119 protein-coding genes and 3 pseudogenes (1 of these 122 running past the window's edge) are annotated in these 112,692 nt (G+C 48.0%); 43 read left to right on the top strand and 79 right to left on the bottom strand.

Translation table 11 applies throughout. From position 1 onward, the window contains the following. The first annotated feature begins 144 nt into the window (after positions 1 to 144). Positions 145 to 426: a hypothetical protein gene (locus C5I45_RS01760; protein WP_003151060.1), complete on the top strand. Its 282-nt coding sequence runs from the start codon at positions 145 to 147 to the stop codon at positions 424 to 426. Between the two features lie 43 nt (positions 427 to 469). Beyond that, positions 470 to 982, top strand: coding sequence for a stage II sporulation protein M (locus tag C5I45_RS01755; RefSeq protein WP_003151059.1), 513 nt, complete (start codon positions 470 to 472; stop codon positions 980 to 982). Positions 983 to 1,572: 590 nt separating this feature from the next. On the opposite strand, the gene C5I45_RS01745 is transcribed toward C5I45_RS01755, so the two are convergent. From C5I45_RS01745 to speE, 3 genes are all read right to left on the bottom strand, one after another. Further along, positions 1,573 to 1,791 (bottom strand): helix-turn-helix transcriptional regulator, encoded by a 219-nt coding sequence (locus C5I45_RS01745; protein ID WP_003151056.1) that lies wholly within the window; start codon positions 1,789 to 1,791, stop codon positions 1,573 to 1,575. A gap of 169 nt (positions 1,792 to 1,960) precedes the next feature. Beyond that, the gene (gene speB, locus C5I45_RS01740) at positions 1,961 to 2,833 is read right to left on the bottom strand and encodes an agmatinase (RefSeq protein ID WP_003151054.1); all 873 of its coding nucleotides are present in this window, start codon (positions 2,831 to 2,833) and stop codon (positions 1,961 to 1,963) included. 59 nt (positions 2,834 to 2,892) lie between these two features. Beyond that, entirely contained in the window at positions 2,893 to 3,723 is an 831-nt protein-coding gene (gene speE, locus C5I45_RS01735; protein ID WP_003151052.1) for a spermidine synthase, read from the bottom strand. A gap of 199 nt (positions 3,724 to 3,922) precedes the next feature. Here speE and C5I45_RS01730 point away from each other — a divergent pair, with 199 nt between their 5' ends. After that, a complete protein-coding gene (locus C5I45_RS01730; protein ID WP_107994196.1) occupies positions 3,923 to 5,995 on the top strand; it encodes a transglycosylase domain-containing protein in 2,073 nt (690 codons plus the stop codon). 23 nt (positions 5,996 to 6,018) lie between these two features. Here the strand turns inward: C5I45_RS01730 and C5I45_RS01725 are convergent, their stop codons facing one another. From C5I45_RS01725 to C5I45_RS01715, 3 genes are all read right to left on the bottom strand, one after another. Further along, a complete protein-coding gene (locus C5I45_RS01725; RefSeq protein WP_107994195.1) occupies positions 6,019 to 6,450 on the bottom strand; it encodes a hypothetical protein in 432 nt (143 codons plus the stop codon). 143 nt (positions 6,451 to 6,593) lie between these two features. Continuing rightward, positions 6,594 to 7,112, bottom strand: coding sequence for a YwhD family protein (locus C5I45_RS01720; protein ID WP_015387555.1), 519 nt, complete (start codon positions 7,110 to 7,112; stop codon positions 6,594 to 6,596). A 12-nt stretch (positions 7,113 to 7,124) separates the two neighbouring features. Then, positions 7,125 to 7,784, bottom strand: a complete 660-nt coding sequence (locus C5I45_RS01715; RefSeq protein ID WP_003151043.1) for a site-2 protease family protein — start codon at positions 7,782 to 7,784, stop codon at positions 7,125 to 7,127. 105 nt (positions 7,785 to 7,889) lie between these two features. Here C5I45_RS01715 and C5I45_RS01710 point away from each other — a divergent pair, with 105 nt between their 5' ends. Beyond that, a complete protein-coding gene (locus C5I45_RS01710; protein ID WP_003151042.1) occupies positions 7,890 to 8,078 on the top strand; it encodes a 2-hydroxymuconate tautomerase in 189 nt (62 codons plus the stop codon). Positions 8,079 to 8,115: 37 nt separating this feature from the next. Here the strand turns inward: C5I45_RS01710 and C5I45_RS01705 are convergent, their stop codons facing one another. Continuing rightward, a complete protein-coding gene (locus C5I45_RS01705; protein WP_107994194.1) occupies positions 8,116 to 8,535 on the bottom strand; it encodes a MarR family transcriptional regulator in 420 nt (139 codons plus the stop codon). 390 nt (positions 8,536 to 8,925) lie between these two features. Here C5I45_RS01705 and C5I45_RS01695 point away from each other — a divergent pair, with 390 nt between their 5' ends. Further along, positions 8,926 to 10,305, top strand: coding sequence for an amino acid permease (locus C5I45_RS01695; RefSeq protein ID WP_003151037.1), 1,380 nt, complete (start codon positions 8,926 to 8,928; stop codon positions 10,303 to 10,305). A gap of 63 nt (positions 10,306 to 10,368) precedes the next feature. On the opposite strand, the gene C5I45_RS01690 is transcribed toward C5I45_RS01695, so the two are convergent. The 3 genes from C5I45_RS01690 to C5I45_RS01680 all read right to left on the bottom strand — a co-directional run bounded on the left by C5I45_RS01690 (position 10,369) and on the right by C5I45_RS01680 (position 12,595). After that, positions 10,369 to 10,869 carry a YwgA family protein gene (locus C5I45_RS01690; protein ID WP_003151036.1) on the bottom strand — a complete coding sequence of 167 codons (501 nt, stop codon included), beginning with the start codon at positions 10,867 to 10,869 and terminating at the stop codon, positions 10,369 to 10,371. A 39-nt stretch (positions 10,870 to 10,908) separates the two neighbouring features. Beyond that, positions 10,909 to 12,210 (bottom strand): HD domain-containing protein, encoded by a 1,302-nt coding sequence (locus C5I45_RS01685; RefSeq protein WP_003151035.1) that lies wholly within the window; start codon positions 12,208 to 12,210, stop codon positions 10,909 to 10,911. Between the two features lie 160 nt (positions 12,211 to 12,370). Next, positions 12,371 to 12,595 carry a YuzB family protein gene (locus C5I45_RS01680; RefSeq protein ID WP_003151034.1) on the bottom strand — a complete coding sequence of 75 codons (225 nt, stop codon included), beginning with the start codon at positions 12,593 to 12,595 and terminating at the stop codon, positions 12,371 to 12,373. Positions 12,596 to 12,799: 204 nt separating this feature from the next. Here C5I45_RS01680 and C5I45_RS01675 point away from each other — a divergent pair, with 204 nt between their 5' ends. From C5I45_RS01675 to C5I45_RS01660, 4 genes and pseudogenes are all read left to right on the top strand, one after another. Further along, positions 12,800 to 13,573 (top strand): RsfA family transcriptional regulator, encoded by a 774-nt coding sequence (locus C5I45_RS01675; protein ID WP_003151032.1) that lies wholly within the window; start codon positions 12,800 to 12,802, stop codon positions 13,571 to 13,573. A gap of 261 nt (positions 13,574 to 13,834) precedes the next feature. Further along, positions 13,835 to 14,149: a PadR family transcriptional regulator gene (locus C5I45_RS01670; RefSeq protein ID WP_014306027.1), complete on the top strand. Its 315-nt coding sequence runs from the start codon at positions 13,835 to 13,837 to the stop codon at positions 14,147 to 14,149. Further along, positions 14,150 to 14,704 (top strand): HAAS signaling domain-containing protein, encoded by a 555-nt coding sequence (locus C5I45_RS01665; RefSeq protein ID WP_024085924.1) that lies wholly within the window; start codon positions 14,150 to 14,152, stop codon positions 14,702 to 14,704. Positions 14,705 to 14,801: 97 nt separating this feature from the next. Further along, positions 14,802 to 15,089 (top strand): annotated as a pseudogene (locus C5I45_RS01660) (ATP-binding cassette domain-containing protein); the annotation flags it as partial. Here C5I45_RS01660 and C5I45_RS01655 read toward each other — a convergent pair. Both C5I45_RS01655 and C5I45_RS01650 read right to left on the bottom strand, forming a co-directional pair. Next, on the bottom strand, positions 15,070 to 15,933 hold the full coding sequence (locus C5I45_RS01655) for an octanoyl-[GcvH]:protein N-octanoyltransferase (RefSeq protein ID WP_003151016.1): 864 nt from the start codon (positions 15,931 to 15,933) through the stop codon (positions 15,070 to 15,072). The pseudogene C5I45_RS01660 and the gene C5I45_RS01655 sit on opposite strands and share 20 nt — an antisense overlap. Positions 15,934 to 15,979: 46 nt before the next feature. Then, complete coding sequence (locus C5I45_RS01650) at positions 15,980 to 16,879, bottom strand: cysJI operon transcriptional regulator CysL (RefSeq protein ID WP_003151014.1); 900 nt, start codon at positions 16,877 to 16,879, stop codon at positions 15,980 to 15,982. Positions 16,880 to 16,994: 115 nt separating this feature from the next. On the opposite strand from C5I45_RS01650, the gene C5I45_RS01645 reads away from it, so the two are divergent. Continuing rightward, positions 16,995 to 17,972 (top strand): YeiH family protein, encoded by a 978-nt coding sequence (locus tag C5I45_RS01645; RefSeq protein WP_107994193.1) that lies wholly within the window; start codon positions 16,995 to 16,997, stop codon positions 17,970 to 17,972. Positions 17,973 to 18,008: 36 nt separating this feature from the next. Here C5I45_RS01645 and pta read toward each other — a convergent pair whose 3' ends face one another. Then, on the bottom strand, positions 18,009 to 18,980 hold the full coding sequence (pta, locus tag C5I45_RS01640) for a phosphate acetyltransferase (RefSeq protein ID WP_003151012.1): 972 nt from the start codon (positions 18,978 to 18,980) through the stop codon (positions 18,009 to 18,011). Between the two features lie 262 nt (positions 18,981 to 19,242). Here pta and hemQ point away from each other — a divergent pair, with 262 nt between their 5' ends. Further along, on the top strand, positions 19,243 to 20,007 hold the full coding sequence (gene hemQ, locus C5I45_RS01635; protein ID WP_003151011.1) for a hydrogen peroxide-dependent heme synthase: 765 nt from the start codon (positions 19,243 to 19,245) through the stop codon (positions 20,005 to 20,007). Between the two features lie 119 nt (positions 20,008 to 20,126). Further along, positions 20,127 to 20,906, top strand: a complete 780-nt coding sequence (locus C5I45_RS01630; protein WP_107994192.1) for an NADPH-dependent reductase BacG — start codon at positions 20,127 to 20,129, stop codon at positions 20,904 to 20,906. 16 nt (positions 20,907 to 20,922) lie between these two features. Here the strand turns inward: C5I45_RS01630 and C5I45_RS01625 are convergent, their stop codons facing one another. The 7 genes from C5I45_RS01625 to C5I45_RS01595 form a co-directional block, all read right to left on the bottom strand. After that, positions 20,923 to 22,122, bottom strand: coding sequence for a transaminase BacF (locus C5I45_RS01625; protein WP_107994191.1), 1,200 nt, complete (start codon positions 22,120 to 22,122; stop codon positions 20,923 to 20,925). Positions 22,123 to 22,134: 12 nt separating this feature from the next. Continuing rightward, positions 22,135 to 23,316, bottom strand: a complete 1,182-nt coding sequence (locus C5I45_RS01620; protein ID WP_107994190.1) for a bacilysin exporter BacE — start codon at positions 23,314 to 23,316, stop codon at positions 22,135 to 22,137. Next, positions 23,313 to 24,731 carry an alanine--anticapsin ligase gene (locus C5I45_RS01615; RefSeq protein WP_048367779.1) on the bottom strand — a complete coding sequence of 473 codons (1,419 nt, stop codon included), beginning with the start codon at positions 24,729 to 24,731 and terminating at the stop codon, positions 23,313 to 23,315. The genes C5I45_RS01620 and C5I45_RS01615 overlap by 4 nt, the downstream gene beginning before the upstream one ends. Before the next feature lie 17 nt (positions 24,732 to 24,748). Beyond that, entirely contained in the window at positions 24,749 to 25,510 is a 762-nt protein-coding gene (gene bacC / locus C5I45_RS01610; protein WP_003151003.1) for a dihydroanticapsin 7-dehydrogenase, read from the bottom strand. Further along, complete coding sequence (locus tag C5I45_RS01605) at positions 25,507 to 26,217, bottom strand: 3-((4R)-4-hydroxycyclohexa-1,5-dien-1-yl)-2-oxopropanoate isomerase (protein ID WP_003151000.1); 711 nt, start codon at positions 26,215 to 26,217, stop codon at positions 25,507 to 25,509. The genes bacC and C5I45_RS01605 overlap by 4 nt, the downstream gene beginning before the upstream one ends. Then, positions 26,207 to 26,821, bottom strand: a complete 615-nt coding sequence (locus tag C5I45_RS01600; protein WP_003150997.1) for a bacilysin biosynthesis protein BacA — start codon at positions 26,819 to 26,821, stop codon at positions 26,207 to 26,209. The genes C5I45_RS01605 and C5I45_RS01600 overlap by 11 nt, the downstream gene beginning before the upstream one ends. Before the next feature lie 161 nt (positions 26,822 to 26,982). Further along, entirely contained in the window at positions 26,983 to 28,221 is a 1,239-nt protein-coding gene (locus C5I45_RS01595; protein ID WP_043867522.1) for an MFS transporter, read from the bottom strand. Between the two features lie 222 nt (positions 28,222 to 28,443). On the opposite strand from C5I45_RS01595, the gene C5I45_RS01590 reads away from it, so the two are divergent. Further along, complete coding sequence (locus C5I45_RS01590; RefSeq protein ID WP_014306037.1) at positions 28,444 to 29,646, top strand: multidrug effflux MFS transporter; 1,203 nt, start codon at positions 28,444 to 28,446, stop codon at positions 29,644 to 29,646. Positions 29,647 to 29,678: 32 nt separating this feature from the next. Here the strand turns inward: C5I45_RS01590 and C5I45_RS01585 are convergent, their stop codons facing one another. From C5I45_RS01585 to C5I45_RS01510, 16 genes are all read right to left on the bottom strand, one after another. Continuing rightward, positions 29,679 to 31,097: an amino acid permease gene (locus C5I45_RS01585; protein WP_015387546.1), complete on the bottom strand. Its 1,419-nt coding sequence runs from the start codon at positions 31,095 to 31,097 to the stop codon at positions 29,679 to 29,681. A 24-nt stretch (positions 31,098 to 31,121) separates the two neighbouring features. Next, entirely contained in the window at positions 31,122 to 32,804 is a 1,683-nt protein-coding gene (locus tag C5I45_RS01580; protein WP_107994189.1) for a M20 family metallopeptidase, read from the bottom strand. A gap of 71 nt (positions 32,805 to 32,875) precedes the next feature. Further along, positions 32,876 to 34,423 (bottom strand): L-glutamate gamma-semialdehyde dehydrogenase, encoded by a 1,548-nt coding sequence (gene pruA, locus C5I45_RS01575; protein WP_052586865.1) that lies wholly within the window; start codon positions 34,421 to 34,423, stop codon positions 32,876 to 32,878. A gap of 207 nt (positions 34,424 to 34,630) precedes the next feature. Continuing rightward, entirely contained in the window at positions 34,631 to 35,917 is a 1,287-nt protein-coding gene (locus C5I45_RS01570) for a Glu/Leu/Phe/Val family dehydrogenase (RefSeq protein ID WP_107994188.1), read from the bottom strand. A 185-nt stretch (positions 35,918 to 36,102) separates the two neighbouring features. Beyond that, positions 36,103 to 36,564 carry a biofilm surface layer hydrophobin BslB gene (bslB, locus tag C5I45_RS01565; protein ID WP_003150988.1) on the bottom strand — a complete coding sequence of 154 codons (462 nt, stop codon included), beginning with the start codon at positions 36,562 to 36,564 and terminating at the stop codon, positions 36,103 to 36,105. Between the two features lie 215 nt (positions 36,565 to 36,779). Further along, positions 36,780 to 37,235, bottom strand: coding sequence for a dTDP-4-dehydrorhamnose 3,5-epimerase family protein (locus C5I45_RS01560; protein WP_015387544.1), 456 nt, complete (start codon positions 37,233 to 37,235; stop codon positions 36,780 to 36,782). Beyond that, complete coding sequence (gene rfbD / locus C5I45_RS01555; protein WP_003150984.1) at positions 37,232 to 38,080, bottom strand: dTDP-4-dehydrorhamnose reductase; 849 nt, start codon at positions 38,078 to 38,080, stop codon at positions 37,232 to 37,234. Before rfbD ends, C5I45_RS01560 begins: the two co-directional genes overlap by 4 nt. 20 nt (positions 38,081 to 38,100) lie before the next feature. Beyond that, the gene (rfbB, locus tag C5I45_RS01550; protein ID WP_107994187.1) at positions 38,101 to 39,048 is read right to left on the bottom strand and encodes a dTDP-glucose 4,6-dehydratase; all 948 of its coding nucleotides are present in this window, start codon (positions 39,046 to 39,048) and stop codon (positions 38,101 to 38,103) included. 2 nt (positions 39,049 to 39,050) lie between these two features. Further along, positions 39,051 to 39,788: a sugar phosphate nucleotidyltransferase gene (locus tag C5I45_RS01545; protein WP_029972897.1), complete on the bottom strand. Its 738-nt coding sequence runs from the start codon at positions 39,786 to 39,788 to the stop codon at positions 39,051 to 39,053. Between the two features lie 27 nt (positions 39,789 to 39,815). Continuing rightward, entirely contained in the window at positions 39,816 to 40,820 is a 1,005-nt protein-coding gene (locus C5I45_RS01540; RefSeq protein WP_095318306.1) for a PseG/SpsG family protein, read from the bottom strand. Position 40,821: 1 nt separating this feature from the next. Further along, positions 40,822 to 41,562, bottom strand: a complete 741-nt coding sequence (locus C5I45_RS01535) for a cytidylyltransferase domain-containing protein (RefSeq protein ID WP_015387540.1) — start codon at positions 41,560 to 41,562, stop codon at positions 40,822 to 40,824. Beyond that, on the bottom strand, positions 41,555 to 42,676 hold the full coding sequence (locus tag C5I45_RS01530; protein ID WP_044052805.1) for an N-acetylneuraminate synthase family protein: 1,122 nt from the start codon (positions 42,674 to 42,676) through the stop codon (positions 41,555 to 41,557). Before C5I45_RS01530 ends, C5I45_RS01535 begins: the two co-directional genes overlap by 8 nt. Then, positions 42,676 to 43,539 carry a GNAT family N-acetyltransferase gene (locus C5I45_RS01525; RefSeq protein ID WP_095318305.1) on the bottom strand — a complete coding sequence of 288 codons (864 nt, stop codon included), beginning with the start codon at positions 43,537 to 43,539 and terminating at the stop codon, positions 42,676 to 42,678. Before C5I45_RS01525 ends, C5I45_RS01530 begins: the two co-directional genes overlap by 1 nt. Next, the gene (locus tag C5I45_RS01520; protein ID WP_058906427.1) at positions 43,540 to 44,709 is read right to left on the bottom strand and encodes a DegT/DnrJ/EryC1/StrS family aminotransferase; all 1,170 of its coding nucleotides are present in this window, start codon (positions 44,707 to 44,709) and stop codon (positions 43,540 to 43,542) included. It abuts the gene before it with no gap. 22 nt (positions 44,710 to 44,731) lie between these two features. After that, on the bottom strand, positions 44,732 to 46,156 hold the full coding sequence (locus C5I45_RS01515) for a capsular polysaccharide export protein, LipB/KpsS family (RefSeq protein WP_015387538.1): 1,425 nt from the start codon (positions 46,154 to 46,156) through the stop codon (positions 44,732 to 44,734). A gap of 4 nt (positions 46,157 to 46,160) precedes the next feature. Continuing rightward, positions 46,161 to 46,931 carry a glycosyltransferase family 2 protein gene (locus C5I45_RS01510; RefSeq protein ID WP_003150972.1) on the bottom strand — a complete coding sequence of 257 codons (771 nt, stop codon included), beginning with the start codon at positions 46,929 to 46,931 and terminating at the stop codon, positions 46,161 to 46,163. A gap of 280 nt (positions 46,932 to 47,211) precedes the next feature. On the opposite strand from C5I45_RS01510, the gene gerQ reads away from it, so the two are divergent. Beyond that, on the top strand, positions 47,212 to 47,763 hold the full coding sequence (gene gerQ / locus C5I45_RS01505) for a spore coat protein GerQ (RefSeq protein WP_103526540.1): 552 nt from the start codon (positions 47,212 to 47,214) through the stop codon (positions 47,761 to 47,763). A gap of 46 nt (positions 47,764 to 47,809) precedes the next feature. Here gerQ and C5I45_RS01500 read toward each other — a convergent pair whose 3' ends face one another. From C5I45_RS01500 to C5I45_RS01465, 8 genes are all read right to left on the bottom strand, one after another. Next, positions 47,810 to 48,181, bottom strand: a complete 372-nt coding sequence (locus C5I45_RS01500; RefSeq protein ID WP_003150969.1) for a DUF423 domain-containing protein — start codon at positions 48,179 to 48,181, stop codon at positions 47,810 to 47,812. A gap of 63 nt (positions 48,182 to 48,244) precedes the next feature. Beyond that, entirely contained in the window at positions 48,245 to 49,564 is a 1,320-nt protein-coding gene (locus C5I45_RS01495; protein WP_069473636.1) for a purine/pyrimidine permease, read from the bottom strand. A gap of 18 nt (positions 49,565 to 49,582) precedes the next feature. Next, positions 49,583 to 50,005, bottom strand: a complete 423-nt coding sequence (locus tag C5I45_RS01490; protein WP_003150966.1) for a YwdI family protein — start codon at positions 50,003 to 50,005, stop codon at positions 49,583 to 49,585. Positions 50,006 to 50,063: 58 nt separating this feature from the next. Then, positions 50,064 to 50,747 carry a uracil-DNA glycosylase gene (locus C5I45_RS01485; protein WP_012118732.1) on the bottom strand — a complete coding sequence of 228 codons (684 nt, stop codon included), beginning with the start codon at positions 50,745 to 50,747 and terminating at the stop codon, positions 50,064 to 50,066. 14 nt (positions 50,748 to 50,761) lie between these two features. After that, positions 50,762 to 51,568 carry a glycosyltransferase family 2 protein gene (locus tag C5I45_RS01480; RefSeq protein WP_025853634.1) on the bottom strand — a complete coding sequence of 269 codons (807 nt, stop codon included), beginning with the start codon at positions 51,566 to 51,568 and terminating at the stop codon, positions 50,762 to 50,764. Positions 51,569 to 51,652: 84 nt separating this feature from the next. Further along, positions 51,653 to 52,180: a hypothetical protein gene (locus C5I45_RS01475; protein ID WP_003150962.1), complete on the bottom strand. Its 528-nt coding sequence runs from the start codon at positions 52,178 to 52,180 to the stop codon at positions 51,653 to 51,655. Between the two features lie 44 nt (positions 52,181 to 52,224). Next, complete coding sequence (locus C5I45_RS01470; RefSeq protein ID WP_024085940.1) at positions 52,225 to 52,860, bottom strand: permease prefix domain 1-containing protein; 636 nt, start codon at positions 52,858 to 52,860, stop codon at positions 52,225 to 52,227. Beyond that, positions 52,853 to 53,191: a PadR family transcriptional regulator gene (locus tag C5I45_RS01465; protein ID WP_003150960.1), complete on the bottom strand. Its 339-nt coding sequence runs from the start codon at positions 53,189 to 53,191 to the stop codon at positions 52,853 to 52,855. The genes C5I45_RS01470 and C5I45_RS01465 overlap by 8 nt, the downstream gene beginning before the upstream one ends. 149 nt (positions 53,192 to 53,340) lie before the next feature. Between C5I45_RS01465 and C5I45_RS01460 the strand changes: the two genes are divergently transcribed. Then, positions 53,341 to 54,153 carry a bifunctional hydroxymethylpyrimidine kinase/phosphomethylpyrimidine kinase gene (locus C5I45_RS01460; RefSeq protein WP_003150959.1) on the top strand — a complete coding sequence of 271 codons (813 nt, stop codon included), beginning with the start codon at positions 53,341 to 53,343 and terminating at the stop codon, positions 54,151 to 54,153. A 30-nt stretch (positions 54,154 to 54,183) separates the two neighbouring features. Here C5I45_RS01460 and C5I45_RS01455 read toward each other — a convergent pair whose 3' ends face one another. The 5 genes from C5I45_RS01455 to C5I45_RS01435 all read right to left on the bottom strand — a co-directional run bounded on the left by C5I45_RS01455 (position 54,184) and on the right by C5I45_RS01435 (position 58,726). After that, a complete protein-coding gene (locus tag C5I45_RS01455; protein WP_046341456.1) occupies positions 54,184 to 54,459 on the bottom strand; it encodes an LOG family protein in 276 nt (91 codons plus the stop codon). Positions 54,460 to 54,522: 63 nt separating this feature from the next. Next, entirely contained in the window at positions 54,523 to 55,962 is a 1,440-nt protein-coding gene (locus C5I45_RS01450) for a sucrose-6-phosphate hydrolase (protein ID WP_107994186.1), read from the bottom strand. Then, on the bottom strand, positions 55,959 to 57,341 hold the full coding sequence (locus C5I45_RS01445; protein WP_015387533.1) for a sucrose-specific PTS transporter subunit IIBC: 1,383 nt from the start codon (positions 57,339 to 57,341) through the stop codon (positions 55,959 to 55,961). The genes C5I45_RS01450 and C5I45_RS01445 overlap by 4 nt, the downstream gene beginning before the upstream one ends. 216 nt (positions 57,342 to 57,557) lie before the next feature. After that, complete coding sequence (locus C5I45_RS01440) at positions 57,558 to 58,388, bottom strand: PRD domain-containing protein (protein WP_024085942.1); 831 nt, start codon at positions 58,386 to 58,388, stop codon at positions 57,558 to 57,560. A gap of 23 nt (positions 58,389 to 58,411) precedes the next feature. Then, on the bottom strand, positions 58,412 to 58,726 hold the full coding sequence (locus C5I45_RS01435; RefSeq protein ID WP_003150952.1) for a hypothetical protein: 315 nt from the start codon (positions 58,724 to 58,726) through the stop codon (positions 58,412 to 58,414). Between the two features lie 525 nt (positions 58,727 to 59,251). Between C5I45_RS01435 and C5I45_RS01430 the strand changes: the two genes are divergently transcribed. After that, entirely contained in the window at positions 59,252 to 61,663 is a 2,412-nt protein-coding gene (locus C5I45_RS01430) for a S8 family peptidase (protein ID WP_025853637.1), read from the top strand. Positions 61,664 to 61,704: 41 nt separating this feature from the next. On the opposite strand, the gene C5I45_RS01425 is transcribed toward C5I45_RS01430, so the two are convergent. From C5I45_RS01425 to C5I45_RS01410, 4 genes are all read right to left on the bottom strand, one after another. Then, positions 61,705 to 62,706 (bottom strand): LLM class flavin-dependent oxidoreductase, encoded by a 1,002-nt coding sequence (locus tag C5I45_RS01425; protein WP_107994185.1) that lies wholly within the window; start codon positions 62,704 to 62,706, stop codon positions 61,705 to 61,707. 163 nt (positions 62,707 to 62,869) lie between these two features. After that, a complete protein-coding gene (gene nfsA / locus C5I45_RS01420) occupies positions 62,870 to 63,619 on the bottom strand; it encodes an oxygen-insensitive NADPH nitroreductase (protein ID WP_003150944.1) in 750 nt (249 codons plus the stop codon). Positions 63,620 to 63,722: 103 nt separating this feature from the next. Continuing rightward, a complete protein-coding gene (locus C5I45_RS01415) occupies positions 63,723 to 64,910 on the bottom strand; it encodes an FtsW/RodA/SpoVE family cell cycle protein (protein ID WP_007614568.1) in 1,188 nt (395 codons plus the stop codon). A 201-nt stretch (positions 64,911 to 65,111) separates the two neighbouring features. After that, a complete protein-coding gene (locus C5I45_RS01410; protein WP_024085944.1) occupies positions 65,112 to 65,570 on the bottom strand; it encodes a GNAT family N-acetyltransferase in 459 nt (152 codons plus the stop codon). 293 nt (positions 65,571 to 65,863) lie between these two features. Between C5I45_RS01410 and ywcE the strand changes: the two genes are divergently transcribed. Next, positions 65,864 to 66,124, top strand: a complete 261-nt coding sequence (ywcE, locus tag C5I45_RS01405) for a spore morphogenesis/germination protein YwcE (protein ID WP_003150937.1) — start codon at positions 65,864 to 65,866, stop codon at positions 66,122 to 66,124. Between the two features lie 43 nt (positions 66,125 to 66,167). On the opposite strand, the gene qoxD is transcribed toward ywcE, so the two are convergent. From qoxD to qoxA, 4 genes are read right to left on the bottom strand one after another with little or no spacing between them, the layout of a single operon-like run. Further along, positions 66,168 to 66,536, bottom strand: a complete 369-nt coding sequence (gene qoxD, locus C5I45_RS01400) for a cytochrome aa3 quinol oxidase subunit IV (RefSeq protein WP_014419185.1) — start codon at positions 66,534 to 66,536, stop codon at positions 66,168 to 66,170. A 1-nt stretch (position 66,537) separates the two neighbouring features. Further along, the gene (qoxC, locus tag C5I45_RS01395; protein WP_003150930.1) at positions 66,538 to 67,152 is read right to left on the bottom strand and encodes a cytochrome aa3 quinol oxidase subunit III; all 615 of its coding nucleotides are present in this window, start codon (positions 67,150 to 67,152) and stop codon (positions 66,538 to 66,540) included. A 14-nt stretch (positions 67,153 to 67,166) separates the two neighbouring features. Further along, complete coding sequence (gene qoxB, locus C5I45_RS01390; RefSeq protein WP_012118743.1) at positions 67,167 to 69,116, bottom strand: cytochrome aa3 quinol oxidase subunit I; 1,950 nt, start codon at positions 69,114 to 69,116, stop codon at positions 67,167 to 67,169. Positions 69,117 to 69,143: 27 nt separating this feature from the next. Beyond that, on the bottom strand, positions 69,144 to 70,109 hold the full coding sequence (gene qoxA / locus C5I45_RS01385) for a cytochrome aa3 quinol oxidase subunit II (protein WP_014306059.1): 966 nt from the start codon (positions 70,107 to 70,109) through the stop codon (positions 69,144 to 69,146). Between the two features lie 502 nt (positions 70,110 to 70,611). Between qoxA and C5I45_RS01380 the strand changes: the two genes are divergently transcribed. Next, positions 70,612 to 70,857 carry a GlsB/YeaQ/YmgE family stress response membrane protein gene (locus tag C5I45_RS01380; protein ID WP_003150926.1) on the top strand — a complete coding sequence of 82 codons (246 nt, stop codon included), beginning with the start codon at positions 70,612 to 70,614 and terminating at the stop codon, positions 70,855 to 70,857. Between the two features lie 16 nt (positions 70,858 to 70,873). On the opposite strand, the gene galT is transcribed toward C5I45_RS01380, so the two are convergent. The 4 genes and pseudogenes from galT to C5I45_RS01360 form a co-directional block, all read right to left on the bottom strand. Then, the gene (galT, locus tag C5I45_RS01375; RefSeq protein WP_003150925.1) at positions 70,874 to 72,415 is read right to left on the bottom strand and encodes a UDP-glucose--hexose-1-phosphate uridylyltransferase; all 1,542 of its coding nucleotides are present in this window, start codon (positions 72,413 to 72,415) and stop codon (positions 70,874 to 70,876) included. Positions 72,416 to 72,503: 88 nt separating this feature from the next. Continuing rightward, a pseudogene (locus C5I45_RS19830) lies at positions 72,504 to 72,614 on the bottom strand (galactokinase family protein); the annotation flags it as partial. A 46-nt stretch (positions 72,615 to 72,660) separates the two neighbouring features. Next, the gene (locus tag C5I45_RS01365; RefSeq protein ID WP_032857211.1) at positions 72,661 to 73,047 is read right to left on the bottom strand and encodes a GtrA family protein; all 387 of its coding nucleotides are present in this window, start codon (positions 73,045 to 73,047) and stop codon (positions 72,661 to 72,663) included. 79 nt (positions 73,048 to 73,126) lie between these two features. Continuing rightward, positions 73,127 to 73,750: a TetR/AcrR family transcriptional regulator gene (locus tag C5I45_RS01360; RefSeq protein ID WP_003150919.1), complete on the bottom strand. Its 624-nt coding sequence runs from the start codon at positions 73,748 to 73,750 to the stop codon at positions 73,127 to 73,129. 335 nt (positions 73,751 to 74,085) lie between these two features. Between C5I45_RS01360 and C5I45_RS01355 the strand changes: the two genes are divergently transcribed. From C5I45_RS01355 to C5I45_RS01345, 3 genes are all read left to right on the top strand, one after another. Continuing rightward, positions 74,086 to 74,247, top strand: coding sequence for an anti-repressor SinI family protein (locus tag C5I45_RS01355; RefSeq protein WP_003150917.1), 162 nt, complete (start codon positions 74,086 to 74,088; stop codon positions 74,245 to 74,247). A 216-nt stretch (positions 74,248 to 74,463) separates the two neighbouring features. Beyond that, the gene (locus C5I45_RS01350; protein ID WP_014306063.1) at positions 74,464 to 75,144 is read left to right on the top strand and encodes a class I SAM-dependent methyltransferase; all 681 of its coding nucleotides are present in this window, start codon (positions 74,464 to 74,466) and stop codon (positions 75,142 to 75,144) included. Then, positions 75,144 to 75,818, top strand: coding sequence for a glycosyltransferase family protein (locus C5I45_RS01345; protein ID WP_043867536.1), 675 nt, complete (start codon positions 75,144 to 75,146; stop codon positions 75,816 to 75,818). The genes C5I45_RS01350 and C5I45_RS01345 overlap by 1 nt, the downstream gene beginning before the upstream one ends. Positions 75,819 to 75,836: 18 nt before the next feature. Here C5I45_RS01345 and C5I45_RS01340 read toward each other — a convergent pair whose 3' ends face one another. From C5I45_RS01340 to cidR, 6 genes and pseudogenes are all read right to left on the bottom strand, one after another. Beyond that, entirely contained in the window at positions 75,837 to 76,439 is a 603-nt protein-coding gene (locus C5I45_RS01340) for a DsbA family oxidoreductase (RefSeq protein ID WP_003150913.1), read from the bottom strand. Positions 76,440 to 76,526: 87 nt separating this feature from the next. Next, on the bottom strand, positions 76,527 to 77,783 hold the full coding sequence (gene efeB, locus C5I45_RS01335) for an iron uptake transporter deferrochelatase/peroxidase subunit (protein ID WP_014306066.1): 1,257 nt from the start codon (positions 77,781 to 77,783) through the stop codon (positions 76,527 to 76,529). A gap of 18 nt (positions 77,784 to 77,801) precedes the next feature. Beyond that, positions 77,802 to 78,124 (bottom strand): annotated as a pseudogene (locus C5I45_RS01330) (Efem/EfeO family lipoprotein); the annotation flags it as partial. A gap of 63 nt (positions 78,125 to 78,187) precedes the next feature. After that, entirely contained in the window at positions 78,188 to 78,862 is a 675-nt protein-coding gene (gene thiE, locus C5I45_RS01320) for a thiamine phosphate synthase (RefSeq protein ID WP_014306068.1), read from the bottom strand. Then, positions 78,859 to 79,677 (bottom strand): hydroxyethylthiazole kinase, encoded by an 819-nt coding sequence (gene thiM / locus C5I45_RS01315; protein ID WP_044052800.1) that lies wholly within the window; start codon positions 79,675 to 79,677, stop codon positions 78,859 to 78,861. Before thiM ends, thiE begins: the two co-directional genes overlap by 4 nt. 2 nt (positions 79,678 to 79,679) lie before the next feature. Further along, entirely contained in the window at positions 79,680 to 80,588 is a 909-nt protein-coding gene (cidR, locus tag C5I45_RS01310) for a cidABC operon transcriptional activator CidR (protein WP_003150908.1), read from the bottom strand. A 106-nt stretch (positions 80,589 to 80,694) separates the two neighbouring features. Here cidR and C5I45_RS01305 point away from each other — a divergent pair, with 106 nt between their 5' ends. From C5I45_RS01305 to C5I45_RS01290, 4 genes are all read left to right on the top strand, one after another. Further along, positions 80,695 to 81,081: a CidA/LrgA family holin-like protein gene (locus C5I45_RS01305; RefSeq protein WP_007407725.1), complete on the top strand. Its 387-nt coding sequence runs from the start codon at positions 80,695 to 80,697 to the stop codon at positions 81,079 to 81,081. Continuing rightward, the gene (locus C5I45_RS01300) at positions 81,063 to 81,743 is read left to right on the top strand and encodes a CidB/LrgB family autolysis modulator (protein WP_003150905.1); all 681 of its coding nucleotides are present in this window, start codon (positions 81,063 to 81,065) and stop codon (positions 81,741 to 81,743) included. Before C5I45_RS01305 ends, C5I45_RS01300 begins: the two co-directional genes overlap by 19 nt. A gap of 130 nt (positions 81,744 to 81,873) precedes the next feature. Then, the gene (locus C5I45_RS01295) at positions 81,874 to 82,068 is read left to right on the top strand and encodes a YwbE family protein (RefSeq protein WP_003150901.1); all 195 of its coding nucleotides are present in this window, start codon (positions 81,874 to 81,876) and stop codon (positions 82,066 to 82,068) included. A gap of 156 nt (positions 82,069 to 82,224) precedes the next feature. After that, positions 82,225 to 82,986, top strand: a complete 762-nt coding sequence (locus C5I45_RS01290) for a MerR family transcriptional regulator (RefSeq protein ID WP_003150899.1) — start codon at positions 82,225 to 82,227, stop codon at positions 82,984 to 82,986. A 185-nt stretch (positions 82,987 to 83,171) separates the two neighbouring features. Here the strand turns inward: C5I45_RS01290 and C5I45_RS01285 are convergent, their stop codons facing one another. Then, on the bottom strand, positions 83,172 to 84,359 hold the full coding sequence (locus tag C5I45_RS01285) for a class I SAM-dependent rRNA methyltransferase (RefSeq protein WP_107994184.1): 1,188 nt from the start codon (positions 84,357 to 84,359) through the stop codon (positions 83,172 to 83,174). A gap of 94 nt (positions 84,360 to 84,453) precedes the next feature. Between C5I45_RS01285 and C5I45_RS01280 the strand changes: the two genes are divergently transcribed. Then, the gene (locus C5I45_RS01280; protein WP_003150894.1) at positions 84,454 to 84,837 is read left to right on the top strand and encodes a glyoxalase GlxA; all 384 of its coding nucleotides are present in this window, start codon (positions 84,454 to 84,456) and stop codon (positions 84,835 to 84,837) included. Positions 84,838 to 84,865: 28 nt separating this feature from the next. On the opposite strand, the gene celB (C5I45_RS01275) is transcribed toward C5I45_RS01280, so the two are convergent. Further along, on the bottom strand, positions 84,866 to 86,200 hold the full coding sequence (gene celB, locus C5I45_RS01275) for a PTS cellobiose transporter subunit IIC (protein ID WP_024085953.1): 1,335 nt from the start codon (positions 86,198 to 86,200) through the stop codon (positions 84,866 to 84,868). A 161-nt stretch (positions 86,201 to 86,361) separates the two neighbouring features. Between celB (C5I45_RS01275) and C5I45_RS01270 the strand changes: the two genes are divergently transcribed. Next, a complete protein-coding gene (locus tag C5I45_RS01270; RefSeq protein WP_025853643.1) occupies positions 86,362 to 88,107 on the top strand; it encodes a S8 family peptidase in 1,746 nt (581 codons plus the stop codon). Positions 88,108 to 88,164: 57 nt separating this feature from the next. On the opposite strand, the gene C5I45_RS01265 is transcribed toward C5I45_RS01270, so the two are convergent. The 3 genes from C5I45_RS01265 to C5I45_RS01255 form a co-directional block, all read right to left on the bottom strand. Continuing rightward, positions 88,165 to 89,025: a glycosyltransferase family 8 protein gene (locus C5I45_RS01265; RefSeq protein WP_003150888.1), complete on the bottom strand. Its 861-nt coding sequence runs from the start codon at positions 89,023 to 89,025 to the stop codon at positions 88,165 to 88,167. A 259-nt stretch (positions 89,026 to 89,284) separates the two neighbouring features. Beyond that, positions 89,285 to 89,917: a GTP pyrophosphokinase YwaC gene (locus C5I45_RS01260; RefSeq protein ID WP_003150885.1), complete on the bottom strand. Its 633-nt coding sequence runs from the start codon at positions 89,915 to 89,917 to the stop codon at positions 89,285 to 89,287. 131 nt (positions 89,918 to 90,048) lie between these two features. Continuing rightward, positions 90,049 to 90,984, bottom strand: coding sequence for a 1,4-dihydroxy-2-naphthoate polyprenyltransferase (locus C5I45_RS01255; protein WP_003150884.1), 936 nt, complete (start codon positions 90,982 to 90,984; stop codon positions 90,049 to 90,051). 443 nt (positions 90,985 to 91,427) lie between these two features. On the opposite strand from C5I45_RS01255, the gene C5I45_RS01240 reads away from it, so the two are divergent. The 6 genes from C5I45_RS01240 (at position 91,428) to C5I45_RS01215 (ending at position 96,989) form a co-directional block, all read left to right on the top strand. Next, positions 91,428 to 91,577 (top strand): teichoic acid D-Ala incorporation-associated protein DltX, encoded by a 150-nt coding sequence (locus tag C5I45_RS01240; protein WP_003150882.1) that lies wholly within the window; start codon positions 91,428 to 91,430, stop codon positions 91,575 to 91,577. A 15-nt stretch (positions 91,578 to 91,592) separates the two neighbouring features. Then, positions 91,593 to 93,104 (top strand): D-alanine--poly(phosphoribitol) ligase subunit DltA, encoded by a 1,512-nt coding sequence (gene dltA, locus C5I45_RS01235; RefSeq protein WP_003150879.1) that lies wholly within the window; start codon positions 91,593 to 91,595, stop codon positions 93,102 to 93,104. Further along, the gene (gene dltB / locus C5I45_RS01230; protein ID WP_003150877.1) at positions 93,101 to 94,282 is read left to right on the top strand and encodes a D-alanyl-lipoteichoic acid biosynthesis protein DltB; all 1,182 of its coding nucleotides are present in this window, start codon (positions 93,101 to 93,103) and stop codon (positions 94,280 to 94,282) included. Before dltA ends, dltB begins: the two co-directional genes overlap by 4 nt. A 16-nt stretch (positions 94,283 to 94,298) precedes the next feature. After that, on the top strand, positions 94,299 to 94,535 hold the full coding sequence (gene dltC, locus C5I45_RS01225; protein ID WP_003150875.1) for a D-alanine--poly(phosphoribitol) ligase subunit 2: 237 nt from the start codon (positions 94,299 to 94,301) through the stop codon (positions 94,533 to 94,535). Continuing rightward, positions 94,536 to 95,714: a D-alanyl-lipoteichoic acid biosynthesis protein DltD gene (gene dltD / locus C5I45_RS01220; protein ID WP_014306076.1), complete on the top strand. Its 1,179-nt coding sequence runs from the start codon at positions 94,536 to 94,538 to the stop codon at positions 95,712 to 95,714. 183 nt (positions 95,715 to 95,897) lie between these two features. Continuing rightward, positions 95,898 to 96,989, top strand: a complete 1,092-nt coding sequence (locus C5I45_RS01215; RefSeq protein WP_032857213.1) for a branched-chain amino acid aminotransferase — start codon at positions 95,898 to 95,900, stop codon at positions 96,987 to 96,989. Positions 96,990 to 97,030: 41 nt separating this feature from the next. Here C5I45_RS01215 and licH read toward each other — a convergent pair whose 3' ends face one another. From licH to C5I45_RS01185, 7 genes are all read right to left on the bottom strand, one after another. Then, a complete protein-coding gene (licH, locus tag C5I45_RS01210; protein WP_014419213.1) occupies positions 97,031 to 98,359 on the bottom strand; it encodes a 6-phospho-beta-glucosidase LicH in 1,329 nt (442 codons plus the stop codon). After that, a complete protein-coding gene (gene licA / locus C5I45_RS01205) occupies positions 98,356 to 98,688 on the bottom strand; it encodes a PTS lichenan transporter subunit IIA (protein ID WP_003150867.1) in 333 nt (110 codons plus the stop codon). Before licA ends, licH begins: the two co-directional genes overlap by 4 nt. Before the next feature lie 18 nt (positions 98,689 to 98,706). Beyond that, the gene (celB, locus tag C5I45_RS01200; protein WP_032857195.1) at positions 98,707 to 100,065 is read right to left on the bottom strand and encodes a PTS cellobiose transporter subunit IIC; all 1,359 of its coding nucleotides are present in this window, start codon (positions 100,063 to 100,065) and stop codon (positions 98,707 to 98,709) included. A 15-nt stretch (positions 100,066 to 100,080) separates the two neighbouring features. Next, a complete protein-coding gene (licB, locus tag C5I45_RS01195; RefSeq protein ID WP_003150863.1) occupies positions 100,081 to 100,389 on the bottom strand; it encodes a PTS lichenan transporter subunit IIB in 309 nt (102 codons plus the stop codon). A 98-nt stretch (positions 100,390 to 100,487) separates the two neighbouring features. Further along, positions 100,488 to 102,443, bottom strand: coding sequence for a transcriptional regulator LicR (gene licR / locus C5I45_RS01190; protein WP_107994182.1), 1,956 nt, complete (start codon positions 102,441 to 102,443; stop codon positions 100,488 to 100,490). Between the two features lie 146 nt (positions 102,444 to 102,589). Further along, positions 102,590 to 102,724, bottom strand: a complete 135-nt coding sequence (locus C5I45_RS20050) for a hypothetical protein (RefSeq protein WP_369719122.1) — start codon at positions 102,722 to 102,724, stop codon at positions 102,590 to 102,592. Between the two features lie 51 nt (positions 102,725 to 102,775). Then, on the bottom strand, positions 102,776 to 103,366 hold the full coding sequence (locus C5I45_RS01185; RefSeq protein ID WP_003150858.1) for a DNA-3-methyladenine glycosylase: 591 nt from the start codon (positions 103,364 to 103,366) through the stop codon (positions 102,776 to 102,778). A 241-nt stretch (positions 103,367 to 103,607) separates the two neighbouring features. On the opposite strand from C5I45_RS01185, the gene C5I45_RS01175 reads away from it, so the two are divergent. The 10 genes from C5I45_RS01175 to C5I45_RS01130 form a co-directional block, all read left to right on the top strand. After that, positions 103,608 to 104,606, top strand: coding sequence for a FecCD family ABC transporter permease (locus C5I45_RS01175; RefSeq protein WP_046341504.1), 999 nt, complete (start codon positions 103,608 to 103,610; stop codon positions 104,604 to 104,606). Next, positions 104,607 to 105,620 (top strand): FecCD family ABC transporter permease, encoded by a 1,014-nt coding sequence (locus C5I45_RS01170; protein WP_107994181.1) that lies wholly within the window; start codon positions 104,607 to 104,609, stop codon positions 105,618 to 105,620. 16 nt (positions 105,621 to 105,636) lie between these two features. Then, positions 105,637 to 106,533, top strand: a complete 897-nt coding sequence (locus C5I45_RS01165; protein WP_014306080.1) for an ABC transporter substrate-binding protein — start codon at positions 105,637 to 105,639, stop codon at positions 106,531 to 106,533. Between the two features lie 103 nt (positions 106,534 to 106,636). Beyond that, complete coding sequence (locus C5I45_RS01160) at positions 106,637 to 106,987, top strand: ArsR/SmtB family transcription factor (protein WP_014306081.1); 351 nt, start codon at positions 106,637 to 106,639, stop codon at positions 106,985 to 106,987. A gap of 13 nt (positions 106,988 to 107,000) precedes the next feature. After that, complete coding sequence (locus C5I45_RS01155) at positions 107,001 to 108,299, top strand: arsenical efflux pump membrane protein ArsB (RefSeq protein WP_025853650.1); 1,299 nt, start codon at positions 107,001 to 107,003, stop codon at positions 108,297 to 108,299. 153 nt (positions 108,300 to 108,452) lie between these two features. Further along, positions 108,453 to 108,764: a PTS sugar transporter subunit IIB gene (locus tag C5I45_RS01150; protein ID WP_015387522.1), complete on the top strand. Its 312-nt coding sequence runs from the start codon at positions 108,453 to 108,455 to the stop codon at positions 108,762 to 108,764. A 14-nt stretch (positions 108,765 to 108,778) separates the two neighbouring features. Continuing rightward, on the top strand, positions 108,779 to 109,096 hold the full coding sequence (locus C5I45_RS01145) for a PTS lactose/cellobiose transporter subunit IIA (protein ID WP_014306083.1): 318 nt from the start codon (positions 108,779 to 108,781) through the stop codon (positions 109,094 to 109,096). Between the two features lie 18 nt (positions 109,097 to 109,114). Then, entirely contained in the window at positions 109,115 to 110,434 is a 1,320-nt protein-coding gene (gene celB / locus C5I45_RS01140; RefSeq protein ID WP_107994180.1) for a PTS cellobiose transporter subunit IIC, read from the top strand. Between the two features lie 29 nt (positions 110,435 to 110,463). Beyond that, complete coding sequence (locus C5I45_RS01135; protein ID WP_107994179.1) at positions 110,464 to 111,864, top strand: glycoside hydrolase family 1 protein; 1,401 nt, start codon at positions 110,464 to 110,466, stop codon at positions 111,862 to 111,864. 19 nt (positions 111,865 to 111,883) lie between these two features. Continuing rightward, a protein-coding gene (locus tag C5I45_RS01130) for an ROK family protein (RefSeq protein ID WP_107994178.1) crosses the window boundary here: on the top strand, positions 111,884 to 112,692 show its 5' portion. Its footprint extends 73 nt past the window's final position; 809 of the gene's 882 nt are visible here — the first part of the coding sequence; the start codon lies at positions 111,884 to 111,886; its stop codon lies off the right edge, out of view.

Below are 112,692 nucleotides of genomic sequence, written 5' to 3'. Positions count from 1 at the left end.
TTTCTTTGTACGAAATAAGCCAGCAGATACTTTTACGGATTTCACCTCTTAACTATTATTTTTTCGGAAATCCGCAATTCAAATAGATTCCAATATATTTTATTATTTAACTTGCTGGGGATATTGAAAAAATTGGAGGAAAAAATGAATCTACTTTTAAAAACACAAAATAGTAAAGCGATTTTTACATTAGTAGCATCAGGAATCATTGTTCTCGCTCTTTTCAGTATGAAACATAATCATTTAAACATGGATGTTATCGATATTTTAAACAGAGCTGGAATTATCGCTCCTAGTTGGATTGTCAGTGCTATCACCGCAACGGGATCAGTTCTGGCTATCATTACTGTTTTAGGATCTCTTGGTGCAGGCTTGCCATTGGCCGTTTTAGAACAATTGGCTGCAGCAAGTACAGCAGCAGCATAATATAAAACATTAAATTCAATATCCCTGGCAGTCCCTTTAACGAATGGATGAAAATACATTGTTTAAAAAGAATGTTTTAGTCAAATTGTACATACTCTGTCTGATCTTATTTTTAATTGCTTTATTTACAGCATATATTTATACAGATTCCGCTTCAAATGTAAATAATCTAAATCGAAATATCCGTCCGGATTTTTTTCAGATTTTCTTTAATAATATTAAAGTAGCGAGTCTGCTTGTTTTTTTAGGCCCGTTAACGCTGTCGCTTGGCACGGTTGCTGTTTTAATTATTAATGGATTAATTTTAGGAAATGCGATAGGAAACATTAAAGACAATTTAAACCTTTTACTGCTTGTTATACCCCATGGAATAATTGAAGTGCCGGTATTGCTTCTTGCAGCCTCTGTAGGAATGAAATTAACTTTAGATTTATTACTCCTCAAAATAAATTTGAAATTCACTTTTAAATATATTGGTATTATATTTCTCGGTTTAATGATAGCAGCTATGTTAGAAACATTTATTACACCTATCTTTATAAAAGGAGCCTCTTAGGATTATGCAAATTGAATTATCTTCATTTAAGGAACGAAACATTAATTTTTTGTCCTCGTTTTTGTTTTATATTATCGGGTTAGCTTTTTATTTAAGTTCCCTTTTACCTTTTATGAAAAGTTTAATTCCCAAAAACATCCCTATACAAGTTGTTGAGCAAGTAAAACATTTAGATTACATCATTGCAATAGCCGCACTGTTTCTTTTAATGTTCGGGGTCATTTTTGAAGGATTCGTATTATTTCTCATTATAAATTTTCTCGGCGCTCAGATTAAGATCAAAACTTTTTATTCCCTATTTATGTTTTCTAACATCCCGGTCGCGATTAAGTTTTTTCTTATATCATTCAAAAATATTTTCGCACAACATCCAAACACTAGTTTATTTTTCACAAGTAATCATTTGATTTTTTCTATCTTTGATTTGTTCAATATTGCATACTTATTTCTTTTGTTTATTCTTCTGAAATGGAGAACAAATTTGAACTACCTGACAATCTCAGTTTTTATTTTTACGGCATTCCTGTATAGAATGTTTTTTTAGCATATATAAATAAACCCCCTCAATAGGGGTTTTTCTTTCATTTCGTTCACTGTATACAATTCCTTTTATATGCTTCCGAAACAATACCGACTCTAGTACTTACATTCCACTTTTTACAAAGACCGGCTATGATATATTCGACATTACGCTGCGAGTAGTTTAATGACTTAGCGATCTCTTTATTAGGCTTTTCAGCAATTATCAGTTTAATTACTGAAATTTCAATCTTTTTTAATTCCAATTCATTTTCTACTGCTGTTTTCATTCTAACTTCCTTTCTAAAGATGTATTTACTAAATAATACCCTATTATATAATTTTTATCAATAACATCAATTATTAATAGTAAAATAATATATTTCTTTTACTAACTTCTAAGTAGTTTATATACAATATAAAAATCCCCCGCCATGTTTCAAGCGGGGGAAATTCTTTCTATTTCACAAACCCAAGCAGCATTTCACGGATCATCTTGCTTGCCGTGTTTGCGGTTTGTTCTGAGTGGTCATAGACCGGTGCCACTTCTACGAGGTCGGCGCCTTTTACGCTGACCTCTGAGCGCGCGATTTCATGGATGGACGCGAGCAATTCTTTAGACGTGATGCCTCCCGCGTCAACCGTGCCCGTTCCCGGCGCATGAGCGGGGTCAAGAACGTCGATATCGATCGTGACATAAACAGGGCGTCCCGCAAGCTGCGGCAGCACTTTTTTCAGCGGCTCAAGCACTTCAAACTTAGAAATGTGCATGCCGTTTTCTTTCGCCCATTCAAATTCTTCCTTCATTCCGGAGCGGATGCCGAATGAAAATACGTTTTGCGGCCCGATGAGCTCGGCCGCTTTGCGGATCGGAGTAGAGTGGGAAAGCGGTTCGCCTTCATAATCCGTGCGCAGGTCGGTGTGCGCGTCAAAATGAATGATGGCAAGGTCCGGAAACTTCTTATACATGGCTTTTATGACAGGCCATGATACAAGGTGCTCCCCTCCCATGCCGAGCGGGAACTTGCCTTTTTCTAAGATGCCGTCCACGTATTCTTCAATCATATCAAGGCTTCTTTGCGGATTGCCGAACGGAAGCGGAATGTCTCCGGCGTCAAAGAAATTCAAATCAGCCAAGTCACGGTCGAGGTACGGGCTGTATTCTTCAAGACCGATAGACACCTCGCGGATTCTCCCCGGGCCGAATCGTGAACCGGGACGGTAGCTGACCGTCCAATCCATCGGCATGCCGTAAAGGATGGCGTCCGCCTCTTTCCAGTCGGGGCGGCTCGCGATAAATACTTTTCCTGAATATGCTTCATCAAATCTCATCAATAATTCCCTCGCTTTCCTGTAAAAAAGCGCAAGATTCGCTCCTGCGCCGTACGTTTTTATTTGATTAAGTCGCTCACAAATTTCGGAAGAACAAATGCCGCTTTGTGAAGCTCTTTCGTGTAATACTTCGTGTCGATGTCAAAGAAACGGCTGTCCTCCACTTCAAGCGGATCGTACTTTTTAGAACCGATCGTAAATGTCCACAGGCCGCTCGGGTACGTCGGGATATTAGCCGTATACAGACGGGTGATCGGGAAGATTTCTTTCACGTCACGCTGTACGTTTGTAATCAGTTCCGGTGTAAACCACGGGTTGTCCGTCTGCGCGACGAAGATGCCGTCTTCTTTTAACGCCTTGGAAATTCCGGCATAGAAGCCTTTTGAGAACAAATTGACGGCCGGTCCGACCGGTTCTGTTGAATCAACCATGATGACGTCATACTCATTTTCTGATTTCGCGATGTGCATGAAACCGTCATCGACTCTCACATCGACGCGCGGATCATCAAGCTTGCCCGCAATGGACGGAAGGAATTTTTTAGAGTATTCAATAACCTTGCCGTCAATGTCGACAAGCGTCGCTTTTTTTACGCTTGGGTGCTTCAGAATCTCTCTGATGACACCGCCGTCTCCGCCGCCGACAACGAGAACGTTTTCCGGATTCGGATGCGTAAATAACGGGACGTGCGCAACCATTTCATGATAGACGAATTCGTCTTTTTCAGAAGTCATGACCATTCCGTCTAAGAACAGCATGTTGCCGAATTCTTCTGTCTCCACCATTTCCAGATGCTGAAATTCCGTCTGTTCCGTATGTAATGTTTGTTTCACCTTTAATGTAATGCCGAAATTCTTCGTCTGCTTCTCCGTATACCAAAGCTCGCTCAATTGTCATCTCCCTTTCAAGGCTTATTTCATTTATTGTAAGCGTCTGTATCGCTTTTATTCCGGTTAAAATCTCATTTTCACCTAAGGAAAAAGTATAGAGGATGGAGGGGAAAAAGTAAAGAAGTGTCCGGTCTGATATGTTTAAAAAACCCCCTTTTTTCACATAATAATAGAATCATGAAAAAGGGGGTTCCCAAAAGTGGATAAAGTATCTGGAAATCAGCTCAGAATCACATTCAAAATCATCCGCGCCTGCATCTTTCTGACACTGATCGGCGGAATGCTGGCCGGCGTCTGCTTCACATCCGTTCTTCTTGCAGCGAAATGGCAGGGCGCCCCCTCCGTCCGGGTTCCTCAGTCTACGATTCTTTATGCAAATGACGGCTCAAAGCTAGGTGAGAGCGATTTCGGGGAAAAGCGCTACTGGGTCCGGTTAAAAGATATCAATCCGACAGCGGTGCAGGCCGCGATTGCGGTGGAGGATCAAAACTTTTACAATCACCACGGTTTTGATTACCGGCGGATGGCCGCCGCCGCGCTGGCTGACATAAAGGCAATGGCCAAGGTTCAGGGCGCCAGCACCATCACCCAGCAATACGCGAGAAATCTCTACCTTGAGCATGATAAAACATGGAAACGAAAATGGAACGAAGCATTTTACACGATCCGCCTTGAACAGAACTATTCTAAAAACGAGATTTTAGAAGGTTATGTAAATACGATATATTACGGCCACGGCGCATACGGAATTGAAGCCGCCTCCCGCCTGTATTTCGGCAAACACGCCAAAGATCTGAACGATGCGGAAGCCGTGCTTCTGGCGGGCATACCGAAAGGCCCGTCCGGCTATTCGCCATATGTCAGTGAAAAGAAGGCCAAACAGCGCCAGGAAACCATTCTCCGTCTGATGGCCGGACAAAAAATGATCTCAAAAGAAAAGGCGGAAAGGATTAAGAAAACGCCGCTTGCCTATCAGCCGCTGAAAAGCAGAACCGCGGCGAAAACGGCGCCTTATTTTTACGATGATGCGATGAAAGAACTCGAGAAAAAGCTCGGCATGACGCGCGAACAGCTCGCAACGAGCGGATTGCGTGTTTATACAACGCTTGATAAGCGCATGCAGCGGATCGCGGAAAACACTGTGGCACATACGATCCGTACCGGCTCTGACATTCAGGTCGGCTTTTCCGCGATTGATCCGGCAACAGGTCGCGTGCTTGCGCTTCTCGGCGGACGTGACTACGAAAAAAGCCCGTTTGACCGGGCGACACAGGCGAAACGGCAGCCGGCTTCCACGATCAAGCCGCTTTTGTATTACAAAGCGATTCAAAGCGGCTTTACACCGGTCACGCTGATGAAAAGCGAAGCCACAGAGTTCCAGATTGACGACAACGGAGATACCTATTCTCCAAGCAATTACAACGGCTACTACGCCAATAAACCGATTACGCTGCTTCAGGCGCTTGCGTTATCAGACAACATTTATGCCGTGAAGACCCATCTCTTTCTCGGCATGAATAAGCTCGTGTCGGCGGCAAAGGAATTCGGCATCAGCGAACATTTAAAGCCCCTTCCGTCTCTGGCGCTCGGGACTGAACCCGTGCGCCCGATTGAGATGGTTAATGCCTATGCGATGCTCGCAAACGGGGGAAAACAAATCACCCCTTCCTTTATCACAAAAGTGACGGATACCGCCGGCAACATCTTGTATGAACAGCCGCGCGGACATCAGCAGACGCTTGATAAAAAAGCCGCTTTTGTGACGGCGAGCATGATGACGGGCATGTTTGATGAGGATTTAAACGGCTATACTTCCGTCACGGGACGCACCATTTCAGACCGGCTGACCCGGACGTACGGCGGGAAATCAGGCACGACCAGCGCAGACAGCTGGATGATCGGCTTTAATCCGGCTCTTGCCGCCGGTGTGTGGACAGGCTATGACAAAAGCAGCACGATTGATTCAGTAGAAGAAAAAAGCTATGCGAAGACGATTTGGGCGGACTTTATGGAGAAGGCGCTCGAAGGAGAACCGGAAATAGCGCTTAAACCGCCGAAGGGCGTCACGGGCGTCTATATTGACCCCGCTTCCGGCTACACTTCGGGACCCGGATGCGCCGCAAAGCATTACACGTATTTCATCGCAGGCACTGAGCCCGCGGATGTGTGCTACGGACCGGAACCGTCTAAAAAAGAAAAGGAACACGTCCCCGCTCGTAAAGAAGCTCCGCGCAAAAAGTGGTGGGATAAGTGGCTCGGCAAAAAAGACTGAGCCCGGTGCATTGCGCGCCGGGCTTAATCCGCGTCTTCCTCAAGCACCCATGGGAGCAAGAGTGAAAAGTCGAGATGGATAATAGGGTCAGGAAAACCCTTCGGTATAAAAAATGTTGTACTAGGCAAAGAAAACGAAAAGCGGATATCTCCCTCTCTCTCAATATGAAACTTCGGCCAGCCTTCCCTAAGCCTGCCGACAATCGGATAGCTGCCCGCATAATGATGCAGGCCGTTTTCCTTTCCATGCTCCCCCAAGTCGTGACAGACAGCCGGACGAATCCCAAACCGCGTAAACAGTCTTGTTTTCTCGGCGGGAAGGAGATTCACCGCCTCGGAAAAGTTCCGGCAGCTACCGCAATCGCAGGGATCAGGCCATGATTTTTCATATTGTTTTCTCGTTTCCGCCGTATCTGCTTCAATGACCCAAGGCCCGATGTCAAAGACGGTGAACATGATGAAACCTCCGCGTAAACATGAAAAACCCCGAGTCTTGGTTCGGCTCGGGACTTTCCATGTCCTGATTCTGTATCAACAGTTTACTCAGTACAATTGCGAAATAGTGCAAATATTTATAAAGTTCACAAAAAGTTCACAAATTATTTTTCGCCCGGAAGCAGACCTGTTTTCAATTCATCGGATGAACGTTCCCAGAGCCCTTGGTCATGCTTCTGCAGAAATTCAGCAAGCACCTGCTTTGAGCTGGCGTCCATTTTGTCCACGATAATGCGGCGCTTCATTGATTTATCCATTAAATTCACATGTTCCGGCAATGACTTATAGCCTCTGCGGATACTTCTGTCCACGGTCATTTCACAAGCCGTCACACCCGCGTAATAAGGGCCTTCTTCTTTTCTGTCGATGGTGACCCACACGAGCCAGTACGGTTTTCCGTTCGGCACTTCATCTTTGTTCGGCAGGAATTTGATGCCTTTTTCAACGACACTGCGGGCATGCATTGCGCCGATGTCAACGAAAGCTTCCTTCTCTTCCACATCGACAAATACCGGAGAAATATTGTCAAGGCTCAGCGACCCGGCGCCAAAACCGCCATGTCCGTCGGTCGGATCACTTTTAATAATATTAAATCCGATTGTTTTCTTCTTTTTTTCTTCCATGAAAATACCCTCCTACAAAAGCGGTTGAAATATAATGGCAAATACCTTGAGAATCCAGTCTCTCCCCTCGCTTAACAGCGGCCACACGACATAGGAGCCGACCGGTGTCACAAACAGCACGAGAAACACGATAATCCCGTAGCTCTCAAACTGAGTCATTTTGGCGCGCACCCGCGGCGGCACGAGATCCTCAATAATCCGGTAGCCGTCAAGCGGAGGAAGCGGCAGCAGGTTGAATAAACACAGCGCGAGATTCAGCTGAATCCAAATAGAGAAAAAGCGGTCAAGCCCCATGCTGAATGCAGAAAGCAGCTCCATTCCGTAAGCATGCATCAACACTAGCAAAAAGAAACCGATAAAGGCAAGAAGCAGGTTGCTTACGGGCCCGGCGACGGAAACCAGCACTCCCGCCAGCCGCGGTCTTTTAAAGGCGCGGCGGTTCACCGGCACCGGACGGGCCCAGCCGAAACCCGCGACCAAAATTAGAATCGTTCCGAAAACATCAAGATGTTTAATCGGATTGAGCGTTAATCTGCCCTGTCTCGCCGCGGTATCGTCTCCGAACCGATACGCGACATACGCGTGCGCCAGTTCATGCATCGTAAATGCCACGATCAGCGTAATCACGACATAGGGCATAAGCTCCAGCGGATAATATAAAAATCTGTCCAAATGTCAAAATCCCCTTTTTTAAAAAATGCAAGATTGTCCTTCATTCAGTATACTATAAGTGATCTCTCTTCCAAAGAGAGGAAACGATAAAGGAGGATCAGCACCATGCCGCTCGTAACCGTTAAAATGCTTGAAGGCCGCACAGATGAACAAAAACGGAATCTGGTTGAAAAAGTGACAGAAGCCGTAAAAGAAACGACAGGCGCAGCCGAAGAAAAGATCATTGTCATGATTGAAGAAATGAGAAAGGATCATTACGCCGTCGCCGGCAAACGGATCAGCGATACGGAGTAATCCTTGATAATGGCCGGCGCTGCTATGTCAGGCCGGCTTATTTCACAACTTTTTCAACCAGGCTGAAAAAGATTTTCTTTTCTTCCTCTGTCAATGCTTCGAACAGTTCGTCAATGAGCAGCTGCCGGTTTTCAATCATTTGCATGGCCGCCATTTTTCCCGAGTCGGAAAGCGTCATCCATACCGTGCGGCGGTCTTCGTTGTTTCTCGACCTTTCCACGAATCCTTCTTTTTCTAAATGATTGAGAGCGGTTGTCGTGGCGGAAGGCGATAATGTGACCTCCTGCAATATATCTTTAATCGTGCACGTGCCGTGCCGGTAAATAATCCTCAGAATAAATCCTCTGATATTGTTTATACTCTTCGGAATTGTCGCCTCATCAAGCTTTTTCGTGCTCTTTAAATATTTCGTGAGCGCGTAATCCAGTACATTTGCTTGCAAGTTATCGTGCTTCATGCAGAAACTCCCCATTTCAAGATGCATCCATCATCATTTGTTTGTTTTTTATTACATTTTACTGATACCTTACGGAGAAAGTCAAAATTCCGGCCGGAATGCCCGCAACTTTTATCCTGCCCTGCACAGACTTTTGTCTCCCTCTTTTTTACCATATCCTTTTATGCAAAGCTGGTTTTATAGACACGATTCAGGTAAAATCATTAAGGGTGACTGCGTTTGACGGAAAGGATAATCTGATCGGATGCGGCAGACAATATGATTGGAAAAGAAAAGAAACGGAACAGACGGGGAAACAGAACACAGGATTGTCGATTACACAGAAGATGTGACACGGGTAAAAGCCAAAGAGTCCCTCTTGGCTTTTGCTTTTGGATGGAGGGATGCGTGTTGCGGAATATCCTACAAAAAAAAGACATCACCCAGCTGCTTGAACAAAGCAGAAAAAGGCAGACTGCCAAAACGATGGGTGGATTTGATTTAACATTACTGGGCATCGGCGCCGTCATCGGGACGGGCGTCATGGTTCTTACAGGCATTACAGCCGCGAAAAACGCCGGGCCTTCCGTAATCTTTTCTTTTATCATTGCAGCCGTTGTCTGCAGCCTTGCAGCATTATGTTACGCCGAAATCGCTTCTGTTCTCCCGGTTTACGGAAGCGCCTATATTTACTCTTATACCACCATGGGAGAAATTGTCGGCCATTTAATGGGCTGGACGCTCTTATCCGTTTATATGGTGACGGCGTCGGCGGTGGCAAGCGGCTGGTCAAGTTATTTTAATAATCTGTTAGCCGAAATCGGCATGCCTTTGCCGGACAGTCTGCTGCACGTGCCGAGCCAGGGGGGCATCGTCAACCTTCCTGCCATCATCATTACTCTATTAATTGCCGTCGTTCTGTCACGCGGCTCTAAAGAGAGCAAAACCTTTAATAATATAATGGTTCTCGTAAAAATCGGAATTGTTTTGCTGTTTATCATCACAGGAAGCTTTTTTGTAAAGCCGGGCAATTGGCATCCTTTTATGCCTTTTGGAATCAAAGGCGTCATTACGGGGGCTTCTGCCGTCTTTTTTGCGTTCCTCGGGTTTGACGCGATTTCGGCTTCGGCTGAAGAAGTCAAAAAACCGCAGCGCAACCTGCCGATCGGTATTATCGGTTCACTGGTGATCTGTACATTGGTATACGTCATCGTCTGTCTCGTCATGACGGGTATGGTTCCGTATTCACAGCTTAATGTGCCGGAAGCCATGTCTTATGTGCTGCAGACTGTCGGACAAAACGCGGTGGCGGGCATTATCGCTGCCGGTGCGGTGATCGGACTGATGGCCGTCGTTCTTGCTCATACCTATGCGGCGACCCGTATATCTTTTGCGATGGCAAGAGACGGAATGCTGCCGAAAGTCTTTACCATTGTCGGAAAGAAATCGGGAGCGCCGATCTTTAATACGTGGCTGATCGGACTGATCAGCGCATGCATCGCGGGTTTTGTTGATCTGAAAGAGCTGTCGGATCTCTCAAACATCGGCGCGCTATTGACATTTGCCATGGTCAGTCTGTCCGTGCTGATTCTGCGCCGCACCCATAAAGATCTGCCACGGGGATTTAAAGTGCCTTTTGTACCCGTACTGCCGATTTTGGCCATTATCTGCTGTTTGTTTTTAATGGTCAATCTGCCGCTGAAAACGTGGCTTTATTTTGCCGTCTGGCTGATCATCGGCGTCATCGTTTACTTTTTATATTCGTACAAGCACAGCAAATTGAGACAATAAACAAAACCAGGCCCGCTTCATCGCGGCCTGGTTTTTTCATAAAAAAAGACGAAAGCATCGCCTTTAACAAATGTGTTTCAGCTCTTCTATGTAGTGAAGCGCCTCATCATATTCTTCATCCGTATATTTCTGTTTGCTTTTTATCGTAAACACTTTCTCTTTCTTTTCCTCAGCTTCAAGGCCGTCAAAATACAAAATCGTAGACACCAGCTCCAGAAACCGGGATGAGCGGCTGTTGACGCTGTCGATGTACTTCTTCATATCCGGCATCTTAAGCTCCGCATGATGTAAAAACTCGGCTCCCGTCTCCGTCAGCGAGTACCGGTATTGAAAGTAGCCGCCCTTTTTTTCCTTCACCTCATCCAGAAACCCAAGATTGCACAGCTCTTCAATTCGAAGCGTCAGTTCTTCGGAATACGGGCCGTAAAAATGAAAATCATATTTTTCGTAGAAAGGATACTGCATTTTCTTCGCGATATAAATGATTTTCTGCAGCTTTTTCCGCCCGATGATTTCTCCAGAATCCGAGAACACCTTCATCAGTTTTGCATGTTCTTTCAACAAATTCCCGACATCTCCTTTTCCTTCTTTACCAAAATCCTTCTATGTCAGTCCCAGCAGCTGCCGGATTTTTAATTTTGCTTCAGGGTTTTCTGAATCGTCGCAAATGAGGTCCATCGGATAGTAGAGCTTATGGTCCGTCCGGCGTTTGCCCGAAATGGATTCGACAATGGCGGACTGCCTGGACAGCTCTTTGATCTGGCCGTTCTGCGTTAACAGATGAATCGGCAGACGCTCCTCCTCTTCACCCGGCCGGTAAAAATCATACGGCAGATCCGATGAAGAATCGACCACTAAATAGTAATTGGGATCAATTCCCGCCTCTTTAAAGAGAGCGGTCAGTTCAAAATAAGCCGACATTTCCTCATTCGGATTAAATTCGGCATATTGAAACAGCTGGCGGTTAATGAAGCGGCGGCACAAGTCGGACAGAATCGGGTCCTCTTCTTCCTCCCAAGCCTGGAAATAATATAAAATGATGGCTTCATCAAGCTTCAGATAATCCGCAAGCGTCAGCTTCCCTTCAAAAATGGAATAAAAATGAACGGGAGCATGAGTGAATATATACCCTTCTTCATGGAGCTGCTTCGCACGGTGGAGAATTTTCGTCAAAATGACTTCAGCGCTTCTCGTCACGGGATGAAAATACACCTGCCAGTACATTTGATAGCGGCTCATAATATAGTCTTCGACGGCGTGCATGCCGCTTTGCTTAATGACGATCTGGTCCTCTCGCGGACGCATGACCCTTAAAATCCGTTCCATATCAAAATGTCCGTAGCTGACGCCCGTATAGTATGCGTCCCGCTGAAGGTAATCCATCCTGTCGGCGTCAATCTGGCTCGAAATCAGGCTGACCACCTGTTTGTTTTTGTATGTTTTGGCAATGACTTCGGCAACATCCTGCGGAAATCCCGGTCCCGCCTTTCTGAGAACCTGATTCACCTCGGTGTCGCCGAGAATGATTTCCCTCGTATAGTCTTCATGATCCAGATGAAAAACCTTTTCAAAGGAATGCGAAAACGGCCCATGTCCCAAATCGTGCAAAAGCGCGGCGCTGAGACAGAGTTCGCGTTCATTGTCATCCCATTCAGGACGCCCTTTAAAAACATCATCAACCATTCGTCTGACAATCTCATAGACGCCGAGAGAATGGTTAAAACGGCTGTGTTCCGCGCCGTGAAACGTCAAATACGTCGTACCGAGCTGTTTGATCCGGCGCAGCCGCTGAAATTCACGGGTGCCGATCAAATCCCAGATCAGCTTGTCCCGCACATGAACATAGCGGTGAACGGGATCTTTAAACACTTTTTCTTCTGATAATTTTCCGTTTGGATACGCCATCGTCATTCCCTCTTTTTTTTAGCCGTGATTCTATTATATCGGCTCTGTAATTTGAAAACATCCTTGAATTTGTCCGGCGTTTTGTTCCAGTTTTCAATCATTGATTTTTTGAAGCAAAAAAGCCTGACCCATCGGGCGAGGCTGTCGTAAAAATGCACATTTACTTTTTGATCTTCTTTTTCACTTTCTCAATCAGCTCGTCCTCAGTCGGCGCCGACAGCGGGCGGTTGTTTACGAAAGCAAACGATTTCTTGCGTCCGGGCCCGCAATATGACTGACATCCGACCTCCACTTTTGCATCCGGGTCAGCTTCTTTCAAACGCGGCAGCAATGTCTTAATATTGGTGGCCTGGCAATCATCACACACTCGGAATTCATTAGCCATGATGTACGCTTCCCTTCATTCAATGTTCCTCTATGTTAAATCTTAAATTTTAAAAACGAAAAAAATCACATCACGTTTTATTGTACAAGGATTCATCTTATCCTGCAAGGCTCTGCGTATCTCTCATTCTTTCAGCCAATTTGTATAAATATTTTCCAATCTGGACATTCTAATACCATCAAAGATTATTGGGGGTTGAGAACATTGACAAAGCAAAGACAGGACGCCTGGTCGGAGGAAAATGACCTGCTGCTTGCGGAAACCGTGCTCCGGCACGTCCGGGAAGGAAGCACGCAGCTGAACGCCTTTGAAGAGGTAGGCGATAAATTAAACAGAACGTCGGCAGCGTGCGGATTCAGATGGAATGCCGTCGTGCGCCATCAATATGAAAAAGCGCTTCAGCTTGCAAAAAAACAGCGGAAACAGCGGATGCGCGCGCTCGGAAACGGCCAGCCGGCCAAGAAGAAACTATTATACCAGCCGCCTGCACCGGATGCGGACATCATTCAAGAAACCGCAGCCGAAGAGACGGTTCAAACGGAAGCGCCAAAAGAGGACCGGCAAGCCGTCATGTCCGGCGAACATATGCCTTATGTCGATGAAAGCTTCAAGGAAGAGTTAGCTAGTTTATCACATTTGCTGGCGCCTCAGCAGCCGAGCCAAAAGGCGGAGCTCACAATGGCAGACGTCATTCAATTTCTGCAGAGCTATGAAGGCAGCGGAAAGCAAACTTCCGCCCTGCAGATGGAAAATGACCGTTTAAAACGGGAAAACCAAGAACTTCAGTCTAAAACCGAGCAGCTGGAAGCGGCCGTCGAAAAGCTTGAAAAAGATCAAAAAACCATTCAGGAAGACTACGAAACCTTGGTGAAAATTATGAACAGAGCCAGAAAACTAGTTTTATTTGAAGACGACGAGCATGCGTCTCCGTCCTTTAAAATGGACCGAAACGGCAATTTAGAAAAAATGGCCGAATAACGCAAAAAACCCCTTTCTTTGTCATGGAAAAAGGGGTTTTTGCCATTTGTCAATGACGCGCATCCTGATCTATATTAATGTAAACATTGTTCAGGAGGCCTTCTTCCCGCAAGGGCTGCGCATCTCGGTCCCCGCCCGCACATAAGCATAAAGATTCAATTCCTCATCCCAAATGGTTCTTGGGAATTATTGATCGATTAGCTACTGTGCAATACACTGTATAGAGAATACAATTATTAGATATGATGGGAATGATAGTAAATGAGTAGCCAATTACGAAAAGGAGCATTGGAACTTTGTGTGTTGTCCCTGCTTCTTTATGAAGATTTATATGGTTATGAATTAATCAAGGTCATAAGTGAAACGTTCCCTGTATCGGAGGGCACCATCTACCCCATATTACGAAGACTTACGAAAAATAACTATTTAAAAACGTATACAGCAGCTTCAGATCAAGGCCCGTCACGCAAATATTACAAAGTAACAGAAGAAGGCGCCTTTTATCATCACACATTAAAATCGGAATGGCTTGACCTGTCCGAAAAAGTGAACAGCATCATTAAGGAGGGAAAATGAATGTGTAAAGACCAATATTTAAAACATCTCCGGCGGGAAATAAAAGATCTGCCGGAATTTGAGCAAAAAGAGATACTCGCCGATATCGGCGAAATATTCCAAATGGGCGTCGCTGAAGGAAAAAGCGATGAACAAATCGCCGGCAATTTAGGAAACCCCAAAACACTTGCGCGCGCCTTAAAAGCGGATATTTTCATCAGTGATGCCGAGGAGCAGAAAACATGGCGCTCCTTTTTCAAAGCATTCGGCCTGATGCTGGGTATGGGCATGTTCAACTTCATGTTTATGCTGACACCGTTTCTTTTTGCCTCTGTTGCGGTGTTAAGTTTGATGGCAATCGGCCTGATGCTGATGACCGGATCATTCTTTCTCCTCATAAAAGTGCCGATTGTAACAGCCATTTTTAACGGATGTATGGTCCTCGGAGCGGGTATGGCGGTGTTTATGGCCGGATTTGATCTTTCGAAACTGATATTCCGCATCTTTTTGCGCTATTTCAAATGGAATGTCAGCATTGTAAGGAGGGAAACCATTGAATCGAAAAATGTGGTATAGCATTGCTCTCATTTTAATCGCTGCCGGCCTGATCGGAAGCATGTTCTTCGGTTTTGACGGCTTTTACCCTAAATCATAAGGAAGGTGTGCAAGTAGCATGAGTGAACCAGCCCTGATATTAAAAGATGTCTCTAAAACCATCAATCATACCCCTATTGTACAGTCAATTTCTTTCGATGTGAGAAAAGGCGAGATATTCGGCCTTTTAGGGCCGAACGGCTCAGGTAAAACCACTATTTTCAGAATGATCGTACAGCTTATTAAAAAAACAGAAGGAGCCATTTCATTCAGAGGCAGACCGGACAGCGACTTTGAATATTTTATGAGACATATCGGGGTTATCATTGAAACAAAAAAGCCCGGACTCAGTCCAAGCTTTCCTGCGTGCCGAACACCTTCTCATTCCGTTCCAGCATTCGGATCAGATTTTTTTCAAATACCATTTCCTCTTCCGGCGATAATCCGGCTGCATACAGGCGTCCGCTGAGTTCCTTCAGTTCAGTCAAAAGCGCCAGCATTAAGTCCTGCACGGTAATGTCCGTTTGCAGCAATTCGCTTAATGAAGCCATCGTTTCGGGCCGGATATCGGGATATACGCTTTTTGTATCGTTGCTTTTGTCTTTTAAAGCGGCTTGATAGAAACGTCTGATCAGATCGGCGCGTTCGCTTCCGCTTTTATCGGCACAGAGGTAAATCTGAACCGCGGTTCCGCCCCGCAGGCGTCTTTGTGAGATTCCCGCGAATTTTCGGCCGCCGATGCTGAGATCATAGCTGCCCGGACAGTACGATCCTTTAATTTCATATGCTTCAATTTCGGCATTGTACGGACGCAGCATCCGCCGCACCAGCTCTGTCATCGCCTCGTAGCCTCTGTCAATGTCGATGCCTTTTTTCTCATCTTCAAAAATAAGAGAAATATTCAATACGCCTTCATCGAGAACGACCGCGAGGCCCCCGGAATTGCGGACAATGACACGGTAGCCTTCGCCCTCCAGCAATTTCACGCCGTCCTCTAAAAACGGCAGGCGTGTGTCCTGAATGCCGAGCACGATCGTCCGGTGGTGCACCCAAGTGCGTGCCGTCGCAGGCGATTCCCCTTTGCCTACGGAGGCGCACAGCGTATCATCCATTGCGAATGACTGCTTCGCATCAAAATAAGGGCCGAGGCTGGATTGGTCAATGATTCTCCAGCTCGGCTGCATCAGTAAATCAATCGGTTGCTTTCCCATCTATATTAAATCCCTTTCGTCATAGGCTTTCCATGCATTTATTATATCACTCCGCTTGAGATGATTGAAATTGGCTTTTCAAAAGAGCGATGAAGATTTCTTTGTTTTTTGTGTTCTCCATAATGGAAGATTGGATGATAGACAGTTTCCGTTTTAAGGAGAATCCTTTTATCTCAAGCACGGAAATGCTGCCGTGAAGCAGATCCTTTTGCAGCACGCTTTTTGACAGAACGGAAAGACCCATTCCGCTGATCACGGCTTCCTTGACGCCCTGGTTGCTGCTGATCGTCATCATGGATTTCGGCCGCAGTCCGTTTGATTGAAGGACGTGGTCTAAATATTCCCTCGTTCCCGAACCCTTCTCCCTTGTCACCCACGCTTGATTTTGCAATTCGGCAGCCGGGATGTTTTTTCTGCCGGCGAGCGGGTGTCCGTTCGGTGCGGCAATGCACAATTCATCCTCCATAAACGGCTGAATGTCGAGCTCGTTTTTCCCCGTATGCCCTTCAATTAATCCGATATCGGCTTGAAGCATCCGAACCGCTTCGCTGACCTCCTCCGTGTTTCCGATCATGACGTCCAGGTTCAGCTCGGGATACTCGTCATGAAGCTTTGCGAGAAGCGGCGGCAGAATATATTCGCCGATGGTAAAGCTCGCGGCGATTTTGAGCTTCCCTTTGACATAATGATGGTGGGCGTAAATTTCAGATTTCGCCTGTTCGTACAAAAAGACCATCTGCTTGGCGCGCTGATAGAGAATGTCCCCCGTCGGCGTCGTCGTAAAGTGCTTCGGAGAGCGGTTCAGCAAAGCGGTTTGAAATTCTTTCTCCAGGTTTTTAATGTGAAGGCTGACGCTTGGCTGAGAAATCATCAGCTTCTGCGCCGCCTTTGTAAAGTTTTTTTCTTCCACGACGGCAATGAATGTTTTCAGTTCCCCATAATACAAAAAGCATCGCCCCTAATCATTATTTTTCCTAATCGTTTAGATCATATAAATATATTTTACTAATGATTAAGACCGCAGTAAAGTGGAGTTATCAAGATAATGGGAAGTGACTGAGATGAAGATAATAAAGGGTATTTCAGTTACCGCAGGAATTGCGTTTGCGGCCTTCTATGTCAGCCGCCTGCCGTTTTTGCATATGCTCGGAATGCTTGTCCTTGCCATGCTGATCGGCATGCTCTGGCGCGCCGTATTCGGACAGCGGGCGGCATTAGAGCCGGGGATCGCGTTCTCAAGCAAATACTTGCTGAAAGCAGGCATCATCCTGCTTGGCATGAGACTGAATCTGGCGGATATCTATCATGCGGGCTGGCACGTATTTGCAATTGCCGTCTGCTGTATGATGTTTGCGGGTGCCGTTGTATACGGACTGTCCCGGCTGTTCCGTATAGATCAGACACTCAGCACGCTGACAGCCTGCGGCACAGCGATCTGCGGGGCGGCTGCCATTGCCGCGATCGCGCCGCAGATCAGATCAAATGAAAATGCAGCCGCCATCAGCGCGGCCGCCGTTTCGTTATTAGGAACCGTTTTTACTGTTGTATATTCTCTTGCTTATCATGGATTGGGGTTTTCTCCTGCGGCTTACGGGGCCTTTTGCGGGGCAACGCTTCACGAAGTGGCGCATGCGGCGGCGGCCGGCAGCGCCGGAGGAAAAGCAGCCGTCGAGATGGCGGTGATCGTCAAACTGACCCGGGTCGCGCTGCTCGTCCCGGCCGCATTCATGCTCGGAATGCGGGCGCGCCGCAGCGGAAAGTCAAAGACGGCTTCTGCCGTTTCGCTCCCCATCCCCTGGTTTATCTTCGGATTTCTCGGAATGAGCGCCATCCATACATCAGGCGTTATTTCAGCTTCGTTTTCCGCGTTTCTTGTTCAAGTGTCTTATGTTTTAATCGGCATGGCGATGGCGGGTCTCGGTTTGAAAGTCCATATATCGGCGTTTCGTCATAGCGGCTGGCGGGCGCTCGCAGCAGGCTTGATCGGTTCTCTCTGTTTGTCCCTGTTCGGCTGGACCGCAGTGACATTCTTTCTATAAAAAAAGCCGGTCCTCGTAAAGACCGGCTTTTGCGGATTACAGCGCTTGAGCAGCCGTAATTAACGCAAGATTGTAGACGTCTTCCGCATTACATCCTCTGGAAAGATCGTTTACAGGCATATTCAATCCTTGCAGAATCGGTCCGACCGCTTCAAAGCCGCCTAAGCGCTGAGCGATTTTGTAGCCGATGTTTCCTGCTTCAAGGCTTGGGAATACAAATACATTCGCGTCTCCTTTAATGTCGGAGTCCGGCGCTTTTTTCTCCGCGACAGACGGCACAAATGCAGCGTCGAATTGGAATTCGCCGTCAAGCGTAAGCTCAGGCGCTTTTTCCTTCGCAATTTTCACGGCTTCAGCCACTTTGTCCGTCTCGTCTGATTTCGCCGATCCTTTTGTAGAGAAGCTGAGCATGGCAACGCGCGGGTCAATGTCAAACATTTGAGCCGTATTGGCGCTTTCAATGGCGATTTCGGCAAGGTCCTGGCTGTCAGGAGCAATGTTGATCGCGCAATCAGCGAACACATACTGCTCGTCACCGCGGGCCATGATGAAGACGCCTGATGTTTTTTTCACGCCTTCTTTTGTTTTGATGATTTGCAGTGCAGGGCGCACCGTATCGGCTGTAGAATGTGCGGCTCCGCTGACAAGTCCGTCCGCGAGACCTTTGTACACAAGCATCGTGCCGAAATAGTTTTCGTCCAGCAAAGCTTTGCGGGCCTGTTCTTCCGTCGCTTTGCCTTTGCGGCGTTCTACGAAAGCCTGAACGAGTTCTTCCATGCCTTCATATGTATGCGGGTCAAAAATGTCCACGCCGTCAAGCGTAAGATTTAATTCTTTCGCTTTTGCTTGAATGTCTTCTTTATTGCCGACTACGATCGGCTTTAATACCTTGTTGCCCGCCAAGTTATTGACCGCAACCAGGATACGTTCGTCCAACCCTTCAGGAAATACGATTTTCACATCTTTTCCTGCGACTTTTTCTTGTACTTTTGTAAATAAATCTGCCACGATATTCCCTCCTCTATGTTGACAAAAAACGCTTACTTTTACAGCATACTCTTCTTCCAGCTAAATTCAAATAACCAACTTCTATTATAGCGCTTTCAAAAAGAAATCTTATTTTTCTAACTAATTTAATTGACGGTTTGTTTCACGGCTTAGTTTCTGACACAAGGCTTCGGATTATTCAAGGTTTCTCCACAGCCGAAACGGTTAAACTGTGATATAGTGAAGGCATCAATGTAATGAAAAGATATAGGAGTGAAGATACATGAGTGAGCAGCAAAAAACGAACGAAGCCGCCCAAACACTTGACGGCTGGTACGCGCTTCACGATTTCCGCACAATGGACTGGACGTCATGGAAGATGTTATCCAGCGATGAGCGCCTGTCGATTATTCACGAATTTACGGGACTGCTTGAAAAATGGGGCGTCGCCCAAAAAGAAGGCAAAGGCTCGCAAACCATCTACAGCATCGTCGGACAGAAAGCTGATTTCATGCTGATGATTCTTCGCCCGACAATGGAAGAGCTGAACGAAATCGAGCTTGAATTTAACAAATCAAAGCTTGCTGAATTTACGATCCCGGCTTACTCTTACGTGTCCGTGGTTGAGCTGAGCAACTACCTCGCAAGCGGAGAAGGCGATCCGTATGAAAACCCGCATGTCCGCGCACGCCTGTATCCTGAGCTGCCGGAAGCGAAATACGTCTGCTTCTATCCGATGGATAAAAGAAGAAGCGGCAACGACAACTGGTACATGCTTTCTATGGATGAACGCAGAAACCTGATGAGAAGCCACGGCTTGATCGGACGGAGCTATGCCGGCAAAGTCAAACAGATTATTACGGGATCTGTCGGTTTTGACGATTACGAATGGGGCGTCACGCTCTTCAGCGATGATGTGCTTCAGTTCAAAAAACTTGTTTACGAAATGCGCTTTGATGAAGTCAGCGCGCGCTACGGAGAATTCGGTTCATTTTTTGTCGGAAACCGCTTGTCTCTCGACACGCTTCCGAAGTTTTTGCACGTGTAACACCCACCCGCCTGTCCGGCGGGTTTTTTCTTTGTCAGAATTTAAATAAAATTTGCTATTTTTATCATTTTTTTTTACGATGTAAAGGAGATTCCATTTTGGTAAAGGGGTGCAGACAGTTGTCAAAACGAACCGCATTTATTATGGGAGCCAGCCAGGGGATCGGCAAAGCGATCGCTCTGAAACTGGCGGACAATGGCTTTTATACCGTCATTAATTCACGAGTTCCCGAAAATATCGAATCGGTAAAAGAAGAGATCCTCGCCAAACATCCGGATGCGGGCGTCACCGTTCTGGCCGGCGATATGTCGGACCAGAAGGCGAGAGCCGGCATTTTTGAAGAGATCAAATCACAATGCGGACGGCTTGATGTATTGATCAACAACATTCCGGGCGGCTCGCCGGATACCTTTGAAAGCTGCGATATAGAGGATATGACAAATACCTTTACGAATAAAACGATCGCCTATATCGACTCTATGAAAACGGCCGCAGCGATCATGAAACAGCACGAATTCGGCAGAATCATTAATATCGTCGGAAACCTATGGAAAGAACCCGGCGCCAATATGTTTACCAACAGCATGATGAACGCCGCTTTAATTAATGCCAGCAAAAACATCGCCATTCAGCTTGCGCCTTTTCACATTACTGTCAACTGTCTGAATCCCGGATTTATCGCCACAGACCGTTATCACCAATTCGTAAAGAATGTCATGAAGCAAAACGGCATTTCTAAAGCGGAAGCGGAGGAACGGATTGCCTCAGACGTCCCGATGAAGCGTGTCGGAACTGCGGAAGAAACCGCGGCGCTGGCTGCCTTTCTTGCCTCTGAAGAAGCCTCCTATATTACCGGACAGCAAGTGTCAGCCGACGGCGGCAGCATGAAAAGCATATAATAAAAACATCCCGCTCTCAGCGGGATGTTTCTTGTAATGAAGGAAAGGACAAATCTAGCTTTTGAATCCGCAGCACGAATTCCCTTAAATCGCCCTGTTTTGCCACCATTGATATTCTGACATAACGCTTTCCGCCGCTGCCGAAAATCTCGCCGGGCGTCACGACAACATGGGCATGCTCCAGCAGATAGTCTGAAAACTGGTGTGAAGACTCGAATTCATTCGGAATTTCAGCCCAGACATAAAAAGTCCCTTTCGGTTTTTCAATGCTCCAGCCTAATTCCTTTTCACATAACGCCGTGAAAAAATCAATCCGTTCTTTATATGTGCGCTTCAGACGCTCCGTATGCTCAGGATTTCCTGACAGCGCCGCCGCTGCCGCCTGCTGAAGGCCGCCGAACATGCCGACGAAGACGTGATCCTGAAACTCATTGACCGCCTGAATGATTTTCTCATTCCCCACGGCAAATGCCATTCTCCAGCCTGCCATATTGAAGGTTTTCGAAAATGAATAAAGCTCCGCGCCGACCGTTTTCGCTTCTTTCGCCTGAAGAAAGCTGGCCGGGTTCTGATCAAATTCGAACGCGCCGTATGCAAAATCGTGAATAAGATGGATGTCATGTTTTTTTGCAAACGCAGCCGCTTTTTCATAAAACGCCTGATCCGCAGTCGCGCCCGTCGGGTTATTCGGGTAATTCAAAAACATCAGCTTGGCTTTTTTCAGGACGGCGGGATCAATCCGCTCAAAATCCGGCAGATAGCCGTTTTCCGGATGAAGCGGCATCTCATACAGCTCCGCTCTGGCCATTGTGATTCCCGATAAATACTCAGGGTAGCCGGGGTTCGGGACTAAGGCGATATCGCCGGGGTTCAGCAGGCATTGCGTCAAAACGTACAAACCAGCCTTCCCTCCGCCGAACAGCGCGACTTCTGTCTCCGGATTGACCGATACCCCGTACTCTCTCTCATAAAATTCCGCGATGGCTTCTTTCAGAAACGGATAGCCTCTGAACGGGCCGTATCCGTGATACGAAGGATTCAGCGCAGCTTCCCTCAATGCTTCAACGATATGCGGCGGAGTGGGGAGATCGGGATTCCCCTGGCCGAGATTAATAATCTGGGCTCCCGTTTTCTCCATCTCTTTTACCTTTTGAAAAACGAGCGAAAATTCCTGTTTCGGAAGTGTCTTGATGACATCGGACGGTATGATTTCCATCTGAAAGGCTCCTTATAAATGGATTTGCTCTGATTCGTTATTCCGTTCTGAAAAGGATTTATTGACCAGTTTTGTATGCAGAAACAGCCCGCTGATCAAAAGGACGATAAACGCCATGATGACTGCCGCGTCTACAATGTTGATCAGCATGGAACCGGCGGCGATGCACAATCCGATGGACGCCTCCGCCACCGAAAAGATCCGGCCCTGAATCTGGTTCGCCGCGTTCTCCTGAACTTTGACCTTTGCCAGCACTTCACCGTATTCCATTGCGATAAAGAAAAGAATGGCGGCAATGACTGACACGGCGAAAATCGGGGTAAACAAAAACAGCGCAAGCGAGACGATCGATAACACTGTAAAATACATCAGCCCTTTATTGTTGTTAAAGCCCCATTTGCTGACAAGAGCGGCGCCGATAAAGCCGCCGAAGCCGATACAGAACGTCAGGATGAAATTGCCGATTTCCCCGTCGCCTAAAAAGCGGCTGACAATCGGGAAATAGCTGTAGACGACACCCCACAAAAGCGCCATCGTAATCATCGTGAACATGGCGTTTAACACAAAAGCATTTGTTTTGATTTCCTTCAGGCCTTCTTTAAACGACTGAAAAGCTTCCCTTACGTTTTCTGACTGAATCGGCACGTATTGAAGCTTAATGCGGCTGATGAAAAACGCGGAGACAAGATAGGTCACCCCGTTAAACGCGACGGCAAGCTCCACAGAACCGCCTAACAGAAAAAGTCCGCCGGCTGCAGCGCCGACAATAATCGAAATCGTCGTGGCTTTTGCAAACAAAGTGTTGATATTTTTAATATCCGCTTCTAAAGACGACATGACCGCGAGACGTGCCGGGTTAAAAAACACGCCGCTTCCGTACGAGACAAACAGCAGCGCCAGAAAAAGCAGCGGATATTCGCCTTTCGGGAGAAATGTCAGCCCCAAAAAGATGACACCTCTGATCACATCCGTCCACAGCATGATTTTCACCCTGTCGAGCCTGTCCACGAGCACGCCTAAAAACGGCTGAAACACCATCGGAATACTGCGGACCGCGATAACGCCGGACGTCACCCAGTAGTCATGATAGTATGTAGACAAAATGAGCAGGGCCGGGAGAACGCAATAGTCTCCCATAAACGAAAGCGCCTGCCCGAAAAGCAAATACTTCGAGTTCGGTTTCAGCTGTTTCATACCGGTAACGCATACTTTGCAGTCAGCTTCGCCTGCTGCTGAATTTGTTTGATTGATTCGGCCACGTCACCCGAATTGCTTCCTTTCAGCTCAAACGCCGCAATGCTGTTGAACGCTTCGAACAGCCGCAGATCCACGGATGTACCCGCCTCGGCAGCCGAGAAAGAAACGAGTTCGGTGTCTCCCTTTAAGACGCCGTCGGGAATGTCAATGCTTTCAATGACGAAATCGACAGCTGTCTCAGGCAGCTGGCCGTTCTCTTTGAAATGCTGAGGATACAAGTGGCAGTCGGCGACATAACATGGCTCCTGCTCCAATAATCCTTTCGGCAGATCGGCTTCTTTTCCGAAACAGAGAACATCCAATAACAGCTGCGCCATGTCGACGCCGAAGACCTTTTTAATATTCGGAATCATGTTCCAGCCCGCAAATCGTGCCGCTGATTCAATCAGTCCGGCTTCCCGGTTTTTCATTAATTTAATTTCTGTATGTGTCGCGCAGTTTTCGAGGCCGAGTCCTTCATTCGCCTTTTTGGCAGCTTCGACGATTTTCCGCTTTGCGTCATCATCCAGGATGGACGGCGTAATATGGGATGTCTCCGTGAATCCGATTTGCGGTGTTTTATCATGAATCGCCACAGGGAAGTATTCCCCGTCGGCCATGATGCCTTCTATGCTGATATAGTCGGAATAACCGCTTGTTTCATACCAGTCGTCATACTCGCCCTGCAAAAATTCTTCCGCGATAAAAGGCGCTTCAAACGTGACCGCTTTCGGTACGTTAATCGACTTCAGGTATTCATTGACTTTGTTAAATTCTGCTTCTGCCGTTTCCCTCTCTTTGATGAGCGTCACGCCGATGGAGCTCGCCAGATATGTAGGCTTCAGAATGAGCGGCGTTCCGATTTCCTGAAGCGCGGCGCGGAAATCTTCCAGCGTCGTCACCCGTTTATTTTTGATGGACTTGACGCCGGCCCGGTTGAAGGCGGCTCTCATTTTGTTTTTATCTCTGGCATTTTCAGCGGCCTGTACGCCCGCTCCCCGCAGGCCGAGACGTTCACACGCTTTTGCCATCGGAGCGATAAACAGTTCATTGTTGGTCGTAATGGCGTCAACCCCGAACATGTCAGCCACCTTGACGATTTCTTCGACGACTTCTTCCTCAGGTTTGTCATGATCTTCATGAGCCCAGTAAATCGAATCGGGATGCTCAAAATCAGCCAGACTCTTAAAATAGTCTTTATCTTTAATGACCGCAATCGAGTATTTTTCAATTAATGCCGCATGAGAGGCTGTAATTGCAAAAGGTCTCGGAATAAAGCTGACGAGGTTGTATTTTTCGGCTGCGCTTTTGTAAAACATATGCGGCGGGCATCCCCCAAGGTCAGCGATAACCAATACTGTTTTTCTCTCCATATGTAAACACTCCTTCTCTATTGTGCGGTGTATCCACCGTCTGCGGTGATCGCGCTTCCGGTCATATAGCTTGATAAATCCGAAGCGAGAAACAGCATGACGTTCGCTATTTCTTCAGGCTTGCCGAGTCTCAGCAGCGGATTGACTTTCGCTTTTTCTTTTTTGATTTCTTCAAGCGTGCCTTCGTTGTTTTCAAGGAACGACTTTTCATTCAAAGGTGTGTCAATGATTCCCGGGCACACGCAATTGACGCGGATGTTGTGTTTGGCGTAATCGACGGCCATCGAACGCGTCAGCTGCAGTACGCCGCCTTTAGAGGCGTTATACGCGGGAATGTCGGGCCATGCGACGACTCCTCCGACGGAGCACGTGTTAATGATATTGCCCTTGCCGCTTTTGAGCATATACTTGAGCGCGTGCTTGCTCATAAGAAACATGCCCGTCAGATTGACGTTGAGCACTTTGTCCCAATCGCTCAGCTCCATCTCATGAATCGGGGCGACAATTTCGATGCCGGCGTTATTGATTAACACATCCAATCCGCCGAACTTGTCAACCGCTGACCGGATGGCATTTTGACAGGCCGGTTCATCTGTAATATCCGTCTGCACAAAATGCAGCCTGTCATTGTTTTCTTTCCGGATCATCGCTTCTCCCTGCGCCTCATCAATATCCGCGACGACCACATTCGCCTCTTGATTCAGAAACGCCTGAACCGCGGCATAACCGATGCCTGATGCGCCCCCTGTGATGAGGACGGTTTTATCCGTCAGGTTCATGACTCTTTCGCCTCTAATTTTTTCGCTTTTGCTCTGTTATAGCGCGGAGGGAAAAAGATATTGACTGATTTTGAATCTTTTTCAAATCTGTTGATGGCGCCGTGATCTTCTCTCGGATCGCAGAAATAAGCTGTGCCGAATGTCATATCCACTTTGCAGCCTTCAATGGTCATATCATAGCCGCCGCCGATGCAGATGCCGATCTGTTCATTGCGGTGTTTATGGAACGGCATTTCTCCTCCGTTGCCCGGAATGTTGGCAAGCATGATTTCCACCCAGTCTTCCACGAAGAACGTGACTTCCATCCCAGGCAATAAGTCTCTCGTTTTAAAAATATTCAAAAAATAATCCTCAGGGCTTGTATAGGTTTCACCGGCTTTCAGGCGTTTAATATCAATGGCGATCACTTCTTGATCCGTCTCATTTCTTGCGCCGTGAGGCACGTTAGGAGGCGCGATATAGGCTGATTCCAGCGCTGTCATCTTTCTTGTGACATCTCCGACAGTCATGGACAGCTCGCCGGAAACGACAAGGCCGATTTGGACTTCCTTATGCTGATGAGGTTCCACGTTTGTATGCGGCGGGACGTAAGAAAGCAGAACTTCCGTATCGCCTCTGACGGACGAATATTGTCTTACTCCGTTATCCCATTCTATTAATTTAGGCGTCGGGAAATAAAGTTCCTGCAAATCTTGTTCAGTTTTCATCATGAATCTCTCCTTTTCCGAATAATGACCAGCTCATGGGAATGCTTTTAAATGTTTTGACAAAGTGAAGGCCGTACTTTTGTCTGGCCAGCTCATTTGTCAGCGCGATGTCGGACAAACCGTCCTTCACTCTTTTCGCGGCTGCGCTCGTTGAGTTCACCAGATCAAACGTGACATCTTTACGGGTAAAATACTTAATCAAATTGATAGGAGACGGGTGGGATACGATGACAGTCTTATCAAGCATGTCATCCGTATATTCAAAACCGGGCCGGACAGCCAGGCCGTACATCGGGGTGTCGCACCTGAAAATTTGCAGAAGCTGCAGATCCGGTCTCATGTAGAAGTGCTTAATGCCGTCATACGCGTGAGGCACAATTGTGTATTCCAGCGGACTTTGAAGCGTTTTTTCAATGCACGATTCAAATGTATCATGCAATGATAATTTGCTGTTCACCCCTTGGAGAAGGGTGAAATTGGTGATGAAGTTTTTTGCTGCGTACTCACTGCTTGTCCCTTCAGGACCGAGCGTGTTGATCGTAATCAGTTTAGATATTGAATAAGCCTTGCTTTTTGTTTGAATGCTATTATCCAATATAATCATGAGCACCAACCAATCTGTTAAATTTTAAGTAAATATTATCCATAGACGTTCAAGCTGTCAATATTATTTGAAAATATTGATAATTATTCCTATATATTAGAAAACACCTTATGATATAAGGTGTTAAAAATTTACATTTACAAAATTATAGAAACTTTATTTTACCGATACAATGATTGGTCGGTCTTATGCTCATATTTTCCATACCTTCTGTATGCGAAAACGCTGAGGACAAAGCCGATGAGGGTGACGGCCGCACAGATAAATCCGACAGCTGCATATCCGTATCCGACATAGACCGGACCCATGACAGCAGAACCCAAGGTGACGGCCAAATTGGACGCCAGACTGTAAAATGCCATGATTTTGCCCCGGCGGCTCTGTGAGCAATCACTTAAAATAGTGCTGAGCAAGGTCACCGTCAGGCTTTGCATCAATCCCCAGACGAATAACCCGATGACCAAAAACGGCATTGATGACGGCGCATAGGCGAGACAGGAAAGCCATATGCTGATCACGGCCAATGCCGCGATCAAAGAGCGCATTTTCCCCGCCTTATCTGCGATTTTTCCGGTGAACACGCTCATGGAAAAACCGATTCCGTACACCATGATCAGCAGCCCTGAAGCTGTATTCCCACCCGGCATCACGCGGTGAAGATATGTACCGAGAAAGGAATACATGCCGTAAAAACCGATCATGTTGCAAAAAGTGATCGTGAGATATACAGGGACACGGGGCACCTTCAGCGCATCCCGGAAAGTGCCTGCCTGCCGTCCGTTTTCCTCTTCTGTTTTATTCCCATCCGCCGTGCTGCGGCGCGCCTCAATGAAAATGAGCGAAGCAACGAGGACAGACATGAGGGCGAAAATCCAAAACGTCCACCGCCAATTCAAAACGCCGCCGATAAAAGAGCCGATCGGAACGCCGAAAATCAAAGCGAGCGACCAGCTTGACACGATCAGACCCATCACCTTGCCGCGGTACGCATAAGGCACACGGTCGCCGACCACCGCATATGCTGTCGGCACAAACGCACCCGCTGCAAGCCCGGAAAGCGCCCTGCCCAGAAAGAAGAAAAAGAGATTGTGCGCCAGCGCGCAGATCACCGTGCCGGCCGTAAATATAAGCAGTCCCGCCAGCAGACTGAGTTCCCGGGAATATTTATCTCCCAGCGGAACGAGAAGCGGCGCCCCGATAAAAATCATCACTCCGTAAATACTGATGGAAAGCGCCAGCACACTGACATCCGAGCTGAAAGCCCGCGCTAAATCCGGAAGCAGCGGAGAAATCACCAGCTCTTCAGAACCCGCGGCAAATACCCCTAATGTCAAAGCAAGCGCGAGACAGACCGGAAATCGGCGTTTCGTTTCGATGTGATCGGTTTGTTTGCTGTTCATGCTCTTTGAACACCTCTTCCGTAAAACTTTTCTACCTTTTGTTGTTTTATAGTTTAGCATCCTTATATTTCATTTTACATTTCACATGAAAACTAATTCTGATTTTTTATTTACATTCATATTTTAAATAAAATATTTAGTTTATATTCAATAAATGATATAAAATACGCCGTCTGGTTATGCTATAGTGATAGAATCATTTGTTAAGGTGGGGGTCATGAAATGAATAACGCTGATTCAAAGGCCGCCCGCGCAGGCCTCGGCATGGTACTGATTCTCGGGACGCTCGCTTCATTCGGGCCGCTTTCGCTCGATATGTATCTGCCCGCTTTGCCTGAAGTGGCGGCCGATCTTCATACGACAGCGTCACTTGCGCAGCTGAGCCTGACGTTTTGTCTTTTGGGTCTGGCTGTCGGGCAGATCGTTGTCGGGCCGCTCAGTGATATGATCGGGCGCCGGAAGCCGCTGATTCTGTCATTGCTGCTTTATACGCTGTCTTCTTTATTATGCGCCTTCAGCCCTTCTGTTTCGTTTTTAATTGTCATGAGGTTTATTCAAGGTTTCACCGGGGCGGCCGGAATCGTCATCGCACGGGCTTCCGCACGCGATATGTATTCCGGAAAAGAATTGACGGCTTTTTTCTCATTACTGATGCTCGTCAATGGGGCGGCGCCGATTTTAGCGCCGATTACAGGGGGATTTATCCTACAGTTCGCCGGCTGGAAAATCGTATTTATCGTGCTGGCGGTGATCGGCTGTATCATTTCTGCCGCCGTGCTTACGGCGTTGCCTGAATCACTCCCGCCGGAAAAGCGGACAAGCGGCGGACTCCGGGAGACGCTGATGACGTTTCGCGGCCTGCTTGGCGACCGGATGTTTATGGGATTTGCGCTCAGCCAGGCATTTGTGATGACCGGCATGTTCGCATATATTGCCGGGTCGCCGTTTGTACTGCAAAACATCTACGGCGTATCGGCCCAAATGTTCAGCCTGCTGTTCGCCGTAAACGGTGCGGGAATCATATGCGCCACCCAAATCACCGGACGGATGGCCAAAACACATGATGAACGGAAGCTGTTTGTCTCCGGTCTGATGATTGCCGTCATCGGGAGCATCGCTTTGCTTTTATCACTTGCGTTTGGTTTAGGCCTGGCGGCAGTCTGCATTTCTTTATTCATCATTGTTTCTTCTGTCGGGATCGTCACGACGACGGGATTTTCTTTGGCTATGCAGAAACAGGAGAAAGGCGCGGGAAGCGCTGCGGCTCTTCTCGGACTCCTGCCCTTTATCGGCGGTGCGGCTGCCGCTCCCCTTGTCGGTATTGCCGGAGAAGAAAATGCCTGGCCGATGGCCGTCAGCATTTTCGGTTTTCAGTTCTGTGCCGTTCTATCCTATGTTCTGTCGGCCAAACGAAACACAAAGTAAAGCCCGCCGCTTTAAGCGAAGGGCTTTTTTTCTTATCCGGCAGCGCCTTTTTCCGAAGAAGCCGGCTCACGCTTCAGGCGTTTTTTGATACCGAAGTGATAATACGCGTAACAGATGATCATCAGCGGGACGCCGCAGTACAGACCGATACGCTGGTCGGGGATAAAGATGAGACTGATTAAGATAAGACCGTAAACCGAAAATCCGAGAATCGGCACGATCGGATAAAGAGGCGTTCTAAATGCCAGGTCCTTCAGATTTCCTCCTTCAGCGAGAAAGCGTCTCCGGAAAACGAATTGTGAAGCGCAGATTGACATCCACGCGACGACGGTAATCATACCGGAGATGGAAATGAGCCACACATACACCGTTTCAGCCGCGACTACACTTGTCAGCAGGGATAAACCGGAGATGGCGATGGTGATGAAAAGAGCTTTCAGAGGCACGCCTTTTTTCGTCAGTTTCGTTAAGGAAGCGGGGCCCATCTTAGTTTTTGACAGGGACCACATCATTCTGGACGAAGCGTACAGCCCGGAATTCGCCACCGACAGCATGGCGGTCAGAATGACAAAGTTCATGATATCAGCCGCATAAGGAACGCCGATTTTATCCAGCACAGCCACAAACGGGCTTTCGATGACGCCTGCCGTTTGATACGGCAAAATGGACACGAGAACAAACATCGCCAGCACGAAGAAAAAAAGCGTCCGCCATATGACGTTTCGGATCGAGCGGGGAAGCGTCTTTTCCGGATTTTCGCTTTCTCCCGAGGCGATTCCGACCAGTTCGGTACCCTGGAATGAAAAATTCACCATAACAAGGGTAAACAGCACGGCTTGGGCACCGTTCGGAAAAAGCCCTTTGTCCGTCGTAAAGTTTGACAGATACGGAGCCGTCTGCCCGCCGTTAAAACCGACAAAGCCGAATACCGCAGCGCAGCCGAGAATAATAAACAATACAATGGCCATGACCTTAATGCTGGAAAACCAAAATTCCATTTCCGCAAAACTCCGCGCAGACAGCGCGTTAATGGAAAAAATGACGACGCCAAATACCAGGCACCACACCCAAATCGGAACGGCCGGAAACCATCGCTGCATTAAAATCCCCGCCGACGTCAGCTCAAGCCCCACTGTATTGGCCCAGCTGAATGCGTACATCCATCCGATCGTAAATCCCGTCGACGGCCCGAGAAACTTTGCGGCATACGCCTGAAATGATCCTGCGACCGGCATGGCAACCGCGAGCTCCCCCAAACAAAGCATCACCAGGTACATTAAAAATCCGCCGATCACATAAGCCAATATCGCGCCGATCGGCCCCGCTTCACTGATCGTAAAACCGGAGCCCAGAAAAAGCCCCGTCCCGATCACGCCGCCGAGGGCGATCATAAACAAATGTCGGCCCTTCATCGTGCGCTGCAATTCATTTTGATTGGTATCTCCCTGCATATACATCCCCCTTATTCCGTTATGTCAGCCATTTGTGCGTATGTCTAATCGGCAGCTGTGCAAAAGGTGCATTGTCGTCTGCTGAATGAGTTCCGGCAGCACATGGAATGTGTACGGTTTGTACACGCGTTCCGTCCATTTATGGCCGTCCTTTCCGTATACCCCTATATTGACCGACGGAATATTCAATTCCCTGATTTCATTAAAAGGAATCGTCCCGATGACATCCCAGCCCGGAAAATTATCGGTAAAGGCGGAGACCTCCTCATCTGTTTCATGCAGCGATAAAAAGCTTCCGTCCGCTAAATAAGGGAAAAACTTTTTAAAGACGAATGTTTCTCCGGTTGATGCCGCTGTTTTATCGACCGCTTCTTGAATGACATGCTGCAAAAGCCGGTCCCGTGTGCTTTCTTCCTTCAGATAATTGTGCGGAAGGTAAGGCGGCGCATAGAAAATAATGACCTTGGCTCCCTGCTCAGGATCGAGTTTTTGCAGTTCTTCGACGGCTTTAAAACATCTCATCCGCAGTTCAAGATGTTCATATGTTTTAAATGCCTGCCCGATACACTGTGCAGGGTCTATCCCGCGGCTTCTCAGCCTTTTCAGGTAATCTTCCAGACTGTACACTTGAACGTTCCATGACATCTCTTTTTTCGGCAGGCTCGTTCTCTCACAGTATTCGTCGTAATAATCAGATAATTTTTGTTCTGTCTCTTTGCAGGCTTCATCAGCCACGGCGGTCAGCTGATCCATGACTTCTTTGGCGGTTTTCTCGTAAATAAAATAATTAAAATAGACATAGCTGCTGACGGCGGTCTGCACGTTATACGCCTCCTTATTGTCACGCTGGTAGAGGCAGGTCGGCGGAAGGACAAGCTCCCCTTCAATGTTTTCCGCCATATGAATATTGTTGTGAATTCTTCTGGTGATTTCTGACGCGATCAAATTCGGATCGATGCCGGACAGCGTATCTCCGACATGCACCTCCCGCCCGTAAATCGCAAAGCAAGGCAAAAGCTTCCCTGCCGCGCCCGTGTATATGTACCTTGTCGTGTCACCCTCATACAGCGGCGTGATAAAATCGTTATTAATCGCTGCTAAATAACGAATCTGCTTTTCTTGTTTCAGCCGTTTTAATTCAGAAATGCTGGTTAAAATGCCGGAATGCTGGCTTTCTTCATCCGGGTTTGCCATGAACAGAATATGGCCCGGCAGCTGATCGCGCCGTTCAGAAAAGTGAAGCAGATTGGCGAGATGAACGGCAATACCGCTCTGCATATCAACCGAACCCCTTCCGAACATCCACTCGCCTGAGCGGGCATCCCGCTGCACATCCCGATCAAATTCATAGTTTGAGAAATATTCCGCGAGACGGTCGGAATCAAAAGCGATATCTTTTAAAGGGCCGAAATCCTCGATGCCGACCGTATCAAGATGAGCGTGATAAATGACCGTATTCAGGCTTTCGCCGTTTCCCTCAATAAATGCGAAAATATTTTTGCGGCCGTAAGGGTCCTCAGGAATCGCCTGCTCCCACACATGTGACGGATTCTCCTGAAAGTAGGGAAAGCTCTTGATCATATCTTTGATATAGTCGGCTTTTTTTCCTTCTCCCAATGTGCCGTTGATGCTGTTTAACGCCACCAGTGATTTCGTAATGGCTTCTATTTTCTCCTCCGGAAGCATTTTGCTGAGCTGCTGATACATGTTCCATCCCCCTTACCCTCATATAGAGAAAATAGCGCGACTCTCTTTTTCATCGCGCTATTTCCGAAAGATTAATAGGCTTCAGACGTTGTTTTTGCCTGCATATGAAGAATCAGATAGTCAGGTCCTCCGGCTTTCGAATCGGTTCCTGACATATTGAAGCCGCCGAACGGCTGGTATCCGACAATCGCTCCCGTACAGCCGCGGTTGAAGTATAGATTTCCGACGTGAAAATCTTCGCGGGCGCGTTCAATGTGCGCGCGGGTTTTCGATAACAGAGCGCCCGTCAGTCCGTAATCGGTATTATTGGCAATCTCAAGCATATGGTCGAAATCACGGGCTTTTGAGATCGCGACGACCGGCCCGAAAATTTCCTCCTGCATCAGGCGGGCGTTTTCATCAACATCCGCAAAAATGGTCGGCTGAATAAAGTATCCTTTTGAATCATCACCTTCGCCTCCCGTCAGGAGTTTTCCTTCTGTTTTGCCGATTTCGATATAACTCATGACTTTATTATAAGATGCTTCGTGGATGACTGGCCCCATGTATGTATCAAAATCTTCCGGACTTCCGACGGTGAGTGATTTTGTTAAAGCGACGGCTTTTTCAACAACTTCATCATAGACGTCCTGATGAATGACCGCGCGCGAACCGGCTGAACATTTTTGGCCTGAGAATCCGAAGGCGGAATACACGATTGAGGAAGCGGCAAGATCAAGATCAGCATCTCTGTCTACAAGCACCGTATCTTTCCCTCCCATTTCGGCAATGACCCGTTTCAGCCACTTTTGGCCCGGCTGTACTTTTGCGGCGCGTTCATAGATGCGGCATCCGACCGCGCGGGAGCCTGTAAACGACACAAATCTCGTCTTCGGATGCTCAACCAGATAGTCGCCGATTTCTCCTCCGTCGCCCGGTATGAATTGGAGCACGCCGTCCGGCAGACCCGCTTCTTTCATCACTTCTACGAATTTCGCCGCCACGACAGGCGCCGCATCCGCCGGTTTCAGCAGTATCGTGTTGCCTGTTACGATGGCGGCTGCCGCCGTTCCTGCCATGATCGCAAGCGGGAAGTTGAATGGAGAAATGACAATTCCCACCCCAAGCGGCTCATAGTGATACTGATTATATTCTCCGTCACGGCTCTTTACAGGAGAACCGTCTTTCAGCTTCAGCATCTGACGGGCGTAATACTCTAAAAAGTCGATCGCTTCCGCCGTATCCGCATCCGCTTCCTTCCACGGTTTCCCCGCTTCTTTCACCAGGTACGCGGAGAATTCGTGCTTTCTTCTGCGGATGATCGCCGCCGCCTTAAACAGCACATTCGCGCGGTGTTCCGGCCGTACTTTTTTCCATGTTTGAAATGCCTGCAGCGCAGCCTGCATGGCCTTTTCCGCAAGTTCTTTTCCGGCTGCCGATACAGAACCGATCACTTCTTTTTTATCTGCCGGATTGACGGAAATGATCTTTTTATCCGTTTCAATCGCTTCACCGTTGATGATAAGCGGATAATGCTTGCCGAGCTGTGAATTCACATAAGCCAGCGCATCCTGAAACGATTGTTTATTTGTCTCTTCCTGAAAATTTGTAAATGGTTCGTGTGCGTATGAAACTGTCATTAGAATTCCTCCCCGTATTTTGTAATGTGTGCTCACGCTTAATGAAGATGCAAGAAGCATACCAGCATAGCAATTTGTGATAAAAATAGGAAAATCTTTGCCGAAAGCGGACGAAGCTTGTCCGAATCTGTCAGCTGCAATCTGGAAACGCAAAGAAATTTTGCGATCCGCTATATAACTGATGCAAAATCTCTTTGCGGATAACACTTATACCCAGCCGCGGAACCGGGCCGCTTCAGCCGACTTTCTGATGCCCGTCATATAGGCGGCCAAACGCATATCAACTTTGTGGGTATGCGCTGTCTGATAAATGGATTCAAATGAATTCACCATGACGCTGCGCAGTTTTTGGGCGACTTCTTCCTCAGACCAGTAAAAGCCTTGATTATTTTGCACCCATTCAAAATAAGACACCGTCACGCCGCCGGCGCTTGCCAAAATATCCGGCACGAGAAGCACGCCTCTTTCATTCAGGATTTTCGTGGCGTCTATCGTTGTCGGGCCGTTCGCCGCCTCCACAATGATTGAGGCTTTAATGTGATGGGCGTTTTCAGCCGTTATCTGATTGGAGATTGCGGCAGGCACGAGAATATCACAGTCCTTTTCCAGCAACTCCCGGTTCGTTATGACATCAGAAAAGAGATTCGTCACCGTGCCGAAGCTGTCCCGCTTATCCAGCAGGTAATCAATGTCAAGGCCGTCAGGGTCATACAAAGCCCCGTGGGCGTCTGAGATGCCGATCACCTTGGCGCCGGCGTCATGCATAAATTTAGCGAGAAAGCTCCCCGCGTTTCCGAACCCCTGAATGATGATCCGCGCATTTTCCAACGGAATCCCTTTTTTCTTAACGGCTTCCTCAATACAAATCGTGACACCTTGCGCGGTCGCCGTCTCCCGCCCCTGTGAACCGCCGAGAACAATCGGTTTGCCCGTAATGAATCCCGGTGAATCAAATTCTCTCAGGCGGCTGTATTCGTCCATCATCCATGCCATAATCTGCGAGTTGGTATATACGTCGGGAGCCGGAATATCCTTTGTCGGGCCGACGATCTGGCTGATCGCGCGCACATATCCGCGGCTCAGCCGTTCCAGCTCTCCGAATGACATCGTCCGCGGATCACAGATGATGCCGCCTTTTCCGCCCCCGTAAGGAAGATTTGTGATGCCGCATTTTAAAGTCATCCAGATGGAAAGCGCCTTAACCTCTTCTTCACTGACTTCCGGGTGAAACCGCACGCCCCCTTTTGTCGGGCCGACTGCGTCATTATGCTGTGAGCGGTAGCCCGTGAAAACCTGTACTGAGCCATTGTCCATTTTGACGGGGATGCGTACGGTCAAAAGCCGCATCGGCTCTTTCATCAGTTCATACATATTGTCAGGATAGCCCAGTTTGCGCAGGGCTTCTTTTATGATCGATTGTGTGGACAAGAACAAATTAAGAACTTCTTTTTCTTCATCTTTCTGATTGCTTTTAGAAAGCGGGTTGGCTGACATGTTTTATCACCTCATCGTATTATACGTGTAAGCTTCAATTACCGGCAGAACGAAATGTAAGCGCTTTTACACCAAAACCCATCAATCCCTTTCACTTTGTCGTTACACCCCTTTTTATATGCAAGATTCATGCCAGGATTTTGCGCATAAAAAAAGAGGCTGTTGTCAGCCTCTTTCATCCCGGATTAACGCGGGTCAATAACCAGCTTTGTTTCGGCGTAGAGACTGCCGGCCCCCAAACCGTTTACGTAATCGCCTTTAATTGTATACGTGCCCGCGCGCGGAAGGTTTTTACGCACCAGGACGAGATTGTATTCAGACGCGCCCAATAAGTCAAGGGTAAGCGGAAGTCTGACCGTTTTTCCGTAGTTGAGAATTTGCGTTTCTTTCAGTGTTCTTCCGTTTACAGAGTCCCTCACAGTGGCGTTGAACCCGTCAGGAAATTGAAATTCAACGGCACCGACGGCAAGCAGCGCATTCGGCTTGTATGTGACTTCAATATCTGACGTCGCGTATTCTTTCGTACTATTGACGGTTTTCGCTTCAATAACGGCAGATTGGGCGTTCGCATGAAAAGATGGCAAGAACACAGCTGAAAATACCGCAGCACTGATGAGAAAGGCAGAAAATGATTTTCTTTTTAACATCATGAATTCCTCCAGATCATATAGGATTCAGAGCGTCCTCTGCCGGAAAAGCGTGTCTGATGATTCCATTCGCGAATTGGGTTTCTCTTTTCCTGAGAATAATCTACCACCTTTATCCATGGAAGTAAATTATTTTTTGGAATATTCAATCATTTATTTTTCACGAGATGAACCAGCACAAAAAACGAAGACATCCGCTGTCTTCGTCTTGTGCGCTACCGATGAGCCGTCTGCCAGTCAAATCCGATGCTCTCATCATTCCACGGGATTCTTTTTTCGTCAGGCTGATCCGGATTGTAGGACATTGTCGTGAAATAAATAATGGTCAGCGGGGTTTCGCCCAGCACTCTGTACCCGTGTGCGACGCCTTTGGGAATGAGAAGGAGCATCGGATTGTCTTCTCCCATGTAGTAGACATCCGTTTCTCCCTTGGTTGCCGACTCTTCGCGAAGGTCATGCAGCACGACCTGGGCGTGGCCCGTCGGGAAAAACCACAGGTCATCCTGTTTCTCATGATAGTGAAACGCTTTAATGACGCCGGGATAGCTTTTGGACCAGGAAGCCTGCCCGAAACGCTCTAAGAGATGTTCATCGTCACGGACGAGTTCTGAGAAAAAACCCCGGTCATCGCTGTGTTTGATCAGCTTTTTAATTTTTACGCCTTCGATCACTTGCACTGTCCCTCCCTTTGTAAATAATCCTTTAGCGCTTCCCGCCAATGCCTCATGCCGAGCCCCTGCCGTTCAATCGACTCAAGGCTCAACACCGAGTAAGCGGGGCGCGGCGTCTCATTTCCGTATTCCTCCGTCGTGACGGGCAGCACGGCGGCGGTTCTGCCGCTTTCTTCAAAAATAGCCTTGGCAAATTCATACCAGCTGCACACTCCGCTGTTTGCGGCGTGGTACAAGCCCGGCGGCCTGTCAAACAGACCGATCACCGTTTCGGCTAAATCTTTTGTATACGTCGGCGCTCCGACTTGATCGTTAACGACACGAACCTGATCATGTGTATCCGCAAGTTTCAGCATCGTATTGACAAAGTTGTGCCCGCCGCTGCCGTACACCCACGACGTTCTGATAATGGTGTGGTTTTTTCCCGTTAACCGGATCAGTTCTTCGCCGAGTTTTTTGCTTTTTCCGTAAATCGTGCCCGGATCTGCGGGATCATCGGTCTGGTATGGCCGTGTTCCTTTGCCGCTGAAGACGTAATCGGTGCTGATGTGAATGAATTTCGCGCCGGTGTTTTCAGCCTCAAGCGCGGCATAATAAGCGCCGATTCCGTTTATTAAATACGCTTTGTCGAGCTCCGTTTCACATTTGTCAACGGAGGTGTATGCCGCCGTATTGACGACGATATCCGGCTTGTAATGGCTGAACGAGTGCCGCACCGAACGCTGGTCGGATATGTTCATCATCGCTTTTGTCAAGGCGATCACTTCATACCCTTCCCGCTTCAGCTGGCGGCATAACTCCCGCCCCAGCTGACCGGCCGCTCCGGTTACTAATACCTTCGTCAATCGGATCCCCTTCTTTCCGATTAGTCTTGGCTGTCTGTATACCAGCGAATGGTTCTTCTCATTCCTTCTTCAAATGTGACGTCCTGCCGCCATCCCAGCTCATCTTTCAGCTTTGAAGCATTGATGGCGTAACGGCGGTCATGCCCTTTTCTGTCTTCGACATGAGCAAACCGTTCCTCGACACCGAGCTCCTTCATGATAAATGACGCAAGCTCTTTATTCGTCCGTTCATTTCCTCCGCCGATATTGTAAATTTCGCCTAGTGTTCCTTTTTCCAGCACGAGCTTAATAGCGCGGCAATGATCTTCGGCAAACAGCCAGTCTCTGATCTGCATCCCGTCGCCGTACAGCGGAACCGGCGTGCCGTTTACGGCATGCCTGATAATGGTCGGAATCATTTTCTCGTGGTGCTGGTACGGCCCGTAATTGTTGCTGCATCTCGTAATGATGGCAGGAAGCTTATGGGTTTTCACATAAGACATGACAAGCAGGTCTGAGCTTGCCTTGCTGGCGGAATACGGATTGTTCGGAGAAAGCGGCGTCGTCTCTGTAAAAGCGGGATCATCCGGCGCCAAATCTCCGTACACCTCATCTGTGGAAATGTGAATCAGCCTGCCGGCTTTTCCCTGTAACACCGCGTCGGCCAGTCGGTATGTGCCCATCACATTTGTTGTGATGAACGGCTCTGCCTGATTTATGCTTCTGTCCACATGGGATTCAGCCGCAAAATGAATGACAGCGTCATACATTTGGGAAAAGACTTTGTCAATGTCCTCTTTTTCCGAAATGTCACCTTTGATAAAACGGAAACGGCCGTTCTTTTTTAAGGCTTCTATTTCAAGCGGCCTGCTTGCATACGTGAGATTATCCAGGACGGTAATCTGCGCATCTGTTTCTTTCAGCATCATCTTTGTGAAGGTAAGGCCGATAAATCCGGCGCCCCCTGTAATTAAATATGATTTTGGCATGATTAATGCTCCTGTCCTTTCTGTATTGCCTGATGCGCCAGGCTTCCGGCGAGGTAGAGCGATTCATGCGTGCCCGCATCCACCCACCAGCCCGTTAACACATCATACGTCAGCTCACTGTGTTCAATGTATAAATTATTGACATCCGTAATTTCCAGTTCGCCGCGTTTTGAAGGGGAAATTTGTTCAATATAAGAAAACACTTCTGCATCGTACATGTAGATCCCTGTGACGCATAGTCTGGTCGGCGGCTGCTCCGGCTTTTCAATGATCGACTTGATCCGTTTGTTTTCCTCATCAATCTCTGCGATGCCGAAGCGCTCCGGATCGTCCACTTCTTTCAGCAGCACTTTCGCTCCTTTTCCCTGCTTTGCGAAACGCTCCGTATAAGGTTTTAATGAATCTTCAAAAATATTATCTCCCAAAAGCAGAACGAACGGATCGCGCCCGGTAAACCGCTTTGCGTATGATAAACCGTCGGAAATGCCGGATGCGGCTGGCTGAACCTGATATGTGATTGAGACGCCGAGCTCTTCTCCGGTTTCGAGAAGTTTATGAAATTGCGGAATATATTCTTTTTGCGTAATCAGCAAGATATCCGTAATCCCCGCTTCTTCCAGCTTCATGATCGACCAGTAAATCATCGGATATGGACCGACAGGGAGTAAATGCTTATTGACCGCTTTTGTCAGCGGCATAAGGCGTGAGCCGGTGCCTCCGGCTAAGATAACACCTTTCACATGAACACTTCCTTACGTGTGGTTTTATCACAAATCATAAAGAATCGCCGCCGCCCGTTTGATGCCCCTGCCGTCAACCAGCGGCTTTCCGTTCTGATGAAGCCCGAGCCGTCTCGGATAATCAGCAGCCAGCTCAGACATATGCCGAGCGAGCAAGTCCGCCGCGGTGTGTTCTCCCAGTCCGAGATGAACGGCGGCCTCTCGTGCGGCGAATTTTTCCGCCGTCTCAGTTTGATGCTCCACTTGAGAAAGAACGATGCAGGGCACACCTGTACAAATGGTCTCATATAAAGTGATCCCGCCGGACACGACGGCCATATCAGTCCTCGTGAGAAGCGCGGCCATGTCATTTGTCTGCCTTACCATCTCGGTATAAGGCATTTGTGTGAGATGCGCGCGCACGTCATCAGCATGAGGCGCCGCGCCGCCCATGACGATGATCACTCGTTTCCGCTGAATATCAGGGATGCGGCGGCATGCTTCCATCACTTTAAAGACAAGCTTCTTCGGGTCACTTCCTCCTAAAGAGACCAATATGGTCCGGCATTCTTTTCTCAGCTGATAGAGCTGCTTTGCTTTTTCAAAACCCGGATGAAGAATCATATAATCCGGGCCTTCATATACCGCGGCGCTGCCCATTTGAACCGTCCGGCTTTTCAGCCCGCCGTAAATGCCGTTTATAACGGCATCGCATAAATGAATGACATGTTCCCTCTTTTCTTCAAATAAGACGATACGAGCCGATGAATGCTTTTTGATTTCCTCCAGCCAGTCACACGGCATATCGAGCAGATCGAATATGAGAAGGTCGGGAGCCCGCGTGTTTATTTCCCGGACAATAAATTCCTTCTGTCCCTTGTCAGGCTTGATGATCACTTCCCATTGATCAGATGACAGATAAGAAGAAGCCTCTTTATTTGTGTAGAACGTTATTGAGCAGTTGTTCTTAATGGCACCGGCAAGCAGCTTCATCCGAACCGCGTGCCCCATGCCGATGTCACGGCCCCCGTCCGCGAAAATCAAAACCCGCATGCTAATCAGCCTCTTTTTGCCGGATCATTTGATTAATAGCCCTGAGCTCCGGATCACGATTCAGCAGATGGATCAATTCTTTTGCCGGAATATCAGGACGCGAGCCCGCTTTTACGTACAGCTCGCGGGCCAGCCTGTAGTCCTCTTCTGTATCGACGGTCATCCGCAAGTGAGGAGCCCGGAGTTCCTGCGGGGGCTCAGGAAAGAGAAGCCGGTACCTCTCAGGGGATTCTCTTATCAAAAGGGTGACATGCTCCTGATATTTGTCCGCCAGCGTTTTGTCCGCATTGATCTCCGTTAAAAGGCGCGCGTTCACCGCCTCGCCGCCGATCCCGAGCGGTGTACCGCAGATATACGTGTAGTCTGCGTGCTGATCTAAATGCGATTGAATCAGAAAATCAAGCAGCGAAGGGTCGACAAACGGGTTATCCCCCGTCAGTCTGACTGCGATGTCCGGTTTTACTTGTTCGATGACTTGTGCAAACCGGTCAAGCACACGCTGTTCGCTGCCGCGGTGGACACGGTAGCGGTTGCTGAGGCAGTGCGCAGACAGAATGTCGTCGGTCTTGCTGTCAGACGCGGCGACGATCAGATTATCCCGTGATTGATCGTAAAACGCACTTTGACGAACCCTTTTGACAATCATATCGAGGATCGTATACCCGCCGATCGGTTTCAGCACTTTGCCGGGAAGACGCCCGCTTCCCATCCGCGCCTGAATGATAAACAAAATGTCAGTCATCATATGGGCTGCCTTTCGTCAAAAGGTCATCCCAAGTGATGCCCGTGTCGGCGGGGATATCCCTGACCGCGCGCGCGCCGTCAGTTAAAAGCTCAAAATATCTCGGGTGAAGCCCCTGCGGTTTTTGGCCGGGACGAAGGACGGCAAGGTTTTCCGCCGTAAAACATTCGCCTTTTTGAATCGGCGCTGTTGAAAAAATGCCTCTGTAAGCAAACCTTCTGATATCCCCTTCAATCGGTGTCGTCGTTTTATGGGAACTTCCCGACAGCACTTCCGGCACCGGAGCGTGATACCCCTGCCGCAGCTCCGCTTCAACTGAGCGGATCGCCGCAACCATTTCTTTTAATTCATCCGGATTGAGGGCGAAGGAGTGATCAGCACCGGGCAGGTTTTTATCGATCGTAAAATGCTTTTCAATCAGTTTCGCTCCGAGCCTGACAGCCGCGCACGGCACATCATACGGATGGGCGCTGTGATCGGAGAAACCGATCACAGCATCCGGGAATGCGGCGGCAAGCATGGGAATGACGCTTAGATTGCTGTATTCAGGCGGCGCGGGATATTTCGCCACACAATGCATGATCGCAATTTCTTTGTTCCCCTCGCCGGTAATGGTTTGGTAAGCCTCCTGAATATCTGAAATATCAGCGCCCGCGGTGGAAAAGATAATCGGGGTCTTCAGCCCCGCGACATATTTCAATAACGGCAGATGGTTCAGCTCGTAGGAGGCGATTTTAAAAGCTGAAGGGGAAGTCGCATACAGTAAGTCGGCAGAGCCTTCGTCACATACCGTGCTTAAAAACAGCACGCCTTTTTTCTTACAATATTCAAGCAGCGGTTCGATCCACTCAGCGGGCATTTCCATTGATTGCACCAAAGAAAAAATAGAGACGTTTTTTCCCGCAGCGGTTTTGTATAAGCCGGGGTCTTTCTGATACATTTTGTCAGCCTGAAACATTTGGAACTTGACCGCGTCCGCGCCGGCCTCACTGGCCGCATCTATCAATTCAAACGCCTGGCTCAGTTTTCCGTCATGATTAATTCCGGCTTCGGCGATGATGAATACGGGCGAACCTTCGCCGATTGACTTCGTTCCGATTTTGCATGATGCCATCAGTCCGCCTCCTTCCCGGGCCACACATGATAGTAATAATAGGACGCATCCGCTTTAAATCCCATTCTTTCATACAGGCGGATGGCTCTTACATTGTGGAGCTGCGTTCCCGCTGATACAGTCTTATGCTGAAAGCGCAATGATTGTTCAATCACGTGCGCCGCTAAATGGAATCCCGCTCCTTTTCCTTCAAAGCCCGGCTTTACCGCCATCAGATCAAGGACGAATTCATCGCCTTTAGACAGCCCCTGAACAAAGCCCGCGGTCTCTCCCTTATATTTGGCGAGGAATTGTAACGAAGCTCTGCCTTCCGCGTTATTCCGCGCCCACTCTTCAAACAGACGGTTTGCACTTTTATAGCTGAGATGGGGGTCCTGATAATACCTGCTTTTTGTAAAGGCGTCGCGGGCCAGCCGGCTGATCGCTTCCGTGTCGCCGGGTCCGGCTTCTGTAATCTCAAACGGCGGCGTGCTGTTATATACACGCACCGGACTGACGAGCTTGAGAAGACTCCCTACAAAATAAGCGTTCGGAAGCGACTGCACGACCTGCATCGCGCCGATATCTTCAGCCGGTATTTTAATAAATATAAAATCAGTGCCGTCCGCCCGCCTTGCTGCGTAAAATTCCTGAAACAGCCTTTTGAGCTGTCCGGTGCTGTTTGCGGCTGCAAGCTTCACATTGATGATATTTTTTCGGAACAATTGACTTTCCCACGAAGAGTTTTCATATAAAATCACGCCTTGAAGGCTGTTTTCTTCCAATAAACAGAGCGACGATTCATAGGCTTCCGGCTTAATGCCCTTCTGATGCAGGAAGGCATGAATCATGTCCTGTGCAAGATTTTCTCTCAGTCTGTACACCTAATCAGCCCCTTTGACGATATCCGTAACGGCTGCAATGACGTATTCAACGTCATCATCTGTCATTGACGGATAAAGAGGGAGTGATACGGTGCGGTGATAATACGCGGCCGCGGCCGGAAAATCAGTTTCCTTATATCCGTACGTTTTTTGATAATACGGATGGAACGGAACCGGAATAAAATGAACACTTGTGCCGATATTATATTGGTTTTTCAAAGCGGAAATCAGATCGTTCCGGCTGATCCCGGCCTCCTGCTCCTCTATTTGAAGAACATACAGATGCCATGCATGCCGCCCGTCATCACTGACATATGGGACAGTGAGCCCTTTCATGTCTCTGAAAGCGTCCTGGTAGCGGCTTGCAATTTCAGCCCTTCTTTGCTGCATGCTGTCAATCCGTTTCAGCTGATGAAGCCCAAGCGCTGCCTGAAGATCAAACATATTCATTTTATAGCCGGGCGTTTCGACCTCGTAGTACCAGCTTCCGTTTGAAGAATAGCGGTTCCACGCGCCTTTGCTCATGCCGTGAAGGCTGAGCACCCTGATCTGATCGGCAAGCCCGTCATCGTCCGTCGTCAGCATGCCGCCTTCACCGGTTGCCAGGTTTTTTGTCGCGTAGAAGCTGAATGCCGTCGCATCACCGATTGATCCGATCATTTTCTGTTTATAAGTGGTATACACGGCATGTGCGGCATCCTCTAAGACAAATAACTGATGCTTTTCGGCAATGGCCAGAATCTGATCCATATCACACGACTGGCCGGCGAAATGAACGGGTACAATCGCTTTTGTCCGCGGGGTGACGGCCGCCTCAATTTTTTCAGGGTCTGCATTCAGCGTAAGCGGATCGATGTCAGCAAACACCGGAACGGCGCCTGTGTGCACGATTGTATTGGCTGTTGAACTGAACGTCACGGCAGACGTGATGACCTCGTCGCCGGGACCGATCCCTTTCGCTTTCAGGGCCAAAAACAAAGCGGCGGTACATGAGTTCAGCGCGATCGCATGCTTTGCGCCCGTCCAGGCGGCAAAGGCTTTTTCAAACGCCTCTACTTTCGGTCCCTTTGAAAGCCAGCCCGATTCAAGTGTATCAATAACCTCCTGAATTTCGTCCTTCCCGATCATGGGCAATGAATAGGGAAGAAAAGCTGATCTTTTTTGCACCATTTTTTTTGCGCTCCTATCTTTTTTATGAAGGGTCAACCCGTCTGAAGCTGACTCCGGTTTTTTCCTGAAGCACTTGACATAAAGCGGCAAGCGAATCCTGAACCGGGTAGTTCGCGGCGACAAAAGCACGGCGCGCCTGTTCCGCTTTTTGATATTCTGCGGGGCTTTCGCATATCCGGATTAATTCCTGAGCGAGTGCCTGCGGGTCCTCAAAAACAAATTCTCCAAGTGAATGATAATAAGGGTATCGGCGGGTTCCCGCTGATTTTCCGATCAGCACGGGCTTTTGAAACAGCATCGCTTCAAGACCGACTGTTGATGTCTGTGTCACCGCAGCGTCAACAAACGGGAGAATATCATACAGCTCCATCTCTTTTTTGATGATTTTTCCTGCTTTATATTTCCGCAGCACCTGATTGTAAGCATCCAGCTTGTTTTTGCCGATTTCCCACGGATGCGGTTTAATAATGAGCTGCATGTTCTTTTGGCCGGCAAGCTCTTCAAGCACTCCCGTATAAAATTCATCAGAAAACGGCTGCGTGGCGATCAGCACCGTACGCTGTGACGGGAGAAAAGAAAGTTTGCGGTAAAACGTGTCCCGATCTATCGGCTCTCTTGAGAAAATCTCGTCGAAACGGGGATGCCCCGTGATGATGATTTGTTCCTCCCTGCAGCCTTTTGCTTTATACCACTCCGCTTCATAAGCCCCGAATACAGCCTGATAGTCCGTAAATACGGGCAGAAACGCTTCATCTCCCATGAGCGCCCCGTGCTGAAGACAGATGCTGACGGCGTTTTTTTTCGCGGACATCAGCGCCAGCACACGGCTGTAAATATCCTCCGTCGTGCCGACTACAACGGCGGAAATCTTCTCGGCCGTAAACAAAATATCAACGGCGTCAATCGCTTCAATAAATAACGGGATGTCTTTATACAGTCGTTCCTGAAATTCTCTGTTTCCGAAAGCGGGATGGCTGTGAAGCTCTTTCAAAATGGAATGGGCTTTTTCAATATAAGGGACGGGGTTCCCTTTTTGCCCCATTCCCGTCAGCTCCAATTTGCAGATAACGGGCAGCCCATGATGGTCAGGCAGACTCCATCTGGCCAGTACCGCTGTTTTTGCCGGATCAAACTGCCGGTAATTTCCCTCGGTGAACCGAAGATGATCGAAATGCAGAATGACTTTTCCGTTTACCGGTTTCTCATCTGTTTTCTTAATGTTTTGCCTTTTTTGATCATAATAAGGCTGAATACCGGCTTCAGGAATATGCTGATCCGCCGGACCGAAAAGCTCCGGGTTCTGCTCCATGCTCTCCCGAAGCGCCGGACTGATATATTGATAAAAATTACTGATCAATGCGAGCGGGATGTCTTTGTAGCGAAGTGACTGAAAAAGGTCAATATACTGCCGGTACAGCACCCAATAGTTCGCTAAGTATGCCGACAAGCCCTCACCCCTTTCCAAGCTTTTTTAATGATTCCCTCAGCTCCCGGCACGTGGTCTGCTGCGGAAGGCTGTTCACAAACTCGTTTTTCTCCGCCGCGAAAAGCTGATAATGGATGGATTGATCGGTAATATAATTGATATCAAGCTCCTCAGAAATCGGGTAAAACGGATAAAAATGATTCACTCTCCAGAAAAAACGGGCGTCACCGATACGGTAAAACGCGGGGCTTTCATCCCAATAGGAACCGAATGCCGATTTGACCTGTTCCAGCACGGAAAACCGGTGCATGACCGAACAATGGTCAATGGCGCACGGCGCGTTCCACACGATCCGTTCGGCGGGCCTGGCCGTCTCCTTCACCGTCTCTTTCCGCTGATTCAGATGATAGGTTTTGGAACTTGAATACACGACGGCTTTTTCCGGGTCTTCATCAAGCTCTTTCACCATTTTCTCAAGCCGTTCCGGCACATACGTGTTGTCGTCGGTCGCATACGTCACGTACTCGCCCTCCGCCATTTCTATTGCCTGATTAATCAAGGCGGCGTAGCGTGTTTTTTCCGTTCTTTCTTTGACGCCCGATACATCGCTTTGATAAAACCGGACGCGGTCATCCGTGAGAAAAGGACGTATTTCCGCCAATGTCGCTTCATTTGAGTTGTCATCCATAATGAACAGCTCAAAGTCCGTAAACGTCTGAGACAGAATACTTTTAATAGAGCGGGCCACATAGTCACTTTTGTTATAGCTCGTCATGATCACTGACACTTTAGGCAACTCGTCACCCCCTTTTCGCACCTGAAACTACCGCTATCATATGTTCCTTATGCGGAAGATGCGCTAGGAATACAGACTATTATGTGAAAAGTCAGCATTGCGCGCACAAAAAAAGCCGGCTCTGATATCCGGAAACATTGGATCGTATTTTCTTTTTTCGCATAAATCTTTCTTTGGGCTCATATGGTGGAATAGATAAAAACAGCAGCCGCTCTGTCGGCTGTCTGATACTTGTCAGGAGGTTTCAGCATCAAGAGGTTTTCATCAAAGGAGGAACAATATGAAACCGAAAAAGAATCAATATCAGCAAATGCAGGGGATGGGGATGGGGATGGGAATGGATATGCAGGGATTCCAGCCGCAGCTCGGGCCTAATCCTTATCCGCAGCCTCAGGGCCAAGGATCACAAATGATGCCGATGCAGCAGCAAATGACAATGCCGATGCAGCAAGGCCAGCAGGGCTTCGGCGGGGGGTTCCCCGGCCAGCCGCAGCAGCAGGGCGGCGGCAGCTTTCAAATCCCGTCAGGTCCATCATCGTCACAAAACGTTCCCGGCATGCTGCCGATTGAAGAGTCATACATTGAAAATATTCTGCGGTTGAACCGGGGCAAAACGGCGACGATTTATATGACATTTGAAAACAGCAAAGAATGGAATTCAAAGATTTTCCGCGGTGTGATTGAGGCGGCGGGACGTGACCATATCATCATCAGCGATCCGAAAACGGGCACCCGCTATCTGCTTCTGACCATTTACCTTGATTACATCACATTTGATGAGGAAATCGCTTATACTTATCCGTACTCCATGTCTTCTTATTCTCCGAGATAAATCAAAAAGCCAATCGCTCACTTGACAGAGGATTGGCTTTTTTTCTTTATAAATATTTGACGGCCGCGACGATAATCATAATCCAAGAGATGATAAACGCCACGCCGCCGAGCGGTGTAATCGCGCCGAGAATGGAAATCTGCGTCACGCTCAATACGTACAGGCTTCCTGAAAACAGAACGATGCCCGCAAACATCAGCCAGCCCGCAACAGAAACACTGCCTGCGCCAGAGAGCTTTTCAGCCAAAAACGCGACAGCCAGAAGACCGAGCGCGTGATACATATGATATTGCACGCCTGTGTGCCACACCTGCAAATATTTATCGGGGATTTTCCCTTCAAGCCCATGCGCGCCGAAAGCGCCCAGCGCCACGGCCAATAAAGCGTTAATCGCACCAAGAATAATAAACACTTTCATCTATTTTTCTCCCGCCTTTTCGTTAAAGTTTCCAATTCAATCATAACCCAACATCGGCAAAATTCAACGTCCGTCATCCGATGACACGAGATTGTCGGATTTTTTCTTTTTGATAAGCTGGATTCGATCAATCGCTATCGCCAGCAGCGTCCCGAGCACAAGGCCGTTGCTTAAGAGCGAAATCAGGATCGGATGCATCCCTGATAACGCGCTCTCCGGCACAAACATTACGCCGACCCCCGTGAGGAGCGCCAGACCGATAATGGAACGGATTCGTTTTTGCTCCGCTTTCTCATAAGAGTCAAACTCCGTAAAGGCAAGACCCGCCATCGTGGAGAAAACGACGAAGTTTACCGCAAAGCCGACCGGTGAGGGCAGACTCGCAAACGCATTCATAAATAGCGGGATCATACTGATGATCATGACAAATACACTTCCCAAAAGAAACGGCTTTTTCGAAGGAAGCTTCGTCGTCTCAATAAAACCGGCCGCCCCTGAAATCGGCACAGGCGCAATGCCCCCTGACAGCCCGCTCAAAAGGTGGCTGATCGAAGCCGCAAACCCTGCCGGACGCTCACGCCGTTTCCCAGCGGTGCCGCCGAATTTTTTCACCGCCGCTTCTACAACCCGGATGCTCGCGAGCATGTTGACAATCAAAAGCACGGTAATGAAGAGTGACGTAATGATCAGGCCGCTGTCAAACACGGGTTTTCCAAACGGAAAAAGAACCGGCAGCTGAATCACGCGATCCGGTATTTGAATCGGTTTGGCAGCGCCGAAGACGGCGAATAAGATCCATCCGCCGGCAAGCGAAAGGAGAATCGCATACTGTCTTAAGAACGTAACATTCGATCGGGACATGATGAACATCGCCGCCGTCACAACCATGGCGAGCCCGAATACAAGGCCGTCGACGCTGTTTTTTAAATAGCCGATGCCCAAAAGGCCTTTCACAATCGGCTGACTCAGCTGCATGACCAACAGCAGCAGATACACACCGGTCACAACCGGCGTAAACAGCACGGCCAGCCGTTCAATCACTTTAAAAAGGCTGAACAAAAAGAAAAAGACAGCGCTTAATAACAGCGCCCCCTGCAGCGCCCGCAGCGTCTCGCCGAATGTCGCAAACACCGTGCCCGTCAGTCCGCCGTAAATCGTGTATACGCCCCACCATAAGCCTGCCGGGCTTTCATTAATCGGCAGACGATGTCCCTGGAGACATTGGATGACCGCAGCGACGCCAAGCACAAAAAATGTGCTCTGAATCAATGCGGCAGAATCGGCATGGTTCAAGTGAAATGATTGTGCGATGGCGACAGGAACTACAATCGCAGCCGCAATCATAAATGCCGTCCATTGCAAACCCCCGAGTATCAGTTTCAAGTCAATCAACCTCTCCTGTTAAAAATCGAAAATGGAATCCCCGTTTCCGTCTTCCTCACGTTCGTCTTTCGCTTTTTTCTGATATTGGTTCAGCCCGGCGCTGCCCATCATTTTTTCAAGCAGCAGCGGGTCTGTCGAAGGAGACGCGGAAGGTTTCGGCGCCGCTTTCGGAATCGGATTCTGCACAGGCGCCGGAGCGGTGTGCGTCTGAGTGCCGAGCACGACATCACACAGAGAGCGGATGGCGGCCGCGTGCATTTTGACCTCCTCGGTGCGGGTCGCCGTTTTCGCCTGCCTCAGTTCTTCTTCCATCTTCTGAATTAAAGCAGAGATATGTATGTTCATGAGTAAATCCTCCAGCAGTAATTTGTCTTCTTCCTGCATTTTATCAAATTTCTGAGCGGATCGCAGAATTGAGTTTGTTATTTTTTCTGACGGCATACCGCCCGGAACATCAAAAAAGACGCTTCCGCCGGGCGGAAGCGCCTCAAAAAACCGTTTATTGCGGCAGGTCGGGGATGCACCAATCGATCGGCTGCTCCCCCATTTTTTCAAGGGCGGCGTTTGTACGGGAAAACGGTCTGCTCCCGAAAAAACCGTTCCTTGCCGAAAACGGGCTCGGATGAGTCGATTCAATAATAATGTGTTTCGATGTGTCAATGCGCTCTTTTTTCATCTGCGCGTGACGCCCCCACAGGATAAAGACAATCGGCTTCTCTCTTTCATTCACCACATCAATGATGCGGTCAGTGAGCCGCTCCCACCCCTTGCCTTTGTGGGAATTGGCCTGACCGCGGCGAACCGTAAGCACTGTGTTTAACAAAAGCACTCCCTGCTTCGCCCAGCTGACGAGCGATCCGTGGTTCGGTACGGAGCAGCCGATATCGTCCTGAAGCTCTATGAAAATATTTTTCAAAGACGGCGGCTGTCTGACCCCGGGCTGAACGGAAAAACTAAGCCCGTGCGCCTGTCCTGGCCCGTGATACGGGTCCTGTCCGAGAATGACCGCTTTTACATCCTCATAGGGCGTATAATGCAAGGCGTTAAAAATATCATGGCTGTCAGGATAAATCGTTTGGCTGCTGTATTCTTGTTTCAGCATCTCTCTCAGCTCTTGATAATACGGTTTGTCAAATTCATCTTTCAGCTGATTCCACCAGCTGTCTTTTAAAAGCTGTTTCAAACTGTCCGTCCCCCTTATGAACTGTGCAGTCTTGAATGGACGGGCTTTCCGTCCCACACAATGTCAGTCGGCGCCTCCCGCCTCTTCATGTCCGGCTCTTCTAGAAGAACCGCGAAGTTTTTCGTCGGGAGCTCCCCAAGCCCGTGCTTTTCGCTTAACCGGTCTAAGTACCGCTTCCGTTTGCCGCCGAGATCCGCGGACTGATTGCCGCCTCCCTCAAAAAACGCATATATGACGCTCGCGCAAGGAACACGCTTCACACGGTGCTGTTTCGCGGCGCGCAAATAAAAGTCCCAGTCCCAATAATTATGGACATCCGGATCAAAATACCCTAACGTGTCATGCAGAGAACGTCTGTACATGCTGCCTGACGGAACGTACGTGGAAAATACCCGCATATCCGCAAAATCCGCCGTATAGGCGAACGGCTTTCGTGACACCGGGTATCTCGTGCCGCCCCGTTCTTCAAATGACACAATTTCCGCGTCAGAATGGACAAAATCCGCATCAGCAAGTGCAGCCGTCATTCTTTCCAAATGGCCCGGCGTAATGAAATCATCATCATCGCACAGCATGATATAATCACCCGACGCTTTTTTCACACCTGCGTTCCGCGCTTCCACATGTCCGGCATTCTGTTCTAAATCAATAATCTGAATCGGCAGATCGCTGTACAGCTGCTTCGCTTGTTCGACCGATTCCCCGGCATCATTTACGATGATCACTTCATAAGGCTTTATGGTCTGCCTGGAAATCGACTCCAGCAGCTCACACAAAGCCGGAATCCGATTATACGTGACTATGACAATTGATATATTCATGACCCGCTCCTTCTGCTTTTTCTCATGTTCTATTAAAACATAAAGCGGCGGAGAGATCAGGGGGGATTTTTGATTTCGGCCCATTCAGAAACAAATCCACGTCATCCCCGCCAGCAAAACCAGAATGATCAGAAGGTCTCCCCAAACAGTGCATACCGCCTTGGCATTAAGTCTGCCCGCCTCCATGGCATTCCACAGTTTTGATTGATAAACAGGCACCAACACCATCGCATAGCATGTGCACAAGCAGACAAAAGCCGGCGGGACAAGCGCACATCCATCCTCATGCCAATCATGAATCAGTTCCGGTATACTCACCCCGCTGTCAATGTACAAGTATAATATACCCGCCAGCGGAATGAGCGAGCTGACCTGCAGCTCGAAAAGTTTCACCTTCCACTCACGCGCAAACGAAACAGCCCAAATCCATCCCAGCGCATAAAACAATAGAAGAAGCAAAATACTGAAAACAACAAAAGTAGCGTCTTGCATCCCATTCAGAACCATAATAAAAAGACTCACAACGGGCAATGCAAGAACCAAGCCGCAGACGGTAAATACGGTAACGGCTATTTGGGCGCACGCGCCGTACATCCACGAACCTAATCTCATATAAACACTCCTATATAGATACTCTATGTATATAGTAAAAAAGATCAGGCAAGTCTCTGCCTGCCTGCGTAAAAACCCATTTTGCCGCAAAACGGAAAACATACCGTCACAACGGCGCATACTGCCGCAAAACTCGGTGTGACCGCCGAAGGAAACAGCCCAGCCGGAACCAGATTGAACAAAAAGACAAACATAAAACATAGATTCGGCACCATTGAAGCCCATACCGTCCGCTCTGCAAGCTTTTTGCCGCCAGCCCCGAACTCTTTGCCAGCTTGATAGCCGATTTGGAACCAATACAGCACATAACCGATCATAATCAGCCATACTGACACGGAAATCCCTTTCCACAGCGCGTCAACTGCGGGGTGAATCCTCCACGCGTGCATCATCGTAATCATCGCCCCCATCACAAAAAGAGCGCAGTTGCAGAACAGATAAAAGAGCATAAAAGTCCGCGCGGGCACCGCCGAAGCTTTTTGAAAAGCAGAGATAATTTCAGACGGAGTCCCCACTTCCCGCAGAATAAGCTCCATCGCTTCGCTTTCGGTTTTGCCTTTTTCCAGATGAACACAAATGGCATGATGAATATGGCTTTCGATTTCCTTTAATAATTCACGGCTTCCGGCCTTGCCTTCCAGCCCTTTTCTGATTTCGTGCACATAAAGGTCTTTATCCATTCTGCCCGCCCCGCTTCAGCATCCGGTCCATCAGAGCGGAGAACAGATTCCATTCCTTCGTCCGTTCGGCTAGAATGTTTTTTCCTTCATCGGTGATCCGGTAATATTTTCGGTCGGGCCCTTTGGTCTGCTTTTCCCAGTAAGAAGAAATATAGCTTTGGCGTTCAAGCTTATGAAGCGATGGGTACAGCGTGCCTTCCTTCATTTGCAGTTCATTCCCGCTTCTTTTCTCCATTTCTTTCACAAGTTCATACCCGTACATGGGCCGTTCATTCAGCAGCGTCAGCACCAGAATGACCGTGCTGCCCTTTACAAGCTCCCTGTTGAGCATTTATTTTCTCACCCTTACCTAGTATTCTTATGTAGGTATTGTACGCACATCCCCCGCGGCTGTCAAATCATTCCTCCAAGCCTTCCGTATTGTGATCGGGAGAAAATCTAACTATAATGAGATATAAAACACTGATGGAGGCCATTGATATGTCAATGCACAAAGCACTTACTATTGCCGGTTCTGATTCCAGCGGCGGCGCGGGAATTCAGGCCGATTTAAAAACATTTCAAGAAAAAAACGTATACGGAATGACGGCTTTGACCGTGATCGTAGCGATGGACCCGGAGAACAGCTGGGATCATCAAGTATTTCCGATTGATGCCGATACGATTCGCGCACAGCTGGCGACGATTGTTGACGGAATCGGCGTAGACGCCATGAAAACGGGAATGCTCCCTACCGTGGAGATCATCGAGCTTGCGGCGAAAACGATTAAAGAAAAACAGCTGAAGAATGTCGTTATTGATCCTGTCATGGTCTGCAAAGGAGCGAACGAAGTGCTGTATCCGGAGCATGCCGAAGCGCTTCGCACCCAATTGGCGCCGCTGGCAACCGTCATCACGCCAAACCTGTTTGAAGCAAGCCAGCTGAGCGGTATGGATGAATTAAAAACGGTGGAAGACATGAAAGAAGCGGCCAAGAAAATTCACGAACTCGGCGCGAAATATGTATTGATTACAGGCGGCGGCAAATTGAAACATGAAAAAGCGATCGACGTGCTGTATGACGGAGAAACCGCGGAAGTATTAGAAAGCGAAATGATTGATACACCTTACACGCACGGAGCCGGATGCACATTCTCCGCCGCCGTGACGGCAGAACTGGCCAAAGGCGCTGAAGTGAAGGAAGCCATCTATGCGGCAAAAGAATTTATCACTGCGGCAATCAAAGAATCCTTCCCGCTGAACCAATACATCGGACCGACTAAACATTCGGCGATGCGTCTTAGCGGAAAATAAAATAAATATCCCCCTCATGATCGAGGGGGATTATTTCATTTTTTTCGCGGATGACCGCAAAAACATCTCAATCGATTGCACAAACAGCGCATATTCCTTCATCTGTTCATATGTATGCCTCAGCCGATCACTCCATTCATTGTGCGGCTCAGCCCTCTTGAGCATGCGATTCAGCTGAAGCAATACTTCTTTATATTCTTCCCGTTTATCTTCCACTTGCTCTGCGGCTTTGACAAGTAAACATTTCGGCGTCATCTTCTGATTTTTCAAAACTGAGAAAACAACTCCTTTTATTCCTGGAATCATAGGCTTTCGTTTGAAGAATAGCACAGATGGCATAGGTTTCACATAAGAAAAAAGAACGATTTTCTACAAAAGTGTCCAAATTGAGGCATTTATTTCCGTTTTTCCAACCGAAGTGACGGTTACGTCATCATTTCCCGGGAAAGGAAAATATCTGGCGCTGAATACCTCTTCTCCATCATTCAAAAATAATTCGATGGAGGATGCATCCAGAAAGAGCTGGACGGAATGCAGCTCGCTGATGGCGCAGCTTCTCTTTTCTTTTTCTTCTCCGCTGAAAGCGGTGCGCTCCAGCACAGCCAGCCCCTCTTCCTGATGAAATATAAACCGGGCCGCGCCCCGAATTGAGATTTCAAAACCGGATTCGCAAGTAATGTCTTCCAGCAGCACTTCAGCCCGGGACGCATCTTTCACCGGGAGGCTTACAGACGAGCAATTCAATTGAAGACGGCGCTTTTGTTCATCCGTGCGGCGCGATTTCATTTCCGGAAGCGGGCGCTGTATGATTCTGCCGTTGGACAGTGACAGCTGTCTCGGCATCGTTAAGCAGTGAATCCAGTGATACGCATGTGTCGGATGCTTGTCCTCATGCTGATCCGGAACGCCCATCCACGCGAACAGAATCCTCCGTCCCTTATCATCTTCCAGCGTCTGCGCCGCATAAAAATCAAATCCTCTGTCAAGCTCCGTAAATTCACCGTGCTTAAATTCTGGCGGCTCTGTATGCAGCCTGCCGAGGAAATAGCCCGCCTGGTGGCTGTTATGATATTTTATCCCGTCGGCTTCAAGCCCCTGCGGACATACGAGCAGCACGTCGGTTCCGTCAAGGGAAAACAGGTCGGGACATTCCCACATATAGCCGAATGACCCGAGACCGCCCGAGTCCGCCCCCGCAATCGAACCGAGAAACGTCCAATCCGTCAGGTTCTCTGATGTGAACAATACAGCGCTTCCGGTGAGCTTTTCTGTCTGCGCGCCGAGCACCATGTAATACGCTCCGTCTTTCTTCCAAACCTTCGGATCACGGAAATGAGCGGTATAGCCTTTTGGGAGACGCGCGACGATTCCTTTTTTTTCAAATGCGATCCCGTCTTCGGATACGGCGAGGCATTGATACGTTTCCCGATTTCCTTCTCCGTCACGGACATTGCCTGTGTACATCAGGCAGAGCCGCCCGTCTTTTTCGATGGCGCTTCCGGAATAACAGCCGTTTTTGTCATACCACTCACCCGGCGCAAGCGCGATTTCTTCCTCTTTCCACTCAACGAAATCTTTCGTCGTCACATGCGCCCAAAATTTCGCGCCGTGCCCCGTATGAAATGGCTGCCATTGAAAAAACAAGTGATATACGCCGTTCCATTGGATGACGCCGTTCGGATCATTTAAAAGCCCGACCGGCGGCATAACATGATAGTTCTGGCGGTATGGATCTGACGCGGCTGTTTCTTGCCGCTTCTTTTTCGCATCCTCAGCCTGCAGGCGCAGCTCTTGATCCGGTGTCCTCATTTGACGGCCTCCTTTTCTTTAGCTCCCATAATGTAAGCGGCAACAAACGCCGAGACAGAGGCGATGCCCATTCCGATCAGATAGTTTATAAGATTTCCTAAACCGAGCGGAGCCGTGATGGCAATCATCGGAATTCCGGTCAGACCGTAAGCATTGGCGGCGACGCCGGTCACCACGACATAGGCCCCTCCCAGCGCTCCGCCGATCATTCCCGCGATAAACGGCTTCCGGTACCTTAGGTTCACACCGAAAATAACTGGTTCGGTTACGCCGAGAAAAGCGGAAAATGCGGCAGGCAGAGCGATTTCTTTCATTTTTGCTTTTTTGGTCAGGAAAAATACAGCCAGTCCCGCCGCGCCCTGAGCGACATTCGCCATCGACCAGATAGGAAGGATATAGTTTCTGCCCAAATCAGCGATGAGGCCGGCCTCAATCGCATGAAAGCTGTGATGCACACCGGTGAGCACAATAAGCGGATAAAGACCGCCGAAAAGCAGTCCGGCAACAATGCCCGCGTGATCATACACATATGTCAGCGAGACGGTAATGCCTGATCCGATCGCCCTGCCAAGCGGACCGATTGCGATAAAGGTAATAAATCCTGTGACGATCACCGTGACAAACGGCGTGACCAATAAGTCGAATGCGTGAGGCACCATTTTTCTCGTGCCCTTTTCCACTTTGCTCATAATGTAAACGGCTAACAGTACGGGGATGACCGTCCCTTGGTAGCCGAGCAGCGCAATGTCGAAGCCGAAGAGCTGCATAAAATCAGGCGATGCATCCGCAAGCCCCCACGGATTCAAAAGCGCCGGATGGATCATAATCCCCCCGAGCACGGCACCGAGATAGGCATTACCTCCGAATTCCTTAGCCGCACTGAACCCGATGAATACGGGCAGGAAGATAAACGCCGCGCTTGAAAACATGTCTAAAAGCTTAAACAGCGATGATTGTTCAGACACCCAGTGGAAAGCCTTCATCATACCGAGCAGCCCCATTAAAAGTCCGCTTGCCACGATAGCCGGAATGATGGGAACGAATATGTTAGACAGTGTTTTCGCAAATCTTGCGGCCGGATTCAGCTTTTTTTTCGCCGCGTCCTGATGTGTCTCACGATCCTCGCGCCCCAAATCGGCTTCTTTTGAAAAAGCGTCATACACTTTATTCACAAGGCCGGTACCGAATATAATCTGATATTGCCCCGAGCTGCTGAAAGCCCCTTTTACTCCTTCTGTCTCTTCAATATCGGCCTGGCTGATCTTCTGTTCATCTTGAATGACGAGCCTGAGCCGTGTGGCGCAATGTGTCGCGCTGATGATATTTGATTTCCCTCCGATATGTTTGATAAGCTGTTTTGCCGTTTCTTGATAATTCATGATGTATCCCCCTTTCTAAAATCAAAAAAGACCTAAAATTCGCCAACGAAAAAGGTCAGCATGATCCCTTTTTCATGTACGCAAATTTTAGGTCTTGCCTGCATTACCAGTCACAATCCCGCCGATTCAGTTTTTTAATGCGCTTTCATTTTATTTCATGATAGCGCTTTCGTCAATATGTTTTCAAAAAAAAGTCTGTTTCTCGAAACAGACGCGTTATTCCGGGTTTTTTTGCAGACGCTGGACATGCAGCGTAATATAGCCGGCCTCGGATTCCGGCAGTTCCAAATCATATTCATTTTTTAAAAACGCCGCCAGTTCAAGCGCACACCGATAAGCAAACGGATACTTTTTTTGGATGAAATAAAGCATCTCCTCGTCCATGGAATGGAGTGCTTCATTTGAGTCCAACCGGCTGACCGCATACCGCAAGTGCGTGACGAGGCGCTGATAGGAAATACTGTCTTCATCCACCTTCTGTTCGAAAAAGGATTCGATCTTTTCGATCATTTCTCTGATCATGGTTGTATGCTTCATCGCCGAATACATGCTTTTGGCATCCGCCTTGGCAGTGTGGATATGAAGCGCGATATACCCCGCCTCATCATCAGGCAATGATATACCGAGGGTTTGTTTCACGTGTTCAACCGCCCAGCGGCCGATTTCATATTCTTTTTTATAAAGCGCCTTAATTTCATGAAGCAATCGGTTGTGCACCTGAAGGCCGTTTTGAATCCTTTCGATCGCAAAGGATAAATGGTCCGCCAGCGCAATGTGGATGTGATCGTTCAAAGGCGCCGCAAGCTCTCCCTCCGCATGGCTGATGATATCTTCAGCCGCCTCTATATGCTCTTCGGGAAGCGTTTCTAACACTTGTTTGAACTTTTCATTTTCGTCGTGCACGACAAATATTTTTTCAATTTTATGTTTTTGAATCACATCATTTTTTCTCTTTTGAAAAGCGATTCCGGGACCCATTACGATCTTTTCCCGTCCGTCTTCTTTTATTAACGCCGCATTGTTATTTAATACTTTGTCTATTCTCAAGAGGTTCGCTCCCGTTCATATGTTTAGTGGGATTGTACCCTCTTTTTCATATGATGTAAAGGTGCCGGACCCGCGCGCTCCCGTTTCGGCAATTCTTTGCGGACAGGCATCCATCGGTTTTTATCCAGCCTGCCGCGGGCCGATTTCGTTTCATCGGTCAAATCCGCCGATCGGACTCGGCTCACAAACGAAAAAGCACCAGCCGTCCGCTTCGCTTTCTTATGATAAGCCGCTTGGTTTCCGTACACGGCGGCTAATGGATATCTTCCGTTACCCGGCGCCATCCAGTTCATCAGAAAGACCATCCACACCCGTAAAGATACTAGCAAACGTTTCATTGCAAATCATCCCTCCGCTTCTTTTTGACAGACAGCTTGTTCGCAGGCCTGTTTTTCTCTCCGCTTTAACGGAAAAGGCGGCCGATCCTTCTCCGCTAAAAACTAGCGGGTCTAGCAACCCTATGACTCTATGATAGACGCGGCAGGGCGAATTGTTTGTCACAATATGAGTGAAAAAACAAACTAGTTTTCAGAAGTTTTGTTGAAAGCTGATGGAAATGACCTGAAAAATGGAAAAGCCGATAAAAAAAGTTATACACACCTTATCCCTTGGTTAAGCACAGCTTAAACACAGGGTATATCCACATATCCACAAACTCGATCTATATTTTGTATAGGAACACTCGTTCCCAACAATATATATACACAATTTTATTCAGTTATGCACAGGATTTTGTGTATAACTCCCTCCTTATTCACAGACCAATTTCCATAAATGAGTCATATGTCACAAGGATTATTTTGAATTTTCAAGAAATATATACTAGATTTCTAATTTAGATAAAGAAAAAGGGGGAAACACGATTGAAAAAAGGAATCATCCGTTATCTGCTTCCGGCTTTTGTCTTATCCTTTACCTTATCCACAAGTTCACAGGCTGCGCCGGCAACAAAACCGCAAACTCCTGATCTTGAGAAGGCTGAGGTATTTGGTGACATTGATATGACCACCGGCAAACAAACGACAGTCATCGTCGAGCTGAAGGAAAAGTCACTGGCGGAAGCAAAGGAACTCGGCAAAGCACAGACAAAAAGCAAGCTGAAAAGCGAACGCTCAAAAGTGAAAAAGAAAGCGCTCAAAACCATTAAACACGGAAAAATCAACAGGGAATATGAGCAAGTGTTTTCCGGCTTCTCCATGAAACTCCCGGCAAATGAAATTCCGAAACTGCTGAGTGATCAGGATGTCAAAGCGGTTTATCCGAACGTCACCTATCATACCGATCAGCTGAAAGATAAAGACATCACCCTATCTAAGGATGCCGTGTCTCCGCAGATGGATGACAGCGCGCCTTATATAGGGGCAAATGACGCGTGGAAGCTCGGCTATACGGGGAAAGGCGTCAAGGTGGCCATTATTGACACCGGTGTCGAATATAAACACCCTGACTTAAAGAAAAATTTCGGACAATATAAAGGATACGATTTTGTGGATAACGATTACGATCCTGAAGAAACGCCGTCCGGTGATCCGAGAGGCGCGTCGACTGACCACGGAACTCACGTCGCGGGCACGGTAGCGGCAAACGGAACGATTAAAGGCGTAGCGCCGGATGCTACACTCCTTGCCTACCGTGTGCTCGGTCCGGGCGGAAGCGGAACAACGGAGAACGTCATCGCCGGTATTGAACGCGCCGTACAGGACGGAGCGGATGTCATGAACCTTTCTCTCGGCAATTCTGTGAATAACCCAGACTGGGCGACAAGCACGGCGCTTGACTGGGCGATGTCAGAAGGCGTCACGGCCGTTACATCAAACGGAAACAGCGGGCCGAACAATTGGACCGTCGGCTCTCCGGGAACGTCCAGAGAAGCTATCTCCGTCGGAGCGACACAGCTGCCGCTGAACGAGTACGCCGTCTCCTTCGGTTCCTATTCCTCAGCGAAAGTAATGGGGTACAACAAAGAAGATGACATAAAAGCACTGAATAAAAAAGAAACAGAGCTCATAGAGGCGGGTATCGGCGAGCAAAAGGATTTTGAAGGCAAAGATCTGAAAGGAAAAGTCGCGGTCGTCAAACGGGGCAGCATCGCCTTTGTGGATAAAGCAGACAACGCCAAAAAAGCGGGCGCGATCGGTATGGTTGTGTATAACAATGCCCCGGGAGAAATTGAAGCCAACGTACCGGGCATGTCCGTGCCGACGGTTAAGCTTTCATCAGAAGACGGCGAAAAACTCGTCAGCCAATTAAAAGCGGGCGGCACAAAAGCGACATTCCATTTATCCGTGGCTAAATCGCTCACTGAACAAATGGCAGACTTTTCGTCACGCGGTCCGGTTATGGACACGTGGATGATTAAACCTGACGTCTCCGCTCCCGGCGTAAACATCGTCAGCACCATTCCGACCCATGATCCGGCCGACCCGTACGGCTACGGATCGAAGCAGGGAACGAGCATGGCTTCCCCGCATGTAGCCGGCGCAGCTGCCGTCATCAAGCAGGCCAAACCGAAATGGAGCCCGGAACAAATAAAAGCCGCTCTCATGAACACGGCGGAAACCTTAACGGACGCGGACGGTGACGTATACCCGCATAATGCGCAAGGCGCCGGAAGCATCAGAATCATGAAGGCGATCAAAGCAGACTCCCTTGTCGCCCCGGGAAGTTATTCTTACGGAACGTTTATGAAAGACAAAGGCAATGAAACGAAAAAAGAAACCTTTACGATTGAAAACCAATCGTCCATCAGAAAATCATATCAGCTCGAGTACTCTTTCAACGGCACGGGCATTACCGTTTCGGGCACAGACCGGGTCGTGATCCCCGCTCATCAAACCGGAAAGGTCAATGCGAAAGTAAAGGTCAATGCCAAAAAAGTAAAGGCAGGCACCTATGAGGGAACCGTCACAGTGCGTGAAGGCGGAAAAACAGTCGCAAAAGTGCCGACGCTGCTGATTGTAAAAGAGCCGGACTATCCGCGCGTAACGTCAATCGACGTACAGGAGGGCACAACGCAGGGAACCTACCAAATTGAAACCTATCTTCCGGCTGGAGCCGAAGAGCTTGCCTTCCTTGTATATGACAGTAATCTTGACTTTGTCGGCCAAGCCGGCATCTACAAAAAGCAGGATAAAGGCTATCAATATTTCGACTGGAACGGCAAAGTCAATGGTGACACCGCACTGCCGGCAGGAGAATATTATATGCTGGCCTATGCCGCGAACAAAGGGAAATCAAGCCAGGTGCTGACTGAAAAACCTTTTATCATTGAATAACCGAACAACCCTGCTGGAGCATCAGCAGGGTTTCTTTCTGATTAATCGGCAAAAGCTTCTCGAAGCAGGCGATATGACTGAAGTTTATCTTCAAAATGATGAGTAATGGTCACAGCCATTACTTCTTCTGTTGCGTATGCTTTACTGAGAGCCAGAATCTGTTCCTTCACTTGCTGCTTCGTTCCGATGATCATCCGATTCCGATTATCGGCAATTCGTCTTTGTTCATACGGTGTATACGTATTGCCGCGGACGGTTTCGTAAGACGGTACGCCGTGAAGCGGAATCCCCTGTTCACCCGCAAGCAGCGTATAATCCATGACGGCCGCGAGTTCCTCCGCTTTCTCTTCCGTGTCCGCGCACAGCACAAACACCGCCACGGCTGTTTTTGGTTCTTTACCTAATGCAGAAGGTTTAAATCTGCGCTTATATTGTGCTGTCGTGCTTTCTCCGCCTTCTCCATTAATAAAATGGGCAAACATATAGCCTGCTCCCATTTCTGCGCTCAGAAACGCGCTTTCCCCCGAAGAACCGAGAAGCCAGACTTCCGGCGCCGTCTTAATAAGGGGTGATGCGGTCAGATTCGGAAAACGGTGATTGTCATCAGCTGCATCATGCAAATACATCGCCAGCTCACGAAGCTGCTGCGGATATTGATCAGCATTACGCTTCCCGCCGTCATTCAGCGCCCATGATGCGATCGGCATTCCGCCCGGCGCTCTCCCTAATCCGAGATCGATTCTGCCCGGCGTCAACCCTTCGAGCACGCGGAAATTCTCCGCCACTTTATATGCGCTGTAATGCGGAAGCATCACACCTCCTGATCCTACCCGAATGTCATTCGTTTTCGCCGCAATATGGCTGATCAGCACTTCAGGGCTTGAGCCCGCCAACCGCTCTGAAAAATGATGCTCTGACACCCAAAACCTCTTATATCCGAGCTTTTCCGCCTCCTGCGCCAATCTTACTGTATTCCGCAGTGCACTTTCCGCAGAACACCCTTCTGATACAGGAGATTGATCCAATATACTTAATGAAATCATCACTGTCACCTCATCAACATCGTACCACTGCTAAGCCGTTTTTTCTTTCTGTATGCTTATCAGCATCCCTGATGATAAACATTTATATACCTTGTTCCATTTTGTCGAAATATGTTACACGTGAAACATAAAAAAACCTCTCCCGGTCAGGAGAGGTTTTTTCTTAATTCTTTTGAAAACCTTTATCTTTTACATATTGATTTAAATAGGTTCTCGGTTTTTGTTTCATGAACTGCAGGATTTGATCAGACCACGTTTCAACCCGCTTGCCGTTTGTCCGTTTATCATAATAATCGGAAATGGTTTCATCATATTCCTTCATATAACTGCGGAAGTTTTCTTCATTCGTATCGTACGTGTTTTCATGATATACGGCTTGTTTCGGCAGGCGCGGCTTTTGACCGGACGGATGAGCGGGATGACCGACTACCAAGCCGAACAGCGGCAGCACATGGTCAGGTGTACCAAGCACTTCTGTCACCTGATCAAGTTCATTTCGAATGCCTCCGATATAACAAATGCCGAGTCCCATTGATTCCGCGGCAACACTTACGTTTTGTGCGGCAAGTGCGGCATCAATGATGCTGACCATAAACATTTCCGTATTCTCAAGAAGCTCGGTAATGTTTTCTCCTTTTTCCTCAGCAAGTTTTTTATGGCGGTACAAATCAGCGCAAAACACAAACAAGTGCCCGTTATTTTCGACGTAAGGCTGGTTTCCGGCCAGTGCCGCCAGCTTCCGCTTTTTCTCCTTATCGGTTACGCCGATGATGGAGTAAGCCTGCACGTAACTGGACGTTGACGCCGCCTGGGCGCTTTTCACTAATGTATCTATCTCTTCTGCTGTCAGAAGCTCGTCAGTAAATGATCGGATCGACCGATGATTAAGTATGGTTTCGATGGTATTGTTCATATATAAAGCCTCCTTCTCTATATATCATATCCGAAAGAGTATCATGCCAAAAGCGAAATGCTCTAAACAAAAAAAGACAGCCCGAAAAACGAGCCGTCTCACATTAAGAATTGAACAAGTAGCTTTTATATTTCGTCAGCTGCACACTTGCGTTATATACGATCCCGAAGCTGATTAATGTAGAAAGCACCGAGCTCCCCCCATAGCTGACAAACAGCAGCGGAATACCGGTAACCGGCATAATGCCGATATTCATCCCGATGTTCTGGAAGGTGTGAATCACGATAAGTGCAGTAAATCCTACGCAAAAAAACGCACCAAATCGGTTAAACGCATGCAAGCGGTCAATCAGCACCACAAGCCTGTAAATTAAAAAGAAAAACATGACAACCGCAATGGCGCAGCCTAAAAACCCAAAACTTTCACCCAAAATCGCAAAGATAAAGTCGGTCTGTCCCTCAGGTACGTACACCTTCAGATTATGAACGCCGTTTCCGGTAATGCCGCCCGATCCGATCGCCATAACGGCCTGATCCACCTGCCAGCTTTTATCGCTCTCGGCCTGAGTCGTTGCCGCACTGGAGTCAGACATCCACGATGTAATCCGGTTAATTTGATAATCCGCAATACCGATCGAATTCGCCACATGGGGAAATTCAATTACCAGCACTAAGAATAGGCCAAGCACAAGCGCGGCCGAACCGCCGATAATGGTGATCAGCTTCCAGTTTACACCTGACATAAACACCATCACCATAACGATAAACAGACAGATCGCACCCGTTCCGGCATCCTGCAAAACGATCATCCCGATCGGAATAACCGTCCATGCCGCAATTTTCAAAAGCAGATTCACATCTTCCCGAAGTGATCTTTGATCCTTCGGGCCCGCCTTCGATATAATGGACGCGACCATCATCATGATTCCTATTTTCGTAAACTCAGATGGTTGAAGAGTGAAGCTGCCGATTTTAAACCAGCTCTTCGCTCCGTTTTTGATCGGTGCGATGGATTCCGGCGCCACACGCAGAAGGAGCAGTGACAGCACGCCGGCAATTAATACGTACAGACTCAGTTTTTCAAGCTGCTCTAAATCAAAGTACATGATACTGACCATGAGACCGGCTCCGATGACATAAAAGACGATCTGTCTCATCCAGGCATCACTTCCGTACTGCCCGAACTGTCCGGCCGCATAAATCGCCGCAACACTAATTATTAAAAACACACCAAATATAAAAATCAAATCCCCCTGATAATAGGGATTTTGCTGTTTCTTATATCGACTCATTCTATCCCGCCTTACATTTTCATCGGAAGTCACTATTGTTTATTATACATGAACACCGTTCAAGAAAACATGATGAGGTTGCTTCCTTTTTATTTTTTATGGTTTGGGGACTACACGACATATGACGTGTCAGAAAAGGAAATGTTTCGGTCATGATGAAACTTTTCCGATAAAAAACCCCTTCTCGTCAGAAAAGGGGTTTCAGTCTATGTTTAACGTCATAAACAAGCTGTTCGGGTCCTCTTTATAATGTGCAAACGGATCACAATATTGAAACCCGGCTTTTTCATACAGGCGTCTGGCGGGGAGAAAAGCCTCCATAGAACCGGTTTCTAAGCTGATCCGCTGATAGCCCCGCCGCCTTGCTTCTTCAAGCATATGGCGGAGGATCCGGTTGGCTGCGCCTTTTCTGACATGATGCGGAGCCGTTTTCATTGATTTGATCTCACCGTGCCGGCTGTTTAGCTCCATTAAGGCGCCGCAGCCGAGCAGGACGCCGTTTTCCCTCGCACTCCAAAACGTAACGTCAGGCTGACGCAGCCGGTCCGCATTGAGCGCGTGTATACTTTCCGGGGGAGAATGCATGGTCATGCTCTTCAGATGCTCCTGCAAAAGCGCAATGACGTCCGGCGCTGTGACATCGTCTTTTGTTATGTCCACTTCAAAACCACCCTTGCTGTGCATGTTTTCTTTGAACATAGCAAAGGTTCACAGCCTGTGCCATTCCCTTGTCCGGAAATGTGACAGGGTATTTGACCTTTCCGGTTTCTTGTACCTATCCAAAAATGAGGCAATAGTTGCAATACATTTCTCGAAAAAGCGGTATCAAAAATTGGAAAACATGGTATAATAATTGTAACAAAATGTTCAAAAAACGACCACAAAACAGACACATTTTATTCTCTGTATTTCATTTTGGAAACGCTCCCATAAAATGAAAGGAGACATGTAAGATGGACATGTTTTTTGCTTATTTACTGGTCGCAAGCGCAACACCCCTCTTTATCTGGCTGGATAACAAAAAAGTCGCTCTTTCGGCCATACCGCCAATTATTCTCATGTGGGTTTTCTTCTACTTTTACGCAACCAGCAGCCTGTCCCCTCTCGGCCACACACTCATGATCATCCTGTTTGCCGTCAACGTCATCGTTGCCCATATCGCCGCCTTTATCATTTACGGCCTTCCGCGCCTGCGCCGGAGAAGAAGCCAATAAAGGCACAAAAAACCCTCTTCGCCTGAACGAAGAGGGTTTCTTTTTATTCCTGATGTTCGGAATGTTGCTTCGCACCGCCAGGAGGGTTTCCATCCATATGGTCACCGTGATGGTAGTGCGCCGCAAAGATCCAGATGGAACCAAGGATGATAACAATCGCTCCGAAAAATCCGAAGAGCGTGTTTCCGACTTGAATCCCGCCGTTTTCGCTTTCTGTCATGTGCATGAACATGAGAAGCTGAAGACCGGCTTGGATAAATGCGAATCCGAAAATGATCCACAGTTTTGCTGATGGGCTTAATTCCGTATATACTGCAACCCAAAGGGCCAGCAGGGTCAGAATAATAGACAACGCAAAACCTACGATATGCTTCCACGGAAAGTGGCTGTGTTCAGCAGATTTGTTTGCCATATTATAGTCCCCCCAATCCGATGAGATAGACGCCTGTAAAGATGAAGATCCAAACAACGTCTAAGAAGTGCCAGTATAAACTTGAGATAAAGATTTTTGAAGACGTCTGCGGCGTTAATCCGCGTTTCTTCAATTGCAGTAAGATGCCGGCAATCCAGAAGATACCGATCGTTACGTGCGTTCCGTGCGTTCCCAGAAGGACGAAGAATCCAGACCAGAAAGCACTTGTACCGAGAGATGCTCCTTCATGTACATAGTGGATGAACTCGTTAAGCTCACATCCGACGAAGCCCGCACCGAGAAGAAGCGTAATGATCGTCCAAATGACGACGCCTTTTAAACTTCCGCGACGCATTTCATGAACAGCGATCCCGCAGGTGAAACTGCTGATCAGAAGCAGGAATGTCATGATCATGACAAGCTTCACTTCAAATAATTCAGCCGGTAAGACTCCTCCTGCTGTTCTTCTTTGAAGAACGAAGAAGGTTGCAAATAGTGTTGAGAACAACACAATCTCTGCCCCTAAAAAGATCCAAAACCCGAGAATATTGAGTCTGCCGGTTTCAGATTGATATTCCATAGGCGCGTTAGAATTGCCGTGTTCTGCATGTTCCATAAATCACGCCTCCTTTATTCGGAAATCTTTCTTTCCGTCTCTTTTATTTCTTCAACAGGTATATAGTAGCCATTGTCATATTCAAATGAACGAAGCACCATGCAAAGCAGAATGCCGATCAAGCCGACAATGCCCATCCAGAACCATTCAAATACAAGCCCGAAGCCTGCAATACCGAACGCCACTGACATAATAAGCGGTCTTCCGGAGTTGTGCGGCATATGGATTTTCTTGAACTTGCTTTCCGGATGAATATCCGTTTTGTCTTCTTTCAATTGCAGGTACGCATCTTGAGATTTCACTTCTGGAAGCACCGCAAAGTTGTAATGCGGCGGAATCGCAGATGAAGTCGCCCACTCAAGCGTACGTCCCACGCCCCATGAATCTCCGCTGATCTCGCGAGTAGAGTAGCGGAAGCTGTAGTAGATGTTGTAGCAAAGGATTAAGAATCCGACACCCATCATGAAGGCTCCGACAGTTGAAATAAAGTTCAATGCAGTCCATCCGTCATTCGGTCCGTAAGTGTAAATACGGCGAGGCATACCTTGCAGCCCCAAGAAGTATTGAGGGAAGAAACATACATTAAATCCGATCATAAAGATCCAGAAGAACCATTTTCCGATTCTTTCGTTCAGCTTGTGGCCGAACATTTTCGGATACCAGAAAATAAATCCTGCGAAACATGCAAATACCGTACCCGCGATCAGCACATAGTGGAAGTGAGATACGAGGAAGTACGTATTATGGTATTGATAATCCGCTGCAGCCATCGCAAGCATAACCCCTGTTACCCCGCCGACAACGAAGTTCGGGATGAACGCAAGCGCCCACAGCATCGGTGTTGTAAAACTGATCCGGCCTTTATACATCGTAAAGAGCCAGTTAAAGATTTTAACCCCGGTCGGAACCGAAATCGCCATCGTTGTAATCGAGAAGAAAGAGTTAACGGACGCACTGTTCCCCATTGTGAAGAAGTGGTGGGTCCATACAAGGAAACTCAGGACGGAAATGGCGATAATTGAGCCGACCATCGCTTTGTAACCGAATAACTGCTTTCTTGCAAACGCTGAAATAATTTCAGAGAAAATACCGAATGCCGGTAAGATAACGATATATACTTCAGGGTGTCCCCAAATCCAGAACAAGTTAGCCCAAAGCATCGGCATACCGCCGGCTTCCAGCGTGAAAAAGTGAGCGCCGAACAAACGGTCAAATGATAACAGCGCCAATGCCACTGTCAAAACAGGGAAGGCGAATACGATAATAACCATTGTAATCAGCGTCGTCCATGTGAACATCGGCATACGCATCAGCGTCATGCCTTTCGTACGCATTTTCAGGATCGTCACCATAAAGTTGATACCCGTCATCAGCGTACCGATACCGGCAATCTGAAGACCGAGCAGGTAGAAGTTCTCACCAGGCCCGGGACTCATGTCGTTGCTTGCCAGCGGCATGTAACTCGTCCAGCCTGCGTTCGGAGAACCTCCGATAACGAAAGAAATATTGAAAAGCATCGCACCTACGAAGAACGTCCAGAAACTCAGGTTGTTCAAGTAAGGGAATGCTACGTCGCGCGCACCGATCTGCAAAGGTACGACAACGTTGATCAGACCGATTAAAAACGGCATCGCCATGAAGATAATCATGATCGTACCGTGAGTCGTAAAGATCTCATTATAGTGGTTTGAGTCTAAAAAACTGTTATTAGGAAGCGCTAACTGGGCGCGCATCATCAAGCCGTCGACCCCGCCGCGGAACAGCATGATAACAGCAGAGATAATGTACATGATTCCAAGTTTCTTATGGTCTACAGACGTCAGCCATTCAGACCAGAGCCATTTCCACTTTTTGAAGTATGTGAGTACAACGATGATAGCGATAGTGGAAAGCGCAATGGAAACTTGTGCGCCCAGAATTAATGGGTCACCTGTTACAAAAAATTCATCCCATCTCAATTTCATTCGGGCTTCCTCCTTTCTTGTTCAATTTCAATCTTGTTTATCGTCGGATACTTTAAATTCGTTTTTCTTTACATCTTCCCACGGGTCTGTTTTAGAGTGCGGTGATACGGCTTTGTAGCCAAGGCGTTTGCGCGCCTCCATCGCATATTCGGCATCTTGGCCGTGGTCAACGTATTTTAAGTGTGTAGAAGAGAACGTTAATTTTCCGACATTCTCCGGAAGCATCAGTTCGTCATACTTCTCTTTCGTCAGCTTTGGAGAATCGCTTTGGGCTTTTTTCACCCAGCTGTTAAAGTCTTTTTGCGTAACAGCTTTTACGTTGAATTTCTGGTCGGCAAAGTGTTCGCCGGTGAAGTTCGCGTTGCGGCCTTCATATGTTCCCACTTTGTCAGCCTGTAAGTATTGATCCATCAGCATTCCCGCCATCGCGTATTTTTGTCCCCCAAGCTGAGGAATCCATAGCGATGCCATTGAATCTGCTGAAGAAATTTTAAATAAAACCGGACGGTCTACAGGAATGTTCAGGTAGTTAACCGTCTCAATATCCTGCTCAGGGTAGCTGAATACCCATTTCCAGTCTACCGAAGTAGCATAAACAACAAGAGGCTCTTTATCCTTTGTCGCTTCAGGCGCTTTTTCTAACGAATATATCGTCTGTACGGTAGGCACAGAAAGTGCAATAACAATTAAAATTGGGATCACTGTCCAGACTACTTCTAAGAACGTGTTGCCGTGCATCTCGGGCTTGTAATTTCCGCTGTCTTTGCCTTTGCGGTCGCGGTATTTCACTAAAATAATTGTAAATAGTACGAATACGACGCCGACAATGAACAGCATAAATCCGATTGACAAGAGAATCAGATCTTTCTGCTGGTCTGCTACAGGTCCTTTCGGATCTAAAACGGAAATGTCGCTGCATCCGCCCAGTACGAAAACAACAGCCAACATCGCTAATAAAAGTAACGGTTTAAATGCTCTGAACAAGAAGATCACCATCCTTCCTATTGATGTAGTGAATCTGAAATGTACTTTCTCAAAATCTTTTCTCTATCTACCTTGTTATGCTATCAAAATCTGCCCTTATTAGCTTTATTTTTTTCTAAAGTTCATCTTTTTTTCGACCTAATGTCACAAAATCGTCAAAAAATGCATGAACTTTTTCCACTTGCGTAAATCAAACATAAAAAGTTTTAGATCATTTAGCATATATAGAGAAAAAAGATAGCGAGAACGAATAATACCAAATAAAGGTTTACCATAATAAAAATCGCTGGTCAACAAAAAGTTTCATTTTGTTAAACATTCTACAAAAGAAATATTTTTTCCTTTGCTCACACCTTTTCACACGGTTTCCATTTTAACGCAACGCATTGTGAAAAAAAAGACCGGAACGCGCCTTGATATGTTCATTATAAAAAACGCATTCATATGTTTAATATGGACAAAACGAAGGAAACATATAGGCATAAATAATAAAAAATAGGAAGTGATATTTATGGGTTTTATCGTATCTCTGATTGTCGCTATTATTATCGGCTGGATCGGAAGTTTATTTGTAAAAGGCAGTATGCCCGGGGGGATCATCGGGTCAATGATCGCCGGTCTGATCGGCGCATGGATCGGGCACGGACTGCTCGGCACATGGGGTCCTCACCTTGCCGGCTTTGCCATCATTCCGGCAATCATCGGAGCTGCGATCGTGGTATTCTTATTCAGCCTGATCGCCAGAAGCAGAGGATAAAAAAAAGCCTCGTCCCTTATGGGATGGGGCTTTTTTCCGGTAGAGCGCCCAAATGGCGGATAAACCGCCGGAAAGCCGCTCTGCCTTCTTCTGTCTGTTTAAAGACGCCGGCATGCTCCAGTATCCGCGCAAAGGCATGGCCGATTTCCTCTTTCAGAATCTGTTCCGCATTTTCTTTCGTTACCTTCCGCTTATGCAGCACACTGAGCGCCCAATCTTTATGCTTTGCCGCAGAAGGGTCTGCCGTTAAGACCGCCTCCGGGTCCGGTGAGCACAGCGCTTCAGCCGTGTATTTCATTTCTTGTTCAAGGCGGCCCGGCAGAATCGCAAGCCCCATTACCTCAATCAGTCCGATATTTTCTTTTTTCAGGTGATGAACTTCCTGATGGGGATGAAAAATTCCCAGCGGATGATCATCAGAGGTGCGGTTATTTCTGAGGACGAGATCTAATTCGAATAAACCGTTTCTCCGCCGGGCAATCGGCGTAATTGTATTGTGCGGTGTTTCTCCTGAACAGGCGAGGAGATCAGCCGCCTCATCGGAATAACCGCGCCATGCCCGCAGGATGGCATCCGCCGCGCCGGAAAGCTCAGACGCGCTCTCGCTCTGCAGGCGGATGACCGACATCGGCCACTTCACAATTCCCAGCACCGTTTTCGGATAGTCAGGCAGCCTGTACCGGCTTTCTGTCTCCGCCCGCGCCATCGGGAATTCATAATGGCCCCCCTGAAAATGGTCGTGGCTTAAAATACTGCCGCCGACAATCGGCAGATCAGCATTGGAACCGAGAAAATAATGAGGATACTGGCTGACGAACGACAGCAGCCGGTCAAACGTTTTTTTGCTGATCTTCATCGGTTCGTGCCGGTCTTTCAAAACGATGCAATGCTCCCGGTAATACACATACGGAGAAAATTGCAGAAACCACTGCTCATCGCCGAGAATGACCGGAATGACACGAAGGTTTTGACGCGCCGGGTGATCCGGTCTCCCCTCGTACCCGACATTTTCTTTACAAAGAACACATCCCGGATAATCGGATTGAGGCTGCTCTTTGGCAGCGGCAATTGCTTTCGGATCTTTTTCCGGTTTTGAAAGGTTGATCGTGATGTCCAGCTTTCCGTAAGCCGTCTCAGCCGTCCATCCGACATTCCGCTGTATTCTGTCCGAACGGATATAATACACATCCTCTGAAAATCGGTAAAACGCCTTTGTCGCCTGCTCCGGCCCGTGCACCGCCTTTGTTTCTTCAAAACGACGGACAATCTCGGACGGCTGCGGGGCAAAGCAGCCCATGATCTTCGCGCTCAGCAGGTCGCGATAGGTGTCTGTATCGGCTGCAATCCGGCCCGTTTCTGCCGCCCATTCATAAATCGGGGCCAATATGTCCGGCAATGATGCCGACGATTCATTTTCTTTCTGTTCTGAAGCCTCCGGATGGGTAATATGCAAAGTTTCATATAAACGGTTTCTTGTATATTCAATATCAAGAAATGAAATCAGCTCTTTTTGCAATCCGTACCGGATTAAACGTTCCACGTGCCGCTCAATTGCCATCGTCATCCCCCTTTAGTTCTCTTGCTCCGGCTCCGATATCCGCCGTGTAAAAGTCAGTTTCTCCCTGTCTTCTCCTCATAGCGGCCCCCGTTAGCTCTCCGATGAGATTCACTCTGCCGGGCGCAAAGAAAACGCGCAGGTCCTCGGATTCCCCGAATACATCAGCAAACGCTTTCTTTATTTTGCGCTTCAAACGCATCCCCTTCCACCATTACACTTTCCCCCCGGGACGCGGAAAGAAACGGTTATGACACGCCCTCTTCTTTCGCTTTTCTGAAGACAATCCACTTGCTGGCCGCATAGTTGACGACTACAATAATGACGTTATCGGCGATTTTCGCCAATGTTTCGTTCATATGAAATTGACTGACCAGAAGAATCATCATGGCGAGATCGATGGCGAGAGACAGTACCCGCACGCTGAAAAAGGCCGTTAATTCTTTCATCAGACTCCGCATCCCCGCGGTCTTTTGCTGAAAGACATACCGTTTATTCGTAACATAAGCAAATAGAACGGACAGAATCCAAGCGGCGACAGTCGCCGCCTTGTAATCCATCTCAAATGCCGACGTCAGAATGTAAAAACTGACGATATTCACGATGGTCGTGAATATCCCCATAATGATATACATCATAATTTCTCTGTAGCGCATGGCAGTTCCTCGCTTTCTGAAAGACTTTTCTAAACCTTTTGTCAAATCAAGAAGAACGTTACCCTGATTTTCTGCCGCTGACAAAAACATAGAGCGCGTCAAACATGCTGCGGAAAGTAACCGGCCTTCCCAGCACATTAGATTGCTTAATCATCCCGTCGATGAGCGCGCACATCATGTTAGCGGTATGCTCGGTATCTATATGGTCTTCTATTAAATTTCTCGATTTGAGCCAATTTATGTACATGGTGCTTTCTTCTATCCATAACTTATACAGGCGGATATAAGCTTCATATTCACTGACGACTTTGTAAGTAGGCATATGAACGGCAAAAGACACAACATTCCAGGCAGGCTTGCTGTTTACAAACCGCATCAACAGGCTGGCCGCGCTGGCCGCGGCTTCACAAAGCGTCAACGGCCGCTCTGTTTGCTTTTCTAATTCGTCGAGATAGCCAGTGATGATCCTTTTTTTAATCTGACGCCTCTCTAACAAATGCTTCAGAAAATCTTCCTTGCTTTCAAAATGAACGTAAAACGCCCCTTTGCTGAAACCCGCCGCTTTACTGATGTCATCGATTGAGACTGAATCGTAAGCTCTTTCAATCAGGAGATGAAGGCCTGCGTCAATAAAACTTTCAAATGTTTCTTCTCTCTTAATTTGAAATTTGTTTTTTTTCATTTTTTACCCCAGCTGTTTGATCATTCACTTTATCTTACACCGAATCATTCTTTTGCGGTATTTTTTATGCAAAAAGAATATGCTAATCGACGTTTTGAGGGTAAATGTTAATAGGTCATATGGTTTATTTTTATTTGCATACTATCCAGTCAGTATTTATTTGTTTATTATTATATGTAAGAATTCTTGAAGGATTTTGGTTATTTCAGTCATTTTCTTAGGGAATAGGTAGGTGAATTCATCTTCAATTTGGGATTACCGGCCAACTATGTGTGATATTTGTTATACATTGGCTGCTGTAGCTGGGCAAATCAATTTTTCAATTGGAGGTTCTTATGAAAACTCATGTAATGAAAGATATAGATCAAGATTGGCAATTGTTAATTCAAGAGGCTAGAATCATGGGTTTGCACATTGACGATGTGAGGCGCTTCTTAAATACTGAAAAAGCGGTGAAGAAAAAAACACCAATGAAAAACACCATCCGCCAGCGGTAAGATTACAGGCGGATCCTTTTACTATATGACCTGCCACAGTCCGCCCGCACCCGAGTTTTCAAGGAACACCCGCAATAAGAGGGGAATCAGAGAACAAACCGTATACCGGACAACCATTCCCGTCCGCATTCCGCAATTGAACAGCCAAACATGGTGATATGAGATCCCCCCGCTGCATATCTTGTGTATTATGCCCATTTATGAGGTGATACACAGATGGATACGAATCCCTATTATGATGAAAAACAACAGAACTACTACGAAGGCCTGAATCCTTATTTATTGAACAAAATAGACGAAAACTGGCGGACAGTGCTTGATGTCGGCTGCGGCACGGGCAATTTAGGAGCGGCGATCGAAGACCGCGGAATAACGGTTTACGGCATTGAAGCGTATCCCGAAGCCGCAAAAAAGGCGGAAAGCAAATTGAGCCACGTGCTTTGCGGCGACATTGAATCCGCCATTCTTCCGTACGAATCAGAGCAATTCGACTGCATGCTGTTCGGAGACGTTCTTGAGCATCTTGTCGACCCGTGGTCAGTGCTGAAAAAGCTTCGTCCTTATGTAAAAAAAGACGGCACTGTGCTTGCATGCATACCGAATGTCGGCCACATCTCAGTCGTGCTGGAGCTTTTAGCCGGCAAATGGACTTACAGTGACGCCGGATTAATGGATCAGACCCACCTGCGTTTTTTTACCCGGGAAGAGACTCTTTCATTATTTAAAGCCGCCGGCTATGAGGTCAAACGCATTGAGGCGATCCGCGTTGATCACCCTTCTTACCACAAAGCCATCGCATCATTGCACGAAGTATGCGTACAGCTTGGCATAAGGCATGACTTTATGACAGAAGCATCGGCCTATCAATATGTGATTGAGGCCGAGAGGAGCATGTAATGGATTCACATTCATTTCTGTTTGTCGTCTGTGTGAATGATGAGTCGCTGTACTCCCGGTGCAAGAGCCATATCATGCAGCTTACCGTCCCCCCTTCATACTCCGTTGATATCATGCCGATATACGATTCAGCAAGCATGGCCTCGTCCTACAACAAAGCGCTGAAACACCCCTCCAAATATAAAATTTATCTGCATCAGGATACTTTTATCATTCATCAGCATTTCCTTCATGACATGCTTCATATCTTTCAATCTCATCAGGAGCTCGGCCTTCTCGGTGTTGCCGGCTGCAAAACCCTGCCGCCGAACGGCATTTGGTGGGAAAGCGGACAGCGGATGGGAAAAGTGATTGAATACCGGGGGAATGCTTATCACCCGCTGGATTTTGAGCACGGTGATGAAGACGGCCTGTTTACGCCCGCTGACGCCATTGACGGCTTGTTAATGGCGGCTCAATATGACGTGGAGTGGCGGGAGGATTTGTTTCGCGGCTTTCATTTTTACGACACATCACAGTCGCTCGAATTTCAAAAACACGGCTATCAAGTCGGCGTCGCCTGCCAGAAAGACCCTTGGTGCCTTCATTTTTGCGGCGACTCATTTGACGCCGCGGCATATGAAGCGGACAGACAAACATTTATCAAACACTATATGGCAAAGCCCTCTCGCTGATGCAAAGAGGGCTTTTTACTAACGTTTATTCAGTTCCCGCTCAATGATTTGTTCAAAGGTTTCCTTTCCCGCCGCGCCAGGGATTCTCTCATCGCCGATGATAAACGTCGGCACTGCCGTAATGCCGGCTTCCTCATAAGCATGGCGGAGCGCTTCCCGCTGTACGTCCTTGTACGCTCTTGTCTCAAGCGCCTCTTTGAAGGCAGCGCCGTCAAGTCCGGCTTCTTCCGCAAGCTTTGTCAGCACGCCAACGTCACCGATATTTTGTTCTTCCTGAAAGAACGCCTGAAAAACGCGTGTATGGTATTCGCTTCCTTTCCCGTGTTCCTTTGCGAAATGAAAGCCTTCAAATGCCAAATCCGTGTATGGATGCGGTGACACGCGGGGGAACGTGATTTCAACGCCTAACGACTGCGCCATCGGCTCAATGGAGTTTTTCCACATCTGCCGCTTGGCGGGATCATTCACCGGATCAAGTTTCGGCGAGGGGCTCGGACGCAATTCAAACGGCATCCATTCCACCTGTACGTCCTTGTCCTTGATTGCTTCTTCAAACGCCGCCTTGCCGACATAGCAAAACGGACATACATAATCAGAATATACTTTAATCTGCAGTGTCATTGTAAGTCTCCTTTCCTTATCATTTTAAGTTGTAACTTTTATAGTTACAAGTGTTTTTTTAAAAAAACACCCTCCATATGGAAGGTGTCACGATTCCAGCAGCCTTTGGGCGATATATTCTCCTTTTTTACAGCCGCCGGGACAGGCGAATAAGGAAGAGCCGATCGTTTGTGTGTATTCATTCAGCGCATCCTTTGCCGCCAAAGCCTTCAGCATCGGGACAAATTGGCGGTCCGGGTCTTTTTGAAAGCAGATAAACAACAGGCCTGCGTCAACATAGCCCGTCTTCGGATCAATTCCGTCCGTATAGGAAAATGCCCGGCGCAGAATCTGTCTGCCGGTTGATTTTGCCACGCTGACATGCGAGTCGGCGGGAATTTGATTCAGCTTCACGGGATCGGTTTCCTTTTTTTGTCCGAAAGGCGCGCCCGAGCTTTTCACCCGCCCGAACGTGTCCTCTTGTTCCTTCAAGGATGAACGGTCCCATATATCTAAAAACATCTTAATTTTCCTAAACGCCATGTACGTGCCGCCCGTCATCCAGTCCGGCTCTCCTGATTGAACCCAAACGATCGAATTCATCAGGTTTTCATCCTTCGTGCTTTGGTTGCCGGTGCCGTCTTTGAATCCGAAGAGGTTGCGCGGTGTTTCTCCGTTTTTTCCGCCGCTTAAGAAACCTTTATTGAGAAAGCGGACTTCACACACACCCGATGCCTGTTTCATCAGGTTGCGCACCGCGTGAAACGCCGTTTGTTCATTATCCGCGCAGACCTGTATGACGATATCACCGCCGCCTTGTTTCTTATCGAGCTTGTCGTTAGGCATCGGCGGAATATCGGCGAGGTGCTTCGGTTTTTTATCTTTCAGTCCGAAGCGGTCCTTCCCGTCTTTCTCGAAAAACCCGGGGCCGAAGCCGAAGGTAACGGTCAAATTCGCCGGTGCCAGATCCTGCGACTCCCCGGTATCCTGCGGAGGCATATATTTATTTTTCTGTTCGCCTGACGGGACGGCGCCTGAAGTCAGCAGCTGCGTCAGGCTTGTCCATTGTTTGAAAAGGGAGATGACATCGGCTTTGTCGCTTGACATAACATCAAGCGCCGCAAAATACACATACGTCTGATGCGCCGATGTGATTCCTGCTTGGTGCTTTCCGTAAAAAGGAACGATTTGATCACAATCACGTTTTTCATCATTCTTCTTTGAAGCGGTGGCCGCCGGTTTGAAGAGCGGCGCGAGTCCTCCGAGGCCGCTCGCTCCGACAGCGACGGCTGCGCCCGCGACGGCGCCCCACTTCAGGACATCCCGTCTGTGGATCTGTTTTTCCTTGTTATGTTCATCGCTCATGCTGTGTCTTAACTCCTTTTAAAGCACATCGGCAATCTTCGACATGGTTTCAGAAAGGGCCGTCAGCTTCGTGCTTATCTCTCTGATTTGATCTGTACTTAATGTATCACAAGACGTATACGATTGATCGCACGTTTTGTATTTCGACATCAAAACTTCAAATTCGCTGAATTCCGCATTAAGTTTTTCCGTGACCTCGAAATGGTCTCTCACTGCGCGCTATTCACTGTTTTATAGAGGGCTTTTGAGCCTGCGGTGATTGGTTCAGGCGTCACTTTGAGAGAAGCGATAGAGCCGTCAAACGTTTCGGTCGATATTGCAAGCTTGATTGCTCTGTTCTTGGCATACGGCTTATATTCCCCCAGTCCGTCACGCCTTTTTGCGCACACAGAAAAAGGGCCGCCCTATCGGGACAGCCCTGCTTTGGAGCGCCGAATTTCCTCTGAAAACTTCCGCGCCGCCGCTTTTGGATCTTCGGCTTGGCTGATGGCGCTGATCATGCTGACGCCGTCTGCACCCGCTTCAATGACGGGCGCCGCGTTGTCAGCCGTAATGCCGCCGATTCCTACAATCGGAATGGTGATGCCCTGACGCCGTACCTCTTCAATCAATGTAACGCCCTGCACGGCTTCAGCATCTTTTTTTGTTTCGGTCGGATAGACCGGGCCCATTCCGACGTAATCGGCTCCGGCTTCTTCCGCCCGCTTCACCTCGGAGACGTTATGTGCTGACACACCGAGAATCATATCGCCGATTGCCGCTCTCGTTTCTTCGGCGTCTGCGTCATCCTGTCCGATATGCACTCCGTCCGCCTCAAGGCGCAAGGCCAATTCGACATCATCATTAATGATGAAAGGAATCCCGGCCTGCCTGCAGACATCCTGCACCCGCTTCGCGAACAGGACACGTTCATCCCCTGTTAAAGAACCGCTCCCCTTTTCCCGAAATTGAAAAAGCGTAGCGCCGCCCTCAATTGCTTTTTTCACCACGGAAACCGGGTCTGCGCTTGTATTGTTTGATCCCATAATAAAATAAACCGATAACATATTCTTCATCATTTCCCGAGAAATACGCGTCATTTTTCTATCACCCTTTCAATTGCGGCAAGCTCAGCCGCTTCTTGTTCTGAGATGCTTGCCAGCTTGTTTAAAAGCTCAATCTGGAAGCTGCCCGGCCCCTTATGGGAGGTGTCCAAAGCGGCAAGCTGAGCGGCGCTTCCGTATACAGAAACGGCTGAAACGGCCGCTTGCAGAACGTCCTGCCCTGCTGCGCAGAAGGCTCCGATTACAGACGTCAGCAGGCATCCCGCCCCCGTCACCTTCGTCAGCAGTTTATCACCGTTTTGTACGGCGTATGTGTCGGTGCCGTCGGAGATGACGTCGGTTTTTCCGGTAATCGCAATGACCGTCTTCAGCCCGCTTGCAGCCGTCTTAGCGAGCTGAACCACATCTCCTCCGGCTTCCCCCGCATCCACGCCTTTTATCTTCCAATCAGGGGCGCCGGCAATATTGGCAATTTCCGCGGCATTTCCGCGAATAACGGACAAGCGGACCTCCTGTATGATCTTGCGGGCTGATGCCGTCCGAAACGGCGTGGCGCCGGCGCCTACCGGATCAAAAATGACCGGAACACCGTTTTCATTGGCCGATTTTCCGGCTGCGATCATAGCTTCAACCGATGCCGAGCTGAGGGTGCCTATGTTCAGGACGAGCGCTCCGGCGATTTTCGCCATGTCGGCGGCCTCCTCAATTGCATAAGCCATAACGGGCGATGCGCCGAGCGCGAGCAGTCCGTTAGCGGTGAAGTTCGTGACGACATTATTGGTGATACTGTGAACGAGCGGGTTTTGATCCCGCACTTTACTCAAGTGTTGAGCTGCGGTTTGTGCGTCCATGCTTAATCATCCTTTTTTCTCTTTTTCGGATTCCATAAATACGATTTCGTATGCTCCAGCCAGGCTCTGGCGGCAAAGGACATATAGCGGTCCTTCCGCCAAATGATGGCTAAATGCCACGGAATGACCGGATGAACGAGCGGAATGGTTCTGACTTTGTCAGGATCAAGACCGCGGCAGATTCTTTCCGGCAGCAGGCCGATACCGAGATTGGCGGATACCATTTCGCTGATAAAGTCCCACTGTGATGTTTCATAAATGACATGCGGCCTGAATCCGGCTTTCACGCATTCCGTCATAATTCGATTATGAAGGACAAAATCCTCCCTGAAAAATATGAACGGCTCTTCTTTCAATTCATGAAGACTGCATTCTTTCTCGTCAGCGAGCCGATGTGACGGATGGACGACAAGCATAAGGGTTTCCTTGACGATTGTGAAGGTATGAAAAATCTCTTCATTCGCGGGAAGCACGACGACCCCGATATCAAGCGAGCCGTCCTCCACCCCTTGCTGCACTTTAATAGAGCCGTCCTCAACAAGCTGAAACGTCACATCGGGGTATGTGACGCGGAAGTCACCGAGCACTCTCGGGAAAAAGCCCGACCCGATCATCGGCGGAAGACCGATGCGGACGTGCCCTTTCTTCACTTCCATAATATCGTTCAGCTCTGACGTCAGGTTTTGGAATGACTTTGTGATTTCCTGCGCCTGCACATACATGCTCTGCCCGGCGTCAGTCAGTTCAACTTGCCGGCCATTGCGGTAAAACAGTTTAATGCCGAGCTCCGTCTCCAGGTTTTTAATCATTTTTGAGATTGTCGGCTGTGAAACATACAGAGACTGTGAAGCCTTCGTAAAGCTTTTCAAACGGGCCACTTCCAAGAAATACGTTAAGTGCCGGATATCCATTACATTTCATCCTTTCTATAGACAAAAGGAATACACATTATTCTTTATATGTATTTTACCTATAGCAAAACCTTCTGTACAATATAAATATAAGGGAGGCATCATTATGAAAAAATTGCTGCTTACCGTTATTCAAATCGCTCTGCTGTTTATATTTGCGCGTCTGATCAATTGGGTCACGGCGGCTCTTCATATAAATATTCCCGGCAGTATAATCGGGATTGTGATTCTTTTCACATTATTGCATTTCAAGATTATCAAACTTGAATGGATTGAGCTTGGCGCAGCATGGCTCCTCGGTGAGCTGCTGCTGTTTTTCATCCCGTCTGCCGTCGGAGTGATTGAATACGGAGATATTATGTCTAAATTCGGCGTAAGCATTTTACTTGTCGTCGTCATCAGCACATTTGTCGTGATGGTTTCAACAGGTACGCTTACACAGCTGATAGCAAAAAGAAAGGAGAAAAAACAAACGTGTTCATCGGAATCCTAAGTTTATTCTTAACTGTCTTAGTATATTTGGGCGCGAAAAAACTCTACATTCGTTTTCCGCGGGTGTATACGTCGCCGCTTCTGATTACGCCCGCTGTTTTGGTCGTCCTGCTGCTTCTTGTCAATGTCCCGTATCAGACATACAATCTCGGCGGCGGACTGCTGACCGATATGCTTCAGCCGGCAACAGTGGCGTTCGCCATCCCGCTTTATAAATATTTCCCGATTTTAAAGAAATACGCCGTGGAAATTATTTTGAACGTAGCGGTCGGTTCATGTATCGCCATTTTGTCAACAGCCTTTATCGCAAAATGGTTCAATCTCGGCAGCAGCTTAGTCGACAGTCTCGTGCCGCGATCCGTGACGACGCCGATTGCCATGAACGTTTCAGAAATGATCGGCGGGATGCCGGCCGTTACAGCGGTTTTCGTCATTTTAACAGCTTTATTGGGAACGATCATCGGGCCGATGGTCATCCGCTATTTCCGCATTGATAACGAAATTGCCCGGGGCGTGCTGCTCGGAACTAGCGCGCACGGAGCGGGAACATCTAAAGCATTTGAGCTCAGCTCCGTATCAGGAACGATCTCAAGCGTGTCCATGATTCTCGCCGCGATTATGACACTGTGCGCGGCCCCGATTTTGCTTTCGTTTATGTCATAAAAGACTGCTCCTTACAGAGCGGTCTTTTTTTAGTTGCCATAAAGAATTTGATTTGTCTGTCCTTCATAAAAAGACGAAAACACGATATGATAAGACATGAAGTGAAAAGACTGAAGAACGGATGTGTCATATGAACGGCCAGCAGCGAAGCAGCATCAGAAAAGGACTTGAAGTCGATATCGTCCTGAAAGCCGATCAGCGTTCAGGAAAGCTGACAAGAGGAATCGTGAAGGATATTTTGACGAACTCAAGCTTCCACCCGCGCGGCATTAAGGTCCGCCTTGAAGACGGGCGAATCGGCCGGGTGCAGCACATTATTGAATAGAAAAAAGCCGGAGCTTCACGCCCGGCTTTTTTTTCTTTAATTTCAGCAATGAAATCCTCATATGTTCTCCCTTTATATACAAAAAATTTTTAACCAACTATTGACTCTTACGTTGCGTAATACTTTAGAGTAGCCATTAAGGAGGCGGCAAACGTAATGGGTATGAAAGTAAAAGAAGTAGCTGACCTGATTGGAGTAAGCATACGCACTCTCCATCATTACGATCAAATTGGATTATTGACTCCTCAGGAAACGACCGATTCCGGTTATCGGCTTTATTCTGAAGAGAATCTTGAACAGCTGCAGCAGATACTATTTTTCAAGGAGCTCGATTTCTCCTTAAAAGAGATTAAAGAAATCATTACTAATCCTTCATTTAACCGAAGGGAAGCATTCATTTTACAAAAGAAAATGTTGATTGAGAAACGGAATAGAGTCGATAAGATGATTGAAACCATCGATAAATCAATCAAACATATGATGGGAGAGATTTGCATGACGAACAAAGAGCGGTTTGAGGGAATGAACTTCAATCATAATCTTTATGAGCAAGAAGCCCGCAAACGGTGGGGTGATCAACCTGTCGATAAGGTAAATATTAGATTGAAAAACATGACTGATGGTGAGCAAAAAGATTTATCTGATAAGTGGACTGCAATGTTCAATAAATTTGCACTCCTTATTAACCAATCTCCCGATTCCCCAGACGTACAAACCGCTATCAAAGAGTGGTTTGATTTTCTCAATGAAAATTTTGGTGAATATTCTTTTGATGCCTTTTACGGATTAGGTCAACTCTATATTGAAGATGAACGCTTCACTAAGAACATCGACCGGTATGGTGAAGGGTTGGCGAAGCTCATGAGTGAAGCCATTACAATTTATATAGATCATCAAAAAAAGGGTGGCACCCATTAAAATCATTATCGAGGATACAATTGGGCGGAGGGATTAGTGAGGCCACTTTACTCGGCACAGATGAGATACTAAGTAATAGCGGTTTTTTTCTTTAAACAGTAAGATATGAAGATTATTTTGTCCCGTATTAAAGCGATGGAAGAGGGTTTTCTTTTCCCCCTCTTTCCACGCTATAAATGATCATCCTATTTTTTCCGCAAGAAAACAACCTTCAAATAGTTCCCTTCTTTAAACGCGGGAATCGTTTTGAAATCTTCCGGAAGCGTGTATTCTTCCAAAATGTCGTAACGCTCATTTGTTTCTTTAAAGGCGGTCTCTATAAAACCTTTAAATTTCTTCATATTGAAGGCGCTGCTGTTTGTCGAAGCGACGATGATGCCGTTTTTTGCGGTGATGGCGATCGTTTCCTTCAGCAGGTTTTTATAATCTTTCGCCGCGCTGAACGTCCGTTTTTTTGTGCGGGCGAAAGAAGGCGGATCAAGGATGATGAGGTCAAACGCCAGCCCTTTTTTCTCCGCATAGCCGAAGTATTTGAAAACATCCATGACTTTAATGTCATGCGCCTCATAATCAATTCCGTTGGCGCTGAACTGTTCAATCGTTTTTGCGAGACTGCGGTTGGCGACATCGACGCTTGTCGTTTTCTCAGCTCCGCCAAGCGCCGCCGCAACGGAAAATGCCCCCGTATAAGAGAACGTATTCAGCACCCGTCTGCCGTTTGCATACTTGTCCCGAATCGCTTTGCGTACATGACGCTGGTCTAAGAAAATGCCCGTCATCGCCCCGTCGTTTAAATCCACCGCGTACCGTATGCCGTTTTCTTGAACAATGACCGGAAAATCTCCTCTTTCGCCTTTGACAAAATCGTCGTCTTCCACGTATTTCCCGGCAGTATCGAATCGTTTCTTTTCATAGATCGCTTTATAAGAAAGCTCCAGTCCGTCAATCGCCTCAATCATGCTGTCCTTATAAGCGTAAATGCCTTTACTGTACCATTGAATCAGAAGATAACCGTCATAAAAGTCAATCGTGACGCCGCCGATGCCGTCGCCCTCACCGTTGAAAAGCCGGAACGCCGTCGTATCGGGCGCGTTAAACAGATGGGCTCTTGCTTCAGCCGCTTTTTTCAGCTTGTCCAGAAAGAAACGTCCGTCGATCCGTTCATCTCTCGCGCGGGACAGCACCCAGCCGACTCCTTTATTCTGCAAACCGTAATAGCCTTTTCCGATAAACTCACCCTTCTCGGATGTCACATCAAAAAGATCGCCCTCTGTTAAATGAGCCGAGCTTCCGGACAGAGCGTCTTTTTCAATCAGGGGGAATCCTTTTTTCAGCTTTCCGGCAAATGTATCTTTCACTGTAAGTAGCTTCATTGTGCATTCCTCTTTCGTTTTGCTTTCTCTTATCGTACCATAAAACATGATCAACACCGCATTGTCCCGAAAAATTCAAAACAGGGGGAAAACCATGACAGCCAAAAGAATCGACCATACAGGCATTATGGTCAAAGATATTGAAACATCCATCGCCTTTTACCAAGACGTTCTCGGTATGCAGTTAAAGGATCGTATCACTCATACGAACGGCATTATTGAACTTGCCTTTCTCGGCTTTCAAGAAGGGCCGGAGACAGAAATTGAGCTGATCCAGGGCTACAGCAGCGAGCTTCCCGCAGAAGGAAAAGTGCACCATGTCGCTTTATTGACTGAAGATATCGCGGCGGAGTTCACGCATGCGAAGCGTCAGGGCGCCGTATTCATTGATGAAGAAATCACGACGCTTCCGAACGGATACCGCTACTTTTACATTGAAGGACCTGACGGCGAATGGATCGAATTTTTCCAGCGTTAAAAAAACGGGCGAAAGCGCCCGTTTTTTTTTATGTTTCTTCTGTGACGTTTTGTTCCGCCGCCCGTTCCTCTCTCCATTTTTGAAGATCCCAAATTCGGAAAAACGGATAATAAATGATAAATGTAATCAGGAGATTGATCAGCTGCATGACCGAACCGGAGATTTTCCCGCCCGTCGCCAAATAACCGGAAATCAGCGGCGGCATCGTCCACGGTACGGCGATTCCCGCCGGTTTTGCCACCATCCCCGTACTCATCCCGATGTACGTCGCCGTAATGGTCAAGAGCGGCGCGATGATAAAGGGCACGATTAACAGCGGATTCATGACGAGCGGCATCCCGAAAATAATCGGTTCGTTAATGTTAAAAATCGCGGGCCCGATGCCGAGACGGCCGAGCTGTTTCATCTGTTTGCTTCTGGAGCGCACAAGCATGGTCAGCACAAGGGCAAGCGTCGCTCCGCTTCCGCCGACATTAATCCATATTTGAAAGAACTGTGTCGTAAAAATGCTCGGCAGCGCTTCTCCCGCCTGAAAAGCCAAACGGTTGGCGTCCATCGCCCCGTACCAGATCGGCGACATGACGCCGCCGATAATGGACGCGCCGTGTATGCCGCACGACCAAAGCAGCATTTGCACGAATTCGGCGATAAGACTTCCGCCGAGACTCCCGCCCAAAATAGACAGCGGGGTGCCCAGCAAATCGCCTACGACATTGTGGAGACTTTTAAAAGGAGTTATTTCAATAAACAGACGGGCCAGCCATACAAGCGTAATAACAATGAAACCGGGGATGAGCGCAACGAACGATTTGCTGACCGCAGGCGGCACTCCGTCAGGCATCTTAATGACGATATTTCTTTGTATAATAAACCGGTACACTTCCGTAGACAGCATTGCAATGATCATCGCGACAAACAGACCTTTGCTTCCGAGCAGCGAAATCGGTATGCCGCCTCCCACCATAATCTCTGTTGACGAGCCGTCAGGGATAAACGGAATCTGATACGGCGTCGCCAATAAAAAGGCGGCAAGGGCAATGGCTCCCGACGACAGGGCATCCACCTCATAGCTTTCCGCAAGCCGGTAAGCAATCCCAAAGGCGGCGACAAGCGCCATAATGTCAAAGGACGCATTCACGGGATACCCGAGTTTTTCAACCCAATTTTCACCGAAAAGACCAGCCATAAAATCGGCATAACCGGGAATCGGAAGACTCGTCAGAATCAGAAAAACCGATCCGATGATGATAAGCGGCATAGTCAAAATAATGCCGTCCCGCAAAGCTCTTAAGTGCCTTTGGCCGGCGACTTTTCCGGCGACAGGCATGATTTTTTCTTCCATGACCCGATTGAACGTACTCATTTATCAAAAACCCCCTTTTTGAGTTCATTGCGCAGATGTCTTAAAGCATTTTCTCCATCATATTTTGGAAACGCTTACATTTGCATACAGAAATTTTCCTTATCCCTCAGGAAAAAAAGAATTCCGCACTGCCGATATATAAAGAAAAAGGGGGAATCGCAATGTATCACACCCTGAAACCGATAATGGCCGCGGCCATGTGCATCAGCCTGTTCTCCGCCGCGGCGCCCGCGCACGCCGAGACGCATGACCGGGACGTTATCGTGGTGTACAAAAATCAAAACGGCAAGGAATCCGCCATAGACAGCGGAGCGGATGTGGAACAGACCTATCAGCATCTTCCGGCAGTCGCCGTGTCAGCCGATTCGCAAACGGTGAAAGACCTGAAACAGGACCCTGACATCTTATATGTAGAAGAGAATGTATCCTTTCAGGCAGCAGGCGGTTCTGATATCCGCCCGTTATCAGCTGCCCAAAGCAGCAGTTACGCGCTGCCGCAATGGGATATCGAACCGACTCAGGTTAAGCAGGCGTGGAAAGAAGGCTTGACGGGAAAAAAGGTGAAAGTGGCTGTCATTGACAGCGGCATTTACCCTCATGATGATCTCTCCATTGCCGGAGGCTATTCCGCAGTCAGCTATACTTCCTCATACAAAGATGACAACGGACACGGGACGCATGTCGCCGGAATCATTGCGGCCAAACATGACGGATACGGCATCGACGGCATCGCGCCGGATGTCCGGTTATATGCGGTTAAAGCATTAGACAGAAAAGGAGCGGGAGATCTCAAAAGCCTTCTTAAAGCGATCGACTGGTCGATCGCCAATAAAATGGACATCATCAATATGAGCCTCGGGACAAACGCAGACAGCAAAAGTCTTCACGACGCCGTTGACAAAGCTTACAAAAAAGGAATCGTGATCGTTGCCGCCGCAGGAAACGACGGCAATAAAAAACCCGTCAATTATCCGGGCGCCTACAGCAGCGTAACGGCAGTCTCAGCGTCAACTGAAAAAAACGGGCTCGCAGCTTTTTCCACGACCGGAAAACAAATTGAGTTTGCCGCACCCGGCACTAATATTACGAGCACGTATCTGAATCAAATGTACGCCACAGCTGACGGCACATCTCAAGCCGCGCCGCACGTCACCGGCATGTTCGCGCTGCTCAGGCAGAAATATCCGGAGGAAACAAATACACAGCTCCGGCAGCAGATGCAGCAAAACGTCAAAGATCTGGGCGCTCCCGGACGTGACAGCCGATTCGGGTACGGACTGGCGCAATATCACACAAAACAAAAGGGCTTTGCCGAACGGGCCGTAATAAAAGCGGAAAAGACGAAAAAGCAGGCAGATATCAATGAAGCAAAAACGGCAGTCAGCAAACTGTCCAAGTCAAAGGGAAAAACCGCTCTCGAGGCGCGGATCAATAAAGTTCAGACGGCAAGAAATGTGACGGACGCAAGAGACAAAGTCCGGACTGCCGAAAAACAAAAGAAAAAAACCGCCGTCAATGCCGCACAAAGCGCCATCCGCAAATTACCGGCCGGTTCAGAGAAAAAAGGGCTGCAAAAGCGGCTGAACGCTGTCAACTCAAGCCTTTTGAGAACTGCTGAGGCCAGCGTCAAGCAGGCGGAAAAAAAGACTTCTGAGGCCAACACCGCAAAAGCCCAAAAAGCAGTCAGCGAAATCCAGCCGGGAAAAGAAAAAACCGCTCTGGAAAAACGGCTTGGCCGGATAAAAGATAAACTCAACCGGCAGCAGGCAAGGGACAAAGTAAAAACGGCGGAAAAAACCAAGACGAAAAAAGCAAAATCAGCGGCGCAAACGGCAGTCAGCCGATTGAAGCCGTCTGCCGAAAAGACCAGCCTGCAAAAACGCGTGCGTGCGATTCGGGTGAAATAATAAAAAAAACGCTTGTGAGCCGGTCAACGGCTTCACAAGCGTTTTCATCACACCTGCCTATTGGTTCATGGCCGGGCGGTCAATCGTGTTCCATTTCGTAAAGGACATATATCGGAAATAATGATCACGATACGGGTGCGAGGTGCCTGTATTCCAAGGCTTGTCCCCGCCGCAGAAATGGACGATGGCCGGTTCGGCACGTGTTTCTCTGTAACGTATACGGTCGATCAGTTCAGGAGGCGTTTTCTCATTCATGATAATATGCGTCTGCGCGTTCCAGCGCGGATGCAGTTCATGCCATTGATCATATAAGATCGCGTTAAGCGCGTCCTGATCATGAAACACGAGAAAATCCTCCGAGCTGTTATCATTGATAAAATCAATCACTTTTTTGGAAATATTCTGTTTTCTCCAAGGTTCGAAATCTATAATCATAATACCGGAATTAAAATACTTGGCAGTGTCGCTGATATTCATTTTTTTCAGTCTTTCATGCTGTCCGGCATCTTCTACCGCCGCAACTATTGCCGGGGAAATATCCAAGTCCCATAAAACCGAAATATCTTCCATCACAATTGCATCGCAATCGATGTAAATCATCCGCTTTACGGACTCATCCTTAATTAAATCAGGGATAGAAATGCGGTAATAAGCCGCTTTTGTAATATGGCTGCTTTCGACTGCATGCTTGTATTGATCAGCGTCTACTTCTAAAAATTCAAGCGGCGTCCCGAATGACATCGCAGTCTGTTCAAGCTTGTCCTTGTTTTCGGCAGTAATTCCGCCGTCGATCACATATAATTTGGCATTCCTTGTTTTATCCATATTCATCAATAAAGAAGCGAACATCCCACCCAAATGACGAGCATAATTATCATCGGCACATGATACGATATGCATTGTTTCATTCTTTCCCACTGATATTCATCTCCCTTTTTGTTGTACAAATGTCTTTCCCTTTTTTTAAAAAGTAAACCTCAATCTTACACATTTTTTCTGCGGGAATGTGCTGTTTGCGATTTGATATCTATTGCATTCTCTATTCAAATTCAATCAGGATTTCAGCCTGAATCATCGTCAGAATACATCGCGCGGGAAAGCGAAAACACCTAAACATAAAAACAACCAGCCGGACTGCACATAAAAGCGGTCCGGCTGTTTGTGATGGGTCAATCGTTTAATCGACTTCTTTCTTAATCCCAAGCATCTTTTCGTCTAAATAATGGGCGATGTCCGCCGCTTCCTTCAGCTCGTCGGTCAGATGCTTTGGGACTTCGTTATTTAATTTGTAATAAATTTTATGTTCAAGGCTCGCCCAAAAATCCATGGCGATGGTGCGGATTTGAATTTCCGCCTTCACATATTCCACACGATTCGTCAAATAAACGGGAATTTCAATAATCAAATGCAGGCTGCGGTAGCCGTTCGGCTTCGGGTTTTTGATATAATCCTTCACCTTTACGATCTTCAGGTCCTTATGCTGCTTCAGAACCTCAGCGACATTATAAATATCGGAAATAAAGGAACAGATAATCCTGACACCCGCGATATCATGAATATGCTCTTTCATTTCCTGCGTCGTCACATCGCAGCCTTTGCGCATCAGTTTATTAACGATGCTTTCAAAACTTTTCACGCGTGATTTTGTATGCTCGATCGGGTTATGCCCGTGAATCAGATTATATTCCTGGCTGATGATAGAAAACTTCGTATCCAGCTCATCTAAAGCGAATTTATAAACTAATAATTCATTTTTCCAATCTTCCATGACCGTTTTCAAATCATCCATATGGGCTGTTGACAAGTCCATTTTTTTCATCTCCTTGCTTTGCTGTCCATATATGAGACGGGTCAGTCCGCGGTCAGGTTCTTTACAATATCGTGAAGATTATGTCATAAAAAAAAGCAAATGCCGGTTATAGCATTTGCCCTTTCATTTGATCAGCGGAAATAACTGATCAGGAGTCCGATTGAAAGCAGGAATCCGAAGAATGTATTGGTTTGCGCCGTTGATTTCATCGCAATAATCATGTTCATCGGCATTTCGTTTTTCACAAAGCCTTTCACGGCCTGAACGGGTTTCGGCACGCTCAAAAAGACCAGGAACAGCCACGGGCTTGTGTAACCCATGATGACAAGACCGACGATCCAGATGTAAGCGATGGCAAAAGATGCCGCCAGTATCATAACGGCCCCTCTATGCCCCATCAAAATGGCCAGCGTTTTACGTCCGCCTTTTTTATCTTCCTCAATATCACGGATATTGTTGGACAGGTTAATCGCTCCGACCAGGATGGCGATCGGGATGGAAATCAAAATGCTCTGTTCATTAATTCTGCCTGTCTGAATGAAAAAAGAAATAAGGACAAATACAGAGCCCATGCAAATGCCGGAGAACAGTTCCCCGAACGGTGTATACGCAATCGGCAGCGGGCCGCCCGTATACAGATAGCCGATCAGCATGCCGGCAAGGCCGATAGCCGCAAGCCACCAGCTGCTGCTCATGCAGATATAAACACCGAGCACGAGAGCAATCGCATAAGAGCCGAGCGCCAGCTGCAGAATTGTTTTCGGCTTCATGCCGTGGCGGACGATCGCTCCGCCGATACCGACGGAATCCTCCGTATCTAAACCGCGTTTAAAATCGTAATATTCATTGAATAAGTTCGTGGCGATCTGGATCCAAAGGCAGGAAAACAGCATGGCCAAAAACAGCAGGAAATCAACCTTTACGTAAAACATCGCCAATACGGTGCCGAGAAGTACGGGCACAAACGATGCCGTCAATGTATGAGGGCGGGTTAGCTGCCACAAAATGCGGCCCATGCTTTCTTTCTCGGGCGTCTTTTGGCTGCCCCCCATATTGTTTTGATTCATTTTCCTCTTCCTTTCTATTAAAAGGCTTTCACAGTCAGCCGATAACAGTAGTGTTGAATTGGGGTTTTCACGTTTTCTGCTACCTTATCTATCATAATAATTTCTTCCTCATTTCACAAGATGCGGCGCTTTATCAGCTATCCTGCCGGAAACGGCTTTTCGCCCTTCTCCATTGGGGTTCGGCACAAGCCTGCTTAAGAAAAAGCTGCCAAAATTTTTTTACCTCGTTTAAATTTACGATAAGTTAAAAATCCCGCCTGAACAGCGCCTTTTTAGTATGATCATTTGCCAATTTATACATGCGTGTTTTCCATCCTTTTGTTTCTCATTCATTTTTAAGGAAATTTTAAGCTTAGGATATTAGACATATTTTGAAACTTTTTGTTAATCTAATCGTCATATACTGGTGTAATTATTGAATACGCGGGGAAGGAATTTTGAATATGATGCAAAAATTAAAACGTGCTTATGAAAATACATTGATCAAATGGACGTTTCATACGGGCTTTTATTTTCTGATATTAGTATTGCTCTTTTGGATGTATGGATTTCATACAGCGAATACCGGCACTTATATTTACAACGATTTCTAATCGGGGAGGATAACTATGAAACTACTTGATGCTATAAAAACATACGCAGACGCCAAGCCGCAGGCCGAAGCGTTTCGTTCCTTAGATCATTCCCTCACTTACGGGGAATTATGGGATTTGTCGGAGCGGGTTGCGTCCGGCATTCAAAAACATACAGCTGACGGTTCGAAAGCGCCTGTCCTGGTTTACGGACATATGGAGCCGAATATGATCGTTTCTTTCTTGGGAAGCGTCAAAGCGGGCCGCCCTTACATCCCTGTCGATGTTTCCATTCCGGCGGAGCGGATCGTCAAAATCATTGAAAGCTCAGGCGCAGAGCTGCTTATCAGCGTATCGGGCGATGCAGTCGATACGGGAAGCAATCTGATTAAAACCGTTACGCCCGAAGAGCTTGCAGCTGACGGAGATGCAGACCTCAGCCGTGAGAACTGGGTAAAAGAGCTGGATACGTTTTACATTATTTACACGTCCGGCAGCACGGGAAATCCGAAGGGCGTGCAGATATCGGCTGATAACCTGCAAAGCTTCACTGACTGGATCTGCAGGGATTTTCCTGTGGGCGGGGGTAAGACATTCTTAAACCAAGCTCCGTTTTCTTTTGATTTATCTGTCATGGACATTTTCCCGTCGCTTCAAACGGGAGGTACGCTGCACTGCGTAACGAAAGACAAAATCAATAAACCGAAAGTACTATTTGAAGAGCTGGAGAAATCCAAACTGAACGTCTGGACATCGACGCCGTCTTTCGTCCAAATGTGTCTGATGGATCCCGGCTTTACGCAGGAGCTCCTGCCTGAGGCAGAAGTATTTATGTTTTGCGGAGAAGCGCTTCCGGCTGCTGTGGCACAGGAACTGTTAAACCGTTTTCCGAAGGCCCGCGTATTCAATACATACGGCCCGACTGAAACAACGGTTGCCGTCACCTCCGTTGAAATTACGCAGCAGATTATCGATGAAAATGAATCTCTGCCCGTCGGTTTTGCAAAACCCGATATGAATATCTTCATCATGGATGAAAACGGGAATAAGCTTCCGGACGGAGAAAAAGGGGAAATCATCATCGCCGGCCCGAGCGTGAGCAAAGGCTATCTCGGTGAACCGTCTCTGACGGAAAAAGCGTTTTTCTCAATTGACGGCCAGTGGGCATATCACACGGGTGATGCCGGTTATGTTCAGGATGGTCAGATTTTCTGCCAAGGACGCCTTGATTTCCAGATTAAGCTTCACGGCTACCGCATGGAGCTGGAGGAAATCGAAGTACATGTAAGGCAGTCTCAATATGTGCAGACGGCGGTTGTCATCCCGTATCAGCCTAACGGACCAGTCGAATATTTAATTGCCGCCATCGTGCCTGAAAAACATGATTTTGAAAAAGAATTCCAGCTGACAAGCGCCATTAAAAAAGAACTGGCCGCTTCGCTTCCGGCCTACATGATTCCGAGAAAATTCATTTATCAGGATCACATTCAAATGACTGCGAACGGAAAAATCGACCGTAAACGCATTGGCGAAGAGGTTCTTGTATGACGCCTTACAGCTCGTTTTTCTTCTTTATCTTACTTGGAATCCTTCTTTTGCCGACGATTATTTTAGGGCTGAACGGCAAGAGATTCCAAGGATACAACATGTTTATATCCATCATCGTATTGGCTTTGATTTTCGCGCATGATCTGCACGGCGTGATCGCACTATGTATCTTTACGCTGTGGCAGGTGCTTTTAATCAGGGGTTATCTCGCTTACAGACTGAAAGCCAACAGCGGCTTTGTCTTCAGTATGGCCGTGATCGCGTCCATTTTACCCCTGTTTTTATCTAAATTATGGCCGTTTTTCTTCCCGCCGGCGCCTCATCATCCGGTTCATAACCTGATCAGTTTCTTAGGAATTTCTTATTTGACATTTAAAGGCGTCCAGCTGATCATGGAAACGAGAGACGGACTGATTAAAGAAAAAATGCCGCTTCACCGCCTTTTGTACTTTATTATGTTTTTCCCGACCATTTCTTCCGGTCCGATCGACAGATACCGCAGATTTGCCAAGGACGAACAGAAAGTATGGACAAAGGGAGAATACGCTGATTTACTGTATACCGGCATTCATAAAATTTTTATCGGTTTCTTGTACAAATTCATTATCGGATATGCGATTAACACGTATTTCATTATGAATCTGTCTCATATCACCCACAGCAAACTGTGGGGTAATGTGCTGTACATGTACGGATACAGCTTGTACCTGTTTTTTGATTTTGCGGGTTACACGATGTTTGCCGTCGGTGTAAGCTATATCATGGGTATCAAATCTCCGGAAAACTTTAATAAGCCGTTTATCAGCAAAAACATTAAAGACTTCTGGAACCGCTGGCACATGTCCTTATCCTTCTGGTTCAGAGACTACGTATTTATGCGCTTTGTATTCTGGATGACAAAGAAAAAATGGATAAAGAACCGGATGGCCGTCTCGAACATCGGGTATTTCCTGCTGTTCATGCTGATGGGCGTCTGGCACGGACTCGCCCTGCAATATATTATATACGGCCTTTACCACGCCGTATTAATGACCGGGTATAACTTTTTTGAGAAATGGAATAAGAAATACAAGTGGCTGCCCGCCAATCGTTTTACGGCCTTTTTAGCCATCGTCATCACATTCCATTTCGTATGTTTCGGATTTTATATTTTCTCAGGAAAACCATTTCATCACTAAAGGAGATTGAAAACACATGGAATTTAAACAGGAAGTATTAGACGTATTAGCTGAAGTTTGTCAGGAGGACGCTGTGAAAGAAAATCCTGATATTGAAATCTTTGAAGAAGGACTGCTTGATTCTTTCGGAACTGTAGAACTGCTTGTCGCCATCGAAAACCGCTTCGGCATTACAGTGCCGATCACTGAATTTGACCGTGACGAGTGGAATACGCCAAACAACATTGTAAACAAACTGACTGAGTTGAAGTAAATGAAAAAGCGTTTCTTTGGACCAATTATTTTAGCGTTTGTCCTGTTTGTCGGAGCTATCGCAGTTCCGGCTTCATGGCTTACGCGCTTCATTCCTGAAAAACGTGTCGAAGAGTCGGCAGCGGCCTTAAATCCGAATATGTTCCAGGGCCTCTATCTGCAAAACAAAATGTTCGAAGACTCGAAGTATATGCCGATTTTCGGTTCTTCCGAGCTTTCAAGACTGGATGAGTTTCACCCCTCCAACTATTTCCAAGTGAACAACCAAGGCTTTACGCCTTATCTTGTCGGAAAAGGCGGGGACCAATCCTTGATACACGCCGTGAACTTTGCGGCGCATTATCAGCAGCTGAAGGGCAAAAAGCTGGTATTCATTGTTTCTCCGCAATGGTTTATCAAAAAAGGTTCTGATGAACAGCACTTTGCGCCGAATTTTTCATCACTTCAGGCATTGGATTTAGCATTTAATAACCAGATTGATCCCGCGGTCAAAAAGAACATGATGAAGCGCATGCTCCGTTTTAAAGTTGTTCAGCATGATGCCGTCCTTTCTGAATTATACAAGGGAATGGTCAACGGACAATCATGGAAAGTGAAAGCGGTCATGCCGGCTGCCAAAGCTTATTATTCTCTGCTTGAGAAAAAAGATCTTTATTATTCAATGGGAGAAACCAAGGGCCCTGAACGGACGATCTCTGAAAACCTGAAAGGGAAATCGTGGTCAGAGTTAAAAACAGCCGCCGCTCAATTAGGAGAACGGAGCTCCACGTCCAATCCTTTCTATATCGATGACGCTTCTTATAAAAAGATTAAGAAGAAAGTAAAGAGAGTGAAAGGAATCAACAAAGGAAGAACGTACGCCAAATCAGTCGAATACCACGACTTTGAGGATATGCTGGACATTCTGAAAGATGCCGGCGCTGAACCGATGTTCGTAGTTATTCCGGTCAACGGAAAATGGTATGACTACACCGGCTTCCCGAAAAAAGGCCGGACTGATTACTACAAAAAAGTCACTAAGCAAATTAAAGCGAAGGGCTTTCAGGTTGCCGACTTATCCGGGCACGAATATGATCCGTACTTTATGAAAGACACCATCCATATCGCCTGGAAGGGCTGGGTGTACGTCGATAAAGCAATGGAGCAGTTTTACAAAACCGGCAAGGTGACGGTTCACTGAGCACGACGATGACAGAATATGTAAAAACGAACACGCAGGGGGCATTCTCTCCCCTGCTTTTTATGTGATTTGATTTTTTCACAAATTTGAGGAAAACTATTGCGAATATTTGTTGAAGGTATACAATAGAATATAAATTATTTTCAAATAAGTTTGACAATAACACCAATAGGGAGACAGAACATTATGAAACAAGACATTCGTGTTGAATTGACTTCAGCCAAAAAACCGAAACCGGACCCCCATAACCTTGCGTTCGGCAGAATTTTCACCGACCATATGTTTGTTATGGATTACGACGCCGATCAAGGCTGGTATGATCCGAGAATTATCCCTTATCAGTCCATCTCAATGGATCCTGCGGCCATGGTTTATCATTACGGCCAAACCGTTTTTGAAGGGCTTAAAGCGTATGTAACGAAGGATCAGGAAGTGCTTCTGTTCAGACCGGAGAAAAATATGGAGCGCCTGAACCAGTCAAATGACCGCCTTTGCATCCCGCTCATTGATGAAGAGCTTGTTCTTGAAGGCCTGAAACAGCTCGTAGCCATCGACCAAGACTGGATTCCGAAAGCGGAAGGCACTTCCCTTTATATCCGTCCGTTTATTATTGCGACTGAGCCTTTCCTCGGTGTAGCGGCATCCCATACGTACAAGCTGTTTATCATTCTTTCCCCGGTCGGCTCTTATTACAAAGAAGGCATTAAACCGGTAAAAATCGCCGTGGAAAACGAATTCGTGCGCGCCGTCAAAGGCGGCACCGGAAATGCGAAAACCGCCGGCAACTACGCATCAAGCCTGAAAGCGCAGCAGGTTGCGGAAGAGAAGGGATTTTCCCAGGTTTTATGGCTTGACGGCATTGAGAAAAAATACATCGAAGAAGTCGGCAGCATGAACATCTTCTTCAAAATCAGCGGCGAAATCGTGACGCCGGAGCTGAACGGAAGCATTCTTGAAGGAATTACGAGAAATTCCGTCATCACCCTTCTCAAACATTGGGGACTGACTGTGTCTGAGCGGAAGATTTCGATCGATGAAATCATCCAGGCGCATCGTGACGGCCGATTGGAAGAAACATTCGGAACCGGTACGGCGGCGGTCATTTCTCCGGTCGGCGAACTGATCTGGAATGATGAAAGTCTTGTCATCGGCAGCGGTGAAACCGGAGAGATCTCGAAGAAATTGTACGATACCATTACAGGCATTCAAAAAGGCGCGGAAGCCGACGTGTTCGGCTGGACGACGAAAGTCGCCTCACTAAGCGAATCAAAATAAGCAAAAAACCCGGAAGCAAATCCGGGTTTTTTTTATTGCTCTTATGCTTCAATCGACTTAAAGAAATGGGGCAGATGTTCTTTGTGAGCCTCAAGCATTTCATCCAGAATGGCCTTTGCCACGGAGTCTGACGGGACAAGAGGGTTGATCGTCATCGCAAGAAGCGCCGTTTGATAATCTCCCGTGACGGCTGCTTCAGCGGCGACGCGCTCAAATGATTTGATTTGCTGGACGAGTCCGCGGACAGACACCGGCAGATCACCGACGGCGATCGGTTTCGGACCGTCTTTCGTCATGACGCAGTTCACTTCGACCGCTGAGTCATTCGGAATGCTGGCGATCGCGCCGTTGTTTATCGTATTGACGGGCTGGATATCATGTTTGTCGTTATAGATGGAGCTGATCAGGTTGCAGGCCGCGTCACTGTAGTACGCTCCGCCCCGTTTTTCCAGCTGCGGCGGTTTGATGGCGAGATTCGGATCTTTGTACAGTTCGAACAGTTCTTTCTCAACCTTCTGCACGACCTCGGCGCGTGTGCCCTCCGTCTGTGAAGCTTCTATTTCATGCTCGAGCATTTCTTTCGTTTTGAAATAATAGCGGTGGTAGCCGCAAGGAATCAGATCGAGCGCCTTCAGGAATTCAGGCTCCCATTCCGCTCCGGAAATGTTTTTCATCGTCATGGCGTTTTTCGGGTCTCCCATGGCTTCAATGACTTGATCTTTCACGCTGACGCCGTCTAAGAAAACATCTAACCCGAAGACCATATGATTCAGTCCGGCAAATTGCACTTCGATCCGGCTGACATCCACATCCAATGCTTTTGCGACGCCCATTTTAATGCCGATCGGCACATTGCAGAGGCCGACGACTTTTGTGAGATTCGAGTAGCGGAGCAAGGCCTCGGTAACCATGCCGGCAGGGTTTGTGAAATTCACAAGCCACGCATTCGGACAAAGCTCTTCGATGTCTTTCGCGATTTCCAGAATAACCGGGATGGTGCGCAGCCCTTTGAATAAACCGCCCGGACCGTTTGTCTCCTGGCCGATTACGCCGTATTTTAACGGAATCCGTTCGTCTTTGGCGCGGGCCTCAAGGAGACCGACGCGGAATTGAGTCGTTACGAAATCCGCATCCTTCAAGGCTTCTCTCCGGTCAAGCGTCAGGTGAATCTCTATCGGAACACCCGCTTTTTCGACCATGCGTTTTGCAAGCGTGCCGACGATATTGAGTTTTTTCTCGCCTTCGGGAATGTCGACGAGCCATAATTCTCTGACAGGCAGTTCCTCATAGCGCTTAATGATGCCTTCCACAAGCTCCGGTGTATAGCTTGAACCTCCGCCGATCGTTACAATTTTAATTCCTTTTGTCATATTTTTGCTCCCCCTTGCAGACTCACTTTTTCGTAAATCTCGACTAACTCAGCGGCCAAGTCTTTCACGGTCATGGCATTCATTAAATGATCCTGCGCATGCACCATTAAAAGCGTCATGTCTGTTTTTTCTCCGCCGGCTTCATTTTGGATCAATTCTGTCTGGTAATGATGGGCTTCGGTCAGTTCCCTTGCGGCTTCCTGAAGCTTTTCCTCGGCCATGGCTCTGTCCCCCCGCTTTGCGGCGGCAATGGCTTCCATTGATGCGCTTCTGCCGTTGCCGCCATGCAGGATGATCTGAAAAATGGTCTGTTCCATTTTTTCATTCATGTGTTTCACTCCCTTTCTCTACAGCACGGCTTTTTCGTCTCCCTGTACGGCTGGCGCCTGCGATTGTTCAAGTTCGTTTTCTTCTTTCAGCTTTTGCGAATCCCACATTCTGAAGAACGGATAGTACACGATAAAGGCTGTGATGATATTAATCGCCTGCATGACAGCCCCTGATATTTTTCCGCCCGTGGCAAGATAGCCGGAGAAAATCGGCGGCATCGTCCATGGGACGGCAATGCCGGCAGGTTTGGCGACGAGGCCTGTGCTCATGCCGATATAGGTAAAGACCAGTGTGACAAGCGGTGTGATGATGAACGGAATGAGAAGCATCGGGTTCATGACGATCGGCATTCCGAAAATAATCGGCTCATTAATATTAAAGACAGCCGGCCCGATGGCGAGTTTCCCAAGCTGCTTCATCTGCTTGCTTCGCGAACGGAGAAACATGGTGACCACGAGCGCCAGTGTCGCGCCGCTTCCGCCGATGTTGATCCAGATTTCAAAGAACTGCTGGGTGAAAATATTCGGCAGCGCATCGCCTGCCTGAAACGCAACCCGGTTGGCATCCATCGCTCCGAACCAGATCGGCGCCATGACGCCGCCGACAATGTTCGCCCCATGTAATCCGCACGCCCACAAGAGCATTTGAACCGCTTCGGCTACCAGGCTTCCGCCGAGACTTCCCCCAAGAATCGAGAGCGGCGTCCCCAGTACAACGCTTACAATGTTATGAAGGCTTTCAAACGGCGTCGCTTCGACAATTAAACGCGCACCCCAGATCAGAAAGATGACGGCAAAGCCGGGAATTAAAGCGACAAATGATTTGCTGACCGCCGGAGGCACGCCGTCCGGCATTTTGAAGACGAAATTCCGCTGGATGATCAGGCGGTAAATTTCCGTCGACAGCATGGCGATGATCATCGCGACAAACAGCCCTTTGCTTCCCATGAGAGACAGCGGGATGCCGCCGCCCACCATGATTTCCTCTTTTGCGCCGGAAGGCAGAAACGGAACTTTGTACGGCGTTGCCAAGAGAAACGCCGCCAAAGATATCGCACCGGCCGATAATGCGTCCACCCCGTATTTTTCGGCCAGGCGGTAGGCGATTCCGAAAGCGGCGACAAGGCCCATGATTTCAAAGGTCGCATCAACCGGATATTGCAGTTTTTGAGACCAGGCGCTTCCGAACGTATTTGCCATGAAATCCGCATATCCCGGAATCGGCAGGTTGCCGATGATCAGAAAAAATGAACCGATGATGATAAGCGGCATGGTGAGGATGATTCCGTCACGCAATGCTTGCAGATGCCGCTGGGAGGCAATTTTTCCGGCAATGGGCATGACTTTCTCTTCTAAAAACTGGTTCACCTTATTCACACGGCCCGCCCCTTTCTACGATGCGTTTCCGAGCTGTTCCGCTGATTTCAGAACCTCCGCTCCGTTGCAAGTGCCGTAATGGACGGTATTGATGACTTCAACCGGCACTCCTTTTGATTCACCCAATTTTTTCAGCTGCGGAAGCAAATAACGGACTTGAGGCCCAAGCAGCAATACGTCCGCTTTATCAATATGCTGGTTGACTGAATCGCCTGACACCGCCCAGATTTTATATTCTTTTCCTTGTTCCTGCGCGCTTTTTTCCATCTTGGTGACGAGTAAGCTTGTTGACATCCCTGCTGCACAAACGAGTAATATATTCATGTAAAAGACCTCCTGAAAGTTTGATATTTTGTATGTCTCGATGTTAGTAACATCATATTATGAAATCGCTTTCATAACTACTCAGGCTTTTTCCGCTGCTAACGGAAAAAAGGTGTATCCCGGTCTTTCTCTGATCGTTTGTCTCTGAATACTCGTAAAACCTCCTGATAGGTTGTGCATTTTAAGAGACGGCTTACCGCGGCCGGATCATCCAACATGCCGCCGAGCCATTTGTACATATGCTGGAGGTCGGCTTTGCTTTCTTTCTCGACGCAGAGCAGGCAGACAAATTGGACACGCTTATCCGCCCAGTCAATCGGCTTCTTCAGCGTGCATACCGCCCAAAACGTCGTGTCTGTCTGCGGAACGAGCGGGTGCGGAATCGCCGTAAGATTGCCGAAACTCGTAGGAGAAATCGCTTCCCTTTCAAAAATAGAATCGGTCAGAGAATCAGAAGCGAGGCCGGCTTCTGCAACCTGCTGTCCGAGAAAACGGATGACGTCCTCCTTCGTCTCCAGATCCTGCTGCAAAAATACCAGCTCCGGTTTCAGAAAGTTCAATTGTTCCCGATTTTCTTCCAGCATGGCGTCGATTTTTGTAAAATCCCCGCCGCCCAGCAGCGTATGAACCTTCAATACGGGAACGGGCAGGTCTTTTTTGATCGGCACTGTGCTGACCACAAAATCAATCGACTCAAAGGAAAGCTGGTCAAGGCTGCAGTAATCAGCCGTTCCGACGATTTCAAGACGTTTTGCGAACCGGGAACGGAGCTTTTCTCTTAAAAGCTGCGCGCTGCCGGCGCCGGACGCACAGACAATCAGACAGCGTTTAGGCGGCCGTTCCGTCTTTCTCCTTTCAATAGCGGCTCCGAAATGAAGCGCCAAATACCCGATCTCATTTTCATGAATATCAATGCCGGTTTGCTCCTTGATCACGATTCCCGCAATCACTCCCGCTTCAAATGCGAGCGGATAATTCTCCTTTATGGCGGAGAGCATCGGGTTTCTCAGATTCATTCCGTACCGGTTTCGGTTAATCGCCGGCTTGATATGGAGCGCAAGACCCGCTTTCAGCTCATTGTCGTCCGTGATTCCGAGCTTCAGCTCCCGCTCAATGGCTTCAATCATGGCCTCCGTCAAACGGCTGGTTTCCCCGTCTATCAGCCTTGTAAGCTCTTTTCCTTCCATTTGTGACTGGGTCATGCGCTTTGTCCCGAGCAGGTGAATGGCGATATAGGCGGTTTCCTGTTCGGGAAAGGTGACCGAAAGCGCAGATTCAAGCTCTTTTACGATGGCTTCCGCTGACTGATATTCTGTTTCGAGCTTAATATCATGAAGATCTTCCGGAATGAGAGATACATAGTTTTCTGTCCGGATTCGTTTGCAGGCAATGGCGATATGGATGATGAGATTGTTCAGGCCGAAGAAAGAAAGCGGGATCTTATGGTTTCGAACCTGCTTCATAATGGCTGTGCGGATCACATGAATGTCGTCTTTCGGCAGAATACCGGCCTTTTCACTCAGGAGATCAGGCTCGGGCTCGCGGTCGTCCACTAAGTATTCCGCCATACAATAACGGAGGCGGAGCTCTTCGCCGCGCAGCTTAAAGCCGTAGTTCGGCCTTGTTTCCAAAATGATGTCATAGGGGCGGAGCCGTTTTTTGACTTCTTTTAAATCAGATTGAAGTGTGGATTTACTGATGAACAGTTCTTCCGCCAAGTCATCCAGCTTGAGGTAGCCGTCGGCCAGAAGCATTCTTTTCATCAGGTAATCTATCCGTTCATCGGGAAAAATCGGCACGGTGCTGTTCTGCTGGAAATTGTCCTGAAGCCAGTTTTTAAACGGCTGCTCATTCCGGATCAGCAGCTTATAGCCGCTCCCTCTGACAGATTGAATGGATGCGCCGTGTTTTTCTACAATGGTTTGCAGTTCCTTTATGTCATTGCGGACCGTCCGCGTCGTTACCTTTACCTTTGCAGCGATGACTGAGCTTGTAACCGGTGTTTCAGCAGCTAAAAGCAAGCGCAGAAGTTCACGAAGCCGCCCATGAAGCATGAGAAAAACCTCCTATCAGATCAGATGCAGATGTGAAAAATGGGCAAAAAGAATGAGGAAGGGGTAAATGTATGTAAATTCTATACTGGGGAGGATTTCAAGTCAATGCGGCAATCCGATGCCAAGACCGTAAAAAAACAGCCGGATCAGCCGGCTGTTCGGGATGCGGACATGCGGTTCCGCTTAGATGCCTTCCGTTCTTTTATGATTTTTCTGATAATCGGATAGATGACGGGCGCCCATTTGATAATCGTTTTGAAAAATTTTTTCAATGTCTGAATCCCCTTTCTTTTACCTTGTCTTTCCCCTGTTATCAGCGTTTATAAACATGGTCAGCGTGAGACATACCGGTTCCCCGTCACCCAATAGCGCCACGGATAATCCCGGGCTTCTCCGCTGTTGTCAATCCCGATTCTCGGGCCTGTTGATATATGTTCAGGCGTAAAGCCCTCCGTAATATACAGCGGCGGTTCCGTGATCATGCCGCCGTAGTCGTTCATTGAAATGCCCATCGCCTTCGTCAGTTTTCCCGGGCCGTTTGTCCACTCTCTCGGGGGTCTGCCCGGTCTCCTGCTCTCCATCAGGAACTGTCCTTCATGAGGCTCCGCCGCCCTGATTAACACGGCCTGCGGAATGCCGATGTCCGCGGCGACGACGTTCATTAATGTATGAGTGTGCATGACGTATGTATAAATGCGGCCCGCCTCATGGAACATAATTTCCGTCCGTTTCGTGCGCCGGTTGCCGAAACTGTGCGCCGCCCGGTCATCCGCTCCCATATAAGCTTCCGTTTCCACGATAAAACCTGAAGCAGTTCCCTCATCCGTCTCCTTCACCAGGAGACAGCCGAGCAATAAAGGGGCAAGCTCCACTGACGGTCTCTGGTAAAATTCAATCGGCAAAGGCTTTCCTTCTCCCGCCATTTGCCTCCCTCCTTTCTGAATATAGCGATTTCCTCTTTCACGTTTTTCACTTCTTTTTTACAATATAAACATGAAAGAAAAAAGGGCATCATTGTTGAACACTCTATTGCGTTTTGAAAATCGGCCCGGTATAATATGATGGTTCAAATGAAAATGATTCTCATATTCAATAAATGCCGGACAATGATCATAAAAGTAGGTGAATTGATTTTTGAGCGATTCTGTCACGTCCGCAAGCCGTCTGATCAGCATCTTAAAAAACGGGGTTTTCTTCCTGATCGCGGTGGTCGGGCTGCTTGTTTCTATTTTTTTCGCCGTCTCATTCGGCGCGAAAGACATTACTTTACATACGGTTTGGTCGGCTGTTGCTGATTACAATCCGAACATAACGGGCCAGCAGATCATTCATGAATTGCGTCTTCCGAGAGTGCTCGGCGCGGCCGTTACAGGAGCCGCTTTTGCCGCAGCCGGCGCCCTCATGCAGGGTGTCACGAGAAATCCGCTTGCCGATTCGGGTGTCTTAGGCGTAAACGCGGGCGCCATGTTTGTTGTTGCGCTCAGCTTTGCTTTTTTCCCTCATTTGTCATACGCCCTGCTGATGGTGATGTCATTTTTGGGAGCACTGGCAAGCACCGGCTTGATTTTCTTTATCAGTGCGGCGGGAAAAGGCAGCATGACACCTTTAAAGGTGACGCTTGCCGGGGCGGTCGTGGCCGCGCTTTTACATTCACTCAGTACCGGTGTAGCGATTTATTACGATTTAAGCCAGGATTTGGCCTTCTGGTACGCCGGCGGGGTGTCGGGGATCAAGTGGGCTCATTTACAAGTCCTTGTTCCCGTGATTGCGGTCTTCATCATTCTCGCGACATTCATGGGCAGGTCCGTCACCCTTCTCTCAATGGGAAATGACGTGGCGGCGAATTTAGGGGTGAACACGGCTCTGACGCGTGCCGCGGGATTAATGATCGCCGTCGTTCTTGCCGGTGTGTCTGTTTCCGCTGCCGGCGCGATCGGCTTTGTCGGGCTGGTCATTCCTCATATCGCCCGCAAGATCGTCGGCGTTACGTACAGGCTGATTATTCCGATGTCCGCGTTGCTCGGCGCGATTCTTTTGATTTTGGCCGACTTGGCCTCACGCACGGTCAGTCCCCCGAGAGAATTGGCGATAGGCATCATGGTGGCACTTGTCGGTGTCCCTTTCTTTCTTTATATTGCCCGCAAGGAAGGGAGAGACTTATAAATGAAAGTGCAGAAAGAAACAAAAAAAGCGGCGGCGGCAGGTCTCGTTCTGCTGGTCATCGCCGTTTGCATTATTCTGATCGGGCTGCACACGGGCTCATTCCGGCTTTCTCCCCTCACCGTGGGAAAAACGCTGTTCGGTTACGGCACGTTTCAAAGCACAACCGTTTTATTCGATTACCGGCTCCCCCGGATACTGGTGACGATGCTGGCCGGTATCGGCTTAGGCGTGTCGGGCGCTATTTTGCAGGGTGTATCCCGAAATCCGCTTGCCGATCCGGGCATTCTCGGACTGCATGCCGGCGCTTCCTTCGGTTTGATGATGTATATCACATTCTTTCATTCCCTGGAGGCGCAGGCGTCGATGTTCATCCCGCTGTTTACGTTTGCGGGCGGAACACTCGCCGCCCTGCTGATCGTAGTGCTTACGTACGACAGGCTGAACGGTTTTTTAACGATCCGCATGCTGTTGGTCGGGATCGCCGTTTCCGCGGGCTTCAACGCCGTTACATTGTTTATGTCGCTGCGTCTGAATGAAGAAACTTATACCTTCGCTTCCCGCTGGCTGGTGGGAAACGTCTGGGGCAGGGATTGGATTCACGTGTGGTCGCTATTGCCCTGGATCGGCATTCTCGCACCGCTTGCATGGCTTAACGCCCGGTCTTTGAATATTTTAATGCTCGGTGACCAGGCAGCCGCGGGGCTCGGCGCACACGTGCAGAGAAAAAGGATCATGCTGATCGCCATAGCGGTCGGTTTGTCCTGCGCGAGCGTCGCGATGGCCGGCGGAATCGGCTTTATCGGCTTTGCCGCCCCTCACTTGGCAAGACGGCTCGTCGGCACCATGCATCAGCATATTATTCCGATTGCTGGATTAATCGGCCTTGTCATTCTTGTCGCGGCAGACACCATCGGCCGGTCTTTGTTTCAGCCGAACGCCATTCCGGCCGGCGTGGTTGCGGCAGCCATCGGCGCGCCGTATTTTCTCTATCTCGTCATGAAAATCAAATCATAAAACAAGGAGTATTCCCATGAAAAAAATAATTGCGCTCATCAGTTTCATGTGTATTTTCTTACTGGCTGCCTGCCAATCCGATTCATCACAGCCGGAGTCAAAAAAGAAATCCGGCGATCATAAAATCGCTTCGATGTCCATTCACCTGACAAATGATCTGCTGGCTCTCGGCGTTACACCTGCCGGTTCCGTCGTGGGCGGAGAATTAAAAGATTTTCTCCCTCATGTGAAAAATCAGCTGAAAGACACGAAAAAACTCGGACCTGCCTCAGACCCGGATATGGAAGCTTTACTTGAGCTGAATCCAGACAACATTTATCTTGATAAAGAATTTGCGGGAAAAGATGTATCAAAATACAAGAAAATCGGAAATACACACGTTTTCGACCTTGATAAAGGCACATGGCGCGATCATTTAAAAGACATCGGAAAAATCGTCAACCGTGAAAAAGAAGCGAAAACATTTATTCAAGATTACGAAGATGAAACAAAACAAGTCAGATCCATGATGAATAAGGAATTAGGGAAAAACGCCAAAGTCATGGCGATCCGCGTGAACGCAAAAGAGCTTCGCGTCTTCAGCACACGCCGCCCGATGGGACCGATTCTGTTTGACGATCTGAAGCTGAAACCGGCTGACGGCATTAAAGAAATGAACACCTCCCGCCCTTATGAAGTCATTTCTCAAGAAGTGCTGCCTGATTACAACGCAGATGCGATTTTCGTGGTCGTTAACAGAGACGACAAGTCACAGCAAGCTTATAAAGAATTGCAAAAAAGCGCTGTCTGGAAAGGGCTTAAGGCCGTGAAAGCAAACCATGTCTATAAAATTGCCGATCAGCCTTGGCTTGATTATTCGGCACTGGGAAATAAATTAGCAATGGATGAAGCGAAAAAACTGTTCCAAAAATAAACATGAGCCGGTTTTGCAAAAAGTGCAAGACCGGCTTTTTTTATATTGCCGTTTACTTATATAAACTTCTGCTTATATAATAGTGTAAAAAAGGAGTGAGCGCATGGAACGGCGGCATAATGCTTTAAGTTCCGAAGGGATCAGCCAGTGCCTCAAACTTCTAAGCGACCCGACGAGGCTTTTGATGCTGAAGCTTCTGGAGGATAAGGAATATTGTGTCTGCGAGCTGACGGCTATTTTTCATATAAGTCAGCCCGGCATCAGCCAGCACTTGCGGAAATTAAAGAACGCCGGCCTTGTGCGCGAAAGACGCGAGGGCCAGTGGCGGTACTATGCCATTCATCCGTCCGGACCGGAATACGCGCTGGTCTGCTCGATTCTCCAGCAGATAGATGAAAAGGACGAAGTTTTACAGACATTGCGGCAAAAAGAAGTCACTGTTACATGCCGGTAAGGGGGATATATTCTTGGGAGTTGCGGTTTTATCAGCGCTGATTTTTGTGCTGACACTTGTGTTTGTCATATGGCAGCCGAAACATATATCAATCGGCTGGTCTGCCTGCGGCGGAGCGGTCCTCGCTTTGATCGCCGGAGCAGTCAGCCTGCACGATATCGCGGAAGTGACGGGGATCGTCTGGAATGCGACACTCGCCTTTATCGCCATTATTATCATTTCATTAATTCTTGACAGTATCGGTTTTTTTGAGTGGGCCGCGCTGCATATGGCCATGGCGGCCAAAGGCAGCGGGCTGCGGATGTTTCTCTATGTGTCGGTCTTAGGGGCTGTTGTCTCCGCCCTGTTTGCCAATGACGGAGCGGCGCTCATTTTGACGCCGATCGTACTGGCGATGGTGCGGGCTTTGAATTTACCTGAAAAGCTGGTTTTTCCGTTTATTATCGCCGGGGGATTCATCGCCGACACCACCTCGCTTCCGCTCGTTGTAAGCAATTTGGTCAATATTGTATCCGCTGATTACTTTCATATCGGGTACATTGAATATGCATCACGCATGCTGGTGCCCAACTTTTTTTCTCTGGCGGCAAGCATTTTGGTGCTGTATCTCTATTTCAGAAAAAACATTCCGAAACGGTATGACACCGGTCTTGTGAAACATCCGGCATCCGCCATTAAGGATGAGCGCCTTTTCCGGTTATCATGGGCTGTGCTGGCCGTTTTATTGATCGGATATTTCGTCAGCGAACTGCTGTCGATACCCGTTTCCTTCGTTGCCGGCTCCATCGCGGTCATTTTTCTCATTCTGGCGCAGCGAAGCCCCGCCGTCCCTGCGAAACAAGTCATCAAGGACGCCCCGTGGGCCATCGTGTTTTTTTCTGTCGGCATGTATGTTGTCGTGTACGGCTTGCGGAATGCCGGACTGACGGATCTTCTTTCTCAGCTTATTCAGAAAGCGGCGGATCACGGATTGTTTGCGGGCACACTCGGAATGGGTTTTATCGCTGCGATCCTCTCCTCCGTTATGAATAACCTGCCGACGGTGATGATTGACGCCATAGCCATCAACGGAACGGACACTCACGGGCTGCTGAGAGAAGCATTGATTTACGCGAATGTTATCGGTTCTGACCTCGGGCCGAAAATCACGCCGATCGGGTCGCTGGCGACATTGTTATGGCTCCACGTGCTGAGCCGGAAAAACGTGAAAATTTCCTGGGGAATGTATTTCAAAACAGGTCTGATATTAACCATTCCGACGTTATTCATCACCCTGATCGGACTTTATTTATGGCTGTTATGGCTCGCTTGAGATGAAAAACCTTTTAAGTTGAATCTTAAAAGGTTTTTTTGTGTCAAAAATCCGAAAAGTAAAACTTTTATATTTTAAAAGTATAGACATTTAATTTCAAAAGATTATAATATTCATGAAAACGTTTTAACTTTATGAAAGAAGGGATTCCTCATGAAAAGAATTTTATTAGCCTGCAGCTCAGGCATGTCCACCAGCCTTCTTGTGACGAAAATGCAGAATTACGCCAGCTCCATCGGTGAGGAGGCCGAGATTTGGGCAGTCGGACAGGATAAAGCAAAAGAAGCGATGAAAGACGCAGACGTCGTACTGATCGGCCCGCAGATGAGTTTTTTAAAAGGCGAGCTTCAGAAAGAGGCGGACCCGCTTCACATCACCGTTGATGTGATTGATATGATGGCATACGGCATGGGAGACGGCAAAAAAGCATACGAACAGGCCGTTTCCTTGATAGAGAACAAATAAAGGAGGCGATAAGCATGGAAACGTACACGGATGAACAGATCAGTTTTCAGCTGATTCTTCACAGCGGCAATGCCCGCAGCTGTATTATTCAATCGATACGCGCTTATAAAGACGGCCGGCCAGATGAGTCAGACACCTTTCTGACAAAGGCTGAAGAAGAACTGGGAAAAGCGCACGACATCCATTTTCAGATGATTCAAAAAGAAGCCGGCGGCGCCAAGACGGATGTCTCCCTGCTTTTTATGCATGCTGAAGACCACTTAATGTCAGCGCTCTCAATGAAAGAGATCGTCAAAGAAATGCTCGACTTATTTCAATCAAAGAATTTATAAAAAGCCGGGGGTGAAGACGTGTTTGAGAAAATCAGCCAATTCCTTGTTCCGATCGCGGGCAAATTAAACAATAACCGCTACCTGCAAGTCTTACGGGATGCTTTTATGCTGGCGTTTCCGCTGACCATTTTCGGTTCGGTGTTCGTCGTGCTGACGAACCTGCCGTTTTTAAACAAAATCATGAGCAGCTCCGCCCTGTCTGTCTTTCAATCCGGATTTGGCGGCGCTTCGACGGCGACGATGGGGATTATGTCCATTTTTGTCGTCTTCGGGATCGGCTATTACCTTTCAAAAAGCTACGAAGTGGAGGCCGTATTCGGCGGAGCGATTGCATTGGTTTCTTTTCTGCTGCTCACCCCGTTCGTCTTAGAGCCGGAAACGGGCAAAGCGGTCGCAGGCGTCATTCCGGTTGACCGGCTTGGAGCAAAAGGGATGTTTCTCGGCATGATAACCGCTTTTTTGTCGGGTGAAATCTACAGAAGAATCGTCCAGAGAAACTTAACGATTAAGATGCCTGCCGGTGTTCCTCCGGCTGTTGCTAAATCGTTCGCCGCATTGATTCCGGCTTTTATCACGCTTACCGTGTTCCTCTTGATCAATGCGGCTGTCACCCAGATCTTTCACACCAATCTGCATGATGTCATTTATCATACGGTTCAAGCCCCGCTTGTCGGACTTGGAAGCGGCATCATTCCTACATTAATCGCTGTTTTCTTTATTCAGATTTTATGGTTTTTCGGACTTCACGGACAGATCATTATCAATTCCGTGATGGACCCGATCTGGAATACATTACAGGTCGAAAATTTGGCTGCGTATACAGCGGGAAAAGAGATTCCCCATATTATTTCTAAGCCGTTTATGGAGATTTACACCGTCGGAATGGGCGGAACCGGAATGACTTTGGCCATAGTGATCACCATCTTGCTTTTTATGAAGAGCAAACAGATGAAACAGATATCCAAACTCGGTCTCGCGCCGGGCATTTTCAACGTCAATGAGCCGGTTATTTTCGGTTTGCCGATCGTGATGAACCCGATCATTATCATTCCGTGGGTGATCGCACCGATGGTTGTCACGCTCGTCACCTACCTGGCCATGTCGGCGGGGATCGTGCCCCCTCCTACCGGCGTGACCGTGCCCTGGACCGTCCCCCTTTTCATTAACGGGATTATGGCGACCAATTCCGTCATGGGCGGCATTATGCAGCTGGTCAACCTCTGTATTGTGTTTATTATCTGGTTCCCGTTTCTTAAAGCGCTGGACAAATTAAACATGGCAAAGGAAAAAGAAGCCGAGACCGAGCAGCATGCCCGGGATGACAGCATGAGTATGTAATCAAAATCGCAGTAAGGGAGAGAAATCAATTGACTGAATCTAATATTCAATATCGTTTTCCGGAAGGATTCTGGTGGGGGTCTTCCGCCTCCGCCACCCAAACAGAAGGCGCCGCCGACAGAGACGGAAAAAGCCAAAACATATGGGATTACTGGTATGAAAAAGAGCCGAGCCGTTTTTTTAACGGCGTCGGCCCCGGCGACACGTCACGTTTTTATGATCAATACAAGGAGGATATCCGGCTGATGAAAGAAATCGGCCACAACTCCTTCCGGCTGTCTATTTCCTGGTCAAGATTGATTCCGGACGGAACTGGCGAGGTCAATCAGAAAGCGGTCGCGTTTTATCAGGACGTCATCGATGAAATGCTTGCCCATCGCATTGAGCCGTTTGTCAATTTGTTTCACTTTGACATGCCGCTCGCCCTTCAGCGTAAGGGGGGCTGGGTCAGCCGGGACACCGTTGACGCGTTTGAACATTACGCCAAAACATGCTTTTCGCTATTCGGTGACAAAGTGAAAAAATGGTTCACTCACAACGAGCCGATTGTGCCGATTGAAGGCGGCTACTTATACGACTTTCACTATCCGAATCACGTTAATTTTCAAGAAGCGGTGCAGGCCGGCTTCCATACCCTGCTGTCGAATGCAAGGGCTGTCAAAGCCTACAGAGAATTGAAACAGGACGGACAAATCGGAATCATTCTGAATCTGACGCCTTCTTATCCGAGAAGCTCACACCCTGAAGATCTGAAAGCATCCCGGATTGCCGACGCCTTTTTCAACCGCTCATTTTTAGATCCCGCCGTAAAGGGCGAATTTCCTGAGGAGCTTGTCGAGATTCTCAAGGCGGAAGGCTTTCTGCCGCGTTACGAGAAAGAAGATCTCCGCCTCATTCAGGAGCATACGGTTGACCTCTTAGGCGTGAACTACTACCAGCCGAGACGCGTCAAGGCAAAAGAACATGTTCCGAATCCGCACGCCCCTTTCCTGCCTGAGCGTTTCTTCGATCCGTATGTTATGCCCGGACGGAAAATGAACCCTCACCGCGGGTGGGAAATATACGAAAAAGGAATCTATGACATTCTCACCAATCTCAGAGAACATTACGGAAATATCGAATGTTTTATTTCCGAGAACGGCATGGGAGTTGAAGGCGAGGAACGCTTCCGCGATGAAAACGGCATCATTCAGGATGATTACAGGATTGAATTTATCCGGGAACATCTCAAATGGGTGCATCGGGCCATCGGAGAAGGTTCAAATGTAAAAGGGTATCATCTGTGGACTTTTATGGACAACTGGTCTTGGACAAATGCTTATAAAAACCGCTACGGCTTTGTATCTGTCAATCTGGAAAACGGGGGCGAACGGACCGTCAAAAAAAGCGGCCGCTGGTTCAAAGCCGTTTCCGATCAAAACGGATTTTAACAGATGAGGAGGTACGGCCATGCTTGGAGGTATTGAAGCCGGCGGCACGAAATTTGTCTGTGCCGCCGGACAAAAAGACGGCACCATTCTGGACAGGGCGGAGTTTCCGACGGGAGAACCGGATGACACACTCAGACAAGTCATCCGTTACTTTAAAGATTTCCCGATAGAAGCCATCGGCATCGGGTCGTTCGGACCGATTGACATCCGCCCCGACAGTCAAACATACGGGTGCATCACCGCGACGCCGAAGACAGCCTGGCGGAACTGCCCTATTCTTCAAACGATCAAAAGCGCTCTGCGTATTCCCGCAGGCTTCACCACCGACGTTAATGCGGCGGCGCTCGGAGAAGCTTCTTTCGGCGCGGCCAAAAACACGGACAGCTGCCTCTATTTGACGGTCGGCACTGGCATCGGAGCGGGCGCCATCATGAACGGCAGATTTGTTCAAGGGCTGTCTCATCCTGAAATGGGCCACATTTATGTCAGAAGACACCCGGACGACGGCTACAAAGGCAATTGCCCTTACCATACAGATTGCCTGGAAGGCCTCGCGGCAGGTCCCGCCATTGAGAAACGCTGGGGGAAAAAAGCATATCTGCTGGCGGATCAGCAGGAAGTGTGGGAGCTTGAAGGCTATTATATTGCCGAAGCGCTTGTGCAGTATATTCTCATACTTTCGCCGGAAAAGATCATCCTCGGCGGGGGCGTCATGAAGCAGCATCAGCTGTTCTCTTATATCCGTCAGCACGTGAAAAAGCGGCTGAATCAATATATTGATCTGCCCGACATTGAACACTTCATCGTTCCCCCTCAATTAGGGATTCA

Source organism: Bacillus sp. ZY-1-1 (assembly GCF_003047165.1).
Lineage (GTDB): Bacteria > Bacillota > Bacilli > Bacillales > Bacillaceae > Bacillus > Bacillus velezensis.
The sequence above is the reverse complement of the archived record's forward strand: the minus strand, read 5'-3'. Positions and strand labels throughout refer to the sequence as shown.

What these genes read in the sequence shown, in the direction of transcription:
- C5I45_RS01760 (WP_003151060.1), top strand. Translation starts at nt 145, where the DNA reads ATGAATCTACTTTTAAAAACACAAAATAGTAAAGCGATTTTTACATTA.
- C5I45_RS01755 (WP_003151059.1), top strand. Translation starts at nt 470, where the DNA reads ATGGATGAAAATACATTGTTTAAAAAGAATGTTTTAGTCAAATTGTAC.
- C5I45_RS01745 (WP_003151056.1), bottom strand. Translation starts at nt 1,791, where the DNA reads ATGAAAACAGCAGTAGAAAATGAATTGGAATTAAAAAAGATTGAAATT.
- speB (WP_003151054.1), bottom strand. Translation starts at nt 2,833, where the DNA reads ATGAGATTTGATGAAGCATATTCAGGAAAAGTATTTATCGCGAGCCGC.
- C5I45_RS01725 (WP_107994195.1), bottom strand. Translation starts at nt 6,450, where the DNA reads ATGTTCACCGTCTTTGACATCGGGCCTTGGGTCATTGAAGCAGATACG.
- C5I45_RS01720 (WP_015387555.1), bottom strand. Translation starts at nt 7,112, where the DNA reads ATGGAAGAAAAAAAGAAGAAAACAATCGGATTTAATATTATTAAAAGT.
- C5I45_RS01710 (WP_003151042.1), top strand. Translation starts at nt 7,890, where the DNA reads ATGCCGCTCGTAACCGTTAAAATGCTTGAAGGCCGCACAGATGAACAA.
- C5I45_RS01705 (WP_107994194.1), bottom strand. Translation starts at nt 8,535, where the DNA reads ATGAAGCACGATAACTTGCAAGCAAATGTACTGGATTACGCGCTCACG.
- C5I45_RS01685 (WP_003151035.1), bottom strand. Translation starts at nt 12,210, where the DNA reads ATGGCGTATCCAAACGGAAAATTATCAGAAGAAAAAGTGTTTAAAGAT.
- C5I45_RS01680 (WP_003151034.1), bottom strand. Translation starts at nt 12,595, where the DNA reads ATGGCTAATGAATTCCGAGTGTGTGATGATTGCCAGGCCACCAATATT.
- C5I45_RS01670 (WP_014306027.1), top strand. Translation starts at nt 13,835, where the DNA reads ATGAGTAGCCAATTACGAAAAGGAGCATTGGAACTTTGTGTGTTGTCC.
- C5I45_RS01665 (WP_024085924.1), top strand. Translation starts at nt 14,150, where the DNA reads ATGTGTAAAGACCAATATTTAAAACATCTCCGGCGGGAAATAAAAGAT.
- C5I45_RS01655 (WP_003151016.1), bottom strand. Translation starts at nt 15,933, where the DNA reads ATGGGAAAGCAACCGATTGATTTACTGATGCAGCCGAGCTGGAGAATC.
- C5I45_RS01645 (WP_107994193.1), top strand. Translation starts at nt 16,995, where the DNA reads ATGAAGATAATAAAGGGTATTTCAGTTACCGCAGGAATTGCGTTTGCG.
- hemQ (WP_003151011.1), top strand. Translation starts at nt 19,243, where the DNA reads ATGAGTGAGCAGCAAAAAACGAACGAAGCCGCCCAAACACTTGACGGC.
- C5I45_RS01625 (WP_107994191.1), bottom strand. Translation starts at nt 22,122, where the DNA reads ATGGAAATCATACCGTCCGATGTCATCAAGACACTTCCGAAACAGGAA.
- C5I45_RS01620 (WP_107994190.1), bottom strand. Translation starts at nt 23,316, where the DNA reads ATGAAACAGCTGAAACCGAACTCGAAGTATTTGCTTTTCGGGCAGGCG.
- C5I45_RS01615 (WP_048367779.1), bottom strand. Translation starts at nt 24,731, where the DNA reads ATGGAGAGAAAAACAGTATTGGTTATCGCTGACCTTGGGGGATGCCCG.
- bacC (WP_003151003.1), bottom strand. Translation starts at nt 25,510, where the DNA reads ATGAACCTGACGGATAAAACCGTCCTCATCACAGGGGGCGCATCAGGC.
- C5I45_RS01605 (WP_003151000.1), bottom strand. Translation starts at nt 26,217, where the DNA reads ATGAAAACTGAACAAGATTTGCAGGAACTTTATTTCCCGACGCCTAAA.
- C5I45_RS01600 (WP_003150997.1), bottom strand. Translation starts at nt 26,821, where the DNA reads ATGATTATATTGGATAATAGCATTCAAACAAAAAGCAAGGCTTATTCA.
- C5I45_RS01595 (WP_043867522.1), bottom strand. Translation starts at nt 28,221, where the DNA reads ATGAACAGCAAACAAACCGATCACATCGAAACGAAACGCCGATTTCCG.
- C5I45_RS01590 (WP_014306037.1), top strand. Translation starts at nt 28,444, where the DNA reads ATGAATAACGCTGATTCAAAGGCCGCCCGCGCAGGCCTCGGCATGGTA.
- C5I45_RS01585 (WP_015387546.1), bottom strand. Translation starts at nt 31,097, where the DNA reads ATGCAGGGAGATACCAATCAAAATGAATTGCAGCGCACGATGAAGGGC.
- C5I45_RS01580 (WP_107994189.1), bottom strand. Translation starts at nt 32,804, where the DNA reads ATGTATCAGCAGCTCAGCAAAATGCTTCCGGAGGAGAAAATAGAAGCC.
- pruA (WP_052586865.1), bottom strand. Translation starts at nt 34,423, where the DNA reads ATGACAGTTTCATACGCACACGAACCATTTACAAATTTTCAGGAAGAG.
- C5I45_RS01570 (WP_107994188.1), bottom strand. Translation starts at nt 35,917, where the DNA reads ATGTCAGCCAACCCGCTTTCTAAAAGCAATCAGAAAGATGAAGAAAAA.
- bslB (WP_003150988.1), bottom strand. Translation starts at nt 36,564, where the DNA reads ATGTTAAAAAGAAAATCATTTTCTGCCTTTCTCATCAGTGCTGCGGTA.
- rfbB (WP_107994187.1), bottom strand. Translation starts at nt 39,048, where the DNA reads ATGCCAAAATCATATTTAATTACAGGGGGCGCCGGATTTATCGGCCTT.
- C5I45_RS01540 (WP_095318306.1), bottom strand. Translation starts at nt 40,820, where the DNA reads ATGCGGGTTTTGATTTTCGCGGACGGGGGCCGTGACATCGGCATGGGG.
- C5I45_RS01535 (WP_015387540.1), bottom strand. Translation starts at nt 41,562, where the DNA reads ATGACTGACATTTTGTTTATCATTCAGGCGCGGATGGGAAGCGGGCGT.
- C5I45_RS01530 (WP_044052805.1), bottom strand. Translation starts at nt 42,676, where the DNA reads ATGGCATCATGCAAAATCGGAACGAAGTCAATCGGCGAAGGTTCGCCC.
- C5I45_RS01520 (WP_058906427.1), bottom strand. Translation starts at nt 44,709, where the DNA reads ATGGTGCAAAAAAGATCAGCTTTTCTTCCCTATTCATTGCCCATGATC.
- gerQ (WP_103526540.1), top strand. Translation starts at nt 47,212, where the DNA reads ATGAAACCGAAAAAGAATCAATATCAGCAAATGCAGGGGATGGGGATG.
- C5I45_RS01500 (WP_003150969.1), bottom strand. Translation starts at nt 48,181, where the DNA reads ATGAAAGTGTTTATTATTCTTGGTGCGATTAACGCTTTATTGGCCGTG.
- C5I45_RS01490 (WP_003150966.1), bottom strand. Translation starts at nt 50,005, where the DNA reads ATGCCGTCAGAAAAAATAACAAACTCAATTCTGCGATCCGCTCAGAAA.
- C5I45_RS01480 (WP_025853634.1), bottom strand. Translation starts at nt 51,568, where the DNA reads ATGAATATATCAATTGTCATAGTCACGTATAATCGGATTCCGGCTTTG.
- C5I45_RS01475 (WP_003150962.1), bottom strand. Translation starts at nt 52,180, where the DNA reads ATGAGATTAGGTTCGTGGATGTACGGCGCGTGCGCCCAAATAGCCGTT.
- C5I45_RS01470 (WP_024085940.1), bottom strand. Translation starts at nt 52,860, where the DNA reads ATGGATAAAGACCTTTATGTGCACGAAATCAGAAAAGGGCTGGAAGGC.
- C5I45_RS01465 (WP_003150960.1), bottom strand. Translation starts at nt 53,191, where the DNA reads ATGCTCAACAGGGAGCTTGTAAAGGGCAGCACGGTCATTCTGGTGCTG.
- C5I45_RS01460 (WP_003150959.1), top strand. Translation starts at nt 53,341, where the DNA reads ATGTCAATGCACAAAGCACTTACTATTGCCGGTTCTGATTCCAGCGGC.
- C5I45_RS01455 (WP_046341456.1), bottom strand. Translation starts at nt 54,459, where the DNA reads ATGATTCCAGGAATAAAAGGAGTTGTTTTCTCAGTTTTGAAAAATCAG.
- C5I45_RS01450 (WP_107994186.1), bottom strand. Translation starts at nt 55,962, where the DNA reads ATGAGGACACCGGATCAAGAGCTGCGCCTGCAGGCTGAGGATGCGAAA.
- C5I45_RS01445 (WP_015387533.1), bottom strand. Translation starts at nt 57,341, where the DNA reads ATGAATTATCAAGAAACGGCAAAACAGCTTATCAAACATATCGGAGGG.
- C5I45_RS01435 (WP_003150952.1), bottom strand. Translation starts at nt 58,726, where the DNA reads ATGAAACGTTTGCTAGTATCTTTACGGGTGTGGATGGTCTTTCTGATG.
- C5I45_RS01425 (WP_107994185.1), bottom strand. Translation starts at nt 62,706, where the DNA reads ATGATTTCATTAAGTATATTGGATCAATCTCCTGTATCAGAAGGGTGT.
- nfsA (WP_003150944.1), bottom strand. Translation starts at nt 63,619, where the DNA reads ATGAACAATACCATCGAAACCATACTTAATCATCGGTCGATCCGATCA.
- C5I45_RS01415 (WP_007614568.1), bottom strand. Translation starts at nt 64,910, where the DNA reads ATGAGTCGATATAAGAAACAGCAAAATCCCTATTATCAGGGGGATTTG.
- ywcE (WP_003150937.1), top strand. Translation starts at nt 65,864, where the DNA reads ATGGACATGTTTTTTGCTTATTTACTGGTCGCAAGCGCAACACCCCTC.
- qoxD (WP_014419185.1), bottom strand. Translation starts at nt 66,536, where the DNA reads ATGGCAAACAAATCTGCTGAACACAGCCACTTTCCGTGGAAGCATATC.
- qoxC (WP_003150930.1), bottom strand. Translation starts at nt 67,152, where the DNA reads ATGGAACATGCAGAACACGGCAATTCTAACGCGCCTATGGAATATCAA.
- qoxB (WP_012118743.1), bottom strand. Translation starts at nt 69,116, where the DNA reads ATGAAATTGAGATGGGATGAATTTTTTGTAACAGGTGACCCATTAATT.
- C5I45_RS01380 (WP_003150926.1), top strand. Translation starts at nt 70,612, where the DNA reads ATGGGTTTTATCGTATCTCTGATTGTCGCTATTATTATCGGCTGGATC.
- galT (WP_003150925.1), bottom strand. Translation starts at nt 72,415, where the DNA reads ATGGCAATTGAGCGGCACGTGGAACGTTTAATCCGGTACGGATTGCAA.
- C5I45_RS01365 (WP_032857211.1), bottom strand. Translation starts at nt 73,047, where the DNA reads ATGTATATCATTATGGGGATATTCACGACCATCGTGAATATCGTCAGT.
- C5I45_RS01360 (WP_003150919.1), bottom strand. Translation starts at nt 73,750, where the DNA reads ATGAAAAAAAACAAATTTCAAATTAAGAGAGAAGAAACATTTGAAAGT.
- C5I45_RS01355 (WP_003150917.1), top strand. Translation starts at nt 74,086, where the DNA reads ATGAAAACTCATGTAATGAAAGATATAGATCAAGATTGGCAATTGTTA.
- C5I45_RS01350 (WP_014306063.1), top strand. Translation starts at nt 74,464, where the DNA reads ATGGATACGAATCCCTATTATGATGAAAAACAACAGAACTACTACGAA.
- C5I45_RS01345 (WP_043867536.1), top strand. Translation starts at nt 75,144, where the DNA reads ATGGATTCACATTCATTTCTGTTTGTCGTCTGTGTGAATGATGAGTCG.
- C5I45_RS01340 (WP_003150913.1), bottom strand. Translation starts at nt 76,439, where the DNA reads ATGACACTGCAGATTAAAGTATATTCTGATTATGTATGTCCGTTTTGC.
- efeB (WP_014306066.1), bottom strand. Translation starts at nt 77,783, where the DNA reads ATGAGCGATGAACATAACAAGGAAAAACAGATCCACAGACGGGATGTC.
- thiE (WP_014306068.1), bottom strand. Translation starts at nt 78,862, where the DNA reads ATGACGCGTATTTCTCGGGAAATGATGAAGAATATGTTATCGGTTTAT.
- thiM (WP_044052800.1), bottom strand. Translation starts at nt 79,677, where the DNA reads ATGGACGCACAAACCGCAGCTCAACACTTGAGTAAAGTGCGGGATCAA.
- cidR (WP_003150908.1), bottom strand. Translation starts at nt 80,588, where the DNA reads ATGGATATCCGGCACTTAACGTATTTCTTGGAAGTGGCCCGTTTGAAA.
- C5I45_RS01305 (WP_007407725.1), top strand. Translation starts at nt 80,695, where the DNA reads ATGAAAAAATTGCTGCTTACCGTTATTCAAATCGCTCTGCTGTTTATA.
- C5I45_RS01295 (WP_003150901.1), top strand. Translation starts at nt 81,874, where the DNA reads ATGAACGGCCAGCAGCGAAGCAGCATCAGAAAAGGACTTGAAGTCGAT.
- C5I45_RS01290 (WP_003150899.1), top strand. Translation starts at nt 82,225, where the DNA reads ATGGGTATGAAAGTAAAAGAAGTAGCTGACCTGATTGGAGTAAGCATA.
- C5I45_RS01285 (WP_107994184.1), bottom strand. Translation starts at nt 84,359, where the DNA reads ATGAAGCTACTTACAGTGAAAGATACATTTGCCGGAAAGCTGAAAAAA.
- C5I45_RS01280 (WP_003150894.1), top strand. Translation starts at nt 84,454, where the DNA reads ATGACAGCCAAAAGAATCGACCATACAGGCATTATGGTCAAAGATATT.
- celB (WP_024085953.1), bottom strand. Translation starts at nt 86,200, where the DNA reads ATGAGTACGTTCAATCGGGTCATGGAAGAAAAAATCATGCCTGTCGCC.
- C5I45_RS01270 (WP_025853643.1), top strand. Translation starts at nt 86,362, where the DNA reads ATGTATCACACCCTGAAACCGATAATGGCCGCGGCCATGTGCATCAGC.
- C5I45_RS01260 (WP_003150885.1), bottom strand. Translation starts at nt 89,917, where the DNA reads ATGGACTTGTCAACAGCCCATATGGATGATTTGAAAACGGTCATGGAA.
- C5I45_RS01255 (WP_003150884.1), bottom strand. Translation starts at nt 90,984, where the DNA reads ATGAATCAAAACAATATGGGGGGCAGCCAAAAGACGCCCGAGAAAGAA.
- C5I45_RS01240 (WP_003150882.1), top strand. Translation starts at nt 91,428, where the DNA reads ATGATGCAAAAATTAAAACGTGCTTATGAAAATACATTGATCAAATGG.
- dltA (WP_003150879.1), top strand. Translation starts at nt 91,593, where the DNA reads ATGAAACTACTTGATGCTATAAAAACATACGCAGACGCCAAGCCGCAG.
- dltB (WP_003150877.1), top strand. Translation starts at nt 93,101, where the DNA reads ATGACGCCTTACAGCTCGTTTTTCTTCTTTATCTTACTTGGAATCCTT.
- dltC (WP_003150875.1), top strand. Translation starts at nt 94,299, where the DNA reads ATGGAATTTAAACAGGAAGTATTAGACGTATTAGCTGAAGTTTGTCAG.
- dltD (WP_014306076.1), top strand. Translation starts at nt 94,536, where the DNA reads ATGAAAAAGCGTTTCTTTGGACCAATTATTTTAGCGTTTGTCCTGTTT.
- licH (WP_014419213.1), bottom strand. Translation starts at nt 98,359, where the DNA reads ATGACAAAAGGAATTAAAATTGTAACGATCGGCGGAGGTTCAAGCTAT.
- licA (WP_003150867.1), bottom strand. Translation starts at nt 98,688, where the DNA reads ATGAATGAAAAAATGGAACAGACCATTTTTCAGATCATCCTGCATGGC.
- licB (WP_003150863.1), bottom strand. Translation starts at nt 100,389, where the DNA reads ATGAATATATTACTCGTTTGTGCAGCAGGGATGTCAACAAGCTTACTC.
- licR (WP_107994182.1), bottom strand. Translation starts at nt 102,443, where the DNA reads ATGCTTCATGGGCGGCTTCGTGAACTTCTGCGCTTGCTTTTAGCTGCT.
- C5I45_RS01185 (WP_003150858.1), bottom strand. Translation starts at nt 103,366, where the DNA reads ATGGCGGGAGAAGGAAAGCCTTTGCCGATTGAATTTTACCAGAGACCG.
- C5I45_RS01170 (WP_107994181.1), top strand. Translation starts at nt 104,607, where the DNA reads ATGAAAGTGCAGAAAGAAACAAAAAAAGCGGCGGCGGCAGGTCTCGTT.
- C5I45_RS01165 (WP_014306080.1), top strand. Translation starts at nt 105,637, where the DNA reads ATGAAAAAAATAATTGCGCTCATCAGTTTCATGTGTATTTTCTTACTG.
- C5I45_RS01160 (WP_014306081.1), top strand. Translation starts at nt 106,637, where the DNA reads ATGGAACGGCGGCATAATGCTTTAAGTTCCGAAGGGATCAGCCAGTGC.
- C5I45_RS01150 (WP_015387522.1), top strand. Translation starts at nt 108,453, where the DNA reads ATGAAAAGAATTTTATTAGCCTGCAGCTCAGGCATGTCCACCAGCCTT.
- C5I45_RS01145 (WP_014306083.1), top strand. Translation starts at nt 108,779, where the DNA reads ATGGAAACGTACACGGATGAACAGATCAGTTTTCAGCTGATTCTTCAC.